The organism is Pelagibacterium nitratireducens (genome assembly GCF_037044555.1).
GTDB classification, from domain to species: domain Bacteria; phylum Pseudomonadota; class Alphaproteobacteria; order Rhizobiales; family Devosiaceae; genus Pelagibacterium; species Pelagibacterium nitratireducens.
On record NZ_CP146275.1, the window covers coordinates 2,125,505 to 2,240,847 of the forward strand.

Consider the following 115,343-nt stretch of genomic DNA (forward strand, 5'->3'; position numbering starts at 1 on the left):
CAGCCATTTTCATATCCAGTCAGGCATATGGCTCCCCAAAGGTGCCGGGGGCGCGAGCCAGCGCCAATCGGGCGACTGCAGGGGTGAACGCAAGGCTTCGATGGCACCGAAGGCGGTATCGTAGGGCACAAGATAGCCGCGCGAGCGCGCATCATCGATCGACGGACGTGTCGAGGGGGCATCAACCTGAGGGCCGAGGTGGTCGTAGGTGTTCCACATCCAATGCGCCGTGCGGGCCAGCGACAGGCGGCCAGCCCAGCTGCCACTCTGCTCCATCCTCCGAATGAGGCCAACCATGCCTGCCAACGCACCAAGATAGCCGGTGAGATAATCTAGCGGCTGGCAGGGCAGGTTTTCGGGCGGGTTCTCGCCGTCCCAGCACATGCCGACAGTGGCCTGCACCAGGCTGTCATAGCCGCGGCGGGCGGCCCAGGGGCCGGAGCGAGAGAAAGCGTCGAGATCGATATGGACGAGGCCCGGGCGAAGGCGCGTCAGCATGGCTTTGTCATAGCCCCTGCCAGGCAGTGAGCCCGGACGATAGGCATCAAGGAAGACGTCGCTTTCGGCGATGAGGGCTTCGAAGGTTGCGCGATCTTTGGGCGATGCAAGATCGAGCGTTGCAGACCGTTTGCCGAATCCTGTGTCGATGACGAGGGATTCGATGGATGGCAGGCCGGGGCCCGAAACGAGAAGAACGTCGCCACCGAATTCAGCGATGGTGCGGCCGGCCATGGGACCAGCGATGACGCGGGAGAGGTCGACCACGTGCAGGCCCGAGAGGGGTTGGTCGCCCGACGCGCTGGAACGCGGGGTGCCGTTATCGAGGCGTTCGAATTCGATCAGGGGAAGAGCTTTTATGGCGGTGTATTGAGCCTCTGCTTCCCATTCAGCGCGGGTGCGGACCGCGGCGATGCACAGACCGTTGGCGATGCCCAGCGCTTCGAGATCGAACGGATCACGCGTGCGGACCGCCCGAGCGACATCATCGACGGTGGTAACGCCGAGCAGTTTGAGGACGCCATCTTGCAGATGCGGGAAATTGCCATGCAGGAAAGCCCAGCGTCCGTTTGCGGCTTCATAAAAGCCGGTGAATGGATCGCGGAATTTTGCTGATTTTCCGTCAACGGTCAGATAGCTCGAACAGGCCATTGAGAGCCCGGCATGATACGTGCTGATGCTCACCGGGGCGGTCACGCCGTTGCGCAGTTCGTCAAGGCGCGACGCGGCAAGCCCAACGGCGGCCAGAGCGGCTACGGCGTTGGCGGTAATGGGCCACGACGTCGGGAGCGCGCTTCCATCATCGATGATTTCGAGGCGGTCGAGCGGGGCGTCGTCAAAGCCGATGCCAGAGAGCAGATCTCCAAGGACTATCGTGCAGGCCTCGACCAAGCTCATGGCAGGTCTTCCAAAGCGACATCGCCTCGCATCAGGCAGCGGGCCGTGCGAAATGCGGTGGTGCGGGTGACGCGCCATTGACCATCATTGCGGACTTCGGCCGCGACCGGCAGGACGCCCGAAGGCGTGCCGACACGAATTTCGGAATCGGAAGTTGACGACAGGCGATTGGCAAGGGTGCCGGTGATCTGGCAAGCGGTGCCCACGCACATGGCGGCGGTAAGGGTCACGGCGCGATGCACGCGTTCCATGGAGACCATGCGCACACCGATATCGTGGCCGGATGGGTCGATCATCGAACCATCGAGTGCCTTGAACGGCATGGAGGCGCAAAGAAGCGCAATCTTGGGGTTGGCCAAACGCACCGATTCGGGTGTCGAGCCGAGCCCCATCAGGACACCGCCAATACGGCGAATGCTGTCGAGCCGATCCATCATCTGAGGGATGGTTTCGATCATGTCGGGAGATTCGGTGCCTTCGAGCCCCAGCGCCGCAGCTTCGACGAAAACGACTGGATTGGTGGAGTCTACAAGCGAGACCTCGATTTGTTTGCCGTCAAGGTCGATGATGTCGATTGCATTGCCTGTGGGCAGGAGTGCTGGGGAGACCGAACCGCCAGGGTCAACGAAATCGAGCGCGATGCGTGCCCCGCTTGAGGCGACGCCAGCCAACTCAAAGGTCCCGGTCGTGATTGGCTGACCGTTTCGTGCCGGGAAGCGGGCGTGGATAATCTTATCGGTATTGACCTGATAGATACGAACGAGCGCCTCTCCATCGCCGGCTTCGACCAGCCCCATCTCAAGGGCGCAGGGGCCGACGGCAGACGAGAGATTTCCGCAATTGGCGCCCCATTCGACAATCGGCCTGTCGACGGCGATCTGGGCGAAAAGATAATCGACATCGGCATCGTCGCGCGCCGAACGCGAGAGAATGACCGCCTTGGAAAGGGACGAGAGGCCGCCGCCCATGCCGTTGAGCTGGCGGCTATTGGGATCGGGACTGCCGAGAACGTTCAGCAGAATCGGCTCTATCTCGGCCCGGTCGGATGGCAGGTCGGAGGCATTGAAGAAAACGCCCTTCGAGCTGCCACCACGATAAAAGCGGGCCGGTATCCAGGATTGGGTCATGGGGCCTCCCAAGTGTTTAGTATCCGTTGCTATCGTAGAGGCGCTACGGTTTCCATTGCGCAAAAAGCAAAGCCCCTTCGAGAGAAACGAAGGGGCCTTGGCCGGCAACAGGATGCTTGCCGGCGCGAGGCTATTGTTGCCGTGTTGACATCAAAGCGCCGCGACGACGGCTTTGGTGAAGTTCTTCGTTCCGAGCGATCCGCCGAGATCGCCGGTGCGGGTGTCAGGGTCCCCCAAAGTCTTGTCGATGGCGCTCTCAATTGCCGCGCCAGCAGAGACAAATGCGTCCCTGCCGGCCTTGCGTCCGTACCAGTCGAGCAGCATAGCGCAGGACAGGATCATCGAGGTTGGATTTGCCTTGTCCTGGCCGGCGATATCGGGAGCCGAGCCGTGCTGGGCTTGGGCGGCAGCATGTCGATCGCCAGCATTGAGCGAGCCGGCCAGGCCAAGACTGCCCGAAAGCTCAGAAGCGAGATCGGAAAGCGTATCGCCATAGAAGTTGGTTGTGCAGATGACATCGTAACGAGATGCGTCGCGCACCAGCAGGGCGGCCATGGCGTCGATCAGAACATCGTCGAGTTCTACATCGGGAAAGTCTTTTGCCACGTCGCGGACGGTCTTCAGAAACAAACCATCGGTCACCTGAAAGGCGTTTGCTTTATGGACGGCAGTGACCTTGCCGCGACGCTTGCGGGCCAGCTCAAACGAGCGGCGGGCAATCCGTTCGCAGGCAAAGGCAGTTATCTTGCGCATGGAGATCGCGACGCCTTCCACGGGCATGAATTCACCTGGCCCCGAGAACATGTTGCGGTCGGGGTACATGCCTTCGGTGTTCTCGCGCATGATGACAAGATCCATATCCGTGCCGTGATGCGGCAGGCTGGACCGCGTGCGGGCCGGTCGGACATTGGTGTAGAGGTCTAGCCCGATACGAAAGGCTGCCGAATAATTGATACCGCCCTTGTCGCGCGGGGGGTAGTCGAGATTGGACATTGGGCCAAGCAGCACGCCGTCCAGCGTTCTTGCCAAAGGCAGGATGTCATCGGGCAGGCTGGTGCCGTGGTTCTTGAGGGCGGCAAGACCGACGTCGCGATAAGTGTAATCGAGGTTCAGCCCAAATTTTGCGTCGGCCGCAGCCAAGATGTCTAGGCTTGAGGCCATGATTTCGGGTCCGATGCCATCGCCGGGGAGAACAAGCAGCTTCATAAGACTGGCCTTATTTGAGCAGGTCGGCAGGAACGTAGAGTTCGCCTGCCATCAGTTTGCGAGCCGTACGGATCGCACCACCGCTCAGAACTTCGAGATCGACACCACTGCCCTTTGTCTTGAGCGCCACGTCAAGGAGCCCAGAAGGGTGTTCAATGAGAACAAGGCGATCGTCACCCTCGGGTCGCTTTGCCAGCCCGTCGGAAATCGAACCTTCGAGCATGGCGCATGTGGATACGCACAGCCCGCCGGTGACAGCAAAGGCGGCATGGGTGTTCTGAGGCACGAAATAGCGCGCGGCGATATGCCCTTCGCCTTTGGGTTGGGACAACATCGCGACCTTGGGGATTACCTTGCCGGTGACGTCGCCGAGCCCCATGCGCTCTCCGGCGATCACACGCATGGCTTCCATACGTGCGAAGAAATCGGCATCGGCGTCGAGCTCGGACGGGGTTTCGTAGCCCGTCTTGCCCAAGTCGGCAGCGCGGAAGATCATCATCGGAACGGCCACGTCAATCAGGGTGACTTCTATGCCGTTGATCTCTTCGACGAGATTGCCGGTGGGCAGAAGCTTGCCGGTCTTAGAACCGACGATATCCATGAAGTTTAGGCGGACGGGCGCAGCTGTGCCCGGCACGCCGGCAATTTCGGTATCGCCGTCATAGATAACGCCGTCAGCATCAGTCTTGACGACGGCTTCGATGCGGCTGTTGGTATTGATGTTGAAAATGGTGACGGCAGTCTCATCGCCGGTAATTTCGACCATACCACGCTCAATAGCGAACGGGCCGACACCGGCAAGTATATTGCCGCAGGACGGGGCGGTATCCACGAACGCATCGGTGATCGAGACCTGGGCGAAGAGATAGTCTACATCGACGCCTTCGCGGCTCGATGGCTGCACCATTGCGACCTTTGAGGTGAGCGTTGTTGCGCCCCCCACCCCATCAATTTGGCGCGCATCTGGCGACCCCATGGCTGCCAGGAGAACCTTGTCGCGGCTTTCGACATCGGCCGGAAGGTCGGTGGTCACGAAATACGGGCCTTTTGAGGTCCCGCCGCGGATGAGAATGCAAGGAATGGCAGCTTGTCGGGTCATCGTCATCTTTACAGTTGTGTCTGCCCACCGGGGGCGGACGAGCTCGGTTCGATATCGGACGGGCTTTAGCAGAACCGCCCGCACCGTAGGATTGAGCAATGGTGTTGCCCGGCATCGCGCTTTGGCAATGAACGGGCGGGAGGTGCCTCGTGCACTCCCCCGCCCCTTTGGCGTTAGCGGAACGGCCAGGGAAAGCGGAACTGGCCCTGCAGGAACCCGGCCGGCATGACGAGGTTCAGTGAGCGGGCCAGAACCATCATGAAGATCGCTGCGGCGAGCGTTAGAAGAATGGTCTTGAGCCAGCTGGCCTTGGCCATCGTCCTAAGGAAGACCACAAAGAACACCAGCAGCGCCGCGAAATAGCCGGCAATGGCGACGGCGGCAACAAAGGCGGCAAGCCAGCCCAACATGGCCCATGCACCGCCCCTGACATCGTGTTCACGCGGGGTGACCTCGGTATCGAAATTGGCAGTGGATTCCGTCTTGCCCGTCAGTAGCGGCACCATGGCAACAAGCGTTGCCACGATCCCGACGACGGCGACCCATGTGGGAAAGATGCCGCCAAGCTGTGACAGGCCGAACGATTCCCAGAACACGAAGGCAAAGCCAGCAAGAACTGCAACCCCGAACAGTATCTGAGGCCATAACTGGCCCGCCTGAGCGAGTTCGGTCGTACCTTCGGTGCTGACCTTTGCCGCCTCTTCGCCCGGCCGGGTGCGGGCGCCGAGCCAGACCGACACCACCGTGAGCACGATGATACCGATAACCAGCGGACGGGTGAGAAAACCCCAACCCGAGAACTGGACTGCCTGATAAAGATATCGTTCGGCCTGGGTGGCAAGAACGAAACCGATCAGGAAGCCTGGACGCGGCCAGCCGAAGCGCTTGAGAAGAACGCCAATGGCACCCACGATCAGCAGAGCAACAAGGTCGTTGAGAGACCGGGTAGCCTGAAAGGACGCAAACGTTATGACCATGATCATGAACGGCGCGATGAGCGTGTAGCGGATGGTGGTCAGGCGCGCGATACCAGGTGCGGCGACGATGCAGAGCAGTGTGCCGATCACATTGGCCAGGGCCAGCGACCACACGATGGTGTAGGTCACATCCAGATTGCGGTCGGCCATCGCCGGACCCGGCTGGATGCCGAGGAGGATGAGGCCCGCCAGAAACACCGCCATGGACCCCGAGCCGGGGATGCCAAACAAAAGCGTGGGGATGAGCCCGCCGCCTTCCTTGGCATTGTTGGCGGATTCCGGCGCGATCACACCTCGAATATCACCCTTGCCGTATTGCGAGCGGTCCTTAGAGGTCTGAACGACGTGGCCATAGGCGATCCAGTCCACGACCGAGCCGCCAAGCCCGGGGATGGCGCCGATGACTGCACCAAGGCCCGAACAGCGTAGAGCGAGCCATTTGTAGGTCCAAGTGTCCTTGAGCCCCTGCCGCCACCCCTGCCCCAGAGAAGAAGATTTGCTGGCAATCGAGGAGCCACCGCGCAGCAGGTCGACAATTTCGGGCACGGCGAACAGGCCCAGCGCCACGATCACCAGCGGAATACCGGTCGAGAGATAGAGTAGGCCGAAATCCATGCGATACTCGCCAGTGGCTGGCGCTGCGCCGACGGCGCCGAAGGCCAGGCCCAAAGCGGCAGCAGCGACGCCCTTGGCAAGGTTGTTGCCCGAGAGGACGCCGACCATCGAGAGGCCGAAAAGAGTGAGGGCGAACAGTTCGGCCGAGGAAAAGCTCAGGATAAGCGGGCGGGCGATAACAACAAAGCCGGTAAGGATCAGGGCGCCGAACAGACCGCCCATGAGCGAAGCCGAGAACGCCGCCGACAACGCGCGGGCAGCCTGCCCCTTCTTGGCGAGTGGAAATCCATCGAGAACGGTTGCCTGACTGGCCGTCGAGCCTGGAATGCCCATCAGCACCGACGCAAAGGTGTCGGAGGTGGGAATGATGGCGACGAGGCCGATAAGCATGGCCAGTGCCGAGGTTTGATCCATGCCGTAGAGGAAAGGCAGCAGCAGTGACAAACCGACGATGCCGCCAAGGCCGGGCAGAATGCCAATGACCAGGCCCAGCAGCACGCCGAGGGTCAGAAACATCATGTGGTGAGGGGTCAGCAGTTCAGCGAGCGCTGAAAAAAGTACGTCGAGCATATTGGTTACTCGTGAGTTTTGCCGAACGCAGGTTCGGGTGCCGGCGCAGCATTATCGCGGAGCACGACAAGCGCGCATCAGGAAAGCGACGGCGCCGCGGCTCTCTGAGCCGCGGCGCCGCTGAAAACACGGCCTATTCGAGAGTGACCTGGTAGTTCTCTGTCAGGAACTGACGCACCCAGTCACGGGCCACAGGGTCGATGGTCGTCGCAGCGGTGTAAACACCGGCTACCTCGTCACCGACGGCCTGGTCGTATTCACCCAAGATTTCAACCTTTGCGGCCTGGAGTTCAGGATCTGCGACGGCGTCGACGAAAGCCTGACGGTAGGCCGCCACGATCTCAGGTGGAGTTCCGTTGGGAAGCATGGCCGGCTTCTGGGCAGCAAAGCCCGAACCAAAGAAGGCGAGATAGGCCTGCAGTTCGATTCCTGCTGCGCCCATTTCACCATGAACCATTTCGTAAGCTTCAAGGAAGTGTGGCAGATCGGGGAAGGTCGGGTCACGCTGGACGTTGCCTTCCGAATCGAGCACGCCCCAGGAAAAGAGCGGAACAGCGTCGCCGGCTTCGACAAGCGGGACTACGTTGGTGAGGTAGGCCGACGAGGTCTGGTAATCGATTGTGGCTTCGCCACGCTCGAATGCCAGACGGCCATCGCCGCGGCCGGTCATGCCGAAGACATGACGCACGTCGAGGCCCAGCACTTCAAAGGCCAAAAGCGGAACGAGATCGAGCGAGGTTGCGCCCTGGCTGGCATAAACCAGTTCGGTGCCCATGAGCTCGCCCATTTCGGATGCGTCGGAAATCCCGAGGCTGGCCGGGACGTAAACCACACCGCCGGTCGGGGAAACCAGAACGGGCTCAAGTTCGGCGTAGTCATATTGAACGCGGCTATCGCCGAGCAGGAACGGGAACTGGGTCGAACCCGACGTACCAAGCAGAGAAAGTCCATCGGGTTCGGCGCGTGCGACGAATTCGTTGGCGCCGGTGATCGAGCCGCCGCCGGGGACGTTGCGAACGATCACGTTTGGTTGCCCGGGCAGGTGCTTGGACAGATAGGGTGCGTAAAAGCGCGCCCAGACGTCGGACCCCCCACCTTCTGAGAACGGAATCCACCATTCAACTGTCTGGCCGGAAAAGTCGACCTCCTGGGCCTGAACAGAGGCCGGCGCAATGGCAATCGAGGCCGCCATAACGGCGGACACGGCCAAACCCCGCGCGAAGCGAAGTGCATTTTTCATATAGGATCCTCCCATAGAGTTCGCGGGCAGACCTCCGCATCGTCCCCACGCCGCGCCTCCCCAGCGGCCTTCGGTCCATCCGAGCGTTGCACCCTGATTTTCTCCGGCCTTTGCCGAGGCATGGCAAGGAAATGCGGAAACAACGGATGTCTGCTGGAATGCATCATGCAACACCAAGCTGTCGGAAAGCTGTCCGGCACAAAACCCGCGACTATTCGGCCGCCATCGCCCCGTTCCCAGGGCCCTGAGCGGCCTTTTGCGATTGGGCTACGGGCAGTTCGAGGCGTATCGTGCAACCGCTTTCGACGGAGATGATACCAACATCACCCCCCGCCCGTTGAGCAATGGCCCGGACGATAGACAGGCCAAGACCGCATCCTCCATCGCTGTCGTCGGACAGCCGCACAAATCTGTCGAACACCCGGTCGCTGGCTTCGGGCGGAATACCGGGACCATCATCGGAAACGGTTAGGGCGGCCATATTGCCCACACGCTCGACAACGAGCGAAAGCCGTCCGCCTTCGGCACAGCCATATTTGAGACCATTGTCGATGAGATTGTCGATCGCCTCTTCAAGCATAACGCGGTTGCCGGCAACCGGCAGGGGCTCGGTGGCAGATTCAAGTTCTATATCGACATGGGCCTTGAGGGCTCGGGGCACATGCCGGCGGGCCACATCGGCGACCAGCCGGGTGAGGTCGGATGGTGGTTGAAGGTCGTCGCCCCTGCCCTCATTGGCGATGTCGAAATTGAGCAATTGATGGCTCATGCGCGAAAGCTGGCGCGCCGCTTGCGCCAAATCCTGCAGACGGGCCGTGCGACCGTGGTCGCTGCTCGCGCTGAGGGCGGCCTCGGCCTGGGCCTGAATGGCGGCAACTGGATTGCGCAATTGATGGGCCGCGTTGCCGATAAAGGCGTTGCGCCTATCGAGTTCGTCCTTGAGCCGGGCAAACAGGCTGTTGATGGTCTCGACCAATGGAGCAACCTCGTGGGGCACAGGGCGGCGGATGGGGCGCAAATCGCTGGCCGAGCGCAATCCCACGGCGCTTCGCAAATCGGTGAGCGGGGTCAGACCCCGATTGATGCCGAACCAGAACAGAACCGCTGCAGAGCCAACGATAAGCAGGAGATTGAAAACAGATTGGCCAACGAGCGAGAGAGACAGAGCCTGCCGTTGGGTGACCGTTTGCCAAACCTGAACCGTGGTCCAGCCATCGAAATCGATATCAGCTATGAATTCACGCAGGATGACAGCTCGGACCGGTCGACCGTTGTATGTGCTGTCGAAAAAGACCGGTGTGCCACCCGGAACCACCAGGTTGGCCGAGGGCACCGGCGCGTCGGAGTGGCCGGTCACGAAGCGGCCGTCGGCGGCGCGAACCTGATAATAGATCGGATCGCCCAGCGCGCCGACCAGAGAATCAAGCAGCGCATCGGCAACAAGGTCACCCTTGGTCAGCACAACCTCGCGGGCAACGGCGTGTGCCACCACCTTGAGCGTGTCGTCGTAGAGGTCTTTGGACATGTTCTGCGCCGACCAATAGCGCACGGCGCTCGAGGCCAAGGCAACAAAGATCAACGGTACGACCAGCAGCACAAAAAGCCGGGCGCGAAGGCTTCGTGTACTGACTGGTCCAGCGCTCATTGGACCGCCACCGGGCGGAGCACATAGCCGAGCCCGCGGATAGCCCTTATTGTGATGCCGAACGGTTCGATCTTGCGGCGCAGGCGGGACACCAGCAACTCGACAGCGTTGACGTCGATATCGGCACCTGTCCCATAGATGCTGTCGCACAGGGCGTCCTTGGGCACGACACGCTCGGCATGGTCGAACAACACCTCCCAAAGCGCAAGTTCGCGCCGGGGAAGAGCTATCAGTCCATCAGGGCCTACGAGCTGACGCGAAAGCCTGTCGTAGCTGAGCTGTCCCATGGCCTCAATGTTGTGCACACGCTGGCCCCTGCGGCGCCCCAGGGCGCGCACGCGCGCATTGAGCTCGGCCATTTCGAAGGGCTTGGTCATGTAGTCATCGGCGCCCGCGTCGAGTCCGATGATACGGTCATGGAGGCTGTCGCGGGCCGTCAGCACAAGCACGGGAATATCGTTGCGTTCGGTGCCCAGAGTGCGAATGACATCGAGGCCACTGCGTTTGGGAAGGTTGATATCGACAATGGCCAGATCGGCGCCCTCGGTTGACAGAAATTGAGCGCCATCATCGCCATTGGCCAGCCAATCGACGGCGTGCCCTTCGTCCTGTAATGACTGAATGACTGCGCGCGCCAACATTGTGTTGTCTTCGATCAAAACGATGCGCAAACGCCTCTACCTTCCGTGTTCATTTTTTCAACAGCGGGGATCGCGCGGCGCAAAGCCCCTTCTGTTTGGACAATGTGACCCCGCCGGGACCTGGCTGGCAAGCAAATTTCCGTGAGGGGTGGCCTCGCGCCCAATGAGGCGTTAGACATTGGCCGGACCGGCCTGCGCTCGGAGGATCATCGGTTCACGCCTGTCATTGGAGGAGGATTATGAGCGGACTGCTGCGTTGGGCACGGGCCTTGAGCGCGGGATTTGGATTGTCTCTGGCTCCCGCGACCACGGCCTTCGCCGAGGTCAGTTTCCAGGGCGAGACCATCGAGTGGATCATTCCCTTTAGCCGGAGCGGCGGATCGGATACCTGGGCGCGGTTCAATGCGCCATTTCTGAGCCGGCACCTGCCGGGTCATCCAGAAATCGAAATCGTCAATGAACCCGGCGGAGGCGGCACCCGTGGTCCCAACACGTTTGCCAGCCGTGCCCGGCCGGACGGGCTGACCATTCTGGGGACTTCGGGATCGACACAATTTCCCTACCTGCTGGGCGATCTGCGTGTGCGTTACGATTACAAGGACTGGGAAGTGGTGATGGTAGCACCGACCGGAGGGGTGGTTTACGTCGCGCCCGGAACGGGGGTCGAGGGTCCCGACGACATCGACAGGCTTGCCGACCAGACCCTGGTGTTTGCGAGCCAGGGGCCAACATCGCTCGACCTCGTTCCCATGCTGGCCTTCCGGTTACTTGGTTTTGATGTCAGCTATGTGTTCGGCTACACCGGTCGCGCCGACGGGCTGATCGCCATGGAACGAGGCGAAGTCAGCATCGACTACCAGACAACGGCCTCGTACTTGCGCAACGTTGTTCCGATGGCCGAGGCCGGCGACGCCGTGCCACTTATGAGTTGGGGCATCCTCGACGAAAATGGTGTGATGCAGCGCGATCCGACCTTTCCCGATCTGCCCATCGTCGAAGAAGTGTATGAGATGTTACACGGCGAGCCGCCTTCCGGGCCCGACTATGAGGCCTATCGCGCTTTCAATATCGCCGGATTTGCCGCTCAGAAGATGGTGATTCTACCGGGCGGCACGCCGCCGGAAATCGTCGAGACATGGCGCCAAGCCTGGCGTGATATCTTTGCCGACCCCCAGTATCGCGCCGAAGTTTCAAGCGTTCTGGGGGCCTATGAGCAGGTCACCGATCGCGCGGCGGAAGCCCTGTTTATCGAAGGGACGACGATCGATCCGGCGGTCCGCAAGCGTATACTCGACATGCTCTCGAACGAATATGCGGTGCGGTTGAGCGATCAATAGAACGCACCGGCCGGCAATCGAGAGGCGCTGCTAGAGCCGTGATTACAGTGGACGCTTGCGGAACATTTACGGAACATGTATAAAAGTTCAATATTTGTTCCGATTCGACGCCGCCGAGGGATCCGCCAATGTTGACGCGTAAACAGCACGAACTTCTGATGTTCATCCATGAGCGGATGAAAGAGAGCGGCATTCCGCCCTCGTTCGACGAAATGAAGGAAGCGCTGGATCTGAAATCGAAGTCGGGCATCCACCGGCTCATCACGGCGCTGGAAGAGCGTGGCTTTATCCGCCGTTTGCCCAACCGGGCTCGAGCGCTCGAAGTCGTTAAGCTGCCGGATTCGATGAATCCGTCGCTGGGCGGGCGTAAGGCGCGGTTTGAACCTTCGGTGATCGAGGGTACGCTGGGCAAGGTGCCAGCCAAGACCGTGGCGCCCCGCCAGGACAATGGCGGATCGGTGGCCATTCCGGTGATGGGGCGCATTGCGGCGGGTGTGCCGATCGAGGCGATCCAGACTCACTCTCATTCCATTGCGGTTCCACCCGAAATGCTGGGTTCTGGAGAACATTTCGCACTCGAAGTGCGGGGGGATTCGATGATCGATGCCGGGATTTTCGACGGCGATACTGTCTTGATTCGCAAGCAGGATGCTGCCGGAAATGGTGAGATCGTTGTCGCGCTGGTCGATGACGAGGAAGCAACCCTTAAACGCCTGCGCAAGAAGGGAAACGCCGTGGCGCTGGAGGCGGCCAACCCGGCTTACGAAACCCGGATTTTCGGTCCTGACCGCGTGAAGGTTCAGGGACGTCTGGTGGGATTGCTGCGGCGCTACTAGATTTTCTTTGACTTAGCCTTGTTGTCCTCAAGGCCCTAAAGCTGGATGCGCCACGGGCGGTCCGGTCCGTCGATGGCGGTGCGGATTGTTGGCGGCAGATCGGGGCCATTCCAATCGATCATATGAGCGCCATAGCGGGCGAGGTCTGAAGCGTCGACAACCAGTTTGGCTGCCGTCTCGCATTGGGGCGGCGCAGTCAGGCGGGCGATGACGATCTCGGCGATGCGGCAATCTTCGTCAAACGCGTCGCGAGATTTGACCAGCGCTACGGTATAGCCCTCCTCGGTCGAGAGGATGCAGCCCAGACTGTCGCAACCTGTGGCGGTGTGGGCGTCTTCGATAACCGTCAGATAGCGTTCTGACCAGATGGTGGTGGCAAAGGTATTGTTGCGGCCGGCGATCAGGGCAACCCGGTCTCCGCTGCGGACGGCCAATGCCTGGCTTTGATCGGCAATGAATATGTCGGGCGCCTGCTCGAGACAGAAAAAAGCGATGAGCGGAACCGCGACAATGGGGCCAGTTATGCGCATGTGGGTTCGAAAATAGGCCAGCCATGCCAATGCGAACAGAGCGACGCCGAGCGCGACCGGGGACAGTATGGGACTCGGGTCGAACCCGCCGCTCAAATTTCGGACGAAACCGGCGCACCAGAGCATAGCCTCGATGCTCCAGCCGAGCCCAGCATAGGGAATGGCCTCGAGGCCAAGAGGGAGCAGCAAGGTTCCGAGCAGAGCAGCAGGCATCATCACAAAGCTCACGATGGGCATAACCATAAGGTTACCCAACACCCCGAATGGCGCGGTCTGCTGGAAGTGGTAGGCGGTAAAGACCAGTGTTGCCAGACCGGCAATGATGCTGGTGGTAGCAATGTCGAGCATCAGGGTCAGCGCCCTGCCCCGCTGTGGGCGTTCCCTGTCCTCCCGATTGCGCCGAGCCAATTCGTAAGCCGCTATCAAAGCGATGACGGCGGCAAAGGAGAGCTGAAAAGAAGCGCGGAAGACGCTGGTGGGTTCGAAAACGATGATTGCCAGACCGGCGATCGCCACGTTGCGCATGGTCAGTGCCTGCCGCCCGGCAATGATGGCGGCAAAGATGAGCGCGAGCATGATGGTCGAGCGCACCGCCGGGATAACCATACCCGAAATCACCATGTAGGCTAGCGCCGTGGCAATACCAAAACCCGCGGCGATCTTTTTTATGGGGAAGCGTTGGGTGACACCATGGCCCAGTGAGAGAAAAAAGCGAACGCAGGCGAACATGGTGCCCGCCACCAGCGTCAGGTGCAGACCGGAAATGGCAATGACATGGGCGATGCCGGCCGATGCCATCAGATTGCGGTCATCCTCGGTGATCCGGCTCTGGTCACCGGTGACGAGCGCCGCAGCGATACCACCGATGCGTTCGCCCAGTTGGGATACGATACGCGTTGTGATGGCGGCGCGAAGGTCCTTGACCGCGCGCGACAGCCCCCCGGCGCCGCTTTTCGAGATTTCGATATCGCCGAATGCAGTTCCATAGGCACCGATGCCATCAAAATGGCTCACGAACTGGGAGTCGTAGCCGCCCGGGACGGCGGGCGGCGGAACCGGATAAAAGCGGATGCGAGCCGTTATGGTGTCGCCGGGGGAAACATCGTAAGCACCGGGCACAGTGACGCGGGCCAGGCGAACATTGGGGAGCGTCCAATCCAATTCGCCAGCGACATCGGAAAGGACCCAGCGTTGTTCGCTGCCATCGTTGTAGGTGACAGCCTCAATGCGCGCCGTATAGGTGCCATAGCGGGGGCTCTCGAGCATCCGGGTACCGAACAGCGCACCATGAACGGGCAGGAGAACCATGCCGAGAGCGAACATCGATGCAAGAAGAGCAATTTCCCGGATCGGGGCACGATCACGGCCAAGCCAGGCAGTTGCGAAGGTGAAACCGATCAGGGTCGCGAGAGCAATAAACGCCGGTTCACTTGGAAGCACGCGATAGACGATGAGCCCAGCGATCATGAAGAAGGGAAAGAGAATGAAGTTGCGACGCTGGGTCACGGCGTCGAGGACCGCCATGCGCAAGCCAGCACAAAGAGCAGAGATCCGGGCCACGAGCCACGCAAGCGGCCCAGCCGCCCGTCCCTGCCGAAGATTTTTGGCGACAGGAAAGTCGACCATCTTGCGCGCCCCCAACCCTTGCGCTCGTTGGGCGCTATGGTACACACGGGCCAAACATTTCTCCAAGCGGTAAGCCTTATGTCCAAACCCGTCGTAACGCGTTTTGCGCCTTCTCCCACAGGTTTCCTGCATATCGGGGGCGCGCGAACCGCACTGTTCAACTGGGCGTTCGCGCGCAAGATGGGTGGAAAGATGCTGCTGCGCATTGAAGACACCGACCGCGAGCGCTCTACCGAGGCCGCCGTGGCGGCCATTCTGGACGGCATGAGCTGGCTTGGCCTCGATTGGGACGGGACCCCGATCAGCCAGTTCGTGCGGGCAGACCGGCACGCCGAGATTGCGTTAGAACTGCTCGAAAGCGGTAATGCCTACAAGTGTTATTGCACGCCTCAGGAATTGACCGAGATGCGCGACAAGGCGCGCGCCGAAGGCCGCCCGCCGCGCTATGACGGGCGCTGGCGCGACCGCGATGCATCAGAAGCGCCTGAGGGTGTCAAGCCTGTCGTACGGATCAAGGCCCCACAGTCCGGTGACATCGTGGTCAAGGACCGGGTGCAGGGCGATGTGGTCTTCAAGGCTGAAAACCTCGACGATTTCATCATCCTGCGCTCTGATGGAACACCCACCTATATGCACGCCGTGGTAGTTGACGATCACGACATGGGCGTTACCCATATCATCCGGGGCGACGATCATCTGACCAATGCCGCCCGGCAGATCGTGATTTATCGGGCCATGGGCTGGGATATCCCGGAAATGGCGCATATTCCGCTGATCCACGGGCCGGATGGCGCAAAGCTTTCCAAGCGGCATGGCGCCATGGGGGTCGAAACCTATCGGCAAATGGGATACCTGCCCGAAGCGTTGCGCAATTATCTTGCCCGCCTGGGCTGGGCGCATGGCGATGACGAGATATTTTCGACCGACCAGATGGTCGAGTGGTTCTCGCTCGAGGCCCTTAACAAGGGCGCTTCACGCTTCGATTTCGTCAAGCTCGACAATCTAAACGGCCACTATATCCGCTCGACCGACCCTGCCCGGCTCTACGATGTGATGGTTGAGACGGCATCGGAAACCGGGCGAAATGCGGACTATGCCGGGCTGGTTTCCAACAAGGACACCGTGCTTGCTGCCATTCCAGAGCTTCAACCGCGTGCCAAGACCGTACTGGAGCTGATCGACCTGGCGCAGTTCATCTATGCGGAACGGCCGCTTCCTATCGAAGAAAAGGCGGCAGCACTGCTCAATGAAGAGAGCGTTGCGCATCTGGCAGCGCTGACGACCGCGTTTTCGTCCCTCGATGGCTGGTCCGTCGAAAGTCTGGATGGGACCGTGCGGACCTATGCAGAGACAGTGGGGTTGAAGCTGGGCAAGGTTGCCCAACCCTTGCGGGCCGCCCTTACGGGGCGAACAATTTCGCCGGGCATTTTCGAGGTCATGGTATTGATTGGGCGCGAAGAGAGCTTGGCCCGGCTTTCAGATGTAGTGGGCGTTGGCACCGGGGTTCATTCCTAGCGCCATCCTCGCTGTTTTCTGAATTGCGATCTATATTTACCTATACGTCAAGATCCTTGACGTAGTTGCATGGTGTGACAATTTCGGATACCCAAGCGAAGCATTTTTCAAAGACGTCATTGTGCGTGCTCAGAGCGGGCGAGCCTGGTGCTTGCGGCATATCTGGGCCGAAACCCGGGAGGCACATGAATGAGCGAACAATCGGCAAAACTTACTCTGGGCGATGAGACCTATGAGTTCCCGGTGCTCAGCGGCACGGTTGGGCCCGATGTCATCGACATTCGCTCGCTGTACGCCCAGACCGGGCTGTTTACCTACGATCCCGGGTTCACGTCGACAGCAGCCTGCGACAGCGCCATCACGTATATCGATGGCGACAAGGGCGAACTCCTCTATCGCGGCTATCCGATCGACCAGCTTGCGGATAACAGCTCGTATATCGAAGTCTGTTATCTGTTGCTCTATGGCGAGTTGCCATCGAAAGCCGATCTACGGGACTTCGAGAACCGGGTGACACGTCACACGATGGTGCACGAACAGATGCACTATTTTTATCGCGGGTTCCGCCGCGACGCGCATCCGATGGCAATCGTAACCGGCGTCGTTGGTGCGATGGCGGCGTTCTACCACGACTCCACAGACATCTCGGACCCCGAGCAGCGTGAAATCGCTTCGATCCGGATGATCGCCAAGCTGCCGACGATTGTGGCTATGGCCTACAAATATTCGGTGGGCCAGCCCTTTGTCTATCCGCGTAACGATCTCGACTACGCCTCAAACTTCCTGCACATGTGCTTTGCCGTGCCGGCCGAGGAATACAAGGTCGATCCGGTGGTCGCCAGAGCCATGGACCGCATTTTTACGCTTCATGCCGACCACGAGCAAAACGCTTCGACTTCAACGGTTCGTCTGTCAGGCTCGTCGGATGCAAATCCGTTTGCGTGTATTGCTGCGGGTGTGGCGTGCCTATGGGGCCCGGCGCATGGCGGGGCGAACGAAGCTGCGCTCAACATGCTGCGCCAGATCGGAACGGTTGACCGCATCCCTGAATTCATCGCGCGGGCCAAGGACAAGAACGATCCGTTCCGCCTAATGGGCTTCGGGCACCGGGTTTACAAGAATTACGATCCGCGGGCTGCCGTAATGCAGGAATCGGCGCGTGAGGTTCTCGACTTGCTGGGTGTTGAAAACAACCCGACGCTGCAGGTTGCCCAGGAACTCGAAAAGATCGCTCTGGAGGACCCCTATTTCGTCGAGCGTAAGCTCTATCCGAATGTGGATTTCTATTCGGGTATCATTCTCGATGCGATCGGCTTCCCGACCTCCATGTTCACTGCAATCTTCGCGCTTTCGCGCACCGTGGGCTGGATTGCCCAGTGGAAGGAAATGATCGGCGACCCGCAGAAAAAGATCGGCCGTCCGCGCCAGCTCTATAACGGCGCGACCAAGCGCGATTACGTGGATATCTCTGCCCGCTAGATACGGGCCAGAATTCTTTCGACAGGATCTTGAAGGGGCGCTTCCGGTGCCCCTTTTTCCATGAGAGTGCGGATCTGGCGGAACTCTTCTGCTTGGGAAGCCAACTCATTTGGCGCGTCGACCAGAGCAAAGGCGGCGTCAGCCAGTTTTCCCGGCTCGCCCTTGTGAGCGAACAGGACTTCCGGGATCACCTCTTTTTCTGCGATGATATTGGGCAAGCCGATAAAGCGCGTCGTTGCCCTTTTGAACATGCGCACCTGGGCGCCTTCGGCCACATAGGTCAGGATGTGGGGGACTCCGGCAAGCGCAAGCTCGAGTGTAACGGTGCCGCTGACGGCAACAGCAGCGATGGCCTGTTCGATTGCGGACTGGCGATCCAGCGCGGTCACAACCACCGACACCGGGATCGGCCATTGGGCCACCATGCGCGAAATGCGGGCCGCCTGCGACCGTGTGGAGAGAATGATGAAACCAGTGACGGAAGGGTGAGCCGACAAGCGTTGCGCCACTTCAGCCATCATGGGAAGATGGCGAGTGATTTCGCCCCTACGGCTGCCCGGGAGCAGCAATATGGGACCGGAGGCAGGTTGGGCCGGACGCATGGGATATCTTTCAAGCGCGGGGTGTCCGACATAGGCGGTTTGCGGACCACCAAGGCTCCGCATGGCCCCGGGCTCGAAGGGAAGGACACTGAGCACCTCATCAAAGATGCCCGCCAACTTTCGGGCCCGCCCGGCGCCCCACGCCCAGACGGCCGGGGCGACATAAAGAATGATGGCGCCGCCATAGCCTCGTTTGCGCAGTGATCTGGCGACGACCTTGGAGAAGACTTGCGCATCTATGAGGACGACGACGCCCGGTTGTTGCCGCATTACGGCGGAGACGACCTGGCGCGCCCGCCACAGCAAGAGCGGAAGCCGCACGATAACGTCGCGATAGCCCATGACCGCAAGATCGTCGATTGGAAACAGCGAGGAGAGCCCCTCGCCTTCCATGGCATCGCCACCGACCCCGGATATGGAAAGATCGGGGCGAGAACGGCGCAGGCCGGCTATCAGATTGGCACCAATGCGATCGCCTGACGCCTCGCCAGCGAGTACAAAAACGCTAGTCATCTTGGGCAGCAATGCCGACAAGCGCGATATCGGCGGCATTGGCGGCTGAAATGAGCTCGCCGCGACCAATTAACAAGGTGCGCCCGGTCTCAACGACAATGGCCTCGATGCCGGCGTTTTGAGCCAGTGCGACGGTGTTTTTGCCGATAGCGGGAAGATCGACGTGCAGGGGCTGCCCGGGCTTTGAGGTTTTGGCCAGCACCAGACGACCGCGCCCGTTTCCGATAAGGCCGCGTTCGCGATAGGCGGCACACCGCGTGAGCAGTTCGTCGGTACCACCGATGTCTTCGGTGGCAATGATCCGGGCGCCGGCAGCGACGAGCGCCTGGCCAAGATCGAGGGAACCGGCCTTACGTGCGGCGGCAAAGGCAAATTCGGCTGTGCGGATCAACGCGTCATCGGCATGGACAGCGCCGATTTGCCCTTGCGGTGCGAGAAGATCGGAAACGATTTCGTGCACGCCGATGAAGGGTAGGCCCAATATCTTGAGAAGGGCTGCCCCGAGCTGCGACAGCTTGCTGTCGCCTTTGGCGGCGGCGTCCTTGTCGCCAGCAAATTCGGCGAAAGTCTCGCGCTCCTTGTCCGACATGTGCATGCCGCCCACGGCGCAAACGTGAGTGGCCTTGAATCGGCGGATTTCGCGCAGCACCTGATCTGGGCGGGACACTTTGATCTGGAAGGGATGCTCGGCCTCCAGATCGGGGCGCGGCTGGAGCGTGAGCACGCGAACTTCCCACCCGGCGTCGCGAGCGGCGGCAATGGCCTGAGGCACAAGGTCGCCCGATCCGGCGACGAGCGCCAATCGGCCCGGGACGGTCATTGTTCGGCTGGCGTGCCGTTGCGTGGCATGCAGAGCGCGCGCTCGGACGGCTTTCTTATGAACTCAATGACTTCTTCGACGAGCGCTTCGCCCTCGAAGATTTCGGCGGCGTCCTCAATACGCTCACGCAGCGTACCCTCGCTCGAAAAGATCATGCGATAGGCGGCCCGTAGCGCATGGATGGACTCACGGTCGAACTTGCGCCGCTTGAGGCCAACAAGGTTCAGGCCGCCGAGATAGGCGCGATTGCCAAGCACCGAGCCGTAGGGGATGACGTCGTTTTCGACAAACGACATGGCGCCGACAAAAGCGTGCGCGCCGATGCGCACGAACTGATGAACACCGCAAATGCCGCCGAACCGGACGTAATCATCGACTACGCAATGGCCGGCCAGGGAGGCCTGATTGGCCATGACCACATGGTTGCCCACGCGGCAATCATGGGCGATGTGAACGCCGACCATGAGCAGGCAATTGTTGCCGACCCGCGTTTCCATCCCGCCGCCGGCGGTGCCGGGATTGATGGTCACGTATTCGCGCAACACGCAGTCGCTGCCGATCGATACCGTGCTTGGCTCACCTTCAAATTTGAGGTCCTGCGGCGGATGGCCGATGGACGAGAAGGGGTAAATCGTCGTTCGGGCGCCAACCTCGGTGCGGCCGTCGATGGAAACGTGGGACACGAGCCTTGCGCCATCCCCAAGGGTGACGTCACCCCCCACGATGCAATAGGGGCCAACTTGCACGTTTTCGCCCAACGTCGCGCTTTCGCTGACGATGGCTGTGGGATGGATGGATGCAGTCACGCTTGTTCCTTGACGATCATCGCGCCGATTTCGGCTTCTGCGACGACGACACCGTTCACGATGGCCTTTGCTTCATAACGCCCGACAGTCTTGCGGCGGTGGATTTTTTTTATGTGATATTCAAGCTTGTCGCCAGGCTTGGCCGGCTTGCGGAACTTCACCGCGTCGATCGTCAAAAGATAGACGATGTGCCTGTCACCGGACTTGTTCTCGAGATTGATGACGATGGCGCCGGCCGTCTGGGCCATGCCCTCGATGATCAACACACCGGGAAAAATGGGTTCGCCGGGAAAATGGCCTTGGAACTGAGGCTCGTTGAAGGTCACGTTCTTGATGCCGATGGCCGAATTGTCGCCGTCGATTTCTATGATGCGGTCGATCATCAGAAATGGATAGCGATGCGGAAGCGCGTTCAGGACGGCATCAATCTCCATTGTGGAGAGTTCAGTGGCCTGCTTGGCCGTATCAGGACTGAGGGTACTCAAGTCTTATCCCCTTTTGACAACCGTCTTACCGCTACGATTTCTCGCTTCCACATCTTTACATCCTGGGCAGGCGCCCCGGCAATATTGGAGCCGGCCGGAAAGCTGTGGGTAACGCCTGAACGTGCCAGAACAAGCGTGTTGGCGCCCAGCCGCAGATGCCCCGCCGTGCCGGCGCCGCCCCCCATGACGACGCCATCTTCCAGGATCGTTGACCCCGACAACCCACACATGCCCGAAATGACGCAATTGCGACCGATACGGCAGTTGTGGCCCACCTGAACGAGATTGTCGATCTTGGTGCCCTCACCTATGACCGTATCGCCCAGAGTGCCGCGGTCGACGGTTGTGTTGGCTCCGAGCTCGACGCGGTCCTGAATGATGACGCGGCCCAGTTGTGGTATCTTGCGATGCCGGTCGGAGCGCAACTGGAAGCCGAAACCTTCTGCGCCGATGACGACACCGGGCTGGATGACAACTTCATTGCCCAGATAGGCGCATTCGATCGAAACATTGGAGCCGATGACGCAATCGCGCCCGATGGTGACGCCCGCGCCGATGGTGGTGTTGGCACCAATGACGGTGCCCGAACCGATTTGCGCGCCCGGCCCGACACTGACGTTGGCACCTAGTGTCACGCCGGGCTCAATCAGTGGGGCAGGATCGGTGTGTGTCGAGGCGCGAATAACCGCCGCGCCATCGTCGGGATAGAACACATTGAGGATGTCGACGAAGACATCGTAGGGCTTTTCGCAGAATATTGCTGTCGCATGGTCGGCGACGGAAGCGGCAAGATCAGCGGTGGCCAGCACGGCCCCTGCACGGCTGCGGGCCAATTGATCGGCATAGGACTTACTGGCCGCGAACGAGATGTTGGCGGCACCGGCATCGGCCAGATCGCTGGCGCCTTCGATCAAAGGGTTCGAAGCCAGATTGCCCGCCAACGCTTTGTGCCCTGCGGCAACGAGCAAGTCCGACAAAAGCCGCGGGCCAATGCACTGGTGAAATCGGGGATCGATCATTGCTGCGCCTGAAAAAGAAACCGCGGCTCTGATACGCCGCGGTTTCCGTTTTTTCAATAAGAGCGGACGATTAGAACAGTGTCGAAAGCGTCAGCTGGAACACCTGGGTGCGATCGAAGGTGTCGGGTTCGATCACATGGGCGAAATCACCCCGCAGCGGACCCAGCGGCGATTCCCAGATCAGCGAACCGCCGACCGAGGATTTGAGCGGGTTGCCGATACCGTCGGCCGTTTCATATCCACCAGCCGGAATGCCGTCTATCCAGCCGACATCACCCCAAACCGCACCGCGCAGGCCCCAGTTTTCGGGCAGGAAGGGCAGCGGGAAGTCGATTTCGGCGGACAGTCCAGCGTAAGAGAGTACACCAAGCGCGTCGCCGGTTCCGGCTGCACGAGCACCCATTCCACCGAAGCGATAGCCACGGACAAGGTTCGGCCCGAGCTGGAAGGTATCAGTGGGGTGGATGCCGCTGCCACCGATATCGGTGATCGTGCCGGCCTGGCCACGCAAGCTGCCGACCACGCCCATTTCTTCCCAGATCGGATAGTATACGCGCGCTCTGACTTCGGTCTTCAGGAAGTCGGCAGTGAGAGTCGTGTAATCCTGCGAGAAGGACAAAATCATGCCTTCTGTCGGACGCTGCTGGTCGTCGAGCGTGTCGTAGGTCAGCGTGTAGCCGACAGTCAGGCGGTCACGGGTTCCGCCGATATAGGCGGGTGCCGCGGGCGCTTCATCATCGGTAAATGTCACCTGTTCGAGGCCGAGACGCGTGGTGAGCGTCAGATCCTGAGCGACCGGAAGGCCGAAGCGGAGCTGGGCACCTGTGGTTTCGGTTCCATACGAGAAGGTGGACCCCTCGACCGTTACGCGCCGATAGGCATCGACGCCAGCGGATATGCGCAGCCCCATGAAGCGTGGCTCGGTGAAGCTGAAGTCATAGGTCTCGCCATTTTCAGAACGGCCAAGGGCGATGCGCAGATACTGGCCGCGACCAAGGAAGTTGCGTTCTGTCAGCGATATTTCACCAAAAATGCCGTCACGCGTAGAGTAGCCGGCACCAACACCGTAATCGCCGGTGCTGCGCTCGACGACCGCCACATTCAAAATGACGCGGTCCGGGGAACTGCCCGGCGCGGATGTGACCTGCACCGAGGAGAAAAAGCCCAGGGATTCGATATCGGCACGCCCCTTGGTCACCAGCGCCCGGTTGAACGGATCGCCCTCGGCGAAGTCGAACTCGCGGCGGATGACATAGTCGCGGGTCTTTGTATTGCCGGTGATGTTGATGCGCTCGACATAAACACGCGGACCTTCATCGACCAGATAGGTCACATTGAAGGTATTGCTGTTGATGTCACGATCGATGCGTGGGCGAACTTCGGCAAAAGGATAGCCCTGATTGGTCGCGCGCAACGCAAGCTCTGAGGTGGATTCGCTGAGATCCGAAAGGGAATAGCGGCTGCCCGAACCGGTGCTGATCCCGCCACGCAGGGCGTCCGCATCAAGGCCCGAAATCGAGGTTTCAATGGCGATGTTCCCAAAATCATAGCGCTGGCCTTCATCGACGGTAAAGTTGATGAAATAGGCGTTGCGGGTGGCGTCGAACTCGGCGACCGAGGACAAAACGCGCGCATCGGGGAAGCCGCGATTGGCGTAGTAGAGCCGAACGCGCTCACGGTCGACGGCAAGGCGGTCCTCACTGTAGAGATCGTCGCGGAACAGCCAGCTGAAAATGTGGGTTTCCTTGGTGGTGACAACGCCCTTGAGCACCATCGAGCTGATGGAATTATTGCCGGTAAAGTTGATCGCGGCAATGCCTGCGCGATCACCCTCATTGACCTGGAAGAAGACGCGGACCCGGCCATCAGTGGTCGGCTCGGTGCTTGAGGTCACCGTTACATTGGAATAGCCGGCCTGGGTATAGGCGGACTGGATTGTCTGGATGTCGTTGGCAATGCCAGCCTGAGTGTAAACCCGGCGCGCGGCCACATCCACCATTGCGGAAAGCTGGTTGTCATTAAATCGGCTGTTGCCGTCGAACCCGATCGCCGAGACCTCGGTCCCCTCAGCCACCTGGGCCTGCGCAGGCGAAACACTCAGAACCAGCGCGGCACTTCCGATAAAAGGCGCAAAGGTGAAAAGCGCCATGGCGAGGAGGACGCTGTGCAAAAGCTTGGCTGATTTCATCATGATTGTTCTTGCTTGCCCTTTGAGACTTGGACCGGGAATCGTCTCAAGACGTGGATTCCCCCATACTCCGATGACAGGTTTTACCTGTTTTTCCTCGACGGGCAAGGTGAAACCCCCTGCCCTGCGGCCAAAAGATGGCCAGACATGTAATCATGCAACACTTGCTAACCCCTTGATACCGCGCGCTGCCTGCCGCTGGCCCGACTTCAGACCAGATCGTTGATCAGCGTGAAAACCATCAGCGTACACACCAGGGCAAAGCCTATGCGATATCCGATTTCCTGAACGCGCTGGCTCAGGGGACGGCCGCGCACAGCCTCGTAGAGGTAGTACATCAGATGACCACCATCCAACATAGGGACTGGGAACAGGTTAATTATGCCGATGTTTAGCGATAAAAGTGCCGTAAGGTTAACCAATGCTAACAGGCCCAGCGTGGCGACCTCGCCCGAAACCTGCGCCATGCCAACCGGACCAGCCACCTGATCGAGATCGGCGCGGCCTATGAAAATGTCGCCAAGAAAGTTGAGCGTCCGATCGATGATGAACGAGATTTCCTCGAACGTCATGCCAACAGCTTCCAATGGCCCTGGGCGGTACAGCACGATGTCGCCCTCGCTCACGTCACGCGTGACGCCCATCCGGCCCACCTTGAGCTCGCGCCCGAAACGGGTGGTCGTGATTTCCGTGCGCGGAACCAGCGAGAGGTCCAGACGATCTCCGTCCCGTTCTATAATCATGGGAACGGTGCGCTCTGGCGCGGTCGAGATTATTCGTTGAACGTCTTCAAAGCCACGTATGTCGTAACCATCGACCGACAAAAAGCGGTCTCCCGACTCCAGACCCGCCATGGCGGCCGGCGAATCGGCAATCACGTCTCCAACCACCGGATCGAGCGTCAATCGCCCATAGCCGAGCAGCATGGCGTAGAGAATCAGGAACGTGAGAAGAAAGTTGGCAGCCGGGCCTGCGACCACGACGGCCATACGCTGGAAGACCGACTTGTTGGCAAACAGATTGGGCCGGATTGCCGGGTCGTAGCGGCCGGTATCCGGATCGGGCACACTTGCCGCGTTCATGTCGCCCGTGAACTTGACGTAGCCACCCAGTGGAAAGGCCGCGATACGCCACCTTGTGCCACGCTTGTCGTTCCAACCGATCAGTTCGGGGCCAAAGCCTATCGAAAAAGCGTCGATGGCCACCCCGTTCCAGCGGGCCACGAGATAGTGCCCCATCTCATGGACGAAGACGATGACCGTAAGAATGGCCAGGAAGGGTATGATGTAGTTCAGGAAGAACGGAAGTTCACTGATCATCTAAATCCCTTTGAAGCGATGCCATGACAAACCATGGCGGGGGCGTTATGACCCAAATTTGTCGCGCCGGCATTTTACCAGAACAGAATGCCTTGTGGTACCGCGCCGAGGCCGCGATTGGCCAACCCGATGCCCCACAGGACAATACCAGCCGATGTAAGGCTGTCGATACGGTCCATCAGGCCCCCGTGACCGGGGATTATGTCACCGCTGTCCTTGACGGCGAAGCGACGCTTTACCGCACTCTCGGCGAGATCACCCAACTGGCCGGAAATCGAGACGACGACAGAAATCAACATCCCTATGGCAAAGGGTGAAGGGGTATCGAGCACCCAGCCGGCGACAAACCACACCGCAATGCCGCTCAATGTGCCCACGCACAAGCCGCCTGCCGCGCCCGACCATGTCTTGGAGGGCGATACATCCGGGGACAGCTTGGTCCCTCCGACGATGCGACCGATAAAATAGGCGCCGATATCTGTCATCCAGACCACTGAGACCAGGAAGACGCCCGCCCATATGCCAACGGCCGAACTGCCGCGAATGGCGAGAAATGCAACAGTGGCGAAGCCAAAAAACACAATGCCACCAATACGCCAGTGCCGGTTGGGCGCCTTGACGAACAAGGCCAGAACAATGGCGACGCCGAAAACGATGGCACTGGTCCAGGCCCCGTTCATTGGATGGGCAACGGCGGCTATGGCGATCATTCCCATGAAAAACACCGCCGGCCAGCCCGACTGGCGGCCGATAATCATGGCTTCCCATTCGCGATAGGCGCCCGCCATGACGAGCGCGATGAGAAGAGCGAACGGAATCCAGCCGGCAATCAGGGCAATGGCGGTGAGAGGAATGAGGACGATGGCAGAGAGCAGACGCGGCAGGAGGTCCGGTCCAAACGGCCATAGCTTTGCATAAGCTGTCGTCGCCCTACCCTTTTCTTCCGTCACGTCCTGATACCGCCAAATCGCCTGTCGCGCTCAGTGTAGGACTTGAGCGCACGGACGAAAACCGATTCGTCGAAATCGGGCCAGTTCTCCTCGACAAAGACCAGCTCGGCATAGGCGGATTGCCAAAGCAGGAAATTGGAAAGCCTCATTTCGCCGCTGGTGCGCAGGATGAGGTCAGGATCGGGGAGTCCGGAGGTATCGAGATGACGGGCTATGGTCGCCTCGTCGATTTCCTCGGCCTTGAGCTCGCCTGCGGCGACCTTGCGCGCAATGGCCCTTGTGGCCGTCACAATCTCGGTTTTGGCGCCGTAGTTAAAGGCGATAATCAGGTCGAGGCCAGTATTCCCGGCCGTACGGTTTTCCACGTCTTCGATAATGCCGCGCAGGCCGCGTTCCAGCCCTTCGCGATCGCCGATGATGCGGATGCGCACATTCTGGGCGTGGAGTTTTTCGAGGTCGGAGGTAACGAACCGCCGCAAGAGGCCGAAGATGAAACGCACTTCGTCAGGTGGGCGACGCCAGTTTTCGGCCGAGAACGAAAAGAGCGTCAAGCATTGGACACCATAATCGATGGCCAGAGCCACGATGCGGCGCACGGCCTCAACACCTGCCCGGTGGCCTTCGGAGCGCCCCAGGCCGCGCTGTTTCGCCCAGCGGCCATTGCCGTCCATGATCACGCCGATATGGCGCGGGATCTTGAGATCGCGCTGTGGCTCTATCGATACTGTCGCCGGATGTGTAGACATCGGTTTCCTCAGACCGGAGCCAAGCCGGCGCCCGCCTAAACGTGCATGATTTCCTGTTCCTTGGCGGCCACGAGCTGATCGATCTCAGCAATGGCATCGTCGGTCGCCTTCTGAACCCTGTCGGTTTCCGAGCGTGCTTCGTCTTGGCCCATATCACCATCCTTTTCGAGCTTGCGCAGCAGCTCGATACCGTCGCGGCGTACGTGACGAACGGCCACGCGCGCCTGCTCGGCATATTGATGGGCAACCTTGGACAGTTCGCGGCGACGCTCTTCGTTGAGTTCAGGCAGTGGTACACGGATGATCTGGCCCTCGGCCATCGGATTGAGGCCGAGCGACGATTCCCGGATTGCCTTTTCAACTGCTGAGGACATCGAGCGGTCCCAGACCTGAACTGAGAGCATCCGAGGCTCGGGCACAGAAACAGTGGCAACCTGGTTGAGCGGCATCAACGAGCCGTAGGCATCGACCATGATCGGTTCGAGAAGACTGGCACTGGCGCGCCCGGTGCGCAGGCCGGCGAGGTCGCCCTTCATCGATTCAATGGACTTTTTCATCCTCGTGCGGAGGTTTTCGAGTGAGAACGCTTCGGACATCAAGTCTTCTCCCGGTCGTCTGCTGGGCGCTACCGCCCGCTATCACCTGACCAATCGGTCAAGCGATCATGTCATTTTTAAATCAAAGCGCGCGGCGTCAGCCAACGCGCGTACTCGGAGTTCGCCCATCGAGGACGCCCACCAGACCTTCCTTGTCCGACAAGGCATAGACGATTATCGGCAAGCCATTGTCGCGTGCAAGAGCAAATGCCGCGGTGTCCATGACCCTCAGGTCCTGGGCGATCACCTCTTCATGGGAGATGGCGTCAAATCTCGTGGCGGACGGATCTTTTTCCGGATCGGCGGAATAAACACCATCGACCTTGGTGCCCTTCAAGAGCACGTCGCAGCGCAACTCAATGGCCTTGAGTGCGGCGGCGGTGTCGGTGGTGAAGAAGGGGTTGCCAGTACCACCGGCACAGATCACCGTGGCGCCGCCTTCAAGCGCGGCAATAGCGGCACGTTGGGTGAACGTATCGCAAATCGAGGGCATGGAAACCGATGAAAAGACGTGCGACCGCCCCCCTGCCCTGCGGATGGCATCGCCCAGGGCAAGGGAATTGATGACAGTTCCCAGCATACCCATGTGGTCGCCGATAACCCGATCGCCACCCCTGGCGGCGACGGCCATGCCCCTGAAGATATTACCGCCACCGATGACGATGGCGACTTGCATGCCTGACCGGGTCAGATCGACGATCTGGCGGGCGATGGAATTGAGGAATTCGGGCTCTATTCCATATGACTGGTCTCCGGCGAGGGCTTCGCCGGAGACCTTAAGCAAGACGCGTGAATAGCCGGTTCTGGACATTAAGTGTCCCGCTTTCGAGCTTTTGGCGACAACGAATCCGAAAAAATTTCGGATACGTTACGCGGTGCCCGCAGCGGCGGCAACCTCGGCTGCGAAGTCCGATTCCTGCTTTTCAATGCCTTCGCCGAGAGCGAAAAGCACGTAGCCGGCGACCTTGATCGGAGCACCGACATCGGCCTCGGCATTCTTGACAGCCTGCTCAACGGTGTTTTCACCGTCGATCACGAATGTCTGAGCCAGAAGGGTCACTTCTTCGTAGTACTTACGGATGCGGCCTTCGACCATCTTTTCGATGATATTGTCGGGCTTGCCGGACTGACGGGCCTGTTCGGAGAACACGGCGCGCTCGCGCTCGACGGCCTCTGGGTCGAGATCATCGGACGACAGCGACAGCGGCTTGGTGGCCGCCACGTGCATGGCGATCTGGCGGCCCAGCGCTGTAAGCTTGTCCTTGTCGCCTTCCGATTCCAGACCGACAAGGACGCCGATACGGCCCAGACCATCCGAGATCGAGGAATGGACATAGGTGCCGATGGCGCCCTGAGCGACTTCCATGACCGCGGCGCGGCGCAGAGTCATGTTTTCGCCGATCTTGGCGATGGCTTCGGTCAGTTCTCCAGACACGGTGCGGCCGGTGCCGGGGAACTGCGCCGCAGCCAGCGCGTCGACGTCGCCATTGACGTCCAGTGCCAGCTTTGCGGCGTTGCGGACGATGCCCTGGAACTGTTCGTTGCGGGCAACGAAATCGGTCTCAGAGTTGATTTCGACGATTGCGGCGCGGTTGCCTTCAACGGCAATACCCACAAGACCTTCGGCGGCAATGCGATCTGCCTTCTTGGCAGCCTTGGCAAGGCCCTTCGAGCGCAGCCAATCGATTGCGGCCTCGATGTCGCCATTGGTCTCGGTGAGCGCCTTCTTGCAGTCCATCATGCCCACGCCGGTCATTTCGCGGAGCTGTTTCACATCTGCTGCACTGATTGACATCTCGATACCTCTTTGTCTGCCCCAATTCCCGCGCCGGGCGGCGCGGGATCATGGGCACGGATAATAATAAATGCGTGTCGGGGAGATGACGCGCGGGCGATTATGCCTGCGCGGTTTCACCTTCAGCCGGCTGTTCGGCAGCAGGCTCGGCTTCAAGGGCCGGCTCTTCGAGCACTTCCTCGGAAGCACCGATATCGCGGCCCATCGACGAAGACGAGCGGGCGATACCATCGATTGCGGCCTTGGAAACCAGCGACAGGTAAAGTTCAAGGGCGCGCGCCGCGTCGTCATTGCCTGGGATCGCGTAATCGACGATGTCAGGGTCGCAATTGGTGTCGACGATAGCAACGACCGGGATACCCAGACGGCGGGCTTCCTTGATCGCGTTGGCTTCCTTGTTGGTGTCGATGACGAACATCAGATTGGGAATGTTGCCCATGTCCTTTATGCCACCAAGGTCGCGCTCGAGGCGCTCCTGTTCGCGGCTGCGCTGCAGACGCTCACGCTTGGTCAGGCCCGTTGCGCCTTCCGCCTGGAGCGATTCGAGCTCACGCAGACGCGCAATCGAGTTCGAAATGGTCTGCCAGTTGGTCAGCATGCCACCGAGCCAACGAGAGTTGACATAATACTGCGCGCTCTGGCGCGCGGCTTCCGCAACAAGCGGAGCAGCCTGGCGCTTGGTGCCGACGAACAGCACACGACCGCCATCGGCAACGGTGTCGCTGATGAGCTGGAGAGCACGATAGAGCGCCGGAACGGTCTGGCTGAGATCGAGAATGTGAATGTCGTTGCGAACGCCGAAAATATAGCGTTCCATCTTCGGGTTCCAGCGGTGCTTCTGGTGGCCGAAGTGAACGCCGGCCTCAAGCAGTTGACGCATGGAAAAATCTGGCAATGCCATCTGGTATACTCCTTAACCGGTTATGCCTCTGCAAAGGAAAAGAGGCGGAGACCCGCCACCGGATGGACCTGTTTAAAGCACAGGCCCGCCTTTGCATGTGGATTTGACGCTGCGGGCTATATAGCAGCCCCGCCCATATGGCAAGCGTTACAGGCTAGTTCAAGCGCACATCAACCACACCGGTAACGGCTTTGAGCCCGCCGGCCAGTTGTGGCGTGAGGCGAAACTGACCGGGCAGCTCAATTTCGTACTCGCGTTCACCCCCGTCGCGGACCAGCACGAGGCTGACAACCCCCTCCCCACCCGGCTGGAGCTGGGATTTGATCGGCCCAAGGCATCGCTCGTTGCCGGCAAAGATCGTCATGCGGCGACCGAGCTTTTCGACCGAGGCATCTATCGGCTCGCAATTGATGAGTCGGAGCCGAACGCCGTCGGGCCGGGAATCGGCGCCGACCTCGAGCACTATCGACTTGCCAGGTTCGAGCCAACGGCCGAAATCACTGATCTGCTCGGAAAATGCTATGCACTCGAATGACCCGCTGGGATCGGAAAACATCATGATCGCCATCGTCGAACCCTTGCGGGTGCGGCGGTCTTGGCGCGAGATCAGCGTTCCGGCCAGACGCCCGGCAACGGCGCCATTTCTCGCGGCGCGCTCGAAGCTTGACCATTGCTGAACGCGGAGTTTCTCGAACAGCTCGGTGTAGTCATCGAGAGGATGGGCGGAGAGATAGAAGCCTATGGCAGCGTGTTCGCGCGCCAGACGTTCGGTGAGGCTCCAGGGCGCGACATGTTCGGGGGGCGTAATGGCCTGGGGCTGGCTGGACGCAAACATATCCACGATGCCATCTGCGCGACCGCTGGTTTCGCGCTGGGCGGTGTTCACTATGGTATCAATGACTTCGACCAGTTGCTCGCGGCGCTTGTTGAGCATGTCGAAAGCGCCGGCATTTATGAGCGTTTCCAAGGTCCGCTTATTGATGACCTTCGGATCGATGCGGGAGGCGAAATCGGCGAGATCGCCGAACGGGCGGTCACCACGAATCTCGACAATATGTTCGGCAACGTTCCGGCCCACACCCTTAACGGCGCACAGCGAATAAAAAATGCGGCCATCGCGCACCGAGAAATTGACCTCGGACCGGTTGATGCAAGGCGGGACGACTTCAATACCTTTTTTCTGAGCCTCACGGCGGAAATCGGACAGCTTGTCTGTCTGGGCCATGTCGAGCGTCATGGACGCCGCGTAGAATTGTTCCGGGTAATGGGTCTTCAGATAGGCCGTCTGGTAGGATACCCAGGCGTACGCTGCGGCATGGCTCTTGTTGAAGCCGTAATTGGCGAACTTGGCGAGCAGGTCGAAGATGGTGTCGGCCTGGCCCTTCTTGATGCCGTTGCGGATTGCGCCTTCCTGGAAGCGGACGCGCTGCTTGTCCATTTCGGCCTTGATCTTCTTGCCCATCGCGCGGCGCAGCACGTCGGCCTCGCCCAGGGAGTAGCCAGCCAAGAGCTGGGCGATCTGCATCACCTGTTCCTGATAGACAATGATGCCGTAAGTCTCATCGAGTACCGCGGCGAGTGTTTCGTGGGGGTATTCCACCTCCTCGTGCCCGTGCTTGCGATGAATGAAGCTCGGGATATTGTCCATCGGACCGGGCCGGTAGAGCGCATTCATCGCGATCAGATCTTCGATGCGGTCAGGCTTGAGCTCGACCAGAGAACGCCGCATGCCCGGACTTTCAAACTGGAAGATGCCGTAGGTATCGCCATCGGCGTAGAGCTTATAAGTGGGCGCATCCTCGAGCGGGATGGCATCGATATCGAGGTCGACGCCAGTTTCCTTTACCATTTCAACGGCATAGCGGATCGTGGTCAGTGTCTTGAGGCCGAGGAAGTCGAACTTCACAAGACCTGCCGGTTCGACCCATTTCAGATTGTACTGGGTAACCGGCATATCCGAGCGCGGATCACGGTAGAGCGGGAGCAGCTTTTGCAGCGGGCGGTCACCAATCACGATGCCTGCGGCGTGGGTCGAGGCGTGGCGGAACAGGCCCTCGAGCTTTCCGGCAATCCGCAACAGTTCGGCGACAGTCTCATCCTCGTCGCGCATCATCTGCAGGCGCGGCTCGTCGTTTATCGCTTGCGCCAGGGTCACGGGGTTGGCTGGATTGTTGGGGACCAGCTTGCAGATGCGGTCGACCTGGCCGTAGGGCATCTGAAGCACGCGGCCGACGTCGCGCAGCGCGGCGCGTGGCTGGAGCGTTCCGAAGGTGATGATCTGGGCGACCTGCTCGTAGCCGTATTTGTCCTGAACGTAGCGAATGACCTCTTCACGGCGTTCCTGGCAGAAGTCGATGTCAAAGTCGGGCATCGACACGCGTTCGGGATTGAGGAAGCGCTCGAACAGCAGATTGTAGCGCAGCGGATCGAGGTCCGTGATGGTGAGCGCATAGGCCACCAGTGAGCCGGCACCCGACCCACGGCCCGGGCCGACGGGAATATTGTGGGCTTTGGCCCATTTAATAAAGTCGGCAACGATAAGGAAATAGCCGGGAAACTTCATGTCCCGGATCACCTTGATCTCGAATTCCAACCGCTCCTCATATTCCTGGGTGGTTCGCTCGGGGGCGTGGCCATAATCGGCCAAACGCATCTTGAGTCCCTCACGCGCCTGGCGCGCCAGTTCCTCTCCTTCGGCGGCGACCGCCTCCTCTTCCCCCACTCCGTCCGCAGCAGCGAATTTGGGCAGAATGGGATCGTGAGTGCGTGGGCGATAGCTGCAGCGTTGTGCAATCTCGACCGTGTTTTCCAGCGCTTCGGGCAGATCGGAAAACAACGCGATCATTTCCTCGCGCGACTTGAAATAATGCTGGTCCGACAGGCGCCGGCGCTCGGTCTGCGCGACAACGGAGCCCGCGGCGATGGCCAGCAGCGCATCGTGGGAATCGTAGTCATCCTGCTTGGGATAATAAGGCTCGTTGGTCGCAACGAGCGGCAGACCGAGCGTATATGCCAGTTCGATCAGGCGCGGCTCGACGGCATTTTCCAGCGCGCGGTCATGGCGCTGGATTTCGACATAGAGCCGATCGCCGAACACCCGATGAAGAACCGCCAGCCGCGCCTCGGCCTGAACGTCAAGCCCTGCGGCGAGATAGGGGGCGATGGCTCCTTCGGGCCCACCTGTAAGACAGAGCAGGCCCAGCGCGTTATCGACCAGCCAGTCAATGTGGATGGCGGTACGCCCGTCGACCCCCTCCTGATATGCTCTCGAAACGAGCTCGGAGAGGTTGGAAAATCCTCCTGCATCGGCGGCGATCAGAACCACGGACCCTTTGCCCAGATTGACGCGGTCTGATGGCTTTTCGGTGTCGGCGCCAAAATCGAGCGCCAATTCGCAACCAATGATCGGCTGGATACCCTTGCCCGATGCCTTCTCGGAAAACTCCAGCGCGCCGAACAGATTGTTGGTGTCGGCAATACCGATGGCGGGCTGTCCGTCAGCCTTGGCCAAATCCAGTATCGTGCCAAGCGGCAATGCTCCCTCAAGCAGCGAGAAGGCCGAATGGACGTGAAGATGGACGAAACCGGGACCGGACATGTGAGCTAACCGAAGATGCTGGATTGCCTTTGTGCCATTCCGAGCCGTGCGATGCCACCTCACCAGCAGCTTATGCACAGCCGGGAATCAGACGAGATAGGGCATCATATCGAGATAGAGCAGCGTAACGCCACCAAAGGCTGTAAGCGAAACCAGAGCCATGAAGTCCTTGACGAAATCGAGCATGGAAACCTCCGTTGCACAGTGTTTATGTTTTGTTCTTATATATTCTTGATTTGTTCTTGTCCACGGAGTTCACAGGTCGACGACCGCGCTGGTTAAAAAAGTCTTTCCAGTCAATTGGGGTACCAGGTTCTCGTAATGAGGGATCACACGGCGTCAGTGCGGATTGGTGAGAACCCGCTTCGGCGCAAGGCAGCTGGCCCTTGGGGAAATACTCCAAGGTGACGTTGAAGATGGGACAAGCCAGCGGTTCCCCTCCACCCGGAACCCAGCGCAATATCTATCGAACGCGCATGGACGAGTGTCGGCCGCTGGTCCCGGCTCGGCTCTTGATGTGTCGGCAGAACCAGACGGACCAGAGCTTACAAAGTCGTGGGCTGGATGCGGCCTTCGACGATAGTCACGATGCGGTCGGCCTTACGGGCGAGATCGTGATTGTGTGTGGCAATGATGCAGCCGGCATTTTGCTGGCGGATCAGTTCGGCGAGCGCCGAGAACACGGTGTCGGATGTCGCAGGGTCGAGATTGCCGGTAGGTTCGTCGGCGAGAATGAGGCTTGGCCGGTTGGCGGCGGCACGGGCGATGGCGACACGCTGTTGCTCCCCGCCCGAAAGTTCGGCCGGCCGATGCGTGGTGCGATGACCGATTCCCATGGCGTCAAGCAGCGCCTTCGATCGCTGATCACCCTCGCGTTGGCTCTCACCGGCAATCAATTGCGGCATTGTGACGTTTTCGAGCGCGCTGAATTCGGGAAGCAGGTGGTGGAACTGATACACATAACCAATGAGATGACGGCGGAGCAGCGTGCGCTGACGGTCGGCAAGTTTGGCCGTCCGTTCGCCGTCAATATCGACGTCACCAGCTGTCGGACGCTCGAGCAGGCCGCAGATGTGGAGCAAGGTCGACTTGCCCGCGCCCGATGGAGCGATGAGCGCGACGATCTCACCGCGATTGACGGTCAGATCGGCGCCGTTGAGGACGTGGACGGCCCCTTCCCCATCACCATAGGTCTGGCGGACATCCTTGAGTTCGAGAAGCACGTCACTCATAGCGTAGCGCCTCCACGGGATCGTACTGGGCCGCGCGCCAGGCGGGATAAAGCGTAGCGAGGAAAGACAGCCCCAGTGCCATGACGAGCACTACAGTCACTTCAAGCGCATCAACCCGCGAGGGGAGTTGAGAGAGCATAAAGACCTCGGGCGGAAACAGCGCCACGCCAATGACACTGGACACCCAAGCCCTGATGGTTTCGGCGTTGAGGGCCAGGACCAAGCCAAGCAGGAAGCCGGCAAACGTCCCGATAAAGCCAATGGCAGTTCCGGTTATGCAGAAAATGCGCATGATCGAGGAACGTGTGGCACCCATGGTGCGCAACACCGCGATATCAGCGCCCTTGTCCTTCACCAGCATCACGAGGCTGGAGATGATATTGAAGGCCGCGACCAAAACGATCATCGAAAGAATTGTGAACATCACCACGCGCTCGACCTGCAAGGCCGAAAAGAAGGTGGCGTTGCGCCGCTGCCAATCGGTGAAAACCATCGGCCGACCAGCGGCCTGTTCGAGGTCGAGTTGTCTGTCCCAGGTGGCGTCCGGATCGTTAAGGAAGACCTCGACCGCCGTCGCCGTGTAAATCCGCTCATAGGCCGCGTCGATTTCCTCGTCACTGGCCATGATGTCGGGCTCTTCCATACCTTCGCGCAACCGGTCCTCATAGAGGCGGAAATAGTTCTGAGCTGCCCGGATGGGCATGAAAATGAACAGGGAATCGAATTCCACCATGCCAACATCGAAAACGACATTCACGGGATAGGATCGGATCTGCGGGGTTGAGCCGAGCGGGGTGCGCGGGCCATTGGGGGTAACGATGGTTATGGTATCGCCCACCGTCACACCAAGCTGGGACGCCATGCGGCTGCCGATGGCTACGCCCTCAAGATCGTCCCAATCCTCCCAGCCGCCGGCCAGGGCGCTCGAATAGAGCAAGGGGAGCTTCTCGATATCGGCGAGTGTCATGCCGCGCACATTGGCGCCCGTGGAATTATATGTACCGGTGACCAGCGCCTGGCCCTCGACAAATGCCACTGCGGAAACCACGCCATCGACTCCTTCGAGACGGTCACGGACCGCCTCGTAATCGTCAAAGGTCTCTTCGATGGGAAAGGCCGTGAAATGGCCGTTCAGACCGAGAATCTTGGACAGGAGCTCGTCGCGAAAGCCGTTCATGACGCTCATGACGACGATCAGGGTGGCAACGCCGATGGCGATGCCGATCATGGTCAGGGCGGCGATGACGGAAATGAACGCATCGCTGCGGCGTGCCCGCAGGTAGCGGCCGGACACCATCCACTCAAACCGTGAAAACGGGCGCGTTCCCTTTTGCTGCCGGGCGGCGTCGGCGGAGGTCAAGCGTTGTCCCTGCGTTCAGGATCGATGAGAGCTTTCAGGCGGGAAACGGCATCCTCGATGCCAATGGTTTCGCGTTCGCCGGATTTGCGGTGCTTGATTTCCACCTCGCCCGAGGCCAGACCGCGCGGGCCGACGATGAGCTGGAAGGGAATGCCGATGAGATCGGAGGTGGCGAACTTCTGGCCAGCGCCCGTGGAGCGGTCGTCATAGAGCGCGTCTATGCCCGCCGCGTGAAGCTGGCTGTAGAGCTTTTCGTTTGCGGCATCACATTCGGCATCGCCGGATTTGAGGTTGATGAGGGTAACCTCAAAGGGCGCGACCGAGACCGGCCAGATGATACCGTTTTCGTCGTGGCTGGCTTCGATAATAGCCGGAATGATCCGCGTTAGACCGATTCCGTACGAGCCCATATGGACGGCGACGTCTTTGCCGTCGGAGCCCGTGACGGTGGCGCCCATGGGCTCGGAATATTTGGTGCCGAAGTAAAAGACCTGACCCACTTCGATGCCCCGCGCTGCGATGCGCCTGTCCTCGGGCACTTTTGCGGCGAAATCGGCTTCATCGTGCATGTCTTCGGTGGCCGCATAAAGCGACGTCCAGTCGGCGACGATGCCGGATAGGTCGCCCATAAAGTCTGTGTCGGCAGACGGGATCGGTTTTTCGAGCATATCGGCATGGCAGAACACGCCACTCTCGCCCGTATCGGCCAGCACGATGAACTCGTGGGAAAGGTCGCCACCGATGGGGCCGGTTTCGGCGCGCATCGGGATTGCCGTCAACCCCATGCGCCAATAGGTGCGCAGGTAGGCAACAAACATGCGATTGTAGGCCTTGACGGCCTCATCCTTGTCGAGGTCGAAGGAATAGGCATCCTTCATCAGGAATTCACGGGAGCGCATGGTGCCAAAACGCGGGCGGATCTCGTCGCGGAACTTCCATTGAATGTGGTAGAGATTGAGCGGCAAATCCTTGTAGGACCGCACATAGGAACGGAAGATGTCGGTAATCATCTCCTCATTGGTCGGACCGTAGAGCATGTCGCGCTCATGGCGGTCCTGCATGCGCAGCATTTCCTTGCCGTAATCCTCATAGCGCCCGGATTCGCGCCACAGATCCGCGGACTGCAAAGTCGGCATCAGGAGTTCGACAGCCCCTGCCCGATTCTGCTCTTCCTCGATGATCTGCTGAATCTTGCGCAGCACCTTGTAGCCCAGCGGCAGCCAAGCATACATGCCGGCGCCCTGCTGGGAAATCATGCCGGCGCGCAGCATGAGGCGATGAGAAATGATTTCCGCCTCTTTGGGCGTCTCTTTGAGAACGGGCAGGAAATAGCGGGACAGGCGCATGAGAACTCCGATTTGCCGGGAACCGACTCAAGGGCTCAATACCGGGCTGCGCAATCAAGCGCAAGGAACGGTCAAAAGGCAAGTCCATGAGCGTTCAACGAGTTTCCTGTCGGTTTTTTGTCATTGCCTCACAAATCTCCAACTTTGTACTTGTCGCGACAATTTGTCCTTGGTAGGGTCCGCGCCATATAAAGAGAGGTGGGTACAACCCGCCGACGCTGACAACGTCAAGGGAGGAGCACTGGCCGCCCGATCTGTGCGCTGTAAGACCAGTGGATTGTCGCGAAACTTTAATCAGATGCAGGGCCTTAGCCCTGCATTTTTTTGTTCCGGATGAACTGAAAAGCTGGCCAACAGGGCTGTTCAGCTCCAGTATTCCTGTAGCCATGGATTGGACATGCCCCAGAAGATCAGCACGGTCAGGACGGCCGAGATCAGGGTGGTGGCAAGCGCCTTTTGCCAGAGATTGGCCTTGATAGGCGCTCCCGGGTCGGTGCCGTCTGTCACCTCCCCGTCTTCGTGCTGGCCACGCACCCCGAAAGGCAGGACGGCAAAAAGCACGGTCCACCAGATTACAAAATAGATCGCTATATAGGTAAAGGGCTGCATTATCTAAGCTATACCTTATGAACGAACACCTTGACGATGGGCTTGCGCCCCCAAGCAGCATTCAGCTCGGACCGCACGGCACGGCGGATCGCTTCGGCAAAGCGCCCGGTATCGGAGCGGCGCTTTTCGGGGAAACTCTTGATCGCCCCCCGTGCCGCCGACTGGGCGACAGCGCTGAGCGGATCATCATCGTCCGCCAGATCAGGAAGTCCGTCCAGATCGAATTCTGGACCTGAGACGATCTGCCCCCGCCCATTGACCACCAGACTGACGATTGCGACGCCGCCAAAAGCCAGCCGACGGCGGTCGCGCACATTCGATTCCTCGGGCGTACACAGAAGATTGCCGTCGAGATAGAGAATGCCGGTGCGCACTTCGCCGCGGTGGTGCTTGGTGGAGGGAAAGAGCTGAACCATGTCGCCATTGCGGATCGACAGGACGGTCTTGATGCCCTTTTCACGCCCGAAGGCTGCGTGGGCTTCAAGATGCATCGGCTCACCATGGACCGGAATGAGGATGTCGGGCTTGAGCCAATCGTAGAGCTGGGCCAACTCGTGCCGCCTCGGGTGGCCAGACACATGTATCATTTCGTCGCGGCCGGTGACGATCTGGACACCCTTGTCGACGAGTTTGTTCTGGATGTCCTGCACGGCCTTTTCGTTGCCTGGAATGGCCCAGGAGGAAAAGATCGCCATATCGCCGGGCGACAGATCGATTACCGGATGCGAGCCATCGGCGATGCGGGCCATCGCGGCGCGGGATTCGCCCTGACTGCCGGTGGCGATCAAAACGACCTTGTCGCGCGGCAGGTAGCCATAGGCGTCCTGATCAAGAAAATCAGGCACGCCTTCCATCAAGCCCAGTTCGCGGGCAATTCCGGCAATGCGATGCACGGCCCGGCCCGCCGCCACGACCTGGCGGTCGGCCTTGGCGGCTGCGCGCGCGATAGAGATCATGCGACCGAGATTGGACGCAAAGATGGTAACGGCGACGCGATTCTTTGCTGTCGCGATCAAACGCTCGAGATTGACACCGACCTCGGTCTCCGAGGGACTATCGCCCTCTTTCATCGCATTGGTGGAATCGCAGATCAGGGCCACTGGCTTGCCGTCCGAACCGATTTCCTTGAAGCGCTTGATGTTGGTGGGTGCGGTGCCGATCGGGGAAGGATCGATCTTCCAGTCCCCGGTATGGATCACACGGCCGGCCGGCGTTTCGATGAGCAAGGCGTTGGATTCGGGGATCGAATGGGAAACCTCGATGGGTTCGACCTTGAAGGGGCCAACCTGAAAAGGGACACCGGGGGTAAATATCTGGACTTCGACATCGTCCTCGATGTTGTTCGATATCCGCTTTGCCTTGAGCATGGCGGCACCGAAGCGGCCGGCGAAAACGGGCTTGTCGAAGGCTGGCCAGATATCAAGGATGGCGCCGTAGTGGTCTTCATGAGCGTGGGTGAGCACAAGACCGACAACGTTGTCGCTCTCTTCTTCGAGAAACGAGGGATCGGGCATGACCAGTTCGATGCCCGGGAGTTCCGGACCGCCGAAGCTGACGCCGCAATCGACCACCAGCCATTTGCGATTGTCTGCCGGGCCGAAACCGTAAAGCCCCATGTTCATACCGATCTCGCCAACGCCACCAAGGGGCAGGAAGACCATTTCGTCCTGTCCGGACTGTTTATTTGCCATAGGCCATCGCGCGACCGGATTGCGGTCACGCCCTTTCAAAAATTGGTGGCAATCGCCCTCTCAGCGTAGCGTTGCCGTGGTTCCAAAATGGACGTCGCCCGCCGCTATCGCGATACGATGTCCCTCGTCGTCGCGGACAATCAGATGGCCCGCATCATCAATTGTTTCGAAAATGCCGCGCAGCACACCATCACCGCGCTGAACGGCAACTTCAGCACCGATCCCCGCAGCGCTTTGGCGCCAGCGGTTGATGATCCGGCTGGTACCGGCTCCGTTGTTCCAGATCTCGTAACACTCGACCCAGCTTTCGGCCAGTGCCTCAAAGACCGAGGGGGCATCAAAGGGCGCTCCCAGCGTCGCCAGAGAGGTGGCCGGATACGGCAAACCTTCCGGCGCTGCGACCACGTTGACGCCGATGCCGATAACGATCGCCGTGCGTCCGTCGGGGCGCTTCTGCGCCTCAAGCAGGATACCGGCGAGCTTGGCACCGTCGGCGAGCACATCGTTTGGCCATTTCAATGCTATGCGTGCTCGCCCCCCGCCGGCGGTGCCGTCTGCACCATCGATCCCGCCCCGAATTGCAGCCGCGGGAATCAAACGCGCCAGAGCGGCGTTGAGCGCCACTCCGGCGACGAAGCCCAGGCCGGCAAGGCCTGCAGCTGGGGCATCAGGCACCATCATCAGCGAAGCTGCAAGATTGCCATGGGGGCTTTCCCATGCCCGACCACGACGGCCTCTGCCCTCGGTCTGCTGCAGGGCTGCGAACCACGTTTTTCCCGCATCGCCCGACATTGCAGCGTTCATGGCTTCGGCGTTGGTCGAACCCACGCTGTCAAAGCCGATTACTCGATAACCAGCCCTAACAGCGCTTTCAGGAAGAGGAAAGGCGACCACCCGGTCCTGCTCTAAAAAAGGGAGTTGGCGGCGCCATGGGCGATGGCCGTCAGAGGCGCCCCTACCGTGAAAAAGTAGCTGAGCACCAAAAAACCCGTGAGTGCCATCACGACGCGCAACTCGATGGCTGGCACCGCATAGGACTGGGTGGGTTCGTCGAAATACATGACCTTGATGATGCGCAGATAGTAAAATGCGCTCACCGCGCTGGCCAGCATGCCAATCACCGCGAGAACGAAAAGCTGGGCTTCGATGGCCGCAAGAAACACCTGCCATTTGGCAAAGAATCCGGCAAGTGGCGGCAGGCCGACTAAGGAAAACATGAACAACGCCAGTATTGCGGCGACGAATGGACGGGATTTGGCCAGACCCGCCAGATCATCTATTGTTTCCACGTAGCCGTCGTCGTTTTTGAGCGCGAGCACGCAGGCGAAGGTGCCAATGGTCATGGTGATATAAACGGCCATATAGATGGCGACACCTTCCACGCCGATGATGTTGCCCGCAGAAAGACCGACCAAAGCGAAGCCGACATGGCCGATGGACGAATAGGCCAGCAGCCGTTTGAGGTTGTTCTGGCCGATGGCCGCAAACGAGGCCAATACCATGGAGGCAATTGAAAGGAAGATCACGACCTGCTGCCAATCGCTGGCGATGGGTTCGAACGCATCGAACACGACCCGAATAAGCAGAGCCATCGCAGCCACCTTGGGTGCGGATGCGAAAAAGGCGGTTACGGGGGTCGGTGCACCTTCATAAACGTCCGGCGTCCACATGTGAAACGGGACTGCGGAAATCTTGAAGGCAATGCCAGCGAGCAGAAAGACCAGGCCGAAGATGATGCCGGGTGTCCGCTCGCCAAGCGCCACGGCTTCGGCGATCTGGTCGAGCTGTGTGTGCCCGGTGAAGCCATAAACCAGAGAGGCACCGTAAAGGAGCATCCCCGACGACAGAGCACCGAGAACGAAGTATTTCAGACCCGCTTCAGTTGCCTTGCCACTGTCGCGCTTGAAAGCTGCGAGAACGTACAGCGCGAGCGACTGCAATTCGAGGCCGACATACAGGCTCATCAGATCGTTGGCCGACACCATCATCATCATGCCCAATGTGGCAAGAACGATAAGGACCGGATATTCGAACTTGTTGAGGCCATTTTCGATGGCACTGGACACCGAGAGGACCAGAGCGAAAGCCGACCCAGCAAGTATGAGAACCTTCATGAAGCGGGCAAAGCCGTCATTGATGAAGCCGCCAGAAAAGATCACGCCTTCCGAGGGAAGGAACGAAACCATCACGGCAATGGCGACCAGAAGACCGATGGCAATACCGGTGATACCAGTCGCTATTTCCTTCTTCGCGAATACGCCAACAAGCAGCAAAACCAGCGCGCCAACGGCGAGCAGCATTTCGGGATAGGCGGGCGCCAGAGAGGCGAAACCGGCAAATTCAGACACCACATTCACCTCCTAATGGGCCGTAGCGGCAGGCGCCGCGACATCGGCCGCAGGCACCGTCACATCGACGAGCGCAGACATCGGTTCGATGCCGACGGCAGCCTGATACTGATCGACAAGCGCGCCCACCGAAGTGGCCATCGCATCCATCAGGGGCGCCGGGTAGAAACCAAAGAGAATGGTGAGGATGATCAGCGGAACAATCGTCACCATTTCGCGGGCATTGAGATCGAGAATGGATTTGAGACTTTCCTTCTCGAGCGCACCCCAGATGATCTTGCGATAGAGCCAAAGGGCATAGCACGCCGACAGGATAACACCGGTGGTGGCAAATACTGCAAACCAGGTGTTGACCTGGAAGATGGCCAGCAACGTCAGGAACTCGCCGACAAAGCCCGAAGTGCCGGGCAGGCCGACATTGGCCATTGTGAAAACCATGAACGCGAACGCGTATTTGGGCATGCGTTCGACGAGCCCGCCATAAGCATTGACGTCACGGGTGTGCATGCGGTCATAGATAACGCCGACCGACAGAAAGAGCGCGCCCGATACGATGCCGTGCGAGATCATCTGGAAGATCGCGCCCTGAACGCCGTAAACATTCCCGGCGAAAATGCCCATCGTCACGAAGCCCATATGCGCGACCGAAGAATAGGCGATCAGTTTTTTGATGTCGGTTTGAACCAGCGCCACCAGCGAAGTGATGATGATCGCGGCGACGGAAAGGAAGAACACGAAGTTCGAGAAATACAGCGACGCATCGGGGAACATGGGCAGCGAGAAGCGCAAGAAGCCATAGCCGCCAAGCTTGAGCAGGATTGCCGCAAGGATCACCGATCCGGCCGTGGGCGCTTCGACGTGCGCCTCGGGTAACCAGCGGTGGAACGGCCACATGGGCATCTTTACCGCCAACGAGGCAAAGAATGCAAGCCAGAGCCAATACTGAACGTTCTCGGGGAAATCGTAATCGAGCAGACGCGCGATATCGAGCGTTCCCGCCTGCCAGTACATGGCCATGATGGCCAGCAGCATCAGCACCGAGCCTATGAACGTGTAAAAGAAGAACTTGTAGGACGCCTGGATACGCCTCTTGCCGCCCCAGATGCCGATGATGAGGAACATCGGAACCAGCGTGCCTTCGAAGAACACGTAGAACATGGCCAGATCGAGCGTCGTGAAAACGCCGATCATCAGCATTTCGAGGACCAGGAACAGCACCATGTATTCACGGATGCGGAAGGTGATCGAATCCCAGCTCGCAAGGATGCACATGGGCATCAACAGCCCGGTCAGCACGATAAACAGCACCGAGATGCCATCCACGCCCATGCGATAGCCGATGACATCGCCGAGCCATGGATGGTTCTGGACGAACTGGAAATCCGCCGTATCGGGATCGAACATGCCCCACATGACCAGCGTGAAAATGAAGGTCACGACGGTCGTGGCAAGCGCGATGCGCTTGATGTTGAGCTGAGCGACGGGGTCGCCCCCAGGGGTCAGCAGAATGAAGAAGGCCCCAACCAGCGGCAGAAACGTAACGATGGTCAGGATGTTGTTTTCAAGGATCATCCCAGAAGTCCCCCGGCGGCGATGGCCCAAGTGATAAGGGCTGCAACGCCGATGAGCATGGCGAAGGCATAGTGATAGAGGTAGCCTGACTGCAGGCGCGTAACGTAGCCGGTTACTTGCCGGACCCGGCGGCCGAGGCCTTCTACCAGGGTCTGATCGACGAGCCAGTCATCGAACCCTTTCCAGAGCGCAGTGCCAATCCAGCGGGCCGGTCGCACGAAGATGGCGTCATAGAGCTCGTCGAAGTACCATTTGTTGAGCAGGAACTTGTAGAGCAGCGGCTGTTCGGCAGCGAGCTGCTTGGGGGCGGACGGGTTGCGGATATACATGTACCAGGCGGTGACGAACCCGATCAGCATGGCCACGGTTGCTGACCACTTTACCCAGGTTGGAACGCCGTGCGCTTCCTCGATAATGTGCTCATCCACGACGATCGCGCCATGGAAGAAGTGCGCGATGTGTTCGGCATGTCCGAAGAAGGCGTCGTAAAACACCACGCCCGCGAGCACTGCACCAATGGCAAGAACGTAGAGAGGGATCAGCATGACGTTCGGGCTCTCGTGAGCATGATCGAACGTATGGTGATCGGCACGCGTCGGGCCGTGGAAGGTGAGGTGCACCAAGCGCCAGGAATAAAAGCTGGTGAACAGGGCGGCGATGACCAGAAGCCAGAACGCAAATGATCCGGCGGTGCCACCAAAGGCATAAGAAGCCTCGATAATCGCGTCCTTGGAGAAGAACCCGGCAAAGCCGAACGAGGTCCCCGGAATGCCGACACCGGTCAGGGCAAGCGTACCGATGAGCATCATGGCATAGGTGATCGGAATCTTGCGGGCGATGCCGCCCATATTGCGCATGTCCTGTTCGTGATGCATCGCGTGGATGACCGAGCCAGCGCCAAGGAACAGCAGCGCCTTGAAGAAGGCGTGGGTGAACAGGTGGAATATGCCCGCTGAATAGGCTCCTACCCCGAGGGCCACGAACATATAACCCAGCTGGGACATCGTGGAATAGGCAATGACGCGCTTGATGTCGTTCTGAACCAGTCCGATGGTCGCCGCGCAGAAGGCGGTTATGGCTCCGATATAGATGATGAACAGGGTCGCCGCTTCGCTCATTTCGAACATTGGCGAGAGCCGCGCGACCATGAACACGCCGGCGGTCACCATGGTCGCAGCGTGGATCAGTGCGGAAACCGGCGTTGGGCCTTCCATGGCGTCGGGCAGCCATGTGTGGAGCAGGAACTGGGCCGACTTGCCCATGGCGCCCATAAACAGCAGCAGGCAGATGACCGTCATCGCGTGGGCATCCCACCACAGGAACGGCATCGTGGCGTCTGCGACACCGGGAAGGACCGCGAAGGTTTCATCGAAACCAAGCGTGCCGATGAGAAAGAAGGTGCCGAAAATACCGAGCGCGAAACCGAAGTCACCGACGCGGTTGACGACGAAGGCTTTGACGGCGGCAGCGCGTGCGGATTCCTTTTGGTACCAGAAGCCGATCAGCAGGTAGGAAGCCAGGCCCACGCCTTCCCAGCCGAAGAACATCTGGACGAAGTTATCGGCGGTCACCAGCATGAGCATGGCGAAGGTGAAAAGCGAGAGATAGGCAAAGAAGCGCGCACGATGCGGATCTTCGTGCATGTAGCCGATGGAATAGAGGTGAACGAGCGAAGAGACTGTGTTGACAACAACCAGCATGATGACCGTCAGCGTATCGACGCGGAGCACCCAATCGATCTGAAGATCGCCTGAGTGAATCCAGGTCATTACAGTAACCTTATAGGCCTCGCCGTCGCCCAGAAAGAACGGCAGGAAGACGATCCACGAGAGTGCAGCGGCGCCCATCAGAAGCGATGTTGTGATGATTTCCGCGGGCTTGTGCCCGATGGCGCGGCCAAAAAGCCCAGCGACCAGCGCGCCGATCAGCGGCAGGAATACAATTGCCTGGATCATGGCCGCCCTAGCCCTTCATCATGTTGACGTCATCGACCGCGATCGAGCCCCGATTGCGGAAGAAGATCACGAGAATCGCAAGGCCGATGGCGGCCTCGGCTGCGGCGACGGTCAGGATCAGCAGTGCGAACACCTGTCCCACCAGATCGCCCAGATGGGATGAAAAAGCAACGAAGTTGATGTTGACCGCAAGCAGGATCAGCTCCACCGACATCAAGATGATGATGATGTTCTTGCGATTGAGAAAAATCCCGAACACGCCAATGGTGAACAGAATGGCTGCTACGGTCAGGAAGTGACCGAGCCCGACTGCCGGTGTCATCATAATCCCCCTATAGCCCTTTTCCGCTCTCGACCTTGACGATTTCGACGCCCGTCGCCTTGGTCCGCGCGACCTGCGCGGAAATATCCTGGCGCTTGACGTTCGGCTTGTGGCGCAGGGTCAGAACGATCGCTCCGATCATGGCCACCAGAAGCACGAGGCCGCACGCCTGGAAGAGGTAAATGTAGTTCGTGTAGAGCACCCGCCCGAGGGCGCGTGTGTTTTCCACGCCCCCATCGATCGGGAGCACGCCACCAGTCGCTGCGTCCGGAGCCAGATAGGCAGAGCCGGCGACCAACAGCAACTCAAGCAGCAGAATGATGCCGACCACGATACCGATGGGCGCATACTGGAGAATACCGCGCCGTAACTCGCCGAAATCCACATCGAGCATCATGACGACGAATAGGAACAGCACCGCAACTGCGCCGACATAGACCACGATCAGGATCAGCGCCAGAAACTCGGCCCCGGCCAGCATGAAAATGCCCGCCGCATTGACGAAGGCAAGAATGAGAAACAGCACCGAATGCACGGGATTTCGCGAAGAAATCACCATGATCGCCGAAGCAACAACGATGGTCGAGAACAGGTAGAAGAAAAACAGCGGCAAGGTCACCTGTCGCTCCTAACGGTACGGTGCATCAAGGGCGATGTTAGCAGCGAGTTCACGCTCCCAACGGTCGCCATTGGCCAGGAGACGATCCTTGGAGAAGTAAAGCTCCTCGCGCGTCTCGGTTGCAAATTCGAAATTGGGGCCTTCAACGATGGCATCGACCGGGCAGGCTTCCTGGCAGAAACCGCAATAGATGCATTTGACCATATCGATGTCGTAGCGAACCGTGCGGCGGGTGCCGTCGTTCTGACGCGGGCCGGCTTCAATGGTGATGGCCTGGGCCGGGCAGATCGCTTCGCACAGCTTGCAGGCAATGCAGCGTTCTTCGCCATTGGGATAACGGCGCAGAGCATGTTCTCCACGAAAGCGCGGCGAGACCGCGCCCTTTTCGAACGGGTAGTTGATGGTCGGCTTGGGCGCAAAGAAATAGCGCATTGCCAGAAAGAACGTCGATACGAACTCCCTGAGCAGCAGAGCGTCGAGAAACCGCAAGGCTTTCATTTGTGGTTCTCTCCTTATGCCATGCCGCCGTGCCAGCCCCAGCCCGTGAGCTGAAGAACGAAGGCAACGACAACGATCATGACCAGCGAGATCGGCAGGAAAACCTTCCAGCCCAGACGCATCAACTGGTCATAGCGGTAACGAGGGACGAAGGCCTTGACCATGGCAAACATGAAAAAGACCAGCGAGAGCTTTAGCACGAACCACACGACGCCCGGGATCCAGGTGAAGGGCGGCAGATCGATCGGCGCCGTCCAGCCCCCCAAAAACAGAATGGTGGTGAGCGCGCACATGAGAATGATGGACACGTATTCGCCCAACATGAACATCATGTACGGGGTCGAGCCATATTCCACCATGAAGCCGGCAACAAGCTCGGATTCGGCTTCGGGAAGATCGAAGGGCGGGCGGTTGGTTTCGGCGAGTGCGGAAATAAAGAAGATGACGAACATCGGGAACAGCGGCAGCCAGAACCAGTTCAGGAAGGTCAGCCACGGCACGCCGAGCACATGGGCCAGGCCACCGGCCTGCTGCGCCATCACGATATGAGTCAGATTGAGCGAGCCGACACACAACAGGACCGTCACGATCACAAAGCCGATGGAAACCTCATAAGACACCATTTGAGCAGCGGAACGGAGGGCACCGAGGAATGGATATTTCGAATTCGACGCCCACCCGCCCATGATGACGCCATAGACACCCAGAGACGATATCGCGAAGATGTAGAGGATGCCGATATTTATGTCGGCGAGCGCCCAGCCCTCAGCAACCGGCACCACGGCCCAGGCCGAAAGCGCGAGAAGGACGCTTACGAGCGGCGCGAGAAGGAAGACCGCCTTGTCGGCGCCGGCCGGAATGACCGGCTCCTTGAAGACGAATTTGAGGAGATCGGCAAAGCTCTGGAACAAGCCGAAAGCGCCGACCACGTTGGGACCACGGCGAATCTGAACAGCGGCCCAGATCTTGCGGTCTGCGAGCAGGACATACGCTGTGAACACCAAAAGGGTCACCAGAAGTAACAGCGCCTTCCAGACAAACCCGACCATGGTGCCGAGCCCGAGGATCGGGGCACCGAGAAGATAGTCGAGCGCGTATACAATCCAGTCCATATCGCTGCCTTACTCCGCGGCCTGTTTCAGACCCGATATAAGCTGCGAACATTCGGCCATTACGGCAGATGCACGCGCTATGGGGTTGGTGAGGTAGAAGTCGCCGACCGGAGAGATCAGAGCGTATGTCGACTTCGGCACTGCAGTATCTGCCAGAGCGGATACATCGGAAGCACTGCCCGGCGCAATGGCATCGAGCTGAGCAAGGTGAGGATATTCCCCATAAAGCCGCGCACGAAGACCCGAAAGCGAGTCAAACGGCAGCGGCTGACCAAGAACCGCCGAGAGGGCGCGCAGAATTGCCCAGTCTTCCTTGGCCTCACCGGGCGCGAAGACCGCACGGGCCGTCATCTGAACACGGCCCTCGGTGTTCACGTAGGTTGCTGATTTTTCGGTGTAGGTCGCGGCGGGCAGGATGACATCGGCCCGGTGGGCGCCCGCGTCGCCGTGCGTTCCGATGTATACCACCTTGGTTTCGCCAAGACCCGACATGTCGATTTCGTCAGCGCCAAGAACAAACAGAACGTCAAGCTTTCCCGTACCGGCGGCCTTGAGCATACCGGCGGTATCGAGACCGCCTCGTCCCGGAAAAAGTCCGATATCGAGGGCACCGACGCGCGAAGCAGCCGTATGGAGGACGGCAAAGCCGTTCCAGTCTGCGGTCAAGGCGCCAGCCGTTTTGGCGATTTCAGTGGCAAAGCCGAGAACGTTCTTTGCTGACACCCCCGTGACCGCACCCTCACCCACGATCACAATCGGGCGCTGGGCCTTTTTGAGCGTCTTTGCGAAGCTGCCCTTGCCCGAAGCCAAGTCGGCCAATGAGTCGATCCCTGCGCCGAGATGCGTATAATCGTAAGTCAGATCGGCCGCTTCGCCGATCACGCCGATTTCCACACCGCCGGCGCGCCATGCCTTTCGGATGCGGGCGTTGAGCACGGCAGCCTCACGACGCGGGTTGGCGCCAATGATAAGAATCGCGTCGGCCTGCTCGATGCCGGCAATCGTGGGGTTGAAGATATACGACCCCCTGCCCTTTTTGGGATCCAGCGCCGAACCGGCAGGGCGAGCGTCAATATTTGACGAGCCCAGCAAGCCCATAAGGTTCTTGAGGGCATACATTTCCTCGACACCCGCCAGATCGCCCGCGATTGCGCCGATACGGCCCGGTTCGACAGTCTTGACCAGAGCGGCGACCGCGGCGAACGCCTCATTCCACGAGACGGCCCGCAGCTTCTTGCTCTTGCGCACATAGGGGCGATCGAGGCGCTGGGTGCGCAGACCATCCCAGATGAAGCGGGTCTTGTCGGAAATCCACTCTTCGTTGATGCCTTCATGGATGCGCGGCAGGACACGCATGACTTCACCGCCGCGAGAATCGACGCGAATGTTGGAACCGACGGCATCCATGACGTCGATGGATTCGGTCTTGTTGAGTTCCCAGGGACGGGCCTGGAAAGCATAGGGCTTCGAGGTCAACGCGCCGACCGGGCAAAGGTCGATGACGTTGCCCTGCAGCTCGGAGGTCATCGACTGTTCGAGGTACGAGGTGATCTCGGCATCCTCGCCACGGCCGATCAGACCCAGCTCCGAAACGCCGGCGACTTCGGTGGTGAAGCGCACGCAGCGGGTACAGTGAATGCACCGGTTCATGATGGTCTTGACCAGCGGGCCGATATGCTTGTTTTCGACGGCGCGCTTGTTTTCCCAGTAGCGGGACGTATCCACGCCATAGGCCATGGCCTGATCCTGCAGATCGCACTCGCCGCCCTGGTCGCAGATCGGGCAATCGAGCGGATGGTTGATGAGCAGGAACTCCATCACGCCTTCGCGGGCCTTTTTGACCATCGGCGTGTTGGTGAACATTTCAGGCGCCTCGCCGTTCGGGCCGGGGCGCAGGTCGCGCACGCTCATGGCGCAGCTTGCCTGGGGTTTGGGCGGGCCGCCTTTCACTTCCACGAGGCACATGCGGCAATTGCCTGCCACCGACAGACGCTCATGATAGCAGAAGCGCGGGATTTCCGCGCCAGCTGCCTCGGCAGCCTGCATCAGTGTGAAGTGATCGGGAACCTCGATCAGTTCGCCATCGACCTTGATTTGCGCCATTCGTTCTTACTCCGCCGCAACCGAAGGCACCGCGCCATCGGTGGTGGACTTGTAGGTGTATGCGTCGATCCGCGCTTCAATCACGGGACGGAAATTGCGGATCAGGCCCTGGATCGGCCAAGCCGCGGCATCGCCCAGAGCGCAGATGGTGTGGCCCTCGACCTGCTTGGTGACGGCGAACAGCATGTCGATCTCGCGCTTTTGCGCTTCGCCGCGCACCATGCGCTCCATCACCCGCATCATCCAACCCGTGCCTTCACGGCACGGCGTGCACTGGCCGCAGCTTTCATGCTTGTAGAAGGCGGAAAGGCGCCAGATGGCCTTGATGATGTCGGTGGACTTATCCATGACGATCACGGCAGCAGTGCCGAGCGAGGAACCGACTTCGCGAAGGCCGTCGAAATCCATATGGGCTGAGCGAATTTTTTCGCCGGGCACGCAAGGGACCGAGGAGCCGCCGGGGATGACGGCCAGCAGATTGTCCCAGCCGCCGCGGATGCCGCCGCAATGCTTTTCGATCAGCACGTCGAACGGCGTACCCATCTCTTCTTCGAAGGTCGCCGGATTGTTGACGTGCCCGGAGACGCAGAAGAGCTTGGTGCCGGTGTTGTTCTCACGACCGAGACCGGCGAACCATGCGGCGCCACGGCGCAGGATTTCAGGGACGACGGCGATGGACTCGACGTTATTGACTGTGGTCGGGCACCCATAAAGGCCCATACCGGCGGGGAAAGGTGGCTTCAGGCGCGGCTGGCCCTTCTTGCCTTCGAGGGATTCGAGCAGCGCGGTTTCCTCACCGCAAATATAAGCACCGGCCCCGTGATGGACGATGATGTCGAAGTCCCAGCCATGAATGTTGTTTTTGCCGATGAGTTTGGCGTCGTAGGCCTGCTGCACAGCAGCCTCGAGCCGCTGGCGCTCGCGCATGAACTCACCGCGCACATAGATGTAGGCGGCGTGGGCGTCCATGGCGCGCCCGGCGATCAGACAACCCTCGACCAGATGATGCGGATCGTGGCGCAGAATTTCGCGGTCCTTGCAAGTGCCCGGCTCGGATTCGTCGGCATTGACGACCAGATAATGAGGGCGACCGTCATTGACCTTGGGCATGAACGACCATTTCAGGCCCGTCGAAAAGCCCGCACCACCACGGCCACGGAGGCCGGAGGCCTTGACCTCGTTGGTCAGCCAGTCGCGGCCCTGGTCGAGCAATTCCTTGGTTCCATTCCACGAGCCGCGACGACGAGCGCCTTCGAGACCCCAGTCTTCCTGACCGTAGAGATTTGTGAAAATGCGATCCTGATCCGTGAGCATCGATCAAATCCCCTAGCGCGGCTTCTTGCCGAAGACGCGGACATATTCGTCAACGCCACCGTCGGCCAGCGCCTTTGCCTGACCTTTCCAGTTGTCCCGGGCAACGCGACCCTTGAAGTTGAGCACCGCATCAACCCGCTCGACTTCGGCGTCTGTGAATGCGGCCACCTGGGCATATTGGGTGATACCCAGATCGTTGAGCTTGCGCTCGATCACCGGGCCGACGCCGGAAATGAGCTTGAGGTCATCTGCAGCGCCTGCGGGACGCTCGAACAGCGGCGCGCTGTCAGGCGTCGTTCCAGCCGATGTCGCAACCGCTTCCTGCTTTTTGCCAGCGCGGCTCGTGGTCTTGGTCTTCTCGCCGGTTTCGCTGGCCGTTTTTTCGACGGCGGGCGATTCAGCGCCGGTCGCGCCCTTGCGGGCGGCCTGATCCGGTTTGCGCCTGGCCGGTCCGGCAGCTTTCCTCTCGGCCGTTTCCGCGTCGGCCTCCGAGACCTTGCCAGCCCCCGACGGGCCCTTGATGGCGGGTGCGGCTTCCTCGTCGATCTTTTGCTTGCGGCCAGGCTTTGTCGCCTTTGCCTCGGCTTCAAGGTGGCCCCTATCCTGATGCGGCGGAGCCTTGGCGGGATCTTCGAGCAGGGTTATCTGTCCGTCCAGCGGCGCTGAGAACTTGCGGCCGTTTTGCGGGCCGGTCGGCACCTTGTCGCCGTCGCCATCACGGAAAGCGATCAGGATTTCCTCAAAGCGCTCGGGCGTCAGATCTTCATAGGTATCGAAACCGATTGTAACCATCGGTGCATTGACGCAAGCGCCTGCACATTCCACCTCTTCCCAGCTCATGGTTCCATCGTCGTTGAGATGATGCGGCTCGGCGTGAATGTGTTTTTGGCAAACGGCGCGAATATCTTCGGCGCCACGCAGCATGCACGGGGTGGTGCCGCACACCTGGATATGAGCGCGGGTGCCAACCGGTTGAAGCTGGAACTGGGTGTAAAACGTCGCGACTTCCAAGACACGAATATAGGGCATGTCGAGCATTTGCGCGACCGATTCGATCGTCGCGCGCGACACCCAGCCATCCTGTTCCTGGGCGCGCATGAGCAGCGGAATGACCGCTGACTGCTGGCGTCCGGCCGGATACATGGCGATACGTTTTTTTGCCCAGGCCGTATTTTCCTTCGAAAAGGAAAAACTCTCGGGCTGGACTGCTTCTTCTGCAAGGCGACGCACGCTCATTAGCGATCAACCTCTCCGAACACGATGTCGAGGGAACCCAGAATGGCCGAAACGTCAGCCAGAAGGTGCCCGCGACAGAGAAAATCCATGGCTTGCAGATGCGCGAACCCGGGCGCGCGAATCTTGCAGCGATACGGCCTGTTGGTGCCATCGGACACCAGATAGACGCCAAACTCGCCCTTGGGCGCTTCGACGGCCGCGTAAACTTCACCCTCGGGCACGCGGAAGCCTTCGGTGTAAAGCTTGAAGTGGTGGATGAGCGCTTCCATCGAGCGCTTCATCTCGCCGCGTTTGGGCGGAACAACCTTGCCGTCCATTGTCGAGACCGGCCCCTGCCCTTCGGGTGAATTGAGCAGATCAATGCACTGGCGCATGATCAAATTGGACTGACGCATCTCCTCCATCCGGATGAGGTAGCGATCATAGCAGTCACCGTTCTTGCCGACTGGGATATCGAATTCGAGCTGGTCGTAGCACTCGTAGGGCTGGCTCTTGCGCAGATCCCATGCCGCACCCGAGCCGCGGACCATGACACCGGAAAAGCCCCATGCCCAGGCATCCTCGAGCGTAACAGTAGCAATATCAACGTTGCGCTGCTTGAAGATGCGATTGCCGGTAATGAGCTGATCGAGATCTTCGAGAGCCTTGGGGAAGGTTTCGGTGAATTTGGCGATATCGTCGATCAAGTCCTGCGGCAGATCCTGATGGACGCCACCGGGACGCACATAGGCGGCGTGCATGCGCGAGCCCGAAGCGCGCTCATAGAAAACCATGAGCTGTTCGCGCTGCTCGAATCCCCAAAGCGGCGGGGTGAGCGCGCCAACATCGAGCGCCTGTGTCGTGACATTGAGCATATGGGAGAGGATGCGCCCGATCTCGGAATACAGCACACGAATAAGCTGCCCCCGGAACGGCACCTCGATTCCCAAAAGCTTTTCGATGGCCAGGGCAAAGGCGTGCTCCTGATTCATCGGCGCGACATAGTCGAGGCGGTCGAAATAGGGCACCGCCTGCAGATAGGTCTTGGCTTCGATCAGCTTTTCGGTGCCGCGATGCAGCAGCCCCACATGCGGATCGACGCGCTCGACCACTTCGCCATCAAGCTCGAGAACGAGCCGCAAGACACCATGAGCCGCAGGATGCTGCGGGCCAAAGTTAATGTTGAACGTGCGAACATCGTGCTCGGTCATTGCTTGGCCTTCTCGTCGCCCGGCAGCACATAATCGGTGCCTTCCCAGGGCGAAAGGTAATCGAAATCCCGAAATTCCTGCGCCAGCTTGACGGGCTCATAGACGACGCGCTTGCGCTCTTCGTCGTAGCGGACCTCGACAAAGCCGGTCAGCGGGAAATCCTTGCGCAGCGGATGGCCGTCGAAGCCATAGTCGGTCAGAATGCGGCGCAGATCGTGGTGCCCAGAGAACAGGATGCCATAAAGGTCGTAGGCTTCGCGCTCGAACCAGTCCGCGCCAGGAAAAACGCCGGTAATTGAAGGAACTGGCGTTACTTCGTCCGTCATGACCCGTACGCGAATACGGACATTCTGCTGAGGGCTGAGCAGATGATAGACCACATCGAAACGCTGGGCGCGCTCGGGATAGTCCACGCCACACACATCGATGATGGAAATGAACTGGCAACGCGGGTCGTCGCGCAGGGTGCGCATGACATTGAGGATCGCGTCGGGCTTTGCTTCGAGCGTCAACTCGCCATAGGCGACATTGTACCCATCGAGTGCCTCGCCCAGCTTGAGCGCAATGTACTCGCCGAGTTCAGAAAGAGCGTCTTCCATTGATTGGCCTTATCGCTCGATGGTTCCGGTGCGCCGGATCTTCTTTTGCAACAGCAGCACGCCATACAGCAGTGCTTCGGCAGTCGGCGGGCAGCCGGGAACGTAGATATCGACCGGCACCACGCGGTCACATCCGCGCACCACCGAGTAGGAATAGTGATAATATCCGCCGCCATTGGCGCAGCTGCCCATGGAGATGACGTAGCGCGGCTCGGGCATCTGGTCATAGACCTTGCGCAGCGCCGGGGCCATCTTGTTGGTCAGCGTGCCCGCAACAATCATCACGTCGGACTGACGCGGAGAAGCGCGCGGTGCAAAGCCGAAGCGCTCGCAATCGTAGCGCGGCATCGACATCTGCATCATTTCCACGGCGCAGCAGGCCAACCCGAAGGTCATCCACATCAGCGAACCGGTACGGGCCCAGTTGATGAGCTCATCGGTCGAGGTGACGAGAAAGCCTTTGTCGGCCAACTCGTTGTTGACCTCGACATAGTACGGATCAGTCGCACCGACGGGCAGACTGGTCGCAGGGTCGATAACGCCACGCGGCCGGGGTGCAACCAAAGTATTGTTGTCACTCAATCCCATTCGAGAGCACCTTTGCGCCATTCATAGATAAAGCCGACGGTGAGAACCCCCAAGAAAATCATCATCGACCAGAAGCCATACCAGCCGACTTCACCGAAGGCCACGGCCCAGGGGAAAAGGAATGCCACTTCGAGATCGAAGATGATGAACAGAATCGCGACCAGATAGAAGCGCACATCGAACTTCATGCGCGCATCGTCAAAGGCGACAAAACCACATTCGTAGGCGGAAACTTTTTCAGGATCGGGCCGCTTTACGGCGATCAGGAAGGGGGCGACCAGCAGCGCCAGACCGATAACGGCGGCGAGCCCCACAAAGATCAGAATCGGCAGATAAGCGCTGAGCAGTTCGTTCATTGACAGCCAAGCCTTCAGTAGGGCCCGGTTGGGAGCCGAGCGAAAGGACTCGCGGCTATCCGAGCCCCTGTCTTTGGAGAGGGCTTAACCCACCCCCCAAGTGGTTTCAAGGGGAGATAAAACTGACTTTAATTATCATGTTTCCAGGCATGTCTTCGCGGCGCCGTTCGTCCTCGCCGCTCGGGCGAACACAGGCGGTCAGCCGCGCTCTGCGCGACGCCGCGACTGGTACCGAACACATTTGCGAGATCGGGCGGCTCCGTTCTAGAGGTGGAACGCCAGACCTGCGGTGACGCGCATATCGGAGGGCATCGAACCCCAGGAGCCCGTGCCCAGGACCTCGCCGCGCGCGCTCATGTAATCGGTCAGGCCATATTCGGCGCCGCCGCCCAGGGCATAGCCGAAGCCGCCAGAGACGATGCCGGTGCCGCCGGTGGCGTAGATCAGGGCATCGCCCAGCGAGACGCCGCCTTTGCCGAGCAGCAGGGCATCGATGGAATTGGTGCCATCGAGGTCGGCGCCGAGTTGGGCTTCGAGACCGACCACGGCGCTGTCGATGGAAACGTTGACACCAGAGAACACGCCCGCGTTCCACGAGGTGGTGCCGAATGGCACACCGCCGCCATACACGCCGGCATAAAAGCCATCCCAATCAAAGCCATAGCCACTTCCCAGGCTCGCCGACCCGGTGACTCCGTAGGGGCCATAATCCTGGGCAAGGGCAGGCCCGGCGAAAGACAGGCCGGCGACGAGAACGGCCGCCATGCGAACAGCGAAAGACATTGGCGTCACTCCATTAAGGTTAATTGACGCCATTATTGCGCGGATGGGCCGGCTCTCAAGCCAAGCTTGGGAACGTGGATAAGATTTTACTAAAATTGCGCCCGTCCCTGCCCGGAAAAACATGGCAAACAATGGCGCTAAAATGCGTGGACTTGTGTGATGTTGCCCCGGCAGATTGCCGAACATTGGCACCAAAAAAAACGGCCCGGCAAATGCCGGACCGTTTTTCGAAATCGGTAATGAGCTGGCGTTGCCCCCGCCCTGCCAGCCTCGATTCCTAGAAGTGGAAGTTCGCACCGATGGTGAACTTGTGGATGTCGCTGGCACCGACAGCGCCGGACTGTTCCCAACCGTAAACATAGCGGCCATCGACCGAGATGGAGTCGGTAGCGGCAAATTCAACACCGACACCGGCAAGGATGTGGTCGCCAACGCCACCGGCGGCGTCAAAGTCGGAACCGTAACCGACGGTGCCGTACAGCAGCACTTCGGAGAATGCCACACCACCGCGAGCGGTGATTTCACCGTATGCGTAGGTATCGGGAGTTGCGAAGACAGCGTCAACGGCAGCTTCGGCACCGAGGACGAACATGTCCCACTGTGCGTTCACGCCGAGTTCGCCACCGATGAGCCAATCGGTATCGACCGTGTCATTCTGGCCGCCAACGCGAACACCGGCATAGAAACCGGACCAGTCATAAACGGGATCGACAACCGGAGCGACCGGGGTCACGGGCATCGGCATGATCGGATCAGCAGCCTGGGCGGCCGAAGCGACAGCGACGGTAGCAGCTGCAGCAAGCAGCGTGGATTTGAGCATGGACATAAAGTACCTCACAGCACGGGGGTTGATCAGTCTTCATATTGCCCAATCTTTGCCCAATTCCAATCCCCTTTCAGCGTTCAACCCCCTGGATCGGCACAATATCGCCATCAAATGTCCGTGCTGTTGCCTTTCTGGCACAGGGAATTGGGTAACCTTACGAAATCGTATACAAAAAACGGCCCCGCAGATGCAGGGCCGTTCGCGACTCGGTGATGGGGTGCGGTCCGGGTCGATTGACCCTGAACCGCGCTCCAGATTCGATCCGGATCGATTAGAAGTGGAAGTTGGCGCCGATCTGGAACTTGTGGATGTCGCTCGACGTCGCGTCACCGGTCTGGTCCCAACCGTAGAGATACTGGCCACGGATCGAAACGTCGTCGGTCGCGGCAAATTCGAGACCACCACCGGCAAGGACGTGATCGCCAACACCGTTGGCGGCGTCAAAGTCGGTGCCGTAACCAACAGCACCATAGGCGAGCAGTTCTTCGGTCACCAGAACACCGCCACGGGCGAGAGCCGAACCGTAAGCGTACATGTCGGGATCGTCGAAGACGCCGTCGAGGGCAACTTCAGCACCGACCAGGAAGAAATCGAACTGGGCGTTCACACCGGCCTGGGCCCCGAGGGTCCATTCGGTTTCGCCAGCATCGATGTTGTTCTGGGCGCCGGCGCTTGCACCAGCATAAAAGCCATTCCAGTCAAAACCGCTGCCCGCGTCATAGACAGGAGCGGGAGCAGGAACGGCGGGTGCCGGAACGCCAATGGCGTCAGCAGCGAAGGCACCGCCGAGAGCGGTGGTGGACAAAAGGGCAGCGAGAGCCACTGTCTTGAGCGAGTTCATATGTATTCTCCTTTATACCGGCTGGTGTGCAACTAATGGGTGCCGGTGTGCACTGGTTCCGATCCGAGAGCGGCAATCCGAAGTCAGGGCCGGGAGTGTTGCCCTGCTGCCACAACTGCGCCGTACGGGGTTCGGCACCAATGCGATGGGCCGGAATGTCGTTTCCGAGTGCGGACGAAGTGGGGCCACCTCATGGCAGGAATAGGGCAAACATCCATTGTTGCTCAAATGCCACGTATTTACGGTTAACCAACGGTAAATATTGTGCTTTTCCGAGGGGTTCCAGCACGAGCGCGTGTTTGAATCCGGCCCCGCGCGACCGCGGGTTGGTCAAATCGGCCGAACTCGATAAGGTTGATCGATGGCCTGAGAGAGGGATCGCATGAATCGCGCCGAGGGAATCGCCAACAATCTGCAGGCGGCAAAGGTCGGTGCCCTGATCCGCGCGCGGCGCCATGCGTTGCGCATGACGCTGCAGGCACTCGGAACGCAATCGGGTGTGTCGGTCGGGTATCTGAGTCAGGTCGAGCGCGACCAGGCCTCCCCTTCCCTTTCGACACTGGCATCGATCGCCCGCGCGCTAGGGGTCGGGGTGGATTACTTCATTGCCACACCGAACGCCCAGGATGCGCTGACCCGGGCCGGCCAGCGGATGCGCTTTTCCGTCGACGATTCGCTGATTTCCTACGAAAGACTTCATGCCGAATTCCCCGGCAATGTCCTGTCCTCGTTTCTCATCACCATCGCTCCGGGCTACCGCTCGGAAGTGGCAAATCATGAGGGCGAGGAAATGGTCTATGTGCTCGAGGGAAAGCTGACGTTGCGGATCGAGGAGGAAGAAACGGCGGTCGGCCCCGGCGACAGCCTGCACTTTCGCGGCAATCGCAGCCATTGCTGGTCGAACGAGACCGAAAATCCCGTGCGCCTGTTGTGGTCGGGCACGCTCACGATGTTCCGCTCGAGCGCCGACGGATCGGCCTTCAAGTCGGAGGGGACAACCGTTCCCGGTTCCTGAAAGCCCGCGGCAGCCGGTCGATGTAATGGGCAGGGCCCTTAGTGCCGTTCAGGATTTGATTGAATCAGATCCCCGGCTGCAAGCCTTGTTCTGTCGCGTGCCTGAACCGCAAAACCGTTTCCATTTCCGATCGCGTCGGGGACATGTTTTGCCGGACACCTTCTAAAACCCCATTTGGCGGCGCACCAGCCTTACTGGCCAGGCCAGAAGGCCGAGCAGCAAAAGCGCCGCCCCGATGGAAACGATCCCGGCGAGCAATATTGCGCCATGAGCGAAGGCAACAACCGACCGGCCCCAGGACACCGGTGCGGCGAGGCCGCCAAGGGCGGAATCTGGACTTGTCGTCGGTTTCATTTTTTCACTCTGATCGCGGCGGGCCTTCCAGAACGCTTCAAACAGAGGCAGGTTCCGCACCAGGTTGACCCCGGGGGGCAAGTTCGGCAGCCTTCGGGCCGGATCGGACGCGCCGATATCCCATACAACAGGCAAAGGCAGGCAAAATGGTGCAATCGTGGACCAGGCGACTTTTCTCTCTGGCGGTTTGCGTGTTGCCTCTGGCCCTGCCGGCGCAGGGGCAGGAAAGCGGCTATTACCAGTTGCGGGACTGGGGCGGCCCCAATGGCGGCTCGATGAACATTTCCTCGTTCGTGTTCCGCGACATGAACGACAGCGGGACCTATGATCTGGGCGACCGGGTGTTCGTCAACGTCGCGGTGGAGCTGCTGACCCCGTCGGGCGGCGCCAAAACGGTACGCACCAATATCGGCGGCTATGCCAATTTCAACACCTCGCTCGCGCAGGTCGATGCCGATATCACAGAGGCTGGAGCCCACACGTTTCGCGTGGTGCCGCCACCGGGATGGACGGTAACGACCGGCAATGGCGAACAAACCATTCCCATGTCGATGCTGGTGGGCGCGCCGGGCGATATCGTTGCGGACCATTTGCCCGTCCCGGTGGGCCTGGCGCCCGTTCCAGAAATCCGGGGGCGCTCGGCCGACGGGCCTGACACCGTTGTGGCCAGCGGTCCGGACGGCGAAACCGTCCCTGCCCTTTCGTCCGAGGGGGACTGGTACCGCCTGCCCGTAACGCCGGGTGACTGGACCGTTGGCGCGCAGGAGGTCGCGGTAGGGCGTATCCCCGTCGTGCTGCCGCTCGAATGGTCCGATGAGGCCTCATTGGCCGGCGAGGCGGTAACGTTGGGCTTTGACGATCTGTTCGTCGGCGACCAGTTGATGAAGGTGCCCAACGGATATGGCGGGCTGCATTGGGAGAACTGGGTGGCCACCCACGGCCGATTCTACGAGGGCGAAGGCTACATCAACACCATGATGTCGGGCGAATATATCGCCTATACGAGTTCGGGCCACCCCACGGCGATCGCTGGCGATGACCCGTTCGATTTCGTCGGCGGATATTTCGGGGTCGCCTGGAGCAGCGCCGAAGGGGAGACCCTGCGTATCCGGGCCTGGCGCGGGGAGGCGCTTGTCCACGACGACGAATTCGCGCTTTCAGCCTACGGCCCCGTCTATTTTGCCGCCGACTACAAATCGATTACCCGGCTCGAATTCTCGACGGCGCATTATTGGCAGGCCGTGGCGGACGATTTGCGTTTCGTCGTGGGCGCGGATAGCCGGTGAAGACTGGGAGTCAAAATGTCGAACATTGACGACATAAGATTCCGAAAGGTCGTGATCGGGACCGGTGTCACCATCGCGCTCAGCATGGCAACCGCAGTTCAGGCACAGACGCTCGATGAACTTCGCGATCGATTGGACCCGCCACCTGAGACCGAGAAGGAATATCTCGACATAATTGCGCAGATGGATGCCATAGAACTTTACCAACGCTACGAATTCTGCCGGCAGAACGACCTATCCAAAGCGGACTGTATGGATCGGATCAGCCTGCTTTGGGATGAGGAGGACCGCTGGCGGGAATTGTTCCTCATATCCATCAGTTTCCTGTCAGACCAAGAAGGCGGAATGGAAGCTCATGACGCGCTGCTCGAGCAATGCAACACGCTTCATCCCGATTTTATCGCCGAGACCGAATGTCGTGCCGAACTCAACGAGTACCTCCTCGACGTAGTCAACAACGACGCCCCCGGTTCTATATTTTTTAGTGGTGATGGGCGCGTGATTCACCAGTCGCCAGAAGGCGCTGAGTCGGGGCAAAGCGTTGGGGGTATGCGAGATAAAAACGCCCCACCGGGGACGGCAGGGCGCTAAATCAATGCAATTTCTTGCCGAATTGATGGAGGCCTCGACCGGAATCGAACCGGTGTGGACGGATTTGCAATCCGCTGCGTCACCACTCCGCCACGAGGCCTCTGGGGCGGGGTTCTATTGTAGTTTGGGGGAATTAGGCAAGGCCGTATGCGATCCGCACCTTCAATTTTCCAAATAATCGGCGCAGAGCCTTAAGAAGCCATCGCAGTACGGTCTGCGGATGGCGGTGAGTAGGTAAACGATGTCGATGAATATTGTGGGATTGATTCTGGCGGGGGGTGCCGGCCGCCGGTTGGGCGGTGTGCGAAAAGCCGATCTCCGGCTCGGCAATCTGGCGCTGATCGACTGGGTATCGAGGGCGCTTGAGCCCCAATGCAGCCGGATCGTGGTTTCGAGCGGTTCGGGCGTGGTCCGGCCTACGCCGGGCATGGTATGCGTGCCCGACGCCGATGGCGGGATTGCCGGGCCGACGGCGGGGCTGCTGGCCGGGGCGTTGTGGGTGCGCGCCAATGCGCCTGATTCGCTCATGCTTTCGGTTTCGGTGGATACGCCGTTCTGGCCGCACGATTTTGCGGCGCGGGCGATGGAAATGCTGGCCGGCGGGCATGATTGCGTGGTCAGCGCCTTCGGCGAGCGCGATTATCCGACCAATGCGTTGTGGCGGCCCGAGCCACTGATTGCCCATCTGGCGGCCATCGCCCCTGCTCCGCGCGGCCCACGCATACGGGACGCACAGACCGCGCTGGGCGCCCGGCGGCTCGATTATGCCCGGACGCATGCGCAAAACCCCTTTGCCGGGGTCAATGCCATCGGCGATCTGCTCGCGCTTTCCCGCCGGCTTGGCCATCATAGCGAATGAATGGGCAAATGGGGGTTGGCAAGCGCCACCAAATTGGCTAGATGATCGCCACCTGCCAAGCAGGCTACGCGTTCCCCGGTAGCTCAGTGGTAGAGCAACCGGCTGTTAACCGGTTGGTCGCTGGTTCGAATCCGGCCCGGGGAGCCATTTTTCTTCTGCATTCGTTTTAGCCCGGTCGCGCCGACATGTGTTGGCGGGCGCGGGCTTTGCCGTTTGGTTTTGCGCTTAAATTCTTGACTGCTGCGATCAAGATAAATTATCCCGTTGCGTGACAATTCCACGGGCCGGAGCGCGCGATGAGCCAGATGTTTTACGATGTGACGCTGCTTGGCCGGCAGGCGCTGACGCCGGGCATGGTGCGGCTGACATTTGGCGGCGAGGGACTTAAGGCGTTTCGCACGACCGGAATCGGTGACGAATATCTGCGGCTGTTCTTTCCCAATGAGGAAACCGGCAAGCTCCATCTCCCCCACATTACCGAAGATGGCCGCTGGACCTATCCGGACGGTCAGGACGCGGTTCGGTGCTCGACCTATACGGTGCGGCGGTTCGCGCAGGAGGGCGAGGACGTCACCATCGACATCGACTTCGTGGTCCACGAGGGCGGGCTGGCCAGCGAATGGGCACAGAAGGCCGCGCCGGGCGAGCGCATAACGATCAACAGGCCGCGCGGGCTTTATAGTCCGCCCAGGGATTATGCCTGGCAATTGCTCGTCGCCGACGCAACCGGGCTGCCGGCGCTGTCGCGTATTCTCGAGCAGACGCCCGAACACGTTCAGTCGCGCGTCTTCGTGGAAGTGGCGCAAAAGGACGATGAGCAGATCCTGCCCTATCATGCTGCGGCGACAGTGACCTGGCTGCATGGCTGCGGCAATGGCGTGGCGGCCAGCCGGCTCGAGGAGATCGTGCGTGGCGTGCCGCTGCCCGCAACACCTGGCTATGTCTGGGTGGCGGGCGAGCAGAAGGTGGTGCGGGCCATCCGCAAATTCGTGCGCAAGGAGCTGGGCTTTCCCGCCGAGCGCTACGAGCTGGTGGGATACTGGATCGCCAATGCCGAAGAATGGGAAGCCAAATGGGAAGCGCTGGACCCGGCGATCAAGGCGCAGATCGATGCCGGCTGGGATTCGGGCCGCGACCGGGAAACGGTGATGGACGAATATATCGACACACTGGAAAAGCACGGCCTTTGAGCCCGGCGGCCCCTTTAATCTGCGCGCGAAAGGGCGTATATGTCGCCGCGCAGTGCCGGGCCCCTCTGGCGTAGCGCTCTTGATCGCTGCGTGATGTCGGAACTGCTCCACGAGTTACATGGAGAAGGTCCCGGCGATGGAAAATTTCGCTTCATTTTTGTATACACCGTTCCTGAACACGCCCGCGTGGTTCTGGCTCGCGTTTCTGGCCGTGGTTGCGGTCATCCTGATCTTTGATCTCGGGTTCCTGCACAAGGAGCAGAAAGAGATCAGCGCCAAAGAGAGCTTCGTGCTCTATGGCATGTATGTGCTGGTCGCCTGTGCGTTCGGCGGCTGGGTCTGGCTGGTGCGCGGGTCGCAGTCGGGGCTGGAGTTCTTCACCGGCTACATTATCGAACAGAGCCTGGCGATGGACAATATCTTCGTCATCGCCTCGATCTTCGCGTTTCTGGGTGTTCCGCGCATCTACCAGTACCGGGTGCTGTTCTGGGGGATTATCGGGGTTCTGGTGTTCCGCGCGATCCTGATCGGCATGGGCGTGGCGCTGGTGCATGCGTTCGAGCCGATCCTTTTCGTCTTCGGCGCCTTTTTGATCTTTACCGGCCTGCGGATGTTCAAGAAGGTCGAGGACGACGACGATATCGAAAACAACAAGATCCTCAAATTCCTGCGCAAGCGGTTCAGGATCACGCCGCAGTTCCACGGCAACAAGTTCGTCGTCGAAAAGCCGCACCCGACAAGCGGCAAGCTGGTGCTCTGGCTCACGCCATTGGCCGTGGCGCTGATCATGGTGGAAATCGTCGACGTGATCTTTGCCGTCGATTCGGTGCCGGCGATCTTTGCGATCACCCAAGACCCGTTCATCGTTTATACCTCGAACGTCTTTGCGGTTCTGGGGCTGCGGGCTCTGTTCTTTGCCCTATCGGCGGCGATGGCCCGCTTCAGGTACCTGCAGACGGCGCTTGCCATCGTTCTGATCTATGTGGGCATCAAGATCTCGCTGGTCCCGGTGGGCATTCATATCGATACGGTGCTTTCGCTGGCCATAACCGTGGGGACACTGGCGGCGGGCATTGCCTATTCGCTCTGGAAGACGCGGAACGATCCTCCGCTCGATCAGCAGGTCGACCATGTCGAGCCCGAGGACCTCAGAAGCGAAAATCCGTCCAACCCGTAGAGCGGTGCCACGCCTTGCTTGACGAAAGATCGGCACGGACGTAACGGTTTTTGCGAGAACAAGAGCGGCGTGGGCACACCACGCCGCTGCCTTTCCGGATTAGCCTTATGACCGCCACGACAGCGGAGCATCAGCCCGCGCGGCAAACAGCGTCCCTGTGGGTGCTGTTCGCCATCAGCTTCTCACACATGCTCAACGATCTGATGCAGGCGCTGCTGCCCGCGGTCTATCCGTTGCTGCGCGAGATCTATGCCCTCGATTTTACCCAGATCGGGCTGATTACGCTGGTCAACCAGCTCACCGCGTCGCTGTTGCAGCCGCTGGTGGGGTACTACACCGACAAATATCCAAAACCCTATTCGCTGCCGATCGCCATGTGTTCGACGCTGTGCGGGCTGCTCGTTCTCTCGGCTGCATCGAGTTTTCCGATGCTTCTGGTCGCGGCGGCGCTGATCGGGGTCGGATCGTCGATCTTTCATCCTGAATCCTCGCGCGTCGCGCGCATGGCGTCGGGCGGGCGGTTGGGGTTTGCCCAGTCGCTGTTTCAGGTGGGGGGCAATGTGGGAACCGCCATGGGGCCGCTTCTGGCCGCCTTCATCATCATTCCGCGCGGCCAGGGCAGCGTCTCGTGGTTTGCCATCGTGGCGCTAACGGCCATTACCGTGCTGTTTGCCGTGAGCCGATGGTATTCGGGCCAGAACCGGATGAAAAAGCCCCAGCCGGTGGCGGTTCGCAATCGCTCGCTTTCGCGGGCCGGACTGCTCGGCGCCTTTGCCATTCTTGCCATGCTGGTTCTGAGCAAGAATGTGTATATGGCGTCGATGACCAGCTTTTATTCGTTCTTCCTGATCGAAAAATTCGGGTTGGAAGCGTCCACGGCCCAGCTCTATCTCTTTGTTTTCCTCGGCGCTGCGGCGGCGGGCACGTTTATCGGCGGGCCGGTGGGCGACAGGGTCGGGCGCAAACTGGTGATCTGGGTCTCGATCCTTGGGCCCCTTCCCTTCACGCTGGCCCTGCCCTATGTGGGGCTTGAGCTTTCGATCGTTCTGACGGCGATCATCGGGTTCATCCTGGCGTCGGCGTTTTCGGCCATTCTGGTTTATGCGCAGGAATTGCTGCCGGGCCGGGTGGGCATGATCGCGGGCCTGATGTTCGGATTTGCATTCGGCATGGGCGCTTTGGGTGCTGCCGTGCTCGGGGTCGTGGCCGACGCAACGAGCATCATTTTTGTATTCCAGCTTTGCGCCTTCCTGCCGCTGGCGGGGCTTTTGACGGCATTGCTGCCCAACACGGGAGACTGACATGACCGATCAGGCCGACCACTCCATCACCCTGTCGCGCACCATCGATGCGCCGGCCGATGAACTGTTTTCTGCCTGGACCGACCCGGCCCTGCTCGAACAATGGCAGGCCGAAATCGTCGAATTCGAGCCGTTCGAAGGCGGGAAGTTTCGGTTCGAGACGTCCGATGCCGACGAGCCGGGCGTCAGCCATGTCATCAGTGGAACGGTCGCCAGCTATGAGCAGGACCGAAAACTGGTGGAGCTCTGGCACATGGAGGGCGAAGGTTCCGAGCACGACAGCACGCTGATCGTGACGTTCGCACCGGTCGATGATTCGCGGACGGAGATCACCATCGTTGAAATCGCAGAAGCCCATGCCGACGCCGAGTCGCGGATTTTTTCGATCGAAGCGTGGCACGAGGCGCTGAACGAGCTGGCCGAACTGCTCGAGTAGATTTCCACAGGCTTGAGAGCCCCGGACACCCGACAGTCTTGCGCTTGGGGCGTGAGTGTATAAATCGGCGCTTATGGACATTTTTACTGTTGTCGCCGATCCAACGCGGCGCCGGATGATCGACATGCTGGTTGGCGGCGAATTGCCGGCCGGTGCCTTTGTTGCCGCTTTTCCCGGCGTGACCCAGCCGGCGATTTCCCAGCACCTGAAAGTGCTGCGCGATGCGGGGGTGGCAACCGTGCGGGCCGATCGGCAGCGCCGGCTTTATTGTCTGGTTCCCGATGCGCTTGTTTCGCTGCGGGATTGGGTGAGCCCGCTGCTGCCGGTCGCGGAAGCGGCAAGGCCAGAGATGGTCGAGAGCGTTGAACAGCCGCCGAGCAAACCCAAAGCGCGACCGAAGCCCAAGCCTGCACCGGAGCCGGAACTGACGCTGGACCTATTCGGTTAGCGTTTGCGCGCGGCGCTGTTCGGGCCCAACCCAAAAAGCCGGGTGTACTGGCCCCCGGCTCAAGGCCGGGGTGACCAAGGGGGTGAGGACGCCGGGTCTTTTCCTTCTCTGTCGCTGCCCCGGCGAACGCCAGGTCCATGCGCATAGCACATGGCGGTGGAGTCTGCGGCTGCGCTGCTGGACCCCGGTTTTCACCGGGGAAGCGAAGGAGGAGAAGGTCGGTGTCCCCTTAAGGCCAGACCCGTTGGTCCGGGGGGATTAAGGGGTTTGGCAGGTTGGACGCCGCCTCACGCTCCGATTTTCCCATAGATTTCCTCGGTCATTTCCTCTGGAGATTTTGTTGCGCCGTTGAGGATGATGTCGGGGTTTTGGGGGGCTTCGAAGGGGCTGTCGATGCCTGTGAAGTTGGTGATCTGGCCGGCGCGGGCCTTGGCGTAGAGGCCCTTGGGGTCGCGGGCTTCGCAGATTTCGAGCGGGGTGTCGACATAGGCTTCGATGAAGTCGATATCGCCGGCCACTTCGCGGGCCAGGCGCCGCTCGTTGCGGAACGGGGAGATGAACGAGACGAGCACGATCAGCCCGGCATCGGCCATCAGACGCGCCACTTCGGCAACCCGGCGGATGTTTTCGACCCGGGCGGCGTCGGTAAAGCCCAGATCCTTGTTGAGCCCGTGGCGGATGTTGTCGCCATCGAGGATATAGACGTGGCGGCCCTCGGCGGTCAGGCGCTTTTCGAGCAGGTTGGCGACCGTGGACTTGCCCGACCCCGAGAGCCCGGTGAACCACACGATCTGCGGGGTCTGGCCCTTCTGGAGCGCGCGGACCTCGCGATTGACGTCGAACGCCTGGTAGGTGAGGTTCTGGCCGCGCTGCAGACCGTAGCTGATGGTGCCGGCGCCCAGGGTGAGATTATTGAGCCGGTCGATCAGGATGAACCCGCCGGTCAGCCCGTTGGTCTGGTAAGGATCAAACGCGATCGGCTTGTCGGTGGCCAGGGTGAGCGTTCCGACCTCGTTGAGCTCGAGCCGCTTGGCGGCGGATTTTTCCAGCGTGTTGACGTTGGTCTTGTGCTTGAGATCGGTCAGCGTGGCCGGCACCAGCTGGCTGCCGATCTTTAAGAGATAGGAGCGCCCGGGATAGGCGGGCTCGTCGGCCATCCACACGATCTCGGCCTGGAACTGGTTGGAATAGTCAGGGGTGTGGCCGGGATGGGTGAGCATGTCGCCGCGCGAGATGTCGATCTCGCGGTCGAGCACAAGGGTGATCGCCTGCCCGGCGATGGCGCTTTGCAGATCGCCATCCATTGTAACGATGCGGGCGATTTTGGCCGGCTTGCGCGAGGCGGCAACCAGAACCTCATCGCCCACCGAGACGGTGCCACCGGCAATGGTGCCCGAAAAGCCGCGGAAATCGAGATTGGGGCGGTTGACCCATTGTACCGGAAAGCGGAACGGGGTCTGGCTCTTGTCCTCGTCGACCACGATCTCTTCGAGATAGGGCAGCAAGGGCGTGCCGGTGTACCACGGGGTGCGCTCGGAGTTTTCGACAATGTTGTCGCCGCGCAGCGCCGAGATGGGCACGGCAGCGAGCGAAGCAAAGCCGAGATCCTTGGCAAAGGCTTTGTAGTCGGCAACGATTTCGTCGAAGACCTCTTGCGAATAGTCCATCAGATCGATCTTGTTGATGACCAGCACCACGTGCCTGACCCCGATCAGGGACAGAATGAAGCTGTGACGGCGGGTCTGGGTCAACAGCCCTTTGCGCGCATCGACCAGCAGCAGCGCCAGATCGGCGTTGGACGCGCCGGTCGCCATGTTGCGTGTGTATTGCTCGTGGCCGGGGGTATCGGCGACGATGAATTTGCGCTTCTCGGTGGAAAAGAACCGATACGCCACATCGATGGTGATGCCCTGTTCGCGCTCGGCGACAAGCCCGTCGACCAAAAGCGAGAAATCGATGCCCTCATCGCCCACATGGCGGTTGCGGCTGTCGGTCTTCAAAGTGGCCAACTGATCGTCGAGGATGAGCTGGCTGTCATAGAGCAGCCGCCCGATGAGGGTGGATTTGCCGTCGTCGACCGAGCCGCAGGTTAAAAAGCGCAGCAAAGACTTGTTGGTCTGCTGGTCCAGCCAGAGCCCGATATCGGTGTCGGCAGTGGGAAGGGAGGCTGCGGTCAAAGTGGACATCAAAAGTACCCTTCCTGCTTTTTCTTCTCCATCGAGCCGAGGGAATCGCTGTCGATCAGCCGCCCCTCGCGCTCGGAGGTCCGCGATGCCTGCATCTCCATGATGATCTCGGGCAGCGTGGCCGCAGAGGATTCGATGGCGCCGGTCAGCGGGTAACAGCCCAGCGTCCTGAACCGCACCATCGCCTCTTTGGGCGTCTCGCCCGGATCGAGCCGCATGCGCTCGTCATCGACCATGATCAGCGTGCCCGAACGCTCGACCACCGGGCGCTTCTTGGCATAATAGAGCGCGGGCAATTCGATGTTTTCGGCATAGATGTAGGTCCACACATCGAGCTCGGTCCAGTTCGAGATCGGGAACACCCGCATCGATTCGCCCGGGTTGAGCCGCGTGTTGAACACCCGCCACAGCTCGGGCCGCTGGGTCTTGGGGTCCCAGGCGTGGGACGCGTTGCGGTGCGAAAAGATCCGCTCCTTGGCGCGGCTCTTTTCCTCGTCGCGCCGCGCCCCCCCGATCGCCGCATCGTACCCGCCGGCCGAAAGCGCCTGGCGCAGCGCCTGGGTCTTCATGATGTCGGTATAGCGCGCCGAGCCGTGATCGAACGGGTTGATCCCCGCAGCCTTGCCCTCGGGATTGGTGTGCACAACCAACTCGAACCCGTACTGCTCGGCCATCCGGTCGCGAAACGCGATCATCTCACGAAACTTCCAGGTCGTATCGATGTGCAAAAGCGGAAACGGAATACGCGAGGGATAAAACGCCTTGCGCGCAAGATGCAGCAAAACCGAGGAATCCTTGCCGATCGAATACATCATCACAGGACGCTCAAAACTCGCCGCAACCTCCCGGAAAATCTCAATGCTCTCACTCTCCAAACGGGAAAGATGCGACAGGGAAGTGGGGGACATCGACATGGGTTTATTCCAGCGGTTCGGAACGTTTTCGGCTCGCAGACATATTCCTGCCGGACGGCCCGGACAACCGCACGAGAGGCGCTCCCGGATGATCTGAAGCCGAGGTTTGCCCGTATCGGGAAAGAACGGCGCGTTTATTCCAAATGTGTCGAGCCCGCGCATTTTTCGACTGGCCTCTCCGACGAAAAGGAAAGTTTTTTTCATGGCCAGTTCCACATTGGTTTGGCTCAGGAACGATTTGCGCATTGCCGACAATCCGGCCCTTGCCGCGGCGCTCAAGCATGACGCGCCGGTCCATGCCGTCTATGTGCTCGAGACCGATCGGGGGCTGCGCCCGCTTGGGGGTGCTGCCAAGGTTTGGCTGCATGAGAGCCTTGCGGCGCTCAATGGCGCGCTGGCGGAGCGCGGGGTGCGGCTCTCCTATCGCGAGGGCGAGAGCAGGACCGTTCTTCCCGAAATCGTCCGGGAGACCCGGGCCGAGCGGGTTTACTGGAACCGGCGGTACGATCCGGCAGGGCGCAGCCATGACGCGGCGTTAAAGTCCGCTCTCAAGTCGGATGGACTTGCGGTCGAGAGCTTCAATGGCTCGCTGCTGATCGAGCCCTGGGACATCGCAACAAAACAGGGCACGCCCTATGGCGTTTTCACCCCGTTCTGGAAGGCGCTGAAAGACAAGCCGATCCCCGAACCGATCGGGCGGATCGAAAAGCATGCGGCGATCGCGGCCCCTGCCCTCGATCTGGACGCGCCGCCGTTCTGGGCGGATGGGATAGTGCAGCGTTGGGCGATTGGCGAAAAAGCGGCAAAAACTGTTCTGGCCGATTTTCTCGACGATCTGCTGGCCGATTACCCCACCGATCGCGACCTGCCGCGCAAGCGCGCGACATCGGAAATGTCGCCGCATTTGCGGTTCGGGGAGATCGGGCCGCGCCAGATCTGGTTTGCGGTGCGGCATCTGATCGATTCAAAACCGTCAATGGCGAGCGCTGGTGAAAAGTTTCTGTCCGAAGTGGCCTGGCGGGAGTTTTCCTATCACCTGCTCTATCATCGCGACGACATTGCCAGCCATTCGATGCAGGAGCGGTTCGACGAGATCGAATGGCGGGCCGACGCCAAGGCGCTGCATGCCTGGCAGAAGGGGCAGACGGGCATTCCGATCGTCGATGCGGGGATGCGCCAGCTCTGGCAGACGGGCTGGATGCACAATCGGGTGCGCATGCTCACGGCGTCGCTTCTGACCAAGAATCTGCTGATCGACTGGCGGACAGGCGAAAACTGGTTCTGGGACACGCTGGTCGATGCCGACCCGGCCAACAATCCGGCAAGCTGGCAATGGGTGGCCGGGAGCGGGGCGGACGCGGCGCCCTATTTCCGGATTTTCAATCCGGTGACCCAGGGCGAAAAATTCGATCCCGGCGGAGACTATGTGCGCGAATGGGTGCCCGAGCTTAAGGGCATGCCCGACAAATGGGTGCATAAGCCATGGCTGGCCGACGCGGCCACGCTTGATAAGGCGGGACTTAAATTGGGCGTGACTTATCCCGAGCCGATCGTGGATTTGAAGTCCAGCCGGGAGCGGGCGCTCGATACGCTCAAGCGCTGACGCAACAGGTTTGCGGCGATGGCGGCTGTGGTGGCAGAAGATTGCGCAAAACGGGGGTGAACTGAAAAAGCCCGGCCAATCAACGCCGTGCTGCCTTGTTCGGGGCTCAAGAGGTCACTACGGTTTGGGTCCACGTTCAAGAGCTGTTGCCCATCATGACCCGTTATATCGATATGCCGTCCGCCATCGGGAACACCCCGCTGATCCGCCTCAACGCCGTGTCCGAGGCGACCGGATGCGAGATCTGGGGCAAGGCGGAATTCTTAAATCCCGGACAGTCGGTCAAGGACCGTGCGGCGCTCTATATCATCAATGACGCGGTGGCGCGGGGCGCGATCGGGCCGGGCGGGACGATTGTCGAGGGCACGGCGGGCAATACCGGGATCGGGTTGGCGCTGGTGGGCAATGCCATGGGGTTCAGGACGGTCATCGTCATCCCCGAAACCCAGAGCCAGGAAAAAAAAGACGCCATCCGGCTGGCCGGAGCCGAGCTGATCGAGGTACCGGCCAAGCCCTACAAGAACCCCAACAATTACGTGAAGGTTTCCGGGCGGCTGGCCGAAAAGCTGGCTGCGCAGCTGCCGAACGGCGCGATCTGGGCCAACCAGTTCGACAATATCGCCAACCGGCAGGCCCATATCGAAACCACGGGACCGGAAATCTTTAGCCAAACCGAGGGCAAGGTCGACGGGTTCATCTGCGCGGTGGGTTCGGGCGGCACGCTGGGTGGGGTCGCCATGGCGCTCAGGGAGCGCAACAAGGATATCCAGATCGGGCTGGCCGACCCCGAAGGGGCCGCGCTTTACAGCTATTACACGAGCGGGGAGCTCAAATCCTCGGGTGGCTCGATCACCGAGGGAATCGGACAGGGCCGCATTACCGCAAACCTTGAGGGGCTGAGCGTGGATCACGCCTACCAGATCCCCGACAGCGAAGCGTTGCCCTATATCTTTGACCTGATTGCCCAGGAGGGATTGTGCCTTGGCGGCTCGTCTGCGATCAATATCGCGGGCGCTGTGCGGCTTGCCAGGGAACTTGGGCCGGGCAAAACCATTGTCACCGTGCTCTGCGACTATGGCAGCCGCTATCAGTCGAAACTGTTCAATCCGGCCTTCCTGCGCTTCAAGGAACTGCCGGTGCCAGATTGGCTGGAAGCCGGACCCACGGTTGACATCAATTCGGTGCTGGAGGCCGATAGCTAGGCGGGTTTTGCGTGGATCTGGTCAGGGCGATAGCCGATAATTTCAGCTTTCTGGCTACGCTCTATCTGGCCAACTATCTTCTGGCGTTCGTTTGTTCAGTGCGCGAGATCATGAACTCGCGCACATCGCAGGGCACAATCGCCTGGCTGCTGTCCCTGCTTATCCTGCCCTTCCCCACCACGATCATCTATCTGCTGTTCGGCTGGAAACTGTTCGACGATTATGCCGAATCCCAGATCCATTCCGGCCGCACCTGGCGTCTGGCGCGATCGGAAGATCTGCGGATCGTGGACAAGAAGACAAACGATCACTGGCCGGTGCTGCGCAAGGTTGCCGAACTGCCGTTCCTGTACGGCAATTCGGCCTCGCTGCTGATCGATGGCGAGGATACGTTTGCTTCGATCATCGACGGGATTTCGCGGGCCAAGGACTATGTGCTGGTCCAGTTCTATATCATTCGCGATGACGATCTGGGCCGAAGGTTCGCCGATGCGCTGATCGAGCGGGCCGATGCGGGGGTGCAGGTCTATGTTCTGTACGACGACGCGGGCAGTCATGCCCTGCCCCGCAGCTACAAAGAACGGCTCAAGAGCCATGGCGTCAAGATCACGGGCTTCAATCATCGCCACCCGTTCCTGCGGCTCTATGGCCTGACGCGCATCAATTACCGCAATCACCGCAAGAACGTTGTTGTCGATGGGGTCGAATCCTGGGTGGGCGGGCACAATGTCGGCGACGAGTATCTGGGCAAGAACCCCAAGCTCGGACGCTGGCGCGACACCCATGTTCATGTGACCGGACCGGCCGCGCTGGCCTGCGCACTGATGTTCCGAGAGGACTGGCACTGGGCCACAGGCGAAGAATTGCCGGCCCGCTATCCCGACACCATACCGACGCCCGGCAACCAGCCGATCCTGGTGATGCCCACCGGTCCGGCCGACAAGCTCGAGGACTGCGCCATTGCGTTTACCGAAGTGATTTCAAGGGCTCGCGAACGACTGTGGATTGTCAGTCCCTATTTCGTTCCGGGCATCGAAGTCCAGACAGCGCTCTATGCCGCTTCGCTACGCGGGGTCGATGTGCGCATCCTGTTGCCGCGCAAGCCAGATCATCTGATCGTGTGGCTGGCCAGCTACGCCCATGCCGACCAGATGGTGCTGCACGGCATCAAGGTGCATCGCTATGAAAAGGGATTTCTGCACCAGAAGGTGATCCTGTGCGACGACCAGATCGCCGGTGTCGGCACCGTCAATTTCGACTACCGGTCCTTCAACATCAATTTCGAGGCAACGCTGTGGTTCACCGACAGTGACATGATCGCCAGGGTCGCGGCGATGCTCGATACCGATTTCGAGGGATCCTATCTCACGACTGAACGCAATCTGCAGCGGCGGAGCTATCCGTTTCGTCTGCTCTGTCAGGGCGCAAGGCTGTTTTCGCCGATTTTGTGACGCCAGGCTTCAGTAAACGGGCGGGGCGTACATCAGCCCGCCATTGAGCCAAAGCGCGTTCTGGCCGCGCAAAAGCTGGGCGCCGGCCACGGCGCCGAAATGCCGGGCATAGATCTCGCCATAATTGCCAACGCTGCCAATGACATCGCGCATCCAGGTCGGGCGCAAGCCGATGTCGCTGCCCACGTCTTCTTCCGCACCGAGAAGACGCCGTATCGCGGGCGTGCGAGCCGACATCATCGATTCGATATTTATGGAGGTGACCCCATACTCTTCGGCATTGATGAGCGCGTAGAGCGTGCGGCGGACAATGGCTTCCCATTGGGGATCGTTGCTGCGCACCACCGGCCCGTAAGGTTCCTTGCTCAAGCGCTCGGGAAGGATGGAATTGGAGCCCGGATCGGGCATCGTGCGGCGAATGGCCTGCAGCCAACTGGCCGCGCCGGTGACGGCATCGCATTCCCCGGCGCGATAGGCGACAGCGAGATCCTCGCGATCTTCGTAGAGCAGCTCTTCATAGGCCAGCTGGTTGAAGAAAAAGAACTCGTCGAGACGGCGCGACGCGTCGGAATTCGATGTCACGCAGATCGTTACGTCCTCAAGTTCATAGGCGGAGACCACGCCCAGGCGGTCGGGAACCATAAAGGCCTGACCGTCGAAAAATGAAGTGGTGACATAGGTCGCGCCGTACTGGGTGTCGCGGGCCATCGTCCAGGGCGAATTTCTCACGACAAGATCGACCTCTCCCATCAAGAGATGGGCAAAACGGCTCTGCCCGGAAAGCGGACGAAATTCGACACGGGAGGGATCACCAAAGACTGCCGCAGCAATGGCCCGGCACAGATCGACATCGAACCCCGACCAGAGGCCTTCGGGACTGACCTGCGCAAAGCCGGGCAGCGGGTTTGTCGCCGCGCAAATGACGTAGCCCCGAGTTCGAACCGTTTCGAGCGTGGAAATGGTGAACGGTGCGCTGGCTTCGGTTTCAGCCTCGGCCTGCTGGGCAAACGCCGTCTGCTGGCCACCCAGAAGCATGGCGGCCAAAAGGGCTGCACTGGCAGGAATCCGCAAAAAACGCCACACTGAATGCAAGCTCGACGCGGGCGGACCCGCTCCTATGAAAATGGATCGCCATATTGGCATGGGTCCATGACGGGTCAAGGCGCGTCAGCCGTTTCCCCCGACAATTCGATTTTACTGCACGTTTGATATTTAGCGGTACAGGCCGCGCCCTGGGGCCGGCCTGTACCTGTCCGATCGCTGATATCGGCCGATATCAGTGCAGAATCTGGCTCAGGAAGAGTTTCGTGCGTTCGTGTTGGGGGTTCGAGAAGAACGCTTCGGGCTCGTTCTGCTCGATGATCTGCCCCTGATCCATGAAGATCACCCGATTGGCGACCTGACGCGCGAAACCCATTTCGTGGGTGACGCAGATCATGGTCATGCCATCCTCGGCAAGTTGCACCATCACTTCGAGCACTTCCTTGATCATCTCGGGATCGAGCGCCGAGGTGGGCTCGTCAAACAGCATGATCTTGGGGTTCATGCACAGTGAGCGGGCGATCGCCACGCGCTGCTGCTGGCCGCCGGAGAGCTGGCCGGGGAATTTGGCGGCCTGCTCGGGAATCTTGACGCGCTCGAGATATTTCATGGCCTGCTCTTCGGCCTCGGCTTTGGGTGTGCCGCGCACCCAGATCGGCGCCAGGGTCAGGTTCTGCAAGATAGTCAGATGCGGGAACAGGTTGAAGTGCTGGAACACCATGCCGACCTCGCGCCGGACCTCGTCGATCCGCTTGATGTCGTTGGTCAATTCGATCCCATCGACGATGATGTCGCCCTGCTGATGCTCTTCGAGACGGTTGACGCACCTGATCAGGGTCGACTTGCCCGAGCCCGAGGGGCCAGCGATGACGATACGCTCGCCGCGCATGACCTTGAGATCGATATCGCGCAGAACGTGGAAATCACCGTACCACTTGTTCATGTTGGTGATTTCAATGGCGACATCGGTTTCCGATACCGTCATCTTGGTGCGATTGGGCTGGTGAGCCGTGTCCATATCTGCTGTCATTGTGACTTACCTCTTGTGCCCGGTGTGAAGTCGATTTTCCATGTAGATGGAATATCGCGACATGCCGAAGCAGAATATCCAGAATACCATGCCGGCGAAAATGTAGCCCGTAATTGCCTGGGACGACGATGCCCAGACAGCGTCGGACCCGGCGGCGCGCACTGTGTTGAGCAGTTCAAAAATACCGATGATCGAGACCAGCGAGGTATCCTTGAACAGCGCGATGAACGTGTTCACGATGCCCGGAATGACGTGCTTGAGGGCCTGAGGCAGAATGATCAGCCCCATGGTCTTGACCTTGTTCAGGCCAAGCGCGGACGAGGCCTCGTACTGCCCACGCGGCATGGCCTGAAGCCCGCCACGCACCACTTCGGCCATATAGGCGGACTCGAACAGGATGATGCCGATAATGGCCCGCAACAGCGTATCGGGATTGACCCCGCGCGGCATGAACAGAGGGAACATGACCGCCGCCATGAACAAAACGGTTATGAGCGGAACGGCACGCCAGACTTCGATGAAGGCAATACAGAAGCCTTTTATGACCGGCAGCCGGGACTGGCGGCCGAGTGCCAGCAGAATGCCGATGGGGAGCGAGCAGATGATGCCGATCAGCGAGATGATAAGCGTGAGGGTCAGACCGCCCCACTGCCCGCTCGGCACCGGACGCAGCCCCAGAATACCGCCGGCCATCAGGAAATAGGCAATAACGGGAAAGACCACGAAGAACAGCACGGCGGCCGTCCGCACGAACGGCATTCTGGGCACCAGAAGCGGGATGAGCAGCACAATCGCCATGACGAACATGAGATTGACGCGCCAGATCTGATCGTCGGGGTAAAAGCCGTAAATGAAGAAGCTGAAACGCGACTGGATGAAAATCCAGCAGGCGCCGATCCCCTCGCCCCGACATGCATCACCGCGAACGCCTTCGGGATCGCTGAACACGGCATCGCCGATCATGTAGCCGTAGATCGGCGGCACGATCATGGCCACCACAAGGATGCCCACGATGGTCAGGATCGTATTGCCAGGCGAAGAGAAAAGGTTCTCTTTCATCCAGGCCCAGATCCCCGACGTCCGTCCCGGAGGGGGGAGCGGTTGGGCAATTTCGGTGCGAACAAAAACGACATCGCTCATGATTGTGCCCTCACCGTTCGACCAGCGCGACGCGCGCGTTATACCAATTCATAAATACCGAGGTTACCAGCGAGAAGGTGAGGTAAACCGCCATGGTCAGCGCAACGATCTCGATGGCCCGCCCACTCTGGTTGAGCGCCGTTCCCATGAACACGTTGACCAGTTCGGGAAAGCCGATGGCTGCGCCGAGTGACGAGTTCTTGGTGAGGTTGAGGTATTGCGAGGTCAGGGGCGGCACGATAACCCGCATGGCCTGAGGGATAACCACCAGACGCATGCGGTCGGTATCGCGAAGTCCCAGTGCCGACGCCGCCTCGACCTGTCCGTAGTTCACCGACTGGATACCGGCCCGGACGACTTCGGCGATGAAGGCGGAGGTGTATATCACCAGCCCCAGCAACAGGGCCGTCAACTCGGGCGGGACCGTGAAGCCTCCCGAATAGTTAAAGCCCTGGAGCGCCGGGTAGTCGATCTCGATGGGCGCGCCGCTGATGAAAAAGGCGACAGCGAAGATGGCGACGAATATGGCGATGAGCGGAAGCCAGATGGGATGGCGCTGGCCGGTCAGCTCGATTTTCCTGATCGTGCGACGGCGCCACCAGATGGCAGCGGCCAGCGCCAGGATGAACCCGGCAATGATGATCAGGAAGCGCGCGTCGGTGACGATGGCCGGGATATAAAGGCCGCGCTGATTGAGGAACACCGCTTCGCCCAGCGCGAAACTCTGCCGGACGGCCGGCAAGGCGTTGAGCAGAAGGAAATACCAGAAGAGCAACTGCAGCAGCAGCGGCACGTTTCGCATGATTTCGACATAAACCATGCCGAGCTTGCGCACGATCCAGTTTGGCGAAAGCCGCGCAATGCCGATGGTGAACCCGAGGATCGTGGCAAAGAATATGCCGACCACGGCGATGAGCAGCGTGTTGAGAATGCCGACGATATAGACCTCGAAATAGGTCGAGGCGCGCGTGAAATCGATCAGCGAAAACGATATCTGAAATCCGGAGGTCTGGGTGAGGAATGCAAAACCGGTGCTTCGGCTCTGCTGTTCCAGATTGTAAGCTGCGTTCGACTGCAACCACCAGACCAGGAGTACAATTCCGAGAACCATGGCCGCCTGATAGACGAACGCACGCACTTTGGGATTGTAGATCAGGGATGCATCGAGCGCCGGCCGGGCTTTGGAAGCCGGCCCCTTGTTCGTAGCGTCGGTCATCTTGTGCCTTTGCCCCATGTCAGGGTCACAACAACCCTGCAGTCACTTCGCAGCGAGTGGGATGCGCTGAAGCGAGGTCTGTAACCAATACCCCCGGCGGCGCGAGCGCCGCCGGGGAGGCAGTAAAGACGGTTAGCGAACCGGCGGCGCGTACATGATGCCGCCGTCGTTCCAAAGCGCGTTCAGGCCGCGCTCAAGACCGAGCGGAGTGTCCGGACCGACGTGAGCTTCGTAGCTTTCACCATAATTGCCGACCTGGCTGATGATGTTATAGCCCCAATCTGTCGAGAGGCCGATCGGCGTACCGAAATCGCCCTCGACGCCCAGCAGACGCAGAATGGAGGGGTTTTCCGAACCGAGCATGTCGTCGACGTTTTCCGAGGTTACGCCGAGTTCTTCAGCATTGACCATCGTGAACAGGGTCCACTTGGCAATGTTGAACCACTGGGTATCACCAGCGCGAACGACCGGGCCGAGAGGCTCCTTGGAAATGATTTCCGGAAGAATGATGTGGTCGGACGGTGTGGGGAACTGCGAACGCTCGGCAGCGAGAGCCGAGGAGTCAGTGGTGTAGGCGTCACAGCGGCCGTCGAGATAGGCCTGAGTGACTTCGTCACGCGTGACAAAGACGACGGCGTTGGAAAGATCCATACCGTTGGCCGCGAAGTAGTCGGCCAGGTTGAGTTCGGTGGTCGTGCCCGCTTCAACGCAGACAGCAGCGCCCGAAAGATCAAGAGCCGAGGTCACGCCGGCATCGGCGCCGACGATGAAGCCCTGACCGTCATAGAACATCGTGCCCGTAAAGCTCAGGCCGAGGTCGGTATCGCGGGTCATGGTCCAGGTCGTGGTGCGCGAGAGAACATCGACATTGCCGTTGGCAAGGCTTTCAAAGCGCGACGTGGAGGTCAGCGGCGTGTAGCGAACGGCTTCAGCATCGCCGAAAATCGCCGCGGCCATGCCACGACAGAAGTCGACTTCAAGACCCGTCCAGTTGTTGTTTTCGTCAGGGAACGAGAAGCCCGGGACGCCTTCGGTCACGCCGCACTGCAGGTAGCCTCGCTCCATGACCTCGTCGAGCGTCTGTGCAAACGCTGCAGACGAAGTCGTGGCGACAGCGGCGGCCACGGCGCAAGTGATGAGTTGTTTTTTCATAGGATTGCCTTTGTTTCCTAACCCTTTTTATGGAGCTGGTGCGTTGCCGCCCGCTCCTCTTATCCCGCTTGTGGGCGGGAAGCAGCGCCCTATTGCCATCGAGCGCATTGCTGGGCAGCATCGAAGCGCAGTTTTACTGTTTGCGTCAAGGGCAAAAGCGATACGAAAATAGTCACTTGCCGGCGCTCGCCTAAATTAGAAGCAATAATACTGACCTTTTGTCAGTGACCCAGGCCGGAGTAACATGTCAGACCTAGAAAAAACCGCTATATTCCAATCGGGTACGGAGACGTTCCTGACGCATGGCGGCCGCGATCCCAATGCTCAACACGGTTTCGTCAATACGCCCGTCTACCGGGGCAGCACGGTCATTTTCGATACATTGGCCGAACTCGACGATGCGCGGATCCGATACCGGTATGGCCGGCAGGGCACGCCGCTGACCGACGGGCTGGAAGCGATGATAACCGAGCTCGAAGGGGCCGCGGGCACCGTTTTAACCCCATCGGGGGTGTCGGCAATTTCCTTGGCATTTCTTACGTGTTTGTCGGTAGGCGACGAAGTTCTCATTACCGATTCCGTTTACGAGCCAACCCGAAGATTTGCCGACTCCGTGCTCAAGCGGATGGGAATCACGACCCGCTATTTCGATCCGAGAATCGGAAGCGGGATCGCCGATATGACGACCGAGAACACCCGGGCCGTGTTTATGGAGAGCCCCGGGTCGCTGACGTTTGAAATCCAGGATCTGCCGGCCATCACCGAAGCGCTTTCAGGGCGCGATATTGCCGTGATCGTCGACAATTCGTGGGCCACGCCGCTGTTTTACAAGCCACTCTCGCTGGGTGCCGATATCATCATTCATTCGGCAACAAAGATGTTCGTCGGCCATTCGGATGCGATGATGGGCACGGTTTCGGCCAATGATGCGTATCTGGATCGTCTGGTCCAGACGCACAGGACCTTCGGCCTTATCGCCTCCCCCGACGACACCTATCTGGCCACGAGAGGCATGCGCACGCTCGCCGTCCGCATGAAGGAGCATCAGGCCCGCGCGCTCGAGCTGGCCGGTTGGATTGAGCGGTTGGGGGGCATCGAGGTGCTGCATCCCGCCCTGCCCTCACATCCGGACAATCACCTGTTCGCACGCGATTTTTCCGGGTCGGGCTGCTTGTTTTCGATCGTCCTGCCGCCAGCGCCGCGGCAAGCCATTGCGGCCATGGTGGACCCCATGACTGTTTTCGGCATGGGCTATTCGTGGGGCGGTTTTGAAAGCCTGATCCTGCCGTCGGACCCCAGGCGCATAAGGACGGCCGTGCCCTGGGAGGCGCGCGGCAATCTGTTGCGCATCCATGTCGGGTTTGAAGATCTCAACGATCTCAAAGCCGATCTGGGCGACGGGATTGCGCGCTATTTGAAGAGCGCGGGGATATGACGGCGGCGCAGCCAGCGCATGAGCGGCTTGAAGGCTGAGAACATGCGATAATCAACGTGGGCGCCTTGCATGCGCATGCCCCAGCGGCGGGTGACAAAATAATCGCGAACCACGATCGCCGAGGCCAGTCCGACAAAGGATCCGGCGATCACATCGGAAAGATAGTGATCGCCGACGACGATGCGGCTGAGGCCGATGGCAAAGCCGAAAGCGATAAACCAACCATGAAACCGCCGGTTGGTCAGCGTCCGAAGCACGAGCGCAAAGGCCACGGCGGTCGTTGCGTGGCCCGAGGGAAAGCTGTGGAAACTCCAGTCGAGCAACTCAAAGGGCCTCAAATGGAGAACGCCAAGATCTTCGAGATACATGGGACGCGCGCGCCCGATGATGCGCTTGAGAACAACCGTCACCAGGCCGGAAATGGCAATGGTGGCAAATATATAGGCTGAGATGGCAACGATACCGCGTGCGGCCCAGGCCCAACTGTAGGAAAGCCTGAGTTGCAAGGCGCCAGCGCACACGAGGCCGGCAACCAGGGTGGGGATGAGCAGCCAGTCGGACTTGCCAAGATCGGTTATGAACCGAAAAAACGCGCGCTCACCCGACGGCCAATTGCGCAGGGCCTCGGTGACCGGACCATCGAGCATGACGGCGAGAGCCAGCAGACCCAGGATCGTCCACAAGGGCCACCAGAACAGGACTTTTGCCTGCCGGTGCCGTTCCATGACGGCTTTGAACCACTGGACGGTAAAGGTTTCAGGAGCCAGCACTTTTCCCCAATCTCCATAATCATGGGCATTCGCGGGTCGCCAAAGACTTCAGGGTCCTGACCCCAGTTTCGGTCGAGACCCGGTAACATGCCTTGCCCTGTGAGAAAAGAATGTGTATCGCAACACCGATGGCCATGTCGGGGTATAGCTCAGCCTGGTAGAGCACCGGTTTTGGGAACCGGGGGTCGCAAGTTCGAATCTTGCTGCCCCGACCATTGGCCAGCCATGGGATTTGTTGATTATGGTCGCACGCATCTATCGCCCCGCCCGCAACGCGATGCAGTCGGGCAAAGGCAAGAGCCAGGACTGGGTGCTGGTGTTCGAGCCCGAAGTGGCCCGTTCGATCGAGCCGCTGATGGGTTACACCTCGTCTGGCGACATGAAGCAGCAGATCAAATTGCGCTTCGATACGCTCGAAGACGCCGAATCCTATGCACGCCGCGAAGGCATCCCCTATGTGGTGCAGCCGGCGCAGGAGTCGACCATCAAGAAGGTCAGCTATCCCGATAATTTCCGAGTCGACCGCAAGACGCCCTGGACGCATTGAGGCGTCCCTGAGGTCGATAGCTTGGGGCTATGTGTTGCCACGCATACGCATCCACAGCGCGATCGATAATGTGTGCTCGACTGGCGATCGGCGGCGATCGCATTTCTAGACCGCCGCTGCCATCTGCCAGGATGGGCAGGTGGCTATATCGACACTTGCGGTAAACGCGAGGCTCCCGCGGTTGCAATGGGCATGACCAAGCCAGCATACTCGGCCGAGCAAATCACTAGGCTGTTCAAAAGGACACTGGCCAAGAACAGAACTGGGCTTGCGGATCTGATTTCAAATCAGAACTCGCATGAAACTCCAATACGAATGCCTTCCTCACCGACTGTTACTTCCCCTTCGAGAATCTGCTGCTCATTGCCATCCGACGTCGCATCCGCATACAGACATGCCGCTATGGGTGCAGAGATTGCAGCCGCACCAGCCACAAGCAGCCACACTGCCAGTGGAATCGGATCGTCCGTCAATACAATATTACTCTCACTACCGTCAGCGCTCGAGTAGAAGTACTTATGGACAAACGCTGAATCAGTCTCAAAAGCGAACTGATCCACCAATGCCAGTTCGACATCTTCCACCCGAAGTTGATCTGGCAAGTCTTGAGATAGACCAAGCTCGACGGGTACATTTATGCGAATTGGAACCGTTCTTCCATTCGCCAGAGAGAGACCCTCAAACGAGTAAGTCCCGTCGACTGGCTCCTGCTGACCCACTGCATAGAGCGATGTCGTTATGAGAAGCCCCTCATAATATTGGCTGGCCTCAACAGTCGCAAACTCGTCATTTGCAAAGCTGGTTAAAGGGGAGAACGCAGTAACCGCCGCCATTGAAATTGCTACGATATTTTTCATCTTCGACCCTCCTTAAAAAGCGTTAAATTTAGCAGAAACCCTGTTGTCTACACAAGCGCGGAATAAATATTCAGTAGATTTTACTTGTATGGACCGAGTTAGCGTCAAGTTGTCTGAGAATTACCCTCCTCTTTTCGGGAGAGACACAATGTCGGCACCGGTGGCGATTTGCCTGGATGAATTCGAGTTTGGGTGGCCGCCACGCAAACATATTTGGAAAAGAGCACGCTTTGGCGCGCTTGGAATATCTCCAAAGTGGGCATTGACCTGCAGCGGCAGGGAATGCCATGCGCAAATCGTCGCCGCAGCTTAAATCACCGGTGCGCGGGCAAAACCCTTGAGCAGAATCGGTCCGGTCGGGCGGCCGGTGGGCGAGCCGCCTGCCGGCTCGAGCGTGATTTCATAGAGCTGATCGGGCTGGGGCGCGGGCAGATTGGGGCCGCCCAGCACCAGATCGCTCGCCTCGCGGAAGGTGCCCAGTGAGACCGGGCCGGTCTGAGGGTCAGGCAAGGTCCAGACTTCAAGGGTCGACCCGGCGGGCGCGACAAGAGCTTCAAGCGGCACGATGCGGACACTGTCGTCTGCGAAAGCCTCGATGATGGCGCCGGGCTCCATGTCGTCTCCGACAAGAACGGCCACGACGAGGGGGGCCTGAGGTGTCGGGCCGAGGGACTGACCGCCGAAATACCCTACCCCCAGCGACAGAACGATGGCGGCCGCCATGCCGGCCCAGCGCGGAAGGCTAAAGGCCCGCGAAGGGCGATTGGTGTTGGCCGCAGGCGGCGCCTTGGGCGCTGTGTCGATCGCGGATTCGATTTTTGACCAGAGATCGGCCGACACAGCCTCGGGCGTTACCGTTGAGTCGAGGGCGTCAAAATTATTCTGCAGCGCGGCGACCTGGCGCGCCAGTTCGGGTTCGCTGGCGAGGCGCGCTTCAAACCGCGCCTGCTCTTCGCCTTCGAGAAGTCCCAGCACATATTGGGCGATCATGTGTTTGGTTTCAGATGGTGCCGTCATCCCAGACACTCCTGCAAGGCGCTCATGCCGCGCCTGATCCAGGCCTTGACCGTGCCCAGTGGCGCATCGAGCTTGGCGGCGACTTCACCGTGGGTGAGGCCGGTGACGTAGCACAGGAGAATTGCCGTGCGCTTTTTTGCGTCGAGTTGTTTCAGGCACCCTTTGAGCGCGTGCCGCTCGGGCAGCAACTCGTAGGCGTTGCTGGCATCGCCGGTTCTGTCGCCCATGGCTTCGAGGGTCTGGCTATCGACGTGATCGACGCGCCCGGCATCGCGCAAAAGGTTAAGCGCCCGGTTGCGCACGATGCGGGTGATCCAGCCGCGCGCCTCGCCATATTTGGGATCGTACTGGCCCGAGCGCTGCCAGATGGCCACGAACGCATCCTGCACGACTTCCTCGGCCAGATCGGAGCGGCGCACGATGCGGCGGGCCACGGCAAGCAGCCGCCCGGCTTCCATACGAAACAGGGCTTCAAGGGCGGATCTGTCGCCTTTGGCAATCTCGATAACCAATGAATTCACCTGTGCCGCCGCGCCCTGCTCGTTCATCGCTCCCCACACCTCGGCATCACCTTTCCGGACACTCTACACACGACAAACCGCTTCAGATGCAAAAAAACAAAAAAGTCATCGCGCCGGTGCATCCGGATTGGCGACTGGCGGGTAGAGCCAGTGTGACCATCACGCGCTCCGCGGACTTCGGGGAGCAAACAGATTGAAAAATCAGGAGAAACGCAATGTCCCATCGCACTCTTACCCGCGCCGCTCTTATCGGCACCAGCTTTTTCGCGCTGACCGGCGCCGCGCTGGCCCAGCCGGCCGTCGGCCTTGCCGGTGACAAGACGCTCGTCATGTTCGATACCGAAACGCTCATGGTCGAAGGCATGATGGAAGTGACCGGCGTCGACAGCCTGTTCGGCATCGACCAGCGCCCGGCCGACAACATGCTCTATGGCGTTGATTCCGACTATAATATCGTGACGATCGACCCCGCGACCGGCGAAGCCACCGTGGTTTCGACCATCACCGAAACCATCGGCGGCGACTACGCCATGGTCGATTTCAACCCGATGGCCGACCGCCTGCGTTTCATGGGTTCGGACGGAACCAATCTGCGCATCAACGTCGATACGGGTGAAACCATTGTCGATGGCAGCCTGCAGTTTGCCGAGGGCGACGCAAACGCCGATGCCGATTTCACCGTGGTTGCGACCGCTTACATCAACTCGATCGGCTCGCCCGAAGCGACGGCGATGTATGACATCGAATGGTCGATGCTGGCGCTGCTGCAGCAGACCGCTCCCAATGACGGCACGCTGGAGACCCGCGGCATGCTGGGGATCGACGATGCCGATGCGATCGCTTTCGATATCTTTGCCGAAGAGATCGACATGAACACGGCTTATCTGGTTGCCAACATGACCCTTTATACGGTCGATCTGGAATCGGGTGCGGCGAGCGAAGTTGGCATGATCGACGGGCTCGACGTCACGCTCCGCGACGTGGCCGTCTGGCACGAAGGCATGTAATTGCGCTGTAGCGCTCGATGATTTGGGGCGGCGCGGTGCGCCGCCCTTTTTGTTGGATCAGCCCAGCGGTGTCCAGCGGCTGTCGTCCTTTGAGGATTTGACCGCGGCCATGATGAATTCCATGCCTTCGACACCGTCATCGAGGGTCGGAAGCAGCCCCTCAAACTCTGCTCCATCGCCGCGGATGATTGCGGCAAACTGGCTGTAGATCGTGGCGAAAGCCTCCAGATAGCCTTCCGGGTGGCCGGCCGGAATGCGGACCCCCATGGCACCGGCGGCAGAGCCATCGATGGCGCCGCCGCGGGTGAGGAGCTGTTTGGGTTTGCCGAACTCGGTGAACCACATGTAATTGGGATTGTCCTGCCGCCATTCGATTCCGGCCTTTTCGCCATAGACGCGAAGCTGGAGGCCGTTTTCACATCCGACGGCCACCTGGGAAGCCCAGAGCATGCCTTTGGCTCCACCATCGAAGCGCAGCATGATGTGGACGTTGTCATCGAGCTGGCGACCGGGCACGAAGGCGTCGAGATCGGCCGAGACGGCAGAGGTTTTCAGGCCCGTGACGTAGCGGGCGAGATTATAGGCATGGGTGCCGATATCGCCGATGGCGCCGCCGGCACCAGATTTGGAGGGATCGGTGCGCCAGGCGGCCTGCTTGTTGTCATCTCCCGCTTCAACGGCCAGCCAATCCTGGGGATATTCGACCTGGACGACGCGGAGTTTTCCCAAGGCACCGGATTCGACAAGCGCACGGGCCTGACGGATCAGCGGGTAGCCGGTATAGTTGTGGGTCAGAAGGAATTTGGCACCGTTTTTCGGCTGGACCTTCTGCAGGGCACGGGCGTCTTCGATTGAAGAGGTCAGCGGCTTGTCGCAGATGACGTGGATGCCGGCTTCGAGAAACGCCTTGGCCGGGGCGAAGTGCATGTGATTGGGCGTGACGATGGCGACCGCCTCGATGCCGTCCTCGCGCGCGGCTTCGGCGCGGGCCATCTCGGCGAAATCGGTATAGATTCGATCCTCGGCCAGCCCGAGATTTTTGCCGCTTTCCCGGGCGACTTCAGCGCGCGAGGACAGCGCACCGGCGACCAGTTGATAATCGCCATCGATACGTGAAGCGATACGGTGGACATAGCCGATGAAGGCCCCCGTGCCGCCGCCCACCATGCCGAGGCGGATGGGGCGTTTTCCGTTTTCTGCCATTGAAATTCTCCTAATCTTTTCGGTCGCGCTTCCGAACCGCAAAAGTGGTGTCCATCCGCGATCAGGTCCAGGACATGCTTTTGCCGGAAGCCTCTAGTCGAGACCGAGCATCTTGCGGTTGGCTGCACGATCGGTACCAGCACCGGCGAAATCATCGAAGGCTTTTTCGGTGACGCGGATGATGTGGCTGGCGATGAATTCGGCGCCTTCGCGCGCGCCGTCCTCGGGATGCTTGAGGGCGCATTCCCATTCGAGCACGGCCCAGCCGGCGAAATCATAGGCGGTCAGCTTGGAGAAGATGGCGGCAAAATCGACCTGGCCATCGCCGAGCGACCGGAAGCGCCCTGCCCGATCCACCCAGGACTGGAACCCGCCATAAACGCCCTGACGGCCCGTCGGGTTGAACTCGGCGTCCTTGACGTGGAACATTTTGATCCGCTCGTGATAGATGTCGATGTAGTCGAGATAATCGAGCTGCTGGAGCACGAAGTGGCTCGGATCGTAGAGCAGGTTGGCGCGGGGGTGATTGTTCACGCGATCGAGGAACATTTCGTAAGAAATGCCATCGTGCAGATCCTCACCCGGATGGATTTCATAGCAAAGATCGACCCCGGCCTCGTCGAACTTGTCGAGGATCGGCGTCCAGCGGCGGGCCAATTCGTCAAAGGCTTCTTCGACGAGCCCGGCGGGGCGCTGGGGCCAGGGGTAGATATAGGGCCAGGCCAGAGCGCCCGAGAAGGTGCCGTGCTCGGTCAGCCCCATATTCTGTGAGGCCCTGGCCGCCCAGAGCAATTGCTGGACTGCCCATTGCTGGCGTGCTTTGGGATTGCCCCTGACCTCGGGGGCGGCAAAACCGTCGAAGGCGGTATCGTAGGCAGGGTGAACCGCGACCAGCTGGCCCTGCAGATGGGTGGAGAGTTCAGTGATCTCGACGCCGTGGCTGGCGGCGATGCCCTTGAGTTCGTCGCAGTAATCTTTTGATTCGGCTGCTTTTTGCAGGTCGATGAAGCCGGAAACCCAGGTCGGGATTTGCACGCCCTTGTAGCCCAGGCTCGCAGCCCATTTGCAGATGTTGTCGAGCGTATCGAACGGCGCCGCGTCTGCGGCGAATTGGGCGAGAAATATCGCCGGGCCCTTCAAAGTGCGCATTGAAATGTCCTCCTCGGTTGGCAGCGGCTTTTCCGCTCTTTGACGTACGTGCGTCAGGTGAAAACGTTTACACGATAGATGCCCTGCTCGGACAGTCAAGCGAGGCAAGGCACAGCGTTCAATAAAAAATCGCGGCGCATGGTCCCCCCACCATGCGCCGCGACCGGGAGGAGCCCGTGAAAGGAAGGTCCCGGCGGTTTCCCGTCAGACCAGAAGCGCCTGTGCCTCCACCGGTCCGAGGGCGTCGGGGCGCTCACACGTGGTGGTGAGCGTAATAGCCTCTCCGATCTCGCCCGACTTAAGGATCGAGGTCATGACGTCGACGCCGTGCAGCGTGGTTTCGAGCGAACAGCGCGGTTTGCGGCCGGCGTCGATGGCCAGCATCATGTCGGCAAGACCCGCGGTGCGGTAGTTGGCGAAGGGCGGGCCATTCGGACGCTCCCAATTGGCGACACCGAGCGGGTGCTTCCAAGGCTCGACGACGTCGCGCGCGCCATCGCGGCGGGCCAGGGTCAGCTCGCCACCGAAGAAATTGGGATCGGGCACATAGAGCGAGCCGTCGGTGCCGTAGATTTCCATGTTGGAGTGCTGGTGCGCCTCGACGTCCCAGGACGCTCCAAGCGTTACGAGCGCGCCATTGTGAAATTCGAGCACGGCGTGAATGGTCGTCGGTGTTTCGACGGTAACGTACTGGCCCTTGCGCGGCTCGCTGGTGATTTCGCGGCGCTCGCGCGGGGTCGACGAAAAGGCCGTCACCCGTTTGACTGGTCCGATCAGATTGATGAGATTGGCGACGTAATAGGGTCCGATATCGAGGATCGGCCCCGCGCCCGGCTTGAAGAAGAAGTCGGGATTGGGGTGCCAGTGCTCAAGGCCGAAGCTCATGACGTGGCATGTCCCCGACGTCACCCGGCCAATGGCCCCTTCATCGATCAGGGCGCGGGCCTGCTGATGGGCACCGCCGAGGAACGTGTCCGGCGCGCAGCCGATCTGCTTTCCGGCCTTCTGTGCAGCTTTGCGCAAATCCTCGCCTTCCTCGAGGGAAAGGACCAGAGGCTTTTCGGAATAGGCGTGCTTGCCGGCCGAGACGATCTCTTTCGATATTGTGTAGTGCACATCGGGAATCGTCAGATTGACGATAACGTCGAGTTCGGAATTGGCCATGAGTTGATCGGGCGTCTGGGCCGCGACGTTGAACTCATCGGCGCGCGCCTTTGCAGCCTCGGGAATTATGTCTGCAACCGCCCTCACCTCGATGCCCTTGAACAGGGGCGCGAGCTTGAGATAGGCCGCTGAAATATTGCCGGCACCCAGAATACCGACGCCGTATGTCTTGCTCATTTTCTGGTCCTAGAGAGCTTTTGCCGTCGCAATGGAGCGCGCGGCAAAGCGTTCGAGATCATTGGGATTGTCGTGTTCCATGACGAAGTATTTCGCCTTGGACTTGGCTTTGAGATCGGCAAACAGGCCCTTCCACGGCACGGTGCCATGGCCGAGATCGGCCCAGCCATCCTCATCGGCGGCCTCACCCTCGGGCGCAATGTCCTTTAAGTGGACGGCGACGATGCGATCGGCATATTTGTCAATCCAGCTCTTGGGATCGTCCTCGCCGCGCACCACCCAGGCCACATCCATTTCCCAATCGAGTTCGGGCGCTTCGGTGAGCAGGATTTCCATGGGCGTGCGTCCGCTGTCGAGCGGCCAGAATTCGAAATGGTGGTTGTGCCAGCCGAAACCAAAACCCTGGTCGCGGTAATATTTGGCGAGTTCGCCGAGTTCGCGGGCCAGTTCGGTCCACTTCTCGTCGGACTGTTTCCAATATTCCTGTCCGATGAACGGGCAGAAGATGGTCTCCAGGCCCAGCGTTTGGGCGAGTTCGGTGGCTTTGGGCTTGTCGCGCAACTGGTCGAGCCCGATATGACCGGTTGGCATGGTCAACCCGCTGGCGTCGAGGTCGCGGCGCAGCCCGGTCGGATCGGTATAGAGCGCGCCAAACCCTTCAACGCTGGCGTAGCCAAGACGTGAAAGCAGCGCGAAAACGTCGCTGAACGGGGGAAAATTGCGCGCGCTGTAGAGCTGAAACGAAAAATCGGTCACTGGATACTCCCTAAATTCGGTCGCCGTTTTCGGCATTGAAGATCGACGCCCGCGCCGGATCAAAGCCAAGCTTTATCTTTTGTCCCATTTTGAGATTGAGTTCGCTATCGGCCCGGAAGGTAAATTCGTGCTTTCCGAGCTTGGCCCACGCGATGGTGTCGGACCCCATGGGCTCGACGATCTCGATTTCGGAGTCGAAATTGACGGGCTGGGTGGTAGCGGCTTCGCCCACGACGACGTGTTCGGGACGAACCCCCAATATGGCCTTGGTCTTGAGATTTTCGTTGCCCGCGGCAAAGCCGTAGCTGTCCATGTTCAAAGGCGCGCCATCGGCGTTGAAGGTCTTGCCGCTCAATTCGCCGTTGATGAAATTCATCGAGGGTGAGCCGATAAATCCGGCGACGAACAGGTTGACCGGATTGTTGTAGATCGCGTGCGGCGTGTCGAGCTGCTGGATAATTCCGTCGCGCATGATGGCGATGCGATCGGCCAGCGTCATGGCCTCGATCTGGTCGTGGGTGACGTAGATCATGGTGTTTTCAAGCCGCTGGTGCAGGCGCTTGATTTCCACGCGCAGGTCCGAGCGCAGCTTGGCGTCGAGATTGGACAACGGCTCGTCGAACAGGAACACATCCACATCGCGCACCAGGGCCCGCCCGATGGCCACGCGCTGGCGCTGGCCGCCCGAAAGGTTGGCCGGCTTGCGCTCGAGCAGCGGCTCGATCTGGAGCATTTCGGCAGCACGGGCCACGCGACGCTCGATATCGTCTTTCTTGTGGCCGGCAACCCGAAGGCCGAATGTGAGGTTTTTTTTCACCGTCATCTGCGGGTAGAGCGCATAGGACTGAAACACCATGCCGATGCCGCGGTCCTTGGGCTCGTCCCAGGTAACGTTCTTGCCGGAGATGAAAATCTGTCCGCCACTGACGTCGAGCAGACCGGCAATGCAGTTGAGCAGGGTTGATTTTCCGCAGCCCGACGGGCCGAGCAGTACAAGAAATTCTCCCTGCTGGACGTCGAGGTCCATACGCTCAAGCACCTTGACGGCCCCGAAACTGAGGGAGAGATCCCTGATCGATACGCTTTGTTGCATTGCACTCATCCTTTCACCGCACCAGCGGCAACGCCTCGCACGAACAATCTGCCGGAGACGAAATAGACGATCAGCGGCACCAGGCCCGTAAGCATCGTGGCCGCCATGTTGACGTTGTATTCGGGGCTGCCCTGCGCCGAATTGACGATATTGTTGAGCTGCACCGTCATGGGGTAATTCTGCGTTCCCGCGAAGACAACGCCGAACAGGAAGTCGTTCCAGATGCCGGTCACCTGCAGGATCAGGGCCACCACGATGATGGGAAGACTCATGGGCAGCATGATCTCGAAAAATATCCGCCAGAACCCTGCCCCGTCGACGCGGGCTGCCTTGAACAACTCCACCGGTAGCGAGGCGAAATAGTTGCGGAACAGCAGGGTCAGGATGGGCATCCCGAATACGGTGTGAACAAGCACGACTGCCGGTATCGTTCCGAATATGCCGAGATCGCGCGTGATCATGACCAGGGGATAGAGCATCACCTGATAAGGGATGAACGACCCAAAGATCAGGATGGCAAAGAATATTTCGGAGCCTTTGAACTTCCAGTTTACCAGCGCATATCCATTCACGGCTGCAACGCTCGTTGAAATGATCACGCTGGGGATCAGGATTTTCACAGAGTTCCAGAAGCCAGGGCTAAGCCCTTGGCAGGTCAGCCCCGTACACGCCGTGGACCAGGCCTTCACCCATCCATCGCCGGAAAACTCCAGCGGTGGCGCGAAAATATTGCCGAACCGGATTTCCGGCATCGTCTTGAACGAGGTCATGATCATGACGTAGAGCGGAAAAAGGTAGTAGAGACACGCAACGAACAGGATCGAATACATTATGATCCGGCGGGGCGTGAAAAACGGCTTGGGTCGCGGGCCATGGGGCGCTGAGGTATCGAGCTGACGCCCGACGGCGTCCGTCGCAACAGTGCCGGAAAGCGCGGCTGGATTGCTCATGATTTCTTCCCCCCGCCGAATTCGAGATAGGCCCATGGAATGATGATGATCATGACGGTCAAAAGCATCATGGTCGATGCGGCGAGGCCCTGGCCGATGTTGCCCGCTGTGAACATGTAGTCATAGACGTATTTGGCAGGGACTTCCGATGCGATACCGGGGCCACCTTTGGTGAGCGCCACCACAAGATCATAAAGGCGCACGATACCCGATCCGATAATCACGACCGCCGTGACCATAACGCCGCGCATCATCGGCAAGACAACGAAGAGGTAGGTTTTCCAGGTCGGAATGCCGTCGACGCGCGACGCCTTCCAGATTTCTTCGTCGATGCCGCGCAGACCGGCGAGCATCAGGATCATGACAAACCCTGTTCCCTGCCACAGACCTGCGATCAGGAGCGCATAGATCACCATGTCGGATTGCGCGATCCAGTCGAACCGGAAACTTTCCCACCCCAGATTGCGCATGGTGCCCTGCAGGCCGAGCGTGGGGTTCATGATCCACTGCCAGACCAGGCCCGTCACAATGAACGAGAGGGCAAAGGGGTAGAGCATGATGGTGCGGAAGGCGCTCTCGAAGCGGATTTTCTGGTCCATCAGAACCGCCAGCAGAAAGCCGATCACCATGGTAAAAACCAGCGAGAAACTGCCATAGATCAGCAAGTTGCGAATGGAAATGTTCCACCGCGACGTCGCGAAAAGACGCTGATATTGTTCCAGCCCGACAAACGTGTTGTTTGGCAGTAGCCGTGATGCGGTGAACGAGTACCAGATCGTCCAGGCCGTGCAGCCCACGAACACGACCAGCACAGTCACGACCATGGGCGTCGCGGCGATTTTCGCGGGGATATTGCGCGTGAGCGCCCGAAGCAGTCGGCGCAGAGGGCCTGAGCCCTCGCCAGGGGATGTATTTGCCGTTGTATCAGTCAAAACGATATGCCTCCGATGCGAGGTCTGCGGCCGGTCCTTGTCCGACCGGCCGCAGGCTCAGACTATGAAGAGAACTTCAGCTTAGTCCGCACTCTCGATCAGGCTGGCATAGCGCTCGATGTAGTCATCGACGGTGATCGAGTCGTTGTCGATGAACTCTTTGGTCAGGTCGTTGAGCTGAGCCATTGTATCGCTGGTCAACGTGGCTTCACCGGAGGGCAGCAAACCATTGTCGAGCAATTCGATGGCCTTGGTCATGCAGGCATTGGCCTGGCTCAGGTCGATATCCGTACGGATCGGCATCGAACCCTTCTTGAGGTTGAAGGCAAGCTGGGCCTCCTGGGACACGATGATCCGCGCAAGTTCGGTCTGTGCCTCGATCACTTCAGGGTCAGTGCCTTCAGGCAGGACAGGGAAGTAGAAGGAGTCGCCACCACCCGACAGCTGGTCGTTCAGACCGAGGCCGGGAATGCACTCATAGTCTTCACCAGGAACACCGCCGGCAATCTGCAGATCGCCCTGCAGCCAGTCACCATGGATGTTGCCGGCAGCTTCGCCAGCAAGCAGCTGGTTGCCCACGTCGCCGAATGTCGGGACCATCGTATCGGCCGAGATCACGCTACGCAGATTGTCGAGCGCTTCAGCAACTTCCCGGAATTCCGGGCCACGAACGGCGTCAGCATTCTTGTCGCGATTGATTGCGAGAACCAGATCCGTCCCGCCAATACCGGCCATCAGCACACCGGGGACACCATCGATCGGCCAACCGGTACCGAGGCCGAATGGCAGAATTCCAGCTTCCTCGAGGGCTGGCCAGCTCTCCACATACTCGTTCCAATTGGTCGGAACGGGCTGGCCGATCTCTTCGTAGGCAGCCGTGGAAAGCCACAGCCAGTCCCAGGAGTGAATGTTGATCGGGAAGCAGTAGATGCGGCCCTCGTAGGTGCACGGCTCGAGCAGCGTTTCATCCACGAAAAACTCCCGCAGCCCGACTTCGTCCGCGATGTCGGTCAAATCGCGCATCAGGCCAGCCGCGATCAGCTCCTCGGCTTCGCGACCGGTGTTGAGCTGGGTTGCACCCATGGGGTCGCCACCAATGATGCGGCTGAGAATAACGGGGTTGGCACCGGTTCCCGAACCACCCAGTGCGCTGTCGACCCAGGTGTGGCCGGTTTCTTCCTCGAAAATGCGCGCAAACTCGGCGATCGATGCCGCTTCACCAGCGGACGTCCACCAATGGGTAACTTCAAGTTCGGCCGCCGATACGGCGGTCGTCGACATCAGGGCGACCGCAATGGATGCGGCCACTGTGAAATTCTTCATCGGGTAATCCTCCCAGGGTTTCCTCAAGGCGATTGTCTCGCCCCTCCTCCATCAACCGTACCGTGGCTCCTCAACACACGGCCTCCGCGACACGGAGATGTAATCGATTACAAATGCACAGGCTGCGCGGGTTGCAATCGATTACAGACATCACATTCCATAATGTAATCGATGTCAAGGGGGCGTAATACCAAAGTCGCATATGTGGAAAATCGCCCGGATCGGCGGCGTTTCGCATAAGATTGCCAGCTGGCCGCAGCAAAAAAGGCAGCCGCCGAAGCGACTGCCTTTTTCATCATTGGTCGTATTTTGTCGTGCTTACGCTGCCTGGCGCGCGCGCTTGTTGCGCTGCTTGTTGCGGTTGCGCTGGGTCGCGGCTTTCGCGGGGTCGAAGGGCTTGGGTGCACCCTGCCCCTTGGACTGGGGCTTGCCGTTACGGCCCTGCGTGCGCTTTTTGGCCGGAGCTGCCGTTTTGCGCAGCGGACGTTCGCCGCCTGCGGTCGAGATCGAAAGTCCGGTCAGGCGCTCGATATCCAGCAGCAGGCCGTATTCTTCACCCGACACCAGAGCCACCGCCTCGCCCTCGGCGCCGGCGCGGGCCGTACGGCCGATGCGATGGACGTAGTTTTCGGCGACCTGGGGCAGCTCGTAATTATAGACGTGGCTGACACCGGGAATGTCGATGCCGCGCGCGGCGACGTCGGTCGCCACCAGCACACGGATTTCTCCGCCGCGGAACGATTTGAGCGTGCGATCACGCTGGCCCTGGCTCTTGTTGCCGTGGATCGAGCCCGAGGCAAAGCCGGCCGCAGCCAGAGTTTTCGAGAGCTTTTCGGCACCGTGCTTGGTGCGGGCAAAAACCAGCGAAAGCGCATCCTTGTCTGCCGAAAGCAATTGCTTGAGCAGCGAAAGCTTGGCACCCGGCTCAACGAAATGAGCGCTCTGGTTCACCTTGTCGGCGGTCTTGCCCGGGGTGGTCACCTGAACGCGGACCGGGTCCTTGAGATAGACGGCGGCGATTTCGTTCATCTGCTTGGGCATGGTCGCCGAGAACAGAAGCGTCTGACGCGGCTGACCGACAAGGCGCGAAATTTCGCGCAGCGCATGAATGAAGCCCAGATCGAGCATCTGGTCGGCTTCGTCGAGGACGAGATGGCGAGCCGAATCGAGACGAAGCGCCTGACGCTTGACGAGATCGAGCAGCCGGCCGGGCGTTGCGACGACGATGTCGCTGCCCAGCGCCAGCGCCTTGATCTGGGTTCCGATGGACATGCCGCCGACGACGGAATTGACCTTGATGGGCGAGCCCTTGGTGAAGGCGCGCAGATTGACAGCGATCTGGTTCACCAGTTCACGGGTCGGCGCCAGGATCAGGGCCTTGCAGGTTTTGGGATCGGGCTTTCCGGTCTTGGCCAGAAGCTGCTGAATGATGGGGAGACCGAAGGCTGCGGTCTTGCCGGTGCCGGTCTGGGCAAGGCCCATGATATCGCGGCCTTCCAGAACGAGCGGTATTGCGCGTTCCTGGATGGGCGTCGGATCGGAAAAGCCGAGCCCTGCGATGGCTTTAAGAAGATGGTCGTCGAGGCCGAGGGCCTGAAACTGAGTCAAATTATGTCCTTTTCCGGCAGCACCATTTGCGCGCCGGACACTATACGGTTTTGCCGCGCCAACTTTTAAAGCTGCGCGTCTGCCGTTGCGGTTGCAGATCCATCCAAACCCACGCGCCACATTGCGCACCGAGCGTCGGACCTGTCAGAACCCCGCGTGATCTGGGAACTTGGAAAAACATGCCGGTTCAAGGGGTCACCCGAAGCGGGGACGCGATGGCTGCTCACGCGGCAGCACCTAGCATGGGTCTCCATATCGGCGCTTGAGCGGGCAAAGTCAAGCGCCGACGATGTCACAGGCTGACAAGCGGCACGATTTGAGCTAGACGGCACAGGACGGCCCCGTAGCTCAGCTGGATAGAGCAGTAGCCTTCTAAGCTATTGGTCACAGGTTCGAATCCTGTCGGGGTCGCCACTCGCCTCTCTGCGCGCCACGGCACCGGATGTCGAAAATAGTGGTGGTACCATCTTGCCCGGCCCGTCGGGTCGCACCACATCAGGACGCAACGGATCGAGCTCGGTTCGCGTTGTTTCAGCAACAAGGAGACGCGTTATGTATAAGCACATTCTTATCGCAACCGATGGCTCTGAACTGTCCACCAAAGGCCTCGATCAGGGCCTCAAGCTGGCCAAGCAACTGGGCTCGAAGGTTACCGTCGTCACCGTCACCGATATGTGGGCGTCAGGCGCACTGGCCGTCGCCGGGCCGGCAACCATCGCCGAATATGATGAGTCGATGCAGGCGGCGGTGAAGGACATACTGGAGGAAGCGGCCCGGTTTGCATCGGAAAGCGGCGTCGATTGCGAGACACGACATATCGCGAACCGCTATCCCGCCGATGCCATCGTGGAAACCGCCCAGGAGACAGGGGCGGATCTGATCGTCATGGCCTCCCATGGCCGGCGCGGCTTTCGCAAGATGCTGCTGGGCAGCCAGACCACCGAGGTGCTTACGGCAAGCACGGTGCCGGTTCTGGTCGTGCGCTGATCGAACGGACGAGGCGGCGACCGCTTATTCCGCCGCTTGGTGCCCGGTTTGGACGCGCGCATGTTCAAGCCGCGCTCCCGCTTCCAGACCCAGTTCGGCCGAGCGGCCACCGGGAATTTCCAGGACGAAGCGAACCGGCTCACCCGAGGGGATCGGCGTGGTGTCCATGGGGATGGCATTCTCATGGATCCGAACGATTTCGCCGTCCGCCTTGATGAAGAGCATATCGAGCGGAATAAGGGTGTTCTGCATCCAGAAGCTGGTCGGCCGCTCATCGATGAAATCGAACAGCATACCGGCATCGGGCGCCAGTTCCTCGCGGAACATCAGGCCCCGCGACGTCTCCTCGGGCGTGTCGGCGATCTCCACGGTAAAGGTGAAGCTTTGGTCGCCTGAGTGAATAACCGCAAGGTCCTCACTATCCTGCGCGAGGGCCGGAGAAAGCGAGACGAGCAGCATCAGCGCCGACATTATGAGATTTCTGATAGCGCGCATGAGCCTTGGAACCTGCCGGGAATAAGCCGTCCTAGAGCCGTTGAGGATTTTTTTCGAAACTAATCCTCGGCCCTAAAACCTTAGTTTTGTCGCGTGCCCGAACCGCAAAACCGTTTCCATCCCCGATCGCGTCGAGAACATGCTTTTGCTGGACACGCTCTAGTGAGAAGACGGAGCGTCGCCCCAACCATCGGGGCGAATTTCGGCAACCATAAGGCCTTTTGGGCCATCACCATAGCGGGCGAGCACAAACTGGCCGGGGCGCAATTCGGTCAGGCCGAACTGGCGCAGGGTTTCCATGTGAATAAAAATATCGGGGTGTCCCTCGCCGGCGGACAAAAAGCCGAAGCCGCGTACCCTGTTGAACCATTTGACTTCGAGCCGTTCGAGCTTCGAGGTCGGCTCGACCTGCACATGCGTGCGCGCGGCGGGCATTTGCGCGGGATGACGGGCTGTCGATTCGTCCATCGAAACAATGCGGAAGGCCTGAAGGCCGCCGGGGCGATTGAGCGCCTCGACCACGATGCGCGCGCCCTCATAGGCCGTCTGATAACCGTCGCGCCGCAGGCAGGTCACGTGCAGCAGCACGTCAGAACCGCCGGTGTCGGGCACGATAAAGCCAAAGCCCTTGCCAGCATCGAACCACTTGATGGTCCCGACGACTTCTATGACGTCGAAATCAGTGGCCGGATTCTGGAGATCCTGGTCAGTCCCTTCGCGGTGAGCATCGTCGTGGCCCACACTCCTTGAGTCTGGCCCGGTGCCGGAAATGTTTTTCGCCCCCATGCGCAACGCCTTCCACACACGCCCCTGCAAATCCGCAGGTACTCATAACAATTGCGCACAGTCTGGCCGATTCAAGACAAAAAGTTAAGGACCATTCATAAATTTGTTGCCAGCAATTAACCATTGCGCCTTGCAAACCGCCGCTTGGCCACAGATGCCACCTTCTGCTAGCCTCGCTTACGCCCTGCCCCGACGGCGCTGGGGCATGACCACAACAGAGCCGGAGCCTTGCTTTGAAATATCTTCACACAATGGTGCGCGTTTCCAACATCGAGGAAAGCCTTCGCTTTTACGGCGAAGGGCTTGGCCTTGTTGAATCCCATCGCATCGAAAATGAAAAAGGGCGCTTCACGCTCGTTTTCCTGCACGCCCCCGGCGACGAGGGCGCCAAGGTCGAGCTGACCTACAACTGGGATCCCGAAGAGTATAGCGGTGGCCGCAATTTCGGGCACCTGGCCTATCGGGTCGAAAACATCTATGCGCTCTGCCAGCATCTGGCCGACATGGGATACACAATCCATCGTCCGCCGCGCGACGGCCACATGGCATTCGTCAAATCCCCCGACGGAATTTCGGTCGAATTGCTCCAGGAGGGCAATCTCGATGCGCAGGAGCCATGGGCTTCGATGCCCAATACCGGAACGTGGTAAACGCGTAACGGGAAATTAACCACGCTGATTGACCGGCGGTTAGGCAACCGCCGGTATTTTTGTGTCCGTGGCCTGGGACTCTTTCAACCCCGACACGGAAGTGGTTTTGATGCGTTTACTGTCTAGTTTGATCGTCATGGTGTGCCTGCTCGGCGCCTGCGCTCCGATGGCGATGTTCGCCTCGGGAAATGGCGCGGGATATAGCGGCCTGCGGTCCGACTGGGGAACCTATGTGTCCCATTCCAACGTCAATGCCTTCTGTCTTTCTCCCAAGCTGCGCCTTTTGATCTGGGATGTCGAAGGGCATTTCGGCAAGAAGGTGGTCATGAATTCGGGCTATCGCACGCCATGGCACAACGCCTCGGTCGGCGGCGCTGAAGCCTCGTTCCACACCAAGTGCATGGCTGCCGATTTCTACATTCCCGGCGTCCCCAAATCCCGCATCATCGCTTATGCGCGCAACAACGGACTGGTCGGCGGGCTGGGTTGCTACCCCGGTCAGAACTTCGTTCATCTCGACGTCCGCGACCGGCCGCGCGGCTATCGTGGACCGGTCACATTCAGCGGCTGTTGAAATTGAAATAAAATCGATTTTGGGTATTGCGCAATCGGAAAGCCCCCCCTATACACCCGCTCACTGGCCGACGCGGTGATCCGCAGACGCCCGCCGCGCCCTTCGTCTAGCGGTCTAGGACGCCGCCCTTTCACGGCGGAAACACGGGTTCGAGTCCCGTAGGGCGCGCCAACATTCTTCGTTGAGAAGATTTGGCTGTTTTTGCGTTGCATCCGATGGCGCGCAACGCTATCTATGCGGGCGACAAACGGTCCCCGAGGCCTTTCCGCTTTTCTTTGATCGCGGGAATGGTTCGGTGTCTAGGCGCCCTTCGTCTAGTGGTCAGGACGCCGCCCTCTCACGGCGGTAACACGGGTTCGAGTCCCGTAGGGCGCGCCAGACATTTCAATGACTTAGCTGGAATCGTCCCGTTTTGTCTAGTATCCGTCAAATATATCACCTTTGGACAGCCGCGAAACAGCGGCGGATTCGTCTTGCCCTCCCCTGCCCGGCCGAACATGATCGATGCATTCAAGATGGGGACTGTCAGATGCTAAGATTTTTTTTCGCAACTTCAGTCTGGATCACGACGAGTGTGGCTCTACCGCGGGTTTGGGGGTAGGCATGTCTAGAGACGACGAAGGATCTGGCCAAAGCAATTTGCCCGAGCCAGTAGCTAGGCAAGAGGAAAGGAAGTCAGGATGGCTCGCTTCCATCAATCCGCAAAACGCGGCGCGGGTTGTGAGGACGATAGGAAAACTTACGGGCATTGCTTCAAGGGTTTCTGATGGACTTTCGCAGAAATTACGCGAGAACAAGGGGCGCGACACCATAACTGCTGCGGTTGCTGAACGCCTTGCGGCTGGCATAAAGAACTCCGATCCGACGATGGAAAGGATATTCCAACGAGAAGCCGAACGCTTGGTGCGCGAGCAAGAAAATCTTGAAGAAATCGCTGACATTGCAGCAGAGAACCTTGGAGGTCGCAAAGAGTCGGACTTCCAGAAAGGTGATATTGAGGATGATTGGCTCTATCAATTTGAGAATGCTGCAAAAGGCTTTTCGTCGGATCGAATGAAGCACACTTTCGCGCGCATTCTTTCCGGAGAAATACTCAGGCCGGGGAGCTATTCACCAGCGACACTGAAGGCATTGGTTACACTAAGTTCTGAGGATGCGAAACTGATCGCCATATTCATGTCAATGGCGTTCACTACGACCGTAGGGTCGCTCACTCCGCAACTGATTAGTGCGGACCTAGTTCCAGGGTCGAACGGTTTACGTCCGTTTGGTTTGTCCTACGACAAGTTATCACTGCTGCAGCAGTGCGGCTTCCTATCCCCAGAGCTCAACACCCACCGAGAGGTTGGAGAGGCTCTATTCACTTTAGTGCCTGGCTTCATAGGCAGTTCGTTTGTCCGGTGGCAGCCATTGGCCGAGCCAAACAATGGGCGTCAAATCAAGCTACCAGGTTTATTGCTAACGAAGGTTGGCAGCGAAATTTCGCAAGTCGTGGAAAGGGGGGCTCCGCCACCGGAATATATAGAGAAGATAAAGGAGTTCTCTGAAAAAAAAATGAAACTCAAGCTGCTTCATACCTAGAACGCAAACGGCCCCGCCGAAACAGAGCCTTCACCTGGTCGATTGGCTTGCCTTGTCTGTCCACCTGAAACAAACCACCGAACGGCCCTGGCAGGTGATATGGTGTACTCTAACCAGTGAGGCACCATGACCACGACGTTCCTGATCCAGTCGTTCCAGCAACGCGGACGCAAGCTCGTTTCCGATCCACTGCAAAAGGCAAAGACCGCCGAAAGTGCCATTGCAACGGCGGAGCGGATTGCTCCGACAAAGGCCGGTGTGGTGGCCTTTTCCCAGGAAGTCGATATCGAAACCGACTGCTATGACGAGCCGCTGGTCCTGTTCAAAACAGGGGTGTTGCCCGCTGAACTTCTTGAGTGAGCACGCCGGTAAAATTTCTTTACTGGACCGACTCGGCTGATAAGGTCGCGGCACTTCCAACTCAATGACGGGCCTTTCCGCAATGACCGATGCCAACGCTCCGCTCGATGCCGTGCTTTCCCATGTCGATGCCAATGTCGACCAGAGCCTCGAGCGGCTGTTCACGCTTTTGCGGATTGCCTCGATTTCCACCGACCCTGCCTATGCCGGAGAATGCCACAAGGCAGCCGAGTGGCTGACCAATGAACTGCAAGGTCTCGATTTCGATTCTGCCGTGCGCCCTACCCCCGGCCATCCGATGGTGGTGGGTCATCAGCGCAGCGATGTCGGGCCGAATGTCCTTTTCTACGGCCATTACGACGTCCAGCCGGTCGATCCGATCGAACTCTGGACCAGCGAGCCGTTCGAGCCGAAAATTGGCGAGGAGAACGGGCGCAAGGTGATCCTTGCCCGCGGCGCGTCCGACGACAAGGGCCAGTTGATGACTTTCATCGAGGCCTGCCGGGCCTATAAGGCGGTGCGCGGAACGCTGCCGGTTGGCGTTACCGTATTGCTCGAGGGGGAAGAAGAATCCGGATCGCCGTCGCTGGACGGTTTTCTCAAGGAGAACGCTGCCGAACTCAAGGCCGACATTGCGCTGGTTTGCGACACGGACATGTGGGACGAGGAAACGCCCTCGATCATCACCATGCTGCGCGGGTTGATGGCCGACCAGGTCGAGATCCAGGCGGCGAGCCGCGACCTGCATTCGGGCATGTATGGCAACGCGGCGCGCAATCCCAATCAGGTGCTGGCCGAAATCATCGCCTCGCTGCGCAATCCCGATGGCTCGGTTGCCGTCGAGGGCTTTTACGACGACGTGCCCGAACTTCCCGCCGAGGTGGCCGAGCAGTGGAAGCGGCTGCCGTTCGACGAAAAGGCCTATCTGAGCGCTGTGGGCCTTTCCGAGCCCGCCGGCGAGAAAAACCGCTCAGTGCTCGAACAGATCACCTCACGCCCGACCTGCGAGATCAACGGTATGTGGGGCGGCTATACGGGCGATGGGTTCAAGACGGTGATCCCGGCCAAGGCGGGAGCCAAGATATCGTTCCGGCTGGTGGGCAATCAGGACCCGCACAAGATCCGCAAGGCCTTTCGCGCCCATGTCGAAGCGCGGGTGCCGGCAGATTGCACTGTGACCTTCCACGAACATGGTGCGAGCCCGGCATCGGTGGTGCCTTCGGACGGCGCCATGCTGCAAAAGGCGCTCGGGGCGCTGACCGACGAGTGGGGCCGTGAGGCCGCTATTGCGGGTTCGGGCGGCTCCATACCGATCGTGGGCGATTTCAAGCGCAAGCTGGGCATGGATTCGCTGCTGATCGGGTATGCCCAGACCGACGACCGTATCCACTCGCCCAATGAAAAGTACAATCTCGAGAGCTACCACAAGGGAATCCGGTCCTGGGTTCGGGTGCTCGACGCGCTGTCGAAATAACGGCGCAACCTGATCCAGAGCGAACCCGTTTCGTACTGATTGTCAGATCGATCGAAAGGGCAAGCGATGGCTAAGGTTGCATGGGTGCTTGGCGGTGGTTCGGGAATCGGCGCCGAGACGGTGAAACAGCTTTGCCAGCGCGGTTGGACCGTCGCCATTTCGGGACGACGCGAACAGCCGCTCAATGCGCTGTCGGTCAGCCATGGCGCGCGCCCCTACCCGCTCGACGTGACCGATTTCGATGCGGTCAAGACCACCCTCGCAAGCATCGCCGAGGAATTGGGCAAGATCGATCTCGTTGTGTTTTCAGTCGCTGCCTGGGAGGTTACCGAGCCGGGGCGGTACGATTACGAGAGCTACGCCAAAATCATAGACACAAACCTGTTGGGCGCCATGCGGATCATCGACCCGGTCGTCGCTCAGATGCGCAAGCAGGGGTTTGGCGAGATCGCGCTGGTGGCCTCGGTCGCGGGCTATTTCGGGCTACCGCGCTCGGCGGCCTACTCGTCGGGAAAATCGGCAATGATTACGCTGGCCGAGACCATGCGGACAGAGCTTGCGGCCGACAATATATCGGTGCGGGTTATCTGCCCGGGCTTCGTCAAGACCGACCTCACGGCCAAGAACGATTTTCCGATGCCGTTTCTCATGGAAGCCGACGATGCGGGCAAGCGGATAGCCGATGGCCTGCTCAACTCGAAAAAATTCGAGATTGCATTCCCCCTGCCGTTCGTCCTGATCCTGAAGACGATCCGGCTGTTGCCCTACCCGGTGTTTTTTGCCCTGATGTCGCGGCTGATTTCGCAGCCGTCGAAATGAGAACGGGCGGCGCAATGGCCGCCCGTTTCCTTATTGGGTCACCACTTCGGAGCGCTCGATCAGTGCGGTCAGTTCCTCGAGCTCAGCCGCATAGGAGCCGTAGGTCCGGATCCACCAGGCTGGCCAATCGCCAACCTGACCGGCCCGCACGGCGTCGATGATTTCCGCAAGCGGCTGATTTTCAACAGCAGTGCGGACGTCATCTCCGCTGCGGTCATCCAGGAGCAAAACATCGGCAGGATAGGTGTCGGCGTTTTCCCAGCTCAGGATGCCCCAGTATTCCCCTTCGGGAGCGTCCGGCACGACGACATCGAGCCCCCAGTTGGTGAAATCCTGCAATTCGGCCGCCCCGGCGGGAGCCGCTACCATCAGGCTCTCGTCGCTCGCATAGGCGGCCATGACCTGGAGCCCGGGCTTCTCGCTTGCCGCAGCGGTCAGTTCGGTACGAGCCTGCTCGAAAGCTTCGCGCTGGCTGGCGATTTCGGGTGCATCCAGATCGGCCCCGAGCGCCTCGGCGAGTTCGCCATAAGCCTCGATCAAACCGAGAATGGAAGCGCCCTGTTCAATGCCGATGATGGGCGCAACGCCGGAAAATTGGCCTTGCGGACTCATCTGGTCACCCCCGCTGTATGATTGGGTGCGCGGCCAGTATTCGGTAACGATCAGGTTGGGGTCCAGGGCCAGGAGGCTCTCGGGCTGCAGTTCGTTCCAGGCCGTGCGAATGACTTCGATCCCCGACAGGTCGAACTCGGCATAGCTTTTCCCCGAGGCGCTCTCGTCGATGAAAATTCCGACCGGGTTCACCCCGAACTGCATCAGCCCGGCTGCCGAGGACGAGAAGGCCACGATCCGTTCGGGCGGGTTGTCGAGGGTAACCGTGTTTCCCGCGCCGTCGGTGAAGCTCCAGTCCTGAGCCATGGCCATGGATGCCGTTGCCGCCATGAGGACGGCAAGGGCAGATGTGATCGTCAGGCGTTTCATGAAACGCTCCCTTATGCTTGGGTTACTGTTCGAGGGTCTCGGCGAGCATCGGCACGAAACGGTCCATCATCCAGGGGATCGACAGCGGCGAGGGAGCCGACAGCGCCATGACGAAGGCCCGATCGATCAGCGGAACGAAACGGTCGTTGGCAATGGGCTTCCAGCGCGCAAAAAGCGGGTTTGCCATGAGGGTGTCGAGATCGTCCTGGCTGGAGTACCAGGCAATGAAAATTTCAGCGTCGACGGTGTCGAGCTGCTCGAAGCTGACCTGCTGGACATAATTGTCGGTCGGCAGATCGTTTAGCGCCTCTGCCGGTACCAGCCCCAGGTCCTCCATCAAATGCACGCGGGGGTCCGAAGGGATATAGAACCCCACATTGCCCGCGTCCGAACCGCCGCCAAAGGCAAAGGTGCGGCCGGCAAACTGGGGATTGTCCGCCGCATACCGAGCGATGCCGTCCTGAGTGCTCGCGACAAGTCCGGCGGCCTCCTCGCTCCGCCCCATGGCAGCCCCGACAGTTTCGACCACATACTGCCAGCTGCCGGTCCAGGGTGCTTCCTTGAAGGCGACGGTTGGTGCGATGGCGGAGAGGCGGTCATAGTCGTCCTGGCTCAAACCGCTATAGGGGGCCAGGATCAGATCGGGCTCAAGTTCGAGAATCTGTTCGAACGGCAGGCCGTTGGCCGTGTCGAGGGCCAGGGGAAGGTCCGCGCCCAGATCCTCCACCGCTTCCTTTACCCAAGGCAGATAGCCGTTTTCATCGCCGCCCCATGTCTGGCTCTGGATGGCGATCGGAACCTCACCCAGCGCCAGGACTGTATCCTGAGCCATCCAGCTGAGCGTGACGATGCGTTCGGCTTCGGCGTCGATGACCGTCTCGCCATAGAAATGATCGAGGGTTACGGGAAAGGCATCCTGTCCGGTGGCAGGCATGGCAACGAGTGCGGCGGCGGATGCCGCTGCCAAGGCGATATGTCTCATGATGTCCTCATGTTTGAGCCGGTTGGGGTTCGGCGTGAGGAATCGAACCGCGGGGAATGACCATGGGCGTTTTGGCCAATGGATCTTCGATGATGATGCAGGGCAGTCCGAAGGCCTCTTCGACAAGGTCTGCGGTGATGATCTCGGCCGGAGCGCCTTCGGCGAGAATCTGGCCGTCCCGCATCGCGATGATGTGGCTTGCATAGCGGCAGGCATGGTTGAGATCGTGCAGGACGGCGACAACGGTGTGGCCGTCGCGCGCGTTGAGCGCGCTCAACAGCTCGAGCAGCTCGATCTGGTGGGCAATGTCGAGATAGGTGGTCGGCTCGTCGAGCAGCAGCATCGGGGTCTGCTGGGCCAGAACCATGGCCACCCAGACGCGCTGGCGCTGGCCACCCGAGAGTTCGTCGACCAGCCGGTGTGACAGCGGCGTGATCTTTGTGGCTTCCATGGCGCCCACGACCGCCGCTTCATCTTCCACCGACCATTGGCGGATGAATTTCTGATGCGGATACCGGCCGCGCGCCACAAGGTCGGCGACGGTTATGCCCTCGGGGGCAATCGAGGTCTGCGGCAGCAGGCCCAGACGGCGGGCGACCTCCTTGGCCGGGTAGTGCGAAATTGCCTTGCCGTCGAGCATGACCTGGCCCTGGCTGGGCTGGATGAGGCGCGACAGAGCCCGCAGCAACGTCGATTTTCCGCACGCATTGGCGCCCACGATAACCGTAAAGCCGGCGTCGGGGATCTGGACCGAAAGTTCGCGCGAGATCACCCGGTTGTCGTATCCGATGGTCGCCTTGTCCGCGGAAAGCCGCGACATGCCGGCCGGTCCGGCGGGATCGACATGCTTGTTCATTTTCAAATCCCCTGTCATTGCCGCCTGGCTTCCCGCATCAGCAGCCAGACGAAATACAGCCCCCCGATGGAGACGGTGACCACGCCCACCGGCAGCTGGGTTGGCGCAAAGACGCGCTGTGCCAGAAAATCCGCTACAGCGAGCAGCAGCGCGCCCATTGCCGCAGACGGAAGCAGCGCCACCCCGGCGGCTCCGGTCACCCGGCGGGCGATCTGCGGGGCGGCCAGCGCAACAAACGAAATCGGTCCGGCCACGGCGGTCGCGGTCGCCGTCAGCGCCACCCCGAGAACCAGCAGGGCCAGCCGCACAGGCTCGGCGCGAATACCGAGGGCGCGCGCTGCGTCGTCGCCCATTTCGAGCTGTTTCATGGGACGTCCCAGGATCAGCACCAGCGGCATCAGAACGCCGAGCACCACGAGCGTCGGCCAGAGCTTGTCCAGGCCGAGCCCGTTGAGAGAGCCAGCGCCCCATACGGCCGCGGCCATCGCCACCTCGAGCTTGGCGCGCAGCATCAGCCATGTGTTGAGCGAGGAGAGCATGGCGCTCATGCCGATGCCGACGATGATGAGCCGGAAGCCCTGCACGCCGCGCCGCCAGGCCAGCGCATAGACGGCGAGCGCGGTCAGCACGCCACCGAGCAAAGCTCCGCCTGCGATCTGATAATAATTGCCCGAAAAGACGATGATGGCGATCAGCGCGCCAGTGTAGGCGCCCGAATTGAAGCCGATCACGTCGGGACTGCCGAGCGGATTGCGGGTGAGCGACTGGAACACGGCGCCGCTCATCCCCAGGGCGGCGCCAAGGATGACCGCCAGCAGGGAGCGCGGCAGGCGCCATTCGACGACCACCATGTGGATTCGGCCATCGGCCTGCCCGATCAGCGCCGCGATGACATCGGGCAGCGCGACGGGATATTCACCACTCGCCAGCGCCAGCAAGGTAACACCGAGGGCGGCTGCGAACATGATGGCGACCAGCGCCATGACGCGCATATCGAGCCGCATGGTGACCCGGCCATCGAACAGGCGCAGAATTTTCGTGGGCCGGCCGAAATCGATGGCGCTCATAGTCCGCTTACCTTGCGCCTGCGGGCCAGAAGGATCAGCACCGGCGCGCCGATGAAGGCGGTGACGATGGCAACCTGGATTTCGCCGGGCCGCATGACAATGCGCCCGATGATGTCGGAGATCAAAAGCAGCACCGGCGCCAGAACAACGGTATAGGCCATGATCCAGCGTTGGTCGGGCCCTACGATCCAGCGCGCGACGTGCGGTACCATCAGGCCCACAAACCCTATGGGGCCGACGGCAGCGGTCGCACCGCCGGCAAGCAGTGTGACCGCGATCACGACCACCGTGCGAACGCGCACGATGTTGGCGCCCAGCGATTTTGCCAGGTCGTCGCCCAGCGCGACCGCATTGAGCGGACGGGCCATCAGGGCGGCCAGCAGCAGGCCGACAATGAGGAAGGGCGCCACTGTCGTCACCGCCTCATAGGTGCCGCCGCTCAGCGCACCGGCAGCCCAGAAACGCATGCGATCGAATGCCGTGGGGTTGAGGAGCGTGAGGGCCGTGGACACACCACCGAGGATCGCCCCGATGGCGACGCCGGCAAGGGTCAGCGTGACCGGGGTGGCCCCGTTGCGCCCCGATGAGCCCACGACATAGACCATAACCGTGGTGATGATGGCGCCGAGAAAGGCGAACCAGATGTAAGACTGCAGTGAGGTCATGCCGAGATAGCCCACGGCGATCAAAACGAAAAAGCTCGCGCCCGCATTGACGCCGAGAATGCCCGGATCGGCCAGGGGATTGCGGGTCAGAGCCTGAATGAGCGCACCGGACGTTCCAAGCGCTGCGCCGATCAAGAGCCCGAGCATCGTGCGCGGCAGGCGCAGGGTCCGGACGATGGCGTGGTCGTTGGAATCGTCATAGGCGAACAGCGCATCGATGACAGTGGGCACAGGGATGTCGCGGGAGCCGACGGCGATACTGGCGAGCACCGCCACGAGCAGCACTGCAAGGCAGATCATCAGCCCCAAAAAGCGCCGGGCATTGTTTGCGGCGACGCCGGGCCGGCGTGCAGCCTGAGCTTGTTCGGCAATAGCAGTCACGTGGCCAATCGCTCCGGCGATAGTCAGCGGAATTGGGCCTAGCTATATTTTATGATTTAGACAGTCAAGTTAAATGCGCCCGCGCGCCTGCGCTATTGCTGGCGCCGATATTGATAAATGCCGACGTCGATCGTGCCTTCGGTGAATCCGGCTTCGCAATAGGCCAGGTAGTAGAGCCATTTGCGCTTGAAAGCCTCGTCATAGCCGAGCTTTGCTATGGTATCCCAACGCTCGATAAACCGCTTGCTCCAAGCGCGCAGGGTGCGGGCATAATCGAGCCGGAAACAATCGGTCGCCTCGAGCACGAGCCCGACCCTGGATGCAGCCTCTTTCATCACCGTCTTGGTGAGCAGCATGCCGCCAGGGAAGATGTAGCGCTGGATGAAGTCGGGATAGGCCTTGTAGGTTTCAAAGTCACGCTCGGCGATGGTGATGGCCTGAATGGCGGCGGTGCCGCCCGGCTTGAGCCTGTCGTGGACGGTCTTGAAATAGTCGGGCCAGTTTTCCTCGCCGACCGCCTCGATCATTTCGATGGAAGCGACGTGATCGAAGGCGCCCCTGGTGTCGCGATAATCTTCGAAAACCAGTTCTCCGAAATCGGAGAGCCCCTGGCTCTCGAGCCGGTCGACACCGTATTTGAGCTGCTCACGCGACAGCGTGATCCCCCGCAAGTGCGCACCGGTCCGCGCGGCGGTCTCGGCAAAGCCGCCCCAGCCGCAGCCGATTTCGAGCACATGATGGCCCGGCCTTATGCCGGCCATTACCATGATGCGCTGATATTTGGCGCGCTGAGCCTCTTCGAGAGAAATGTCCTGACCGGCAAAATAGGCCGAAGAATAGGTCATGGAGGGATCAAGCCATTCGGCGTAGAAATCATTGCCGAGGTCATAGTGCTCGGCGATGTTTTTCTGACTGCCCTCTCGGGTGTTTGGCCGGGACATGTGGTAGGCCAGATCCTGGGCCGTGCGGCGAAAAATGCCGGGATTGGCCTTGTCGAAAATGTCGCGGTTCTGGAGAAAAAACCGGAAAAGAGCCGTAAGATCCTTAATCTCGATGTCGCCACGCATATAGGCTTCGGCAAAGCCGAGCGTACCGCGCCGCATTGCGGCCTTGAGCACCTTGAAATTATTGAGCTTGAGAAAGGCGTGCTCGCCGGTAGTGGCGTCACCCAGCGTGCGGCAGCGTCCGCTAGGGAACGTTACGGTTATGGCGCCCTTGTGCGGAATGCCCATCAGCGCTGCGCCGATTTTTTCGAGCAACACCGACTTGATCCGCGTACCCAAGCCGGGCCGCGGCTGCTCCCGATCAAACGTTGCCTGACTCATTGATTCTCATCCCCTGCCTACGGGCAACTGAAGCTGCTGTGTTTGTCCCTATACGAACCGGAAGCGGCTCCAGATTAGTGCGCCGACAGACGATCTTAACCGCCATGCCGGGCGATGCAAGTCTGGCTAACCCGGTATGGCTGCATCGATAATCCGCAATTGCACGGTTTCGCGGCCCTGCCAGTGATCAATATTGAGTGTACCGGCCACGTGCAGACGTTGGCCGTCGCGGGCCTTGAGCAGGGCTTCGCCCAAAGGTGTTCCGGCAGCGCGGAAGGCGATGGCCTTGAGGTTGGCACCGTCGCCTGAATTGACCGTGCAGCGCACATGCCCCCCGGCCCCGACAATGTCGGCAAAGCGGATCTGATGGGCGGGAAGCGCAAAGATGGGGGTGGGATTGCCGGAGCCGAACGGGCCGGCCCGCTCGATCTGGTGGATGAACTCTGGATTGGCGCCCCTGGCGGTGAGCGCCGCGTCGATTTTCAGCCCGTCTTCGGCGCGGGCCGCCAAAACATCGTCAGCAAGGGTATCGTTGAGGTATTGGCGGAAGGGTCCGAGTTGGCCCGGCGTCAGCGTCACCCCTGCCGCCATGGCGTGGCCGCCACCTTTGGCGATGATGCCGCCGCGTACGGCGTCGACGACGGCGGCGCCCAGATCAACCCTGGGTATCGAGCGGCCCGAGCCGGTGCCGCCACCATCGGCGCCCAGGGCAATGGCAAAGGCGGGGCGTCCGAAGCGTTCCTTCAAACGTGCCGCCACCAGCCCGACGATGCCCTGATGCCAGTCCGAGGAGCCGGTCACCAGCACCGACGGTCCGGGGCCGTCACCGATTTCCATTTCCGCGGTGGCCATGGCCTGTTCGACGGCAGCGACCTCAATGCGCTGGCGTTCGGCATTGAGCTCGTCCAGGCGCTGGGCCAAGGCGAGCGCTTCGTACTCGTCATCGGTGGACAAAAGTCGGGCTCCGAGCCCGGCATCTCCAATGCGCCCACCGGCATTGATGCGGGGCCCGAGTACGAAGCCCAGGTGATACGCATTGGCCGGGCCAGAGACGCGAGCCGCGATAGCCAGGCTCGAGAGCCCGACATTTTTCCCGGCCCGCATGACGTCGAGGCCCCGCAGCACGAAGGCGCGGTTGAGTCCCTTGAGCGGAACCACGTCGCATACCGTGGCCAGGGCCACCAGATCGAGCCATCCCATGAGGTCGGGCAGGCCCGCCCTGCCCGCTTCGCGAAGGACCCGGTTGGTGGCAACCAGCACCATGAACGCTACGCCGGTGGCGCACAGGTAACCGAGCCCGGAAATGTCGTCACGACGGTTGGGATTGACCAGCGCGTCGGCATCGGGAAGCGTATCGGGCGCCAGGTGGTGGTCGATGACCAGAACATCGGCGCCAAGCGATTTGGCATGTGCAATGGGCGCGTGGCTGGCGGTACCGCAATCGAGGGTCACGATCAGTGAGACGCCCTGTTCGACAAGGCTTTCCATGGCCGCGTTGTTGGGCCCGTAGCCCTCGAATATGCGGTCGGGGATATGGGTGGGCGGATTGAGCCCGAAATGGCGCAGATATCGGACCATAAGCGCCACGGCGCTGGCGCCATCCACGTCATAGTCTCCAAACAGCCCGATGGGTTCGTTGTCGATAATGGCGCGGGCCAGGCGCTGGGCCAATGCGTCCATGCCGGCCAGCGTCGACGGGTCGGGCATCAACGCGCGAATGGTCGGTGCAATAAAGGTCTGGGCGTCCTCGACCGCGACACCGCGCGCGGCGATGATGCGGGCCAAAATTTCCGAGAGGTCGGTCTGCTGGGCGATGGCGCCCGCCATGCGGCCAGCTGCAAGGTCGAGCCGATCGATCCAGCGCTTGCCACAGACCGATCTTTCAACGTTGAGAAAGGCTTGGGGCTCTGGCTTCATGGGGTATCTATAGACGGTGATGCGGTTTGATCGATAGCCCGATAGCGGTTTTTTTGCACCGAATTTGCATCGGGCCGGCAACAAGCGCACGCGGCGAGGGAACATCCGCCGCCTTATCGCCGTTTTTCTCGCGGACGGGTTGCCGATCGCCCCATTACTGGTTCTTTCGAGGGATTACCAATGAACACCAAGCTCATTTTGCCATTTGTATTGATTTCCACGCTGGCGCTGGCGGCCTGCGAAAACAGCAGCGACGCGCCCGAGACTCCCGATCCCGACGCTGGAAATCCCGAAGCTTTCGCAGAGCCTTTCGAGGAGACCGATACGCCGAGCGAAACGATGTCGGCCGAGGAAATGCAGCAGCGCCGCGAGGAAATCGAAGAGGATGCCCAGCAGACCTTCGAATCCATCATGGAGGAGACAGAGGAAACCGGGGACAATCTGGTGCAGATGGGCGACGATGCGATGAGCGCGCTGAGCGAACAGATGACATCGGCCTCGGACGCCATCGCAGTTCAGATTGACGGGCTCGTGGCCAATGCCGCCGAGGTCCGCGACGACAATATGACCGACGAGCAAAAACTGCAGGTCGTGGCCAATGTGCGCAATGCCGCCGAGGAGGCGGCGCGCGCGCTGGGACAATCGCCGCAGGAAGTGATTGCTGCAGGCGATACCGCTGAGGAACGCACACGAGAGGTTCTGGGACTGGAGTAAACGCCCTGGCGGCGAGGCGACGATCACTGCCTTGCTGTGCGGTTCCTGGGACAACAAATCTGCTTGCGCCGCGTTAAAAATGCGGCGTAGGCACTTGGGAATATGCGGAACCGACCCCTTTAGCTCCTATCCCGACCGGCCGTGCTCGGCGGTGATCCAGCGGATGGTATGAGACCAGGAGCGCATGACCACGCTGGAGGTGACGATCTTGCGCGGCATGAGCTTTACGCCGCGAAGCAGGCTGCCGTCGGTCACGCCGGTGGCCGCAAACAACACATCGCCTTTTGCCATGTCCAGGGCTGAAAATTTCGTGGTGGGGTCGGAATGGCCCATCTCGCGGGCCTGGGCGCGCTTGTCGGGCGTGTCGAGAATCAAGCGGCCCTGCATCTGACCACCCATGCAGCGCATGGCGGCGGCGGCCAGCACACCTTCTTGTGCGCCGCCCGAGCCCAGATAGATGTCGATGCCGGTGTCGTCGCTGTTTGCCGCGTGAATGACGGCGGCAATATCGCCGTCCGGCAGCAGTTTGACGGCCACGCCCAGATCACGCAGTTCGGCGATCAGTGCAGCGTGGCGCGGACGGTCGAGCACGCAGGTGACGATATCGGCCGTGGCGACGCCCTTGGCCTTTGCCAGCGCCGCGACATTTTCGGTGGCGGTCTTGTCGAGATCAACGATGCCGTCGGGATAGCCCGGGCCGATGGCGATCTTTTCCATATAGGCATCGGGCACCCGCAGCAGGGCGCCGCGCTCGGCAAAGGCCATGACGGAAAGGGAGTCCGAGAGGTTCTTGGCGCACCCGGTCACGCCCTCGAGCGGGTCGACGGCGACCTCGATATCGGGACCCTTACCAGTGCCGACGGCTTCCTCGAAACCGAGCAGGGGGGCATTCCGGCCCTCCCCTATCACGACCGTGCCGGCGATATCGATGTGGCTGAGTGCCAGATGCATGGCCTCGACGGCGGCCTGATCGGCGCGCATCTCGTCGCCGCGCCCACGCCAACCGGCCGCCGCGATGGCGGCGCGTTCGGTGATGCGGGCGATCTCAAGGGTGAGATTGCCATCGACCTTGGCTTGGACTGGGGCGGACTGGGCCACGGGTCAGAACTCCTCGATACGGATCAATTGAGGCTGTCCCACGATAAACCCGTCCCTGGCAATCCGTTCAAGCGCTTCGCGCACAGCACTTTCGATCGTTTCATGGGTGATGAGCACCACCGTGCGCGAGGTTTCCTCCTCGACGCCGGGCTCGCTGGCGCGCAGATCGGGGCGCTGAATGACGCTTTCGAGCGAGATGTTGCCCTCGCCCATACGGGTGGCGATGGCGGCGAGAGCGCCGGGAACATCCCTTGCATTCAGTCTTATATAATAGCCGCCTTCATGAATGCGCATGGGCGCGCGTTCGCAGGGCTTGAGCTCTGAACTGGGCACGCCGAGGGGCGGAACCTGGGTGCCGCGGGCGATGTCGAGAATGTCGGACAGCACCGAAGCCGCTGTCGCCTCGCCGCCGGCACCTGGTCCGGCCAGAAGCAGCTCCTGGACGTGGTTGGTTTCCAGCGCCACGGCATTGAGAACACCATCCACGCCGGCGATGGCGCTCGATTTTCTGACTAGCGTTGGATGCACGCGCTGCTCGATCCCGTTTTCGACCTTGCGGGCCATGCCCAGCAGCTTGATCTTGTATCCGAGGTCTGCGGCAACTTTTATGTCAGCCTGGGTGATGCGCGAAATGCCCTCCACAAGCACCTGATCCGCCGAAATTTCAGTTTCAAAGCAGAGGCTCGCAAGGATGGCCAGCTTGTGGGCCGTATCGAATCCTTCCACGTCGAATGTCGGATCGGCCTCGGCATAGCCAAGGGTCTGAGCGTCCTTGAGGCATTCCTCAAAGCCGATTCCCTCGTTGCCCATGCGGGTGAGGATATAATTGCAGGTGCCGTTCATGATGCCGTAAA

General features: G+C 60.1%; 105 protein-coding genes and 6 tRNA genes (1 of these 111 cut by a window edge). 32 read left to right on the forward strand and 79 right to left on the reverse strand.

Going from position 1 to position 115,343, the window contains the following annotated elements; genetic code table 11:
- Window positions 1-9: 9 nt before the first annotated feature.
- The 8 genes from V6617_RS10565 to V6617_RS10600 form a co-directional block, all read right to left on the reverse strand.
- Entirely contained in the window at window positions 10-1,395 is a 1,386-nt protein-coding gene (locus V6617_RS10565) for a CoA transferase (protein WP_338606945.1), read from the reverse strand.
- On the reverse strand, window positions 1,392-2,522 hold the full coding sequence (locus V6617_RS10570; RefSeq protein ID WP_338606946.1) for a 2-methylaconitate cis-trans isomerase PrpF family protein: 1,131 nt from the start codon (window positions 2,520-2,522) through the stop codon (window positions 1,392-1,394). The genes V6617_RS10565 and V6617_RS10570 overlap by 4 nt, the downstream gene beginning before the upstream one ends.
- A 150-nt stretch (window positions 2,523-2,672) precedes the next feature.
- Window positions 2,673-3,728 (reverse strand): isocitrate/isopropylmalate dehydrogenase family protein, encoded by a 1,056-nt coding sequence (locus V6617_RS10575; RefSeq protein ID WP_338606947.1) that lies wholly within the window; start codon window positions 3,726-3,728, stop codon window positions 2,673-2,675.
- A 10-nt stretch (window positions 3,729-3,738) separates the two neighbouring features.
- On the reverse strand, window positions 3,739-4,827 hold the full coding sequence (locus V6617_RS10580) for a 4-oxalomesaconate tautomerase (protein WP_338606948.1): 1,089 nt from the start codon (window positions 4,825-4,827) through the stop codon (window positions 3,739-3,741).
- 173 nt (window positions 4,828-5,000) lie between these two features.
- A complete protein-coding gene (locus V6617_RS10585; RefSeq protein WP_338606949.1) occupies window positions 5,001-6,989 on the reverse strand; it encodes a tripartite tricarboxylate transporter permease in 1,989 nt (662 codons plus the stop codon).
- Between the two features lie 133 nt (window positions 6,990-7,122).
- On the reverse strand, window positions 7,123-8,229 hold the full coding sequence (locus V6617_RS10590) for a Bug family tripartite tricarboxylate transporter substrate binding protein (protein ID WP_338606950.1): 1,107 nt from the start codon (window positions 8,227-8,229) through the stop codon (window positions 7,123-7,125).
- Between the two features lie 211 nt (window positions 8,230-8,440).
- A complete protein-coding gene (locus V6617_RS10595) occupies window positions 8,441-9,874 on the reverse strand; it encodes a sensor histidine kinase (protein ID WP_338606951.1) in 1,434 nt (477 codons plus the stop codon).
- Entirely contained in the window at window positions 9,871-10,515 is a 645-nt protein-coding gene (locus V6617_RS10600) for a response regulator transcription factor (protein ID WP_338606952.1), read from the reverse strand. The genes V6617_RS10595 and V6617_RS10600 overlap by 4 nt, the downstream gene beginning before the upstream one ends.
- Before the next feature lie 239 nt (window positions 10,516-10,754).
- On the opposite strand from V6617_RS10600, the gene V6617_RS10605 reads away from it, so the two are divergent.
- Both V6617_RS10605 and lexA read left to right on the forward strand, forming a co-directional pair.
- Window positions 10,755-11,852: a tripartite tricarboxylate transporter substrate-binding protein gene (locus V6617_RS10605; protein WP_338606953.1), complete on the forward strand. Its 1,098-nt coding sequence runs from the start codon at window positions 10,755-10,757 to the stop codon at window positions 11,850-11,852.
- A gap of 128 nt (window positions 11,853-11,980) precedes the next feature.
- The gene (gene lexA / locus V6617_RS10610; RefSeq protein WP_338606954.1) at window positions 11,981-12,688 is read left to right on the forward strand and encodes a transcriptional repressor LexA; all 708 of its coding nucleotides are present in this window, start codon (window positions 11,981-11,983) and stop codon (window positions 12,686-12,688) included.
- A gap of 35 nt (window positions 12,689-12,723) precedes the next feature.
- On the opposite strand, the gene V6617_RS10615 is transcribed toward lexA, so the two are convergent.
- Window positions 12,724-14,742, reverse strand: a complete 2,019-nt coding sequence (locus V6617_RS10615) for a ComEC/Rec2 family competence protein (protein ID WP_338606955.1) — start codon at window positions 14,740-14,742, stop codon at window positions 12,724-12,726.
- A 180-nt stretch (window positions 14,743-14,922) separates the two neighbouring features.
- On the opposite strand from V6617_RS10615, the gene gltX reads away from it, so the two are divergent.
- Window positions 14,923-16,359 carry a glutamate--tRNA ligase gene (gene gltX / locus V6617_RS10620; protein ID WP_338606956.1) on the forward strand — a complete coding sequence of 479 codons (1,437 nt, stop codon included), beginning with the start codon at window positions 14,923-14,925 and terminating at the stop codon, window positions 16,357-16,359.
- Window positions 16,360-16,548: 189 nt separating this feature from the next.
- Complete coding sequence (gene gltA / locus V6617_RS10625; protein WP_338606957.1) at window positions 16,549-17,838, forward strand: citrate synthase; 1,290 nt, start codon at window positions 16,549-16,551, stop codon at window positions 17,836-17,838.
- Here gltA and V6617_RS10630 read toward each other — a convergent pair.
- The 37 genes from V6617_RS10630 to V6617_RS10810 form a co-directional block, all read right to left on the reverse strand.
- Entirely contained in the window at window positions 17,835-18,953 is a 1,119-nt protein-coding gene (locus V6617_RS10630) for a lipid-A-disaccharide synthase (protein ID WP_338606958.1), read from the reverse strand. The genes gltA and V6617_RS10630 overlap by 4 nt on opposite strands.
- Window positions 18,946-19,773, reverse strand: a complete 828-nt coding sequence (gene lpxI, locus V6617_RS10635) for a UDP-2,3-diacylglucosamine diphosphatase LpxI domain-containing protein (protein ID WP_338606959.1) — start codon at window positions 19,771-19,773, stop codon at window positions 18,946-18,948. The genes V6617_RS10630 and lpxI overlap by 8 nt, the downstream gene beginning before the upstream one ends.
- On the reverse strand, window positions 19,770-20,579 hold the full coding sequence (gene lpxA, locus V6617_RS10640) for an acyl-ACP--UDP-N-acetylglucosamine O-acyltransferase (protein ID WP_338606960.1): 810 nt from the start codon (window positions 20,577-20,579) through the stop codon (window positions 19,770-19,772). The genes lpxI and lpxA overlap by 4 nt, the downstream gene beginning before the upstream one ends.
- The gene (gene fabZ / locus V6617_RS10645) at window positions 20,576-21,013 is read right to left on the reverse strand and encodes a 3-hydroxyacyl-ACP dehydratase FabZ (RefSeq protein WP_338610682.1); all 438 of its coding nucleotides are present in this window, start codon (window positions 21,011-21,013) and stop codon (window positions 20,576-20,578) included. The genes lpxA and fabZ overlap by 4 nt, the downstream gene beginning before the upstream one ends.
- A 47-nt stretch (window positions 21,014-21,060) precedes the next feature.
- Window positions 21,061-22,083, reverse strand: a complete 1,023-nt coding sequence (lpxD, locus tag V6617_RS10650) for a UDP-3-O-(3-hydroxymyristoyl)glucosamine N-acyltransferase (RefSeq protein WP_338606961.1) — start codon at window positions 22,081-22,083, stop codon at window positions 21,061-21,063.
- Window positions 22,084-22,153: 70 nt separating this feature from the next.
- Window positions 22,154-24,274 (reverse strand): outer membrane protein assembly factor BamA, encoded by a 2,121-nt coding sequence (gene bamA, locus V6617_RS10655; protein WP_338606962.1) that lies wholly within the window; start codon window positions 24,272-24,274, stop codon window positions 22,154-22,156.
- Window positions 24,275-24,480: 206 nt separating this feature from the next.
- Window positions 24,481-25,590, reverse strand: coding sequence for an RIP metalloprotease RseP (gene rseP / locus V6617_RS10660; protein WP_338606963.1), 1,110 nt, complete (start codon window positions 25,588-25,590; stop codon window positions 24,481-24,483).
- Between the two features lie 74 nt (window positions 25,591-25,664).
- Entirely contained in the window at window positions 25,665-26,540 is an 876-nt protein-coding gene (locus tag V6617_RS10665; RefSeq protein ID WP_338606964.1) for a phosphatidate cytidylyltransferase, read from the reverse strand.
- On the reverse strand, window positions 26,537-27,286 hold the full coding sequence (locus V6617_RS10670) for an isoprenyl transferase (protein ID WP_338606965.1): 750 nt from the start codon (window positions 27,284-27,286) through the stop codon (window positions 26,537-26,539). Before V6617_RS10670 ends, V6617_RS10665 begins: the two co-directional genes overlap by 4 nt.
- A gap of 35 nt (window positions 27,287-27,321) precedes the next feature.
- Window positions 27,322-27,882, reverse strand: a complete 561-nt coding sequence (gene frr / locus V6617_RS10675) for a ribosome recycling factor (protein ID WP_338606966.1) — start codon at window positions 27,880-27,882, stop codon at window positions 27,322-27,324.
- Window positions 27,883-27,979: 97 nt separating this feature from the next.
- Entirely contained in the window at window positions 27,980-28,693 is a 714-nt protein-coding gene (gene pyrH, locus V6617_RS10680; RefSeq protein ID WP_338606967.1) for a UMP kinase, read from the reverse strand.
- 57 nt (window positions 28,694-28,750) lie between these two features.
- Window positions 28,751-29,677 carry a translation elongation factor Ts gene (gene tsf / locus V6617_RS10685; RefSeq protein ID WP_338606968.1) on the reverse strand — a complete coding sequence of 309 codons (927 nt, stop codon included), beginning with the start codon at window positions 29,675-29,677 and terminating at the stop codon, window positions 28,751-28,753.
- A 100-nt stretch (window positions 29,678-29,777) separates the two neighbouring features.
- Complete coding sequence (gene rpsB, locus V6617_RS10690; protein ID WP_264224311.1) at window positions 29,778-30,578, reverse strand: 30S ribosomal protein S2; 801 nt, start codon at window positions 30,576-30,578, stop codon at window positions 29,778-29,780.
- Window positions 30,579-30,732: 154 nt separating this feature from the next.
- Window positions 30,733-34,176: a DNA polymerase III subunit alpha gene (dnaE, locus tag V6617_RS10695; protein WP_338606969.1), complete on the reverse strand. Its 3,444-nt coding sequence runs from the start codon at window positions 34,174-34,176 to the stop codon at window positions 30,733-30,735.
- Between the two features lie 545 nt (window positions 34,177-34,721).
- On the reverse strand, window positions 34,722-35,408 hold the full coding sequence (locus V6617_RS10700; protein ID WP_338606970.1) for an ABC transporter ATP-binding protein: 687 nt from the start codon (window positions 35,406-35,408) through the stop codon (window positions 34,722-34,724).
- Window positions 35,401-36,705 (reverse strand): ABC transporter permease, encoded by a 1,305-nt coding sequence (locus V6617_RS10705; RefSeq protein ID WP_338610683.1) that lies wholly within the window; start codon window positions 36,703-36,705, stop codon window positions 35,401-35,403. The genes V6617_RS10700 and V6617_RS10705 overlap by 8 nt, the downstream gene beginning before the upstream one ends.
- A gap of 59 nt (window positions 36,706-36,764) precedes the next feature.
- The gene (gene proS / locus V6617_RS10710) at window positions 36,765-38,114 is read right to left on the reverse strand and encodes a proline--tRNA ligase (RefSeq protein ID WP_338606971.1); all 1,350 of its coding nucleotides are present in this window, start codon (window positions 38,112-38,114) and stop codon (window positions 36,765-36,767) included.
- Between the two features lie 363 nt (window positions 38,115-38,477).
- A complete protein-coding gene (locus tag V6617_RS10715) occupies window positions 38,478-38,723 on the reverse strand; it encodes a DUF1467 family protein (RefSeq protein WP_338606972.1) in 246 nt (81 codons plus the stop codon).
- Window positions 38,724-38,731: 8 nt separating this feature from the next.
- Window positions 38,732-40,414, reverse strand: a complete 1,683-nt coding sequence (locus V6617_RS10720; RefSeq protein ID WP_338606973.1) for a ribonuclease J — start codon at window positions 40,412-40,414, stop codon at window positions 38,732-38,734.
- Window positions 40,415-40,474: 60 nt separating this feature from the next.
- The gene (locus V6617_RS10725) at window positions 40,475-41,242 is read right to left on the reverse strand and encodes a biotin--[acetyl-CoA-carboxylase] ligase (RefSeq protein ID WP_338606974.1); all 768 of its coding nucleotides are present in this window, start codon (window positions 41,240-41,242) and stop codon (window positions 40,475-40,477) included.
- Window positions 41,243-41,319: 77 nt separating this feature from the next.
- Window positions 41,320-42,714, reverse strand: a complete 1,395-nt coding sequence (gene nuoN, locus V6617_RS10730; RefSeq protein WP_338610684.1) for an NADH-quinone oxidoreductase subunit NuoN — start codon at window positions 42,712-42,714, stop codon at window positions 41,320-41,322.
- A gap of 60 nt (window positions 42,715-42,774) precedes the next feature.
- Complete coding sequence (locus tag V6617_RS10735; protein WP_422394777.1) at window positions 42,775-44,334, reverse strand: NADH-quinone oxidoreductase subunit M; 1,560 nt, start codon at window positions 44,332-44,334, stop codon at window positions 42,775-42,777.
- On the reverse strand, window positions 44,331-46,289 hold the full coding sequence (nuoL, locus tag V6617_RS10740) for an NADH-quinone oxidoreductase subunit L (protein WP_338606975.1): 1,959 nt from the start codon (window positions 46,287-46,289) through the stop codon (window positions 44,331-44,333). Before nuoL ends, V6617_RS10735 begins: the two co-directional genes overlap by 4 nt.
- A gap of 7 nt (window positions 46,290-46,296) precedes the next feature.
- Window positions 46,297-46,611, reverse strand: coding sequence for an NADH-quinone oxidoreductase subunit NuoK (gene nuoK / locus V6617_RS10745; protein WP_338610686.1), 315 nt, complete (start codon window positions 46,609-46,611; stop codon window positions 46,297-46,299).
- 10 nt (window positions 46,612-46,621) lie between these two features.
- A complete protein-coding gene (locus V6617_RS10750; protein ID WP_338606976.1) occupies window positions 46,622-47,230 on the reverse strand; it encodes an NADH-quinone oxidoreductase subunit J in 609 nt (202 codons plus the stop codon).
- 9 nt (window positions 47,231-47,239) lie between these two features.
- Window positions 47,240-47,728 carry an NADH-quinone oxidoreductase subunit NuoI gene (gene nuoI, locus V6617_RS10755; RefSeq protein WP_338606977.1) on the reverse strand — a complete coding sequence of 163 codons (489 nt, stop codon included), beginning with the start codon at window positions 47,726-47,728 and terminating at the stop codon, window positions 47,240-47,242.
- 14 nt (window positions 47,729-47,742) lie between these two features.
- A complete protein-coding gene (gene nuoH / locus V6617_RS10760; RefSeq protein WP_338610687.1) occupies window positions 47,743-48,777 on the reverse strand; it encodes an NADH-quinone oxidoreductase subunit NuoH in 1,035 nt (344 codons plus the stop codon).
- Between the two features lie 72 nt (window positions 48,778-48,849).
- The gene (nuoG, locus tag V6617_RS10765) at window positions 48,850-50,943 is read right to left on the reverse strand and encodes an NADH-quinone oxidoreductase subunit NuoG (RefSeq protein ID WP_338606978.1); all 2,094 of its coding nucleotides are present in this window, start codon (window positions 50,941-50,943) and stop codon (window positions 48,850-48,852) included.
- A gap of 6 nt (window positions 50,944-50,949) precedes the next feature.
- Window positions 50,950-52,257, reverse strand: coding sequence for an NADH-quinone oxidoreductase subunit NuoF (gene nuoF, locus V6617_RS10770; protein WP_338606979.1), 1,308 nt, complete (start codon window positions 52,255-52,257; stop codon window positions 50,950-50,952).
- A 12-nt stretch (window positions 52,258-52,269) separates the two neighbouring features.
- A complete protein-coding gene (gene nuoE, locus V6617_RS10775) occupies window positions 52,270-53,493 on the reverse strand; it encodes an NADH-quinone oxidoreductase subunit NuoE (protein WP_338606980.1) in 1,224 nt (407 codons plus the stop codon).
- Window positions 53,493-54,683 (reverse strand): NADH-quinone oxidoreductase subunit D, encoded by a 1,191-nt coding sequence (locus V6617_RS10780; protein ID WP_338606981.1) that lies wholly within the window; start codon window positions 54,681-54,683, stop codon window positions 53,493-53,495. The genes nuoE and V6617_RS10780 overlap by 1 nt, the downstream gene beginning before the upstream one ends.
- Window positions 54,680-55,282 carry an NADH-quinone oxidoreductase subunit C gene (locus V6617_RS10785; RefSeq protein ID WP_338606982.1) on the reverse strand — a complete coding sequence of 201 codons (603 nt, stop codon included), beginning with the start codon at window positions 55,280-55,282 and terminating at the stop codon, window positions 54,680-54,682. Before V6617_RS10785 ends, V6617_RS10780 begins: the two co-directional genes overlap by 4 nt.
- A gap of 9 nt (window positions 55,283-55,291) precedes the next feature.
- Window positions 55,292-55,870, reverse strand: a complete 579-nt coding sequence (locus V6617_RS10790) for an NADH-quinone oxidoreductase subunit B family protein (RefSeq protein WP_338606983.1) — start codon at window positions 55,868-55,870, stop codon at window positions 55,292-55,294.
- Window positions 55,861-56,226 carry an NADH-quinone oxidoreductase subunit A gene (locus V6617_RS10795; RefSeq protein ID WP_014130486.1) on the reverse strand — a complete coding sequence of 122 codons (366 nt, stop codon included), beginning with the start codon at window positions 56,224-56,226 and terminating at the stop codon, window positions 55,861-55,863. Before V6617_RS10795 ends, V6617_RS10790 begins: the two co-directional genes overlap by 10 nt.
- A gap of 264 nt (window positions 56,227-56,490) precedes the next feature.
- A complete protein-coding gene (locus V6617_RS10800) occupies window positions 56,491-57,009 on the reverse strand; it encodes a hypothetical protein (RefSeq protein ID WP_338606984.1) in 519 nt (172 codons plus the stop codon).
- A 277-nt stretch (window positions 57,010-57,286) separates the two neighbouring features.
- On the reverse strand, window positions 57,287-57,835 hold the full coding sequence (locus V6617_RS10805; RefSeq protein ID WP_338606985.1) for a porin family protein: 549 nt from the start codon (window positions 57,833-57,835) through the stop codon (window positions 57,287-57,289).
- Window positions 57,836-58,106: 271 nt separating this feature from the next.
- The gene (locus V6617_RS10810; protein ID WP_338606986.1) at window positions 58,107-58,676 is read right to left on the reverse strand and encodes a porin family protein; all 570 of its coding nucleotides are present in this window, start codon (window positions 58,674-58,676) and stop codon (window positions 58,107-58,109) included.
- Between the two features lie 382 nt (window positions 58,677-59,058).
- Between V6617_RS10810 and V6617_RS10815 the strand changes: the two genes are divergently transcribed.
- The gene (locus V6617_RS10815) at window positions 59,059-59,691 is read left to right on the forward strand and encodes an XRE family transcriptional regulator (RefSeq protein WP_338606987.1); all 633 of its coding nucleotides are present in this window, start codon (window positions 59,059-59,061) and stop codon (window positions 59,689-59,691) included.
- Between the two features lie 162 nt (window positions 59,692-59,853).
- Here V6617_RS10815 and V6617_RS10820 read toward each other — a convergent pair whose 3' ends face one another.
- Complete coding sequence (locus tag V6617_RS10820) at window positions 59,854-60,045, reverse strand: hypothetical protein (protein ID WP_338606988.1); 192 nt, start codon at window positions 60,043-60,045, stop codon at window positions 59,854-59,856.
- A 146-nt stretch (window positions 60,046-60,191) separates the two neighbouring features.
- On the opposite strand from V6617_RS10820, the gene V6617_RS10825 reads away from it, so the two are divergent.
- Together V6617_RS10825 and V6617_RS10830 are read left to right on the forward strand one after the other, a co-directional pair.
- Window positions 60,192-61,331, forward strand: a complete 1,140-nt coding sequence (locus V6617_RS10825; RefSeq protein ID WP_338606989.1) for a hypothetical protein — start codon at window positions 60,192-60,194, stop codon at window positions 61,329-61,331.
- Window positions 61,332-61,346: 15 nt separating this feature from the next.
- Window positions 61,347-61,922 carry a hypothetical protein gene (locus tag V6617_RS10830; protein WP_338606990.1) on the forward strand — a complete coding sequence of 192 codons (576 nt, stop codon included), beginning with the start codon at window positions 61,347-61,349 and terminating at the stop codon, window positions 61,920-61,922.
- Between the two features lie 26 nt (window positions 61,923-61,948).
- Here V6617_RS10830 and V6617_RS10835 read toward each other — a convergent pair.
- Window positions 61,949-62,022, reverse strand: a tRNA-Cys gene (locus V6617_RS10835).
- A gap of 141 nt (window positions 62,023-62,163) precedes the next feature.
- Between V6617_RS10835 and mobA the strand changes: the two genes are divergently transcribed.
- From mobA to V6617_RS10870, 7 genes are all read left to right on the forward strand, one after another.
- Window positions 62,164-62,781 carry a molybdenum cofactor guanylyltransferase gene (mobA, locus tag V6617_RS10840; protein ID WP_338606991.1) on the forward strand — a complete coding sequence of 206 codons (618 nt, stop codon included), beginning with the start codon at window positions 62,164-62,166 and terminating at the stop codon, window positions 62,779-62,781.
- A 72-nt stretch (window positions 62,782-62,853) separates the two neighbouring features.
- Window positions 62,854-62,928 (forward strand) — tRNA-Asn (locus V6617_RS10845).
- 149 nt (window positions 62,929-63,077) lie between these two features.
- Window positions 63,078-63,971 (forward strand): siderophore-interacting protein, encoded by an 894-nt coding sequence (locus V6617_RS10850; RefSeq protein ID WP_338606992.1) that lies wholly within the window; start codon window positions 63,078-63,080, stop codon window positions 63,969-63,971.
- A gap of 136 nt (window positions 63,972-64,107) precedes the next feature.
- Window positions 64,108-65,148 (forward strand): TerC family protein, encoded by a 1,041-nt coding sequence (locus tag V6617_RS10855; RefSeq protein WP_338606993.1) that lies wholly within the window; start codon window positions 64,108-64,110, stop codon window positions 65,146-65,148.
- A gap of 107 nt (window positions 65,149-65,255) precedes the next feature.
- Entirely contained in the window at window positions 65,256-66,449 is a 1,194-nt protein-coding gene (locus V6617_RS10860; protein WP_338606994.1) for an MFS transporter, read from the forward strand.
- Between the two features lies 1 nt (window position 66,450).
- The gene (locus tag V6617_RS10865; RefSeq protein ID WP_338606995.1) at window positions 66,451-66,885 is read left to right on the forward strand and encodes an SRPBCC family protein; all 435 of its coding nucleotides are present in this window, start codon (window positions 66,451-66,453) and stop codon (window positions 66,883-66,885) included.
- 115 nt (window positions 66,886-67,000) lie between these two features.
- Window positions 67,001-67,333: a metalloregulator ArsR/SmtB family transcription factor gene (locus tag V6617_RS10870; RefSeq protein WP_338606996.1), complete on the forward strand. Its 333-nt coding sequence runs from the start codon at window positions 67,001-67,003 to the stop codon at window positions 67,331-67,333.
- Between the two features lie 287 nt (window positions 67,334-67,620).
- On the opposite strand, the gene cysN is transcribed toward V6617_RS10870, so the two are convergent.
- Together cysN and cysD are read right to left on the reverse strand one after the other, a co-directional pair.
- Complete coding sequence (cysN, locus tag V6617_RS10875; protein WP_338606997.1) at window positions 67,621-69,519, reverse strand: sulfate adenylyltransferase subunit CysN; 1,899 nt, start codon at window positions 69,517-69,519, stop codon at window positions 67,621-67,623.
- Complete coding sequence (gene cysD / locus V6617_RS10880) at window positions 69,519-70,427, reverse strand: sulfate adenylyltransferase subunit CysD (protein WP_422394828.1); 909 nt, start codon at window positions 70,425-70,427, stop codon at window positions 69,519-69,521. Before cysD ends, cysN begins: the two co-directional genes overlap by 1 nt.
- A 208-nt stretch (window positions 70,428-70,635) precedes the next feature.
- Here cysD and V6617_RS10885 point away from each other — a divergent pair, with 208 nt between their 5' ends.
- The 3 genes from V6617_RS10885 (at window position 70,636) to cls (ending at window position 74,689) form a co-directional block, all read left to right on the forward strand.
- Window positions 70,636-72,036 (forward strand): deoxyribodipyrimidine photo-lyase, encoded by a 1,401-nt coding sequence (locus V6617_RS10885; protein WP_338606999.1) that lies wholly within the window; start codon window positions 70,636-70,638, stop codon window positions 72,034-72,036.
- A 155-nt stretch (window positions 72,037-72,191) separates the two neighbouring features.
- Window positions 72,192-73,238 (forward strand): cysteine synthase A, encoded by a 1,047-nt coding sequence (locus V6617_RS10890; RefSeq protein WP_338607000.1) that lies wholly within the window; start codon window positions 72,192-72,194, stop codon window positions 73,236-73,238.
- 11 nt (window positions 73,239-73,249) lie between these two features.
- Window positions 73,250-74,689: a cardiolipin synthase gene (gene cls, locus V6617_RS10895; protein WP_338607001.1), complete on the forward strand. Its 1,440-nt coding sequence runs from the start codon at window positions 73,250-73,252 to the stop codon at window positions 74,687-74,689.
- A 9-nt stretch (window positions 74,690-74,698) separates the two neighbouring features.
- Here cls and V6617_RS10900 read toward each other — a convergent pair whose 3' ends face one another.
- The 5 genes from V6617_RS10900 to V6617_RS10920 form a co-directional block, all read right to left on the reverse strand.
- Window positions 74,699-75,772 (reverse strand): amino acid ABC transporter substrate-binding protein, encoded by a 1,074-nt coding sequence (locus tag V6617_RS10900; RefSeq protein ID WP_338607002.1) that lies wholly within the window; start codon window positions 75,770-75,772, stop codon window positions 74,699-74,701.
- Window positions 75,773-75,965: 193 nt separating this feature from the next.
- Window positions 75,966-76,760, reverse strand: a complete 795-nt coding sequence (locus V6617_RS10905; RefSeq protein ID WP_338607003.1) for an amino acid ABC transporter ATP-binding protein — start codon at window positions 76,758-76,760, stop codon at window positions 75,966-75,968.
- 6 nt (window positions 76,761-76,766) lie between these two features.
- The gene (locus V6617_RS10910) at window positions 76,767-77,900 is read right to left on the reverse strand and encodes an amino acid ABC transporter permease (RefSeq protein ID WP_338607004.1); all 1,134 of its coding nucleotides are present in this window, start codon (window positions 77,898-77,900) and stop codon (window positions 76,767-76,769) included.
- Between the two features lie 10 nt (window positions 77,901-77,910).
- Window positions 77,911-79,116, reverse strand: a complete 1,206-nt coding sequence (locus V6617_RS10915) for an ABC transporter permease subunit (protein WP_338607005.1) — start codon at window positions 79,114-79,116, stop codon at window positions 77,911-77,913.
- A 132-nt stretch (window positions 79,117-79,248) separates the two neighbouring features.
- The gene (locus tag V6617_RS10920) at window positions 79,249-80,268 is read right to left on the reverse strand and encodes an amino acid ABC transporter substrate-binding protein (protein ID WP_338607006.1); all 1,020 of its coding nucleotides are present in this window, start codon (window positions 80,266-80,268) and stop codon (window positions 79,249-79,251) included.
- 244 nt (window positions 80,269-80,512) lie between these two features.
- Between V6617_RS10920 and metC the strand changes: the two genes are divergently transcribed.
- Window positions 80,513-81,703, forward strand: a complete 1,191-nt coding sequence (metC, locus tag V6617_RS10925; RefSeq protein WP_338607007.1) for a cystathionine beta-lyase — start codon at window positions 80,513-80,515, stop codon at window positions 81,701-81,703.
- Here the strand turns inward: metC and V6617_RS10930 are convergent.
- Window positions 81,679-82,473 (reverse strand): phosphatase PAP2 family protein, encoded by a 795-nt coding sequence (locus V6617_RS10930; RefSeq protein WP_338607008.1) that lies wholly within the window; start codon window positions 82,471-82,473, stop codon window positions 81,679-81,681. The two genes, metC and V6617_RS10930, sit on opposite strands and share 25 nt — an antisense overlap.
- Window positions 82,474-82,611: 138 nt before the next feature.
- Between V6617_RS10930 and V6617_RS10935 the strand changes: the two genes are divergently transcribed.
- Together V6617_RS10935 and V6617_RS10940 are read left to right on the forward strand one after the other, a co-directional pair.
- Window positions 82,612-82,688: transfer RNA gene (locus V6617_RS10935), tRNA-Pro, on the forward strand.
- A 26-nt stretch (window positions 82,689-82,714) separates the two neighbouring features.
- Window positions 82,715-83,020: an ETC complex I subunit gene (locus V6617_RS10940; RefSeq protein ID WP_338607009.1), complete on the forward strand. Its 306-nt coding sequence runs from the start codon at window positions 82,715-82,717 to the stop codon at window positions 83,018-83,020.
- 287 nt (window positions 83,021-83,307) lie between these two features.
- Here the strand turns inward: V6617_RS10940 and V6617_RS10945 are convergent, their stop codons facing one another.
- From V6617_RS10945 to V6617_RS10955, 3 genes are all read right to left on the reverse strand, one after another.
- Entirely contained in the window at window positions 83,308-83,877 is a 570-nt protein-coding gene (locus V6617_RS10945; RefSeq protein WP_338607010.1) for a hypothetical protein, read from the reverse strand.
- A gap of 309 nt (window positions 83,878-84,186) precedes the next feature.
- Window positions 84,187-84,894, reverse strand: a complete 708-nt coding sequence (locus tag V6617_RS10950; RefSeq protein WP_338607011.1) for an anti-sigma factor — start codon at window positions 84,892-84,894, stop codon at window positions 84,187-84,189.
- A complete protein-coding gene (locus V6617_RS10955) occupies window positions 84,891-85,442 on the reverse strand; it encodes a sigma-70 family RNA polymerase sigma factor (RefSeq protein ID WP_338607012.1) in 552 nt (183 codons plus the stop codon). The genes V6617_RS10950 and V6617_RS10955 overlap by 4 nt, the downstream gene beginning before the upstream one ends.
- A 188-nt stretch (window positions 85,443-85,630) precedes the next feature.
- Between V6617_RS10955 and V6617_RS10960 the strand changes: the two genes are divergently transcribed.
- Window positions 85,631-86,422, forward strand: a complete 792-nt coding sequence (locus V6617_RS10960; protein WP_338607013.1) for a DUF4394 domain-containing protein — start codon at window positions 85,631-85,633, stop codon at window positions 86,420-86,422.
- Window positions 86,423-86,479: 57 nt separating this feature from the next.
- Here the strand turns inward: V6617_RS10960 and V6617_RS10965 are convergent, their stop codons facing one another.
- From V6617_RS10965 to V6617_RS11005, 9 genes are all read right to left on the reverse strand, one after another.
- Window positions 86,480-87,625, reverse strand: a complete 1,146-nt coding sequence (locus V6617_RS10965) for a Gfo/Idh/MocA family oxidoreductase (protein WP_338607014.1) — start codon at window positions 87,623-87,625, stop codon at window positions 86,480-86,482.
- Window positions 87,626-87,718: 93 nt separating this feature from the next.
- Window positions 87,719-88,774, reverse strand: coding sequence for a sugar phosphate isomerase/epimerase (locus tag V6617_RS10970; protein WP_338607015.1), 1,056 nt, complete (start codon window positions 88,772-88,774; stop codon window positions 87,719-87,721).
- 204 nt (window positions 88,775-88,978) lie between these two features.
- Complete coding sequence (locus V6617_RS10975; RefSeq protein ID WP_338607016.1) at window positions 88,979-90,115, reverse strand: Gfo/Idh/MocA family oxidoreductase; 1,137 nt, start codon at window positions 90,113-90,115, stop codon at window positions 88,979-88,981.
- Between the two features lie 9 nt (window positions 90,116-90,124).
- Window positions 90,125-90,871, reverse strand: coding sequence for a sugar phosphate isomerase/epimerase (locus V6617_RS10980; protein WP_338607017.1), 747 nt, complete (start codon window positions 90,869-90,871; stop codon window positions 90,125-90,127).
- A gap of 10 nt (window positions 90,872-90,881) precedes the next feature.
- Window positions 90,882-91,964 carry an ABC transporter ATP-binding protein gene (locus V6617_RS10985; protein ID WP_338607018.1) on the reverse strand — a complete coding sequence of 361 codons (1,083 nt, stop codon included), beginning with the start codon at window positions 91,962-91,964 and terminating at the stop codon, window positions 90,882-90,884.
- A 5-nt stretch (window positions 91,965-91,969) separates the two neighbouring features.
- Complete coding sequence (locus V6617_RS10990) at window positions 91,970-92,914, reverse strand: carbohydrate ABC transporter permease (RefSeq protein WP_338607019.1); 945 nt, start codon at window positions 92,912-92,914, stop codon at window positions 91,970-91,972.
- Window positions 92,911-93,738, reverse strand: coding sequence for a sugar ABC transporter permease (locus V6617_RS10995; RefSeq protein WP_338610689.1), 828 nt, complete (start codon window positions 93,736-93,738; stop codon window positions 92,911-92,913). Before V6617_RS10995 ends, V6617_RS10990 begins: the two co-directional genes overlap by 4 nt.
- Before the next feature lie 189 nt (window positions 93,739-93,927).
- A complete protein-coding gene (locus V6617_RS11000) occupies window positions 93,928-95,169 on the reverse strand; it encodes an ABC transporter substrate-binding protein (RefSeq protein ID WP_338607020.1) in 1,242 nt (413 codons plus the stop codon).
- 318 nt (window positions 95,170-95,487) lie between these two features.
- Window positions 95,488-96,777, reverse strand: a complete 1,290-nt coding sequence (locus V6617_RS11005) for a DEAD/DEAH box helicase (protein WP_338607021.1) — start codon at window positions 96,775-96,777, stop codon at window positions 95,488-95,490.
- A gap of 337 nt (window positions 96,778-97,114) precedes the next feature.
- Here V6617_RS11005 and V6617_RS11010 point away from each other — a divergent pair.
- Window positions 97,115-97,191 (forward strand) — tRNA-Arg (locus tag V6617_RS11010).
- Between the two features lie 138 nt (window positions 97,192-97,329).
- On the forward strand, window positions 97,330-97,764 hold the full coding sequence (locus tag V6617_RS11015; RefSeq protein ID WP_338607022.1) for a universal stress protein: 435 nt from the start codon (window positions 97,330-97,332) through the stop codon (window positions 97,762-97,764).
- Window positions 97,765-97,788: 24 nt separating this feature from the next.
- On the opposite strand, the gene V6617_RS11020 is transcribed toward V6617_RS11015, so the two are convergent.
- Window positions 97,789-98,259, reverse strand: a complete 471-nt coding sequence (locus V6617_RS11020) for a DUF192 domain-containing protein (RefSeq protein WP_338607023.1) — start codon at window positions 98,257-98,259, stop codon at window positions 97,789-97,791.
- Window positions 98,260-98,418: 159 nt separating this feature from the next.
- A complete protein-coding gene (locus tag V6617_RS11025) occupies window positions 98,419-99,045 on the reverse strand; it encodes a cold-shock protein (protein ID WP_338607024.1) in 627 nt (208 codons plus the stop codon).
- Window positions 99,046-99,278: 233 nt separating this feature from the next.
- Here V6617_RS11025 and V6617_RS11030 point away from each other — a divergent pair, with 233 nt between their 5' ends.
- The 8 genes from V6617_RS11030 (at window position 99,279) to V6617_RS11065 (ending at window position 104,503) form a co-directional block, all read left to right on the forward strand.
- Window positions 99,279-99,695: a VOC family protein gene (locus V6617_RS11030; protein WP_338607025.1), complete on the forward strand. Its 417-nt coding sequence runs from the start codon at window positions 99,279-99,281 to the stop codon at window positions 99,693-99,695.
- Between the two features lie 109 nt (window positions 99,696-99,804).
- Window positions 99,805-100,269, forward strand: coding sequence for a YcbK family protein (locus V6617_RS11035; protein ID WP_338607026.1), 465 nt, complete (start codon window positions 99,805-99,807; stop codon window positions 100,267-100,269).
- Between the two features lie 95 nt (window positions 100,270-100,364).
- Window positions 100,365-100,440, forward strand: a tRNA-Glu gene (locus tag V6617_RS11040).
- Between the two features lie 132 nt (window positions 100,441-100,572).
- Window positions 100,573-100,647 (forward strand) — tRNA-Glu (locus tag V6617_RS11045).
- 225 nt (window positions 100,648-100,872) lie between these two features.
- Complete coding sequence (locus tag V6617_RS11050; RefSeq protein WP_338607027.1) at window positions 100,873-101,850, forward strand: DUF2806 domain-containing protein; 978 nt, start codon at window positions 100,873-100,875, stop codon at window positions 101,848-101,850.
- A gap of 126 nt (window positions 101,851-101,976) precedes the next feature.
- Window positions 101,977-102,210 carry a hypothetical protein gene (locus tag V6617_RS11055; RefSeq protein ID WP_338607028.1) on the forward strand — a complete coding sequence of 78 codons (234 nt, stop codon included), beginning with the start codon at window positions 101,977-101,979 and terminating at the stop codon, window positions 102,208-102,210.
- An 82-nt stretch (window positions 102,211-102,292) separates the two neighbouring features.
- Complete coding sequence (locus V6617_RS11060; RefSeq protein WP_338607029.1) at window positions 102,293-103,684, forward strand: dipeptidase; 1,392 nt, start codon at window positions 102,293-102,295, stop codon at window positions 103,682-103,684.
- A 66-nt stretch (window positions 103,685-103,750) separates the two neighbouring features.
- Complete coding sequence (locus tag V6617_RS11065; RefSeq protein ID WP_338607030.1) at window positions 103,751-104,503, forward strand: SDR family NAD(P)-dependent oxidoreductase; 753 nt, start codon at window positions 103,751-103,753, stop codon at window positions 104,501-104,503.
- A gap of 30 nt (window positions 104,504-104,533) precedes the next feature.
- Here the strand turns inward: V6617_RS11065 and V6617_RS11070 are convergent, their stop codons facing one another.
- The 7 genes from V6617_RS11070 to recJ form a co-directional block, all read right to left on the reverse strand.
- On the reverse strand, window positions 104,534-105,484 hold the full coding sequence (locus V6617_RS11070) for an ABC transporter substrate-binding protein (protein ID WP_338607031.1): 951 nt from the start codon (window positions 105,482-105,484) through the stop codon (window positions 104,534-104,536).
- A 22-nt stretch (window positions 105,485-105,506) separates the two neighbouring features.
- On the reverse strand, window positions 105,507-106,466 hold the full coding sequence (locus V6617_RS11075; protein WP_338607032.1) for an iron-siderophore ABC transporter substrate-binding protein: 960 nt from the start codon (window positions 106,464-106,466) through the stop codon (window positions 105,507-105,509).
- Between the two features lie 7 nt (window positions 106,467-106,473).
- Complete coding sequence (locus V6617_RS11080; RefSeq protein ID WP_338607033.1) at window positions 106,474-107,322, reverse strand: ABC transporter ATP-binding protein; 849 nt, start codon at window positions 107,320-107,322, stop codon at window positions 106,474-106,476.
- A gap of 14 nt (window positions 107,323-107,336) precedes the next feature.
- Window positions 107,337-108,389, reverse strand: coding sequence for an iron-enterobactin ABC transporter permease (gene fepG / locus V6617_RS11085; protein ID WP_338607034.1), 1,053 nt, complete (start codon window positions 108,387-108,389; stop codon window positions 107,337-107,339).
- Window positions 108,386-109,435 carry an iron chelate uptake ABC transporter family permease subunit gene (locus tag V6617_RS11090; protein ID WP_338607035.1) on the reverse strand — a complete coding sequence of 350 codons (1,050 nt, stop codon included), beginning with the start codon at window positions 109,433-109,435 and terminating at the stop codon, window positions 108,386-108,388. The genes fepG and V6617_RS11090 overlap by 4 nt, the downstream gene beginning before the upstream one ends.
- Window positions 109,436-109,527: 92 nt before the next feature.
- A complete protein-coding gene (locus V6617_RS11095; RefSeq protein WP_338607036.1) occupies window positions 109,528-110,760 on the reverse strand; it encodes a cyclopropane-fatty-acyl-phospholipid synthase family protein in 1,233 nt (410 codons plus the stop codon).
- Between the two features lie 126 nt (window positions 110,761-110,886).
- On the reverse strand, window positions 110,887-112,677 hold the full coding sequence (recJ, locus tag V6617_RS11100; RefSeq protein WP_338607037.1) for a single-stranded-DNA-specific exonuclease RecJ: 1,791 nt from the start codon (window positions 112,675-112,677) through the stop codon (window positions 110,887-110,889).
- Window positions 112,678-112,857: 180 nt separating this feature from the next.
- Here recJ and V6617_RS11105 point away from each other — a divergent pair, with 180 nt between their 5' ends.
- Window positions 112,858-113,391 (forward strand): hypothetical protein, encoded by a 534-nt coding sequence (locus V6617_RS11105; RefSeq protein WP_338607038.1) that lies wholly within the window; start codon window positions 112,858-112,860, stop codon window positions 113,389-113,391.
- 126 nt (window positions 113,392-113,517) lie between these two features.
- Here V6617_RS11105 and glpX read toward each other — a convergent pair whose 3' ends face one another.
- Window positions 113,518-114,489: a class II fructose-bisphosphatase gene (gene glpX, locus V6617_RS11110; protein ID WP_338607039.1), complete on the reverse strand. Its 972-nt coding sequence runs from the start codon at window positions 114,487-114,489 to the stop codon at window positions 113,518-113,520.
- Window positions 114,490-114,492: 3 nt separating this feature from the next.
- Window positions 114,493-115,343: the 3' portion of a homoserine dehydrogenase gene (locus V6617_RS11115; RefSeq protein ID WP_338610691.1), read on the reverse strand. The gene runs 463 nt beyond the window's last position; 851 of the gene's 1,314 nt are visible here — the last part of the coding sequence; the start codon falls outside the window, past its right edge — the gene reads right to left on this strand; its stop codon occupies window positions 114,493-114,495.

Bases quoted from the DNA above. Each gene is read 5' to 3' on its own strand.
- V6617_RS10565 (WP_338606945.1), bottom strand. From the start codon at position 1,395: ATGAGCTTGGTCGAGGCCTGCACGATAGTCCTTGGAGATCTGCTCTCT.
- V6617_RS10570 (WP_338606946.1), bottom strand. From the start codon at position 2,522: ATGACCCAATCCTGGATACCGGCCCGCTTTTATCGTGGTGGCAGCTCG.
- V6617_RS10575 (WP_338606947.1), bottom strand. From the start codon at position 3,728: ATGAAGCTGCTTGTTCTCCCCGGCGATGGCATCGGACCCGAAATCATG.
- V6617_RS10580 (WP_338606948.1), bottom strand. From the start codon at position 4,827: ATGACCCGACAAGCTGCCATTCCTTGCATTCTCATCCGCGGCGGGACC.
- V6617_RS10585 (WP_338606949.1), bottom strand. From the start codon at position 6,989: ATGCTCGACGTACTTTTTTCAGCGCTCGCTGAACTGCTGACCCCTCAC.
- V6617_RS10590 (WP_338606950.1), bottom strand. From the start codon at position 8,229: ATGAAAAATGCACTTCGCTTCGCGCGGGGTTTGGCCGTGTCCGCCGTT.
- V6617_RS10595 (WP_338606951.1), bottom strand. From the start codon at position 9,874: ATGAGCGCTGGACCAGTCAGTACACGAAGCCTTCGCGCCCGGCTTTTT.
- V6617_RS10600 (WP_338606952.1), bottom strand. From the start codon at position 10,515: ATGTTGGCGCGCGCAGTCATTCAGTCATTACAGGACGAAGGGCACGCC.
- V6617_RS10605 (WP_338606953.1), top strand. From the start codon at position 10,755: ATGAGCGGACTGCTGCGTTGGGCACGGGCCTTGAGCGCGGGATTTGGA.
- lexA (WP_338606954.1), top strand. From the start codon at position 11,981: ATGTTGACGCGTAAACAGCACGAACTTCTGATGTTCATCCATGAGCGG.
- V6617_RS10615 (WP_338606955.1), bottom strand. From the start codon at position 14,742: ATGGCGGTCCTCGACGCCGTGACCCAGCGTCGCAACTTCATTCTCTTT.
- gltX (WP_338606956.1), top strand. From the start codon at position 14,923: ATGTCCAAACCCGTCGTAACGCGTTTTGCGCCTTCTCCCACAGGTTTC.
- gltA (WP_338606957.1), top strand. From the start codon at position 16,549: ATGAGCGAACAATCGGCAAAACTTACTCTGGGCGATGAGACCTATGAG.
- V6617_RS10630 (WP_338606958.1), bottom strand. From the start codon at position 18,953: ATGACTAGCGTTTTTGTACTCGCTGGCGAGGCGTCAGGCGATCGCATT.
- lpxI (WP_338606959.1), bottom strand. From the start codon at position 19,773: ATGACCGTCCCGGGCCGATTGGCGCTCGTCGCCGGATCGGGCGACCTT.
- fabZ (WP_338610682.1), bottom strand. From the start codon at position 21,013: ATGGAGATTGATGCCGTCCTGAACGCGCTTCCGCATCGCTATCCATTT.
- lpxD (WP_338606961.1), bottom strand. From the start codon at position 22,083: ATGATCGATCCCCGATTTCACCAGTGCATTGGCCCGCGGCTTTTGTCG.
- bamA (WP_338606962.1), bottom strand. From the start codon at position 24,274: ATGATGAAATCAGCCAAGCTTTTGCACAGCGTCCTCCTCGCCATGGCG.
- rseP (WP_338606963.1), bottom strand. From the start codon at position 25,590: ATGATCAGTGAACTTCCGTTCTTCCTGAACTACATCATACCCTTCCTG.
- V6617_RS10670 (WP_338606965.1), bottom strand. From the start codon at position 27,286: ATGTCTACACATCCGGCGACAGTATCGATAGAGCCACAGCGCGATCTC.
- frr (WP_338606966.1), bottom strand. From the start codon at position 27,882: ATGTCCGAAGCGTTCTCACTCGAAAACCTCCGCACGAGGATGAAAAAG.
- pyrH (WP_338606967.1), bottom strand. From the start codon at position 28,693: ATGTCCAGAACCGGCTATTCACGCGTCTTGCTTAAGGTCTCCGGCGAA.
- tsf (WP_338606968.1), bottom strand. From the start codon at position 29,677: ATGTCAATCAGTGCAGCAGATGTGAAACAGCTCCGCGAAATGACCGGC.
- rpsB (WP_264224311.1), bottom strand. From the start codon at position 30,578: ATGGCATTGCCAGATTTTTCCATGCGTCAACTGCTTGAGGCCGGCGTT.
- dnaE (WP_338606969.1), bottom strand. From the start codon at position 34,176: ATGTCCGGTCCCGGTTTCGTCCATCTTCACGTCCATTCGGCCTTCTCG.
- V6617_RS10700 (WP_338606970.1), bottom strand. From the start codon at position 35,408: ATGAGTGACGTGCTTCTCGAACTCAAGGATGTCCGCCAGACCTATGGT.
- V6617_RS10705 (WP_338610683.1), bottom strand. From the start codon at position 36,705: ATGGTGTCCGGCCGCTACCTGCGGGCACGCCGCAGCGATGCGTTCATT.
- proS (WP_338606971.1), bottom strand. From the start codon at position 38,114: ATGCGCCTGTCCCGCTATTTCCTGCCCGTTCTCAAAGAGACGCCCAAA.
- V6617_RS10715 (WP_338606972.1), bottom strand. From the start codon at position 38,723: ATGCAGCCCTTTACCTATATAGCGATCTATTTTGTAATCTGGTGGACC.
- V6617_RS10720 (WP_338606973.1), bottom strand. From the start codon at position 40,414: ATGGCAAATAAACAGTCCGGACAGGACGAAATGGTCTTCCTGCCCCTT.
- nuoN (WP_338610684.1), bottom strand. From the start codon at position 42,714: ATGCTGCTCGCCGTTGGCGCGCTGGTTTTGCTGCTTGTTGGCGTATTC.
- V6617_RS10735 (WP_422394777.1), bottom strand. From the start codon at position 44,334: ATGATCCTTGAAAACAACATCCTGACCATCGTTACGTTTCTGCCGCTG.
- nuoL (WP_338606975.1), bottom strand. From the start codon at position 46,289: ATGATCCAGGCAATTGTATTCCTGCCGCTGATCGGCGCGCTGGTCGCT.
- nuoK (WP_338610686.1), bottom strand. From the start codon at position 46,611: ATGACACCGGCAGTCGGGCTCGGTCACTTCCTGACCGTAGCAGCCATT.
- nuoI (WP_338606977.1), bottom strand. From the start codon at position 47,728: ATGAAAGCCTTGCGGTTTCTCGACGCTCTGCTGCTCAGGGAGTTCGTA.
- nuoH (WP_338610687.1), bottom strand. From the start codon at position 48,777: ATGGTCGGGTTTGTCTGGAAGGCGCTGTTACTTCTGGTGACCCTTTTG.
- nuoG (WP_338606978.1), bottom strand. From the start codon at position 50,943: ATGGCGCAAATCAAGGTCGATGGCGAACTGATCGAGGTTCCCGATCAC.
- nuoF (WP_338606979.1), bottom strand. From the start codon at position 52,257: ATGCTCACGGATCAGGATCGCATTTTCACAAATCTCTACGGTCAGGAA.
- nuoE (WP_338606980.1), bottom strand. From the start codon at position 53,493: ATGAGCGTGCGTCGCCTTGCAGAAGAAGCAGTCCAGCCCGAGAGTTTT.
- V6617_RS10780 (WP_338606981.1), bottom strand. From the start codon at position 54,683: ATGACCGAGCACGATGTTCGCACGTTCAACATTAACTTTGGCCCGCAG.
- V6617_RS10785 (WP_338606982.1), bottom strand. From the start codon at position 55,282: ATGGAAGACGCTCTTTCTGAACTCGGCGAGTACATTGCGCTCAAGCTG.
- V6617_RS10790 (WP_338606983.1), bottom strand. From the start codon at position 55,870: ATGGGATTGAGTGACAACAATACTTTGGTTGCACCCCGGCCGCGTGGC.
- V6617_RS10795 (WP_014130486.1), bottom strand. From the start codon at position 56,226: ATGAACGAACTGCTCAGCGCTTATCTGCCGATTCTGATCTTTGTGGGG.
- V6617_RS10800 (WP_338606984.1), bottom strand. From the start codon at position 57,009: ATGTCTTTCGCTGTTCGCATGGCGGCCGTTCTCGTCGCCGGCCTGTCT.
- V6617_RS10805 (WP_338606985.1), bottom strand. From the start codon at position 57,835: ATGTCCATGCTCAAATCCACGCTGCTTGCTGCAGCTGCTACCGTCGCT.
- V6617_RS10810 (WP_338606986.1), bottom strand. From the start codon at position 58,676: ATGAACTCGCTCAAGACAGTGGCTCTCGCTGCCCTTTTGTCCACCACC.
- V6617_RS10815 (WP_338606987.1), top strand. From the start codon at position 59,059: ATGAATCGCGCCGAGGGAATCGCCAACAATCTGCAGGCGGCAAAGGTC.
- V6617_RS10820 (WP_338606988.1), bottom strand. From the start codon at position 60,045: ATGAAACCGACGACAAGTCCAGATTCCGCCCTTGGCGGCCTCGCCGCA.
- V6617_RS10825 (WP_338606989.1), top strand. From the start codon at position 60,192: ATGGTGCAATCGTGGACCAGGCGACTTTTCTCTCTGGCGGTTTGCGTG.
- V6617_RS10830 (WP_338606990.1), top strand. From the start codon at position 61,347: ATGTCGAACATTGACGACATAAGATTCCGAAAGGTCGTGATCGGGACC.
- mobA (WP_338606991.1), top strand. From the start codon at position 62,164: ATGTCGATGAATATTGTGGGATTGATTCTGGCGGGGGGTGCCGGCCGC.
- V6617_RS10850 (WP_338606992.1), top strand. From the start codon at position 63,078: ATGAGCCAGATGTTTTACGATGTGACGCTGCTTGGCCGGCAGGCGCTG.
- V6617_RS10855 (WP_338606993.1), top strand. From the start codon at position 64,108: ATGGAAAATTTCGCTTCATTTTTGTATACACCGTTCCTGAACACGCCC.
- V6617_RS10860 (WP_338606994.1), top strand. From the start codon at position 65,256: ATGACCGCCACGACAGCGGAGCATCAGCCCGCGCGGCAAACAGCGTCC.
- V6617_RS10865 (WP_338606995.1), top strand. From the start codon at position 66,451: ATGACCGATCAGGCCGACCACTCCATCACCCTGTCGCGCACCATCGAT.
- V6617_RS10870 (WP_338606996.1), top strand. From the start codon at position 67,001: ATGATCGACATGCTGGTTGGCGGCGAATTGCCGGCCGGTGCCTTTGTT.
- cysN (WP_338606997.1), bottom strand. From the start codon at position 69,519: ATGTCCACTTTGACCGCAGCCTCCCTTCCCACTGCCGACACCGATATC.
- cysD (WP_422394828.1), bottom strand. From the start codon at position 70,427: ATGTCCCCCACTTCCCTGTCGCATCTTTCCCGTTTGGAGAGTGAGAGC.
- V6617_RS10885 (WP_338606999.1), top strand. From the start codon at position 70,636: ATGGCCAGTTCCACATTGGTTTGGCTCAGGAACGATTTGCGCATTGCC.
- V6617_RS10890 (WP_338607000.1), top strand. From the start codon at position 72,192: ATGACCCGTTATATCGATATGCCGTCCGCCATCGGGAACACCCCGCTG.
- V6617_RS10905 (WP_338607003.1), bottom strand. From the start codon at position 76,760: ATGACAGCAGATATGGACACGGCTCACCAGCCCAATCGCACCAAGATG.
- V6617_RS10910 (WP_338607004.1), bottom strand. From the start codon at position 77,900: ATGAGCGATGTCGTTTTTGTTCGCACCGAAATTGCCCAACCGCTCCCC.
- V6617_RS10915 (WP_338607005.1), bottom strand. From the start codon at position 79,116: ATGACCGACGCTACGAACAAGGGGCCGGCTTCCAAAGCCCGGCCGGCG.
- V6617_RS10920 (WP_338607006.1), bottom strand. From the start codon at position 80,268: ATGAAAAAACAACTCATCACTTGCGCCGTGGCCGCCGCTGTCGCCACG.
- metC (WP_338607007.1), top strand. From the start codon at position 80,513: ATGTCAGACCTAGAAAAAACCGCTATATTCCAATCGGGTACGGAGACG.
- V6617_RS10940 (WP_338607009.1), top strand. From the start codon at position 82,715: ATGGTCGCACGCATCTATCGCCCCGCCCGCAACGCGATGCAGTCGGGC.
- V6617_RS10945 (WP_338607010.1), bottom strand. From the start codon at position 83,877: ATGAAAAATATCGTAGCAATTTCAATGGCGGCGGTTACTGCGTTCTCC.
- V6617_RS10950 (WP_338607011.1), bottom strand. From the start codon at position 84,894: ATGACGGCACCATCTGAAACCAAACACATGATCGCCCAATATGTGCTG.
- V6617_RS10955 (WP_338607012.1), bottom strand. From the start codon at position 85,442: ATGAACGAGCAGGGCGCGGCGGCACAGGTGAATTCATTGGTTATCGAG.
- V6617_RS10960 (WP_338607013.1), top strand. From the start codon at position 85,631: ATGTCCCATCGCACTCTTACCCGCGCCGCTCTTATCGGCACCAGCTTT.
- V6617_RS10965 (WP_338607014.1), bottom strand. From the start codon at position 87,625: ATGGCAGAAAACGGAAAACGCCCCATCCGCCTCGGCATGGTGGGCGGC.
- V6617_RS10970 (WP_338607015.1), bottom strand. From the start codon at position 88,774: ATGCGCACTTTGAAGGGCCCGGCGATATTTCTCGCCCAATTCGCCGCA.
- V6617_RS10975 (WP_338607016.1), bottom strand. From the start codon at position 90,115: ATGAGCAAGACATACGGCGTCGGTATTCTGGGTGCCGGCAATATTTCA.
- V6617_RS10985 (WP_338607018.1), bottom strand. From the start codon at position 91,964: ATGCAACAAAGCGTATCGATCAGGGATCTCTCCCTCAGTTTCGGGGCC.
- V6617_RS10990 (WP_338607019.1), bottom strand. From the start codon at position 92,914: ATGAGCAATCCAGCCGCGCTTTCCGGCACTGTTGCGACGGACGCCGTC.
- V6617_RS10995 (WP_338610689.1), bottom strand. From the start codon at position 93,738: ATGGTCGTGACTGTGCTGGTCGTGTTCGTGGGCTGCACGGCCTGGACG.
- V6617_RS11000 (WP_338607020.1), bottom strand. From the start codon at position 95,169: ATGAAGAATTTCACAGTGGCCGCATCCATTGCGGTCGCCCTGATGTCG.
- V6617_RS11015 (WP_338607022.1), top strand. From the start codon at position 97,330: ATGTATAAGCACATTCTTATCGCAACCGATGGCTCTGAACTGTCCACC.
- V6617_RS11020 (WP_338607023.1), bottom strand. From the start codon at position 98,259: ATGCGCGCTATCAGAAATCTCATAATGTCGGCGCTGATGCTGCTCGTC.
- V6617_RS11025 (WP_338607024.1), bottom strand. From the start codon at position 99,045: ATGGGGGCGAAAAACATTTCCGGCACCGGGCCAGACTCAAGGAGTGTG.
- V6617_RS11035 (WP_338607026.1), top strand. From the start codon at position 99,805: ATGCGTTTACTGTCTAGTTTGATCGTCATGGTGTGCCTGCTCGGCGCC.
- V6617_RS11050 (WP_338607027.1), top strand. From the start codon at position 100,873: ATGTCTAGAGACGACGAAGGATCTGGCCAAAGCAATTTGCCCGAGCCA.
- V6617_RS11055 (WP_338607028.1), top strand. From the start codon at position 101,977: ATGACCACGACGTTCCTGATCCAGTCGTTCCAGCAACGCGGACGCAAG.
- V6617_RS11060 (WP_338607029.1), top strand. From the start codon at position 102,293: ATGACCGATGCCAACGCTCCGCTCGATGCCGTGCTTTCCCATGTCGAT.
- V6617_RS11065 (WP_338607030.1), top strand. From the start codon at position 103,751: ATGGCTAAGGTTGCATGGGTGCTTGGCGGTGGTTCGGGAATCGGCGCC.
- V6617_RS11070 (WP_338607031.1), bottom strand. From the start codon at position 105,484: ATGAAACGCCTGACGATCACATCTGCCCTTGCCGTCCTCATGGCGGCA.
- V6617_RS11075 (WP_338607032.1), bottom strand. From the start codon at position 106,466: ATGAGACATATCGCCTTGGCAGCGGCATCCGCCGCCGCACTCGTTGCC.
- V6617_RS11080 (WP_338607033.1), bottom strand. From the start codon at position 107,322: ATGAACAAGCATGTCGATCCCGCCGGACCGGCCGGCATGTCGCGGCTT.
- fepG (WP_338607034.1), bottom strand. From the start codon at position 108,389: ATGAGCGCCATCGATTTCGGCCGGCCCACGAAAATTCTGCGCCTGTTC.
- V6617_RS11095 (WP_338607036.1), bottom strand. From the start codon at position 110,760: ATGAGTCAGGCAACGTTTGATCGGGAGCAGCCGCGGCCCGGCTTGGGT.
- recJ (WP_338607037.1), bottom strand. From the start codon at position 112,677: ATGAAGCCAGAGCCCCAAGCCTTTCTCAACGTTGAAAGATCGGTCTGT.
- V6617_RS11105 (WP_338607038.1), top strand. From the start codon at position 112,858: ATGAACACCAAGCTCATTTTGCCATTTGTATTGATTTCCACGCTGGCG.